Annotated in this window: 104 protein-coding genes, 1 tRNA gene and 2 riboswitches (2 of these 107 only partly in view); of the genes, 51 read left to right on the top strand and 54 right to left on the bottom strand. The window is 45.1% G+C overall.

The window, feature by feature from the left end; genetic code table 11:
* Positions 1-1,527, bottom strand: partial view of a methyl-accepting chemotaxis protein gene (locus tag GA520_RS11295; RefSeq protein ID WP_163340076.1) — the 5' portion only. It extends 639 nt beyond the left edge of the window; the window shows 1,527 of its 2,166 coding nt (coding positions 1-1,527); the start codon lies at positions 1,525-1,527; the stop codon falls past the left edge of the window.
* 476 nt (positions 1,528-2,003) lie between these two features.
* On the opposite strand from GA520_RS11295, the gene mutY reads away from it, so the two are divergent.
* A complete protein-coding gene (mutY, locus tag GA520_RS11290; protein ID WP_370362765.1) occupies positions 2,004-3,143 on the top strand; it encodes an A/G-specific adenine glycosylase in 1,140 nt (379 codons plus the stop codon).
* Positions 3,144-3,168: 25 nt separating this feature from the next.
* On the opposite strand, the gene GA520_RS11285 is transcribed toward mutY, so the two are convergent.
* The 6 genes from GA520_RS11285 to GA520_RS11260 form a co-directional block, all read right to left on the bottom strand.
* Positions 3,169-4,998 (bottom strand): response regulator, encoded by a 1,830-nt coding sequence (locus GA520_RS11285; protein ID WP_163340075.1) that lies wholly within the window; start codon positions 4,996-4,998, stop codon positions 3,169-3,171.
* A gap of 177 nt (positions 4,999-5,175) precedes the next feature.
* The gene (locus GA520_RS11280) at positions 5,176-6,630 is read right to left on the bottom strand and encodes an exodeoxyribonuclease III (protein WP_167528829.1); all 1,455 of its coding nucleotides are present in this window, start codon (positions 6,628-6,630) and stop codon (positions 5,176-5,178) included.
* Between the two features lie 23 nt (positions 6,631-6,653).
* Positions 6,654-7,217 (bottom strand): YcbK family protein, encoded by a 564-nt coding sequence (locus tag GA520_RS11275; RefSeq protein ID WP_163340074.1) that lies wholly within the window; start codon positions 7,215-7,217, stop codon positions 6,654-6,656.
* Between the two features lie 37 nt (positions 7,218-7,254).
* On the bottom strand, positions 7,255-8,949 hold the full coding sequence (locus tag GA520_RS11270; protein WP_163340073.1) for a murein L,D-transpeptidase: 1,695 nt from the start codon (positions 8,947-8,949) through the stop codon (positions 7,255-7,257).
* Positions 8,950-9,127: 178 nt separating this feature from the next.
* Positions 9,128-10,384 (bottom strand): diaminopimelate decarboxylase, encoded by a 1,257-nt coding sequence (gene lysA, locus GA520_RS11265; RefSeq protein WP_163340072.1) that lies wholly within the window; start codon positions 10,382-10,384, stop codon positions 9,128-9,130.
* A 3-nt stretch (positions 10,385-10,387) separates the two neighbouring features.
* Complete coding sequence (locus GA520_RS11260) at positions 10,388-10,858, bottom strand: Lrp/AsnC family transcriptional regulator (protein WP_205749384.1); 471 nt, start codon at positions 10,856-10,858, stop codon at positions 10,388-10,390.
* Positions 10,859-11,093: 235 nt separating this feature from the next.
* On the opposite strand from GA520_RS11260, the gene GA520_RS11255 reads away from it, so the two are divergent.
* Positions 11,094-11,960, top strand: coding sequence for a PfkB family carbohydrate kinase (locus GA520_RS11255; RefSeq protein ID WP_163340071.1), 867 nt, complete (start codon positions 11,094-11,096; stop codon positions 11,958-11,960).
* Positions 11,961-12,132: 172 nt separating this feature from the next.
* On the opposite strand, the gene GA520_RS11250 is transcribed toward GA520_RS11255, so the two are convergent.
* Entirely contained in the window at positions 12,133-12,705 is a 573-nt protein-coding gene (locus tag GA520_RS11250; RefSeq protein WP_163340070.1) for a YSC84-related protein, read from the bottom strand.
* A 249-nt stretch (positions 12,706-12,954) separates the two neighbouring features.
* Here GA520_RS11250 and GA520_RS11245 point away from each other — a divergent pair, with 249 nt between their 5' ends.
* Positions 12,955-15,129: a glycosyltransferase gene (locus GA520_RS11245; RefSeq protein ID WP_163340069.1), complete on the top strand. Its 2,175-nt coding sequence runs from the start codon at positions 12,955-12,957 to the stop codon at positions 15,127-15,129.
* Here GA520_RS11245 and GA520_RS11240 read toward each other — a convergent pair whose 3' ends face one another.
* Positions 15,130-16,503, bottom strand: a complete 1,374-nt coding sequence (locus tag GA520_RS11240; RefSeq protein ID WP_163340068.1) for a lyase family protein — start codon at positions 16,501-16,503, stop codon at positions 15,130-15,132. It abuts the gene before it with no gap.
* Between the two features lie 97 nt (positions 16,504-16,600).
* On the bottom strand, positions 16,601-16,978 hold the full coding sequence (locus GA520_RS11235) for a desulfoferrodoxin (protein ID WP_163340067.1): 378 nt from the start codon (positions 16,976-16,978) through the stop codon (positions 16,601-16,603).
* Positions 16,979-17,513: 535 nt separating this feature from the next.
* On the opposite strand from GA520_RS11235, the gene GA520_RS11230 reads away from it, so the two are divergent.
* The 4 genes from GA520_RS11230 (at position 17,514) to GA520_RS11215 (ending at position 20,025) form a co-directional block, all read left to right on the top strand.
* Complete coding sequence (locus GA520_RS11230) at positions 17,514-18,617, top strand: NAD(P)/FAD-dependent oxidoreductase (protein WP_163340066.1); 1,104 nt, start codon at positions 17,514-17,516, stop codon at positions 18,615-18,617.
* A 188-nt stretch (positions 18,618-18,805) separates the two neighbouring features.
* Positions 18,806-18,994, top strand: a complete 189-nt coding sequence (locus tag GA520_RS11225) for a hypothetical protein (protein ID WP_240910245.1) — start codon at positions 18,806-18,808, stop codon at positions 18,992-18,994.
* A gap of 48 nt (positions 18,995-19,042) precedes the next feature.
* The gene (locus GA520_RS11220; protein ID WP_163340064.1) at positions 19,043-19,552 is read left to right on the top strand and encodes a ferritin; all 510 of its coding nucleotides are present in this window, start codon (positions 19,043-19,045) and stop codon (positions 19,550-19,552) included.
* A gap of 206 nt (positions 19,553-19,758) precedes the next feature.
* Positions 19,759-20,025: a hypothetical protein gene (locus GA520_RS11215; RefSeq protein ID WP_163340063.1), complete on the top strand. Its 267-nt coding sequence runs from the start codon at positions 19,759-19,761 to the stop codon at positions 20,023-20,025.
* A gap of 78 nt (positions 20,026-20,103) precedes the next feature.
* Here GA520_RS11215 and GA520_RS11210 read toward each other — a convergent pair whose 3' ends face one another.
* The 7 genes from GA520_RS11210 to mnmA all read right to left on the bottom strand — a co-directional run bounded on the left by GA520_RS11210 (position 20,104) and on the right by mnmA (position 27,940).
* The gene (locus GA520_RS11210; protein ID WP_163340062.1) at positions 20,104-20,697 is read right to left on the bottom strand and encodes a peroxiredoxin; all 594 of its coding nucleotides are present in this window, start codon (positions 20,695-20,697) and stop codon (positions 20,104-20,106) included.
* Positions 20,698-20,803: 106 nt separating this feature from the next.
* Positions 20,804-20,962, bottom strand: a complete 159-nt coding sequence (locus tag GA520_RS11205; RefSeq protein WP_163340061.1) for a rubredoxin — start codon at positions 20,960-20,962, stop codon at positions 20,804-20,806.
* A 134-nt stretch (positions 20,963-21,096) separates the two neighbouring features.
* The gene (locus tag GA520_RS11200) at positions 21,097-22,494 is read right to left on the bottom strand and encodes an NAD(P)/FAD-dependent oxidoreductase (protein ID WP_205749383.1); all 1,398 of its coding nucleotides are present in this window, start codon (positions 22,492-22,494) and stop codon (positions 21,097-21,099) included.
* Between the two features lie 530 nt (positions 22,495-23,024).
* Complete coding sequence (recA, locus tag GA520_RS11195; RefSeq protein ID WP_163340060.1) at positions 23,025-24,083, bottom strand: recombinase RecA; 1,059 nt, start codon at positions 24,081-24,083, stop codon at positions 23,025-23,027.
* Positions 24,084-24,341: 258 nt separating this feature from the next.
* Positions 24,342-25,580 carry a CinA family nicotinamide mononucleotide deamidase-related protein gene (locus GA520_RS11190; RefSeq protein WP_163340059.1) on the bottom strand — a complete coding sequence of 413 codons (1,239 nt, stop codon included), beginning with the start codon at positions 25,578-25,580 and terminating at the stop codon, positions 24,342-24,344.
* Positions 25,581-25,586: 6 nt separating this feature from the next.
* A complete protein-coding gene (mtaB, locus tag GA520_RS11185) occupies positions 25,587-26,897 on the bottom strand; it encodes a tRNA (N(6)-L-threonylcarbamoyladenosine(37)-C(2))-methylthiotransferase MtaB (protein WP_163340058.1) in 1,311 nt (436 codons plus the stop codon).
* An 8-nt stretch (positions 26,898-26,905) separates the two neighbouring features.
* Positions 26,906-27,940, bottom strand: a complete 1,035-nt coding sequence (gene mnmA, locus GA520_RS11180; protein WP_163340057.1) for a tRNA 2-thiouridine(34) synthase MnmA — start codon at positions 27,938-27,940, stop codon at positions 26,906-26,908.
* Positions 27,941-28,057: 117 nt separating this feature from the next.
* On the opposite strand from mnmA, the gene GA520_RS11175 reads away from it, so the two are divergent.
* The 6 genes from GA520_RS11175 to GA520_RS11150 all read left to right on the top strand — a co-directional run bounded on the left by GA520_RS11175 (position 28,058) and on the right by GA520_RS11150 (position 37,176).
* A complete protein-coding gene (locus GA520_RS11175) occupies positions 28,058-29,341 on the top strand; it encodes a U32 family peptidase (protein ID WP_205749382.1) in 1,284 nt (427 codons plus the stop codon).
* 162 nt (positions 29,342-29,503) lie between these two features.
* On the top strand, positions 29,504-31,120 hold the full coding sequence (locus tag GA520_RS11170) for a fumarate hydratase (protein ID WP_163340056.1): 1,617 nt from the start codon (positions 29,504-29,506) through the stop codon (positions 31,118-31,120).
* Positions 31,121-31,719: 599 nt separating this feature from the next.
* A complete protein-coding gene (locus GA520_RS11165; RefSeq protein WP_163340055.1) occupies positions 31,720-33,375 on the top strand; it encodes a hypothetical protein in 1,656 nt (551 codons plus the stop codon).
* 228 nt (positions 33,376-33,603) lie between these two features.
* The gene (locus GA520_RS11160; RefSeq protein ID WP_370362722.1) at positions 33,604-35,085 is read left to right on the top strand and encodes an IS5 family transposase; all 1,482 of its coding nucleotides are present in this window, start codon (positions 33,604-33,606) and stop codon (positions 35,083-35,085) included.
* 145 nt (positions 35,086-35,230) lie between these two features.
* Entirely contained in the window at positions 35,231-36,391 is a 1,161-nt protein-coding gene (metC, locus tag GA520_RS11155) for a cystathionine beta-lyase (RefSeq protein ID WP_163341077.1), read from the top strand.
* Positions 36,388-37,176, top strand: a complete 789-nt coding sequence (locus tag GA520_RS11150; protein ID WP_163341080.1) for a carbon-nitrogen family hydrolase — start codon at positions 36,388-36,390, stop codon at positions 37,174-37,176. The genes metC and GA520_RS11150 overlap by 4 nt, the downstream gene beginning before the upstream one ends.
* Positions 37,177-37,265: 89 nt before the next feature.
* Here the strand turns inward: GA520_RS11150 and GA520_RS11145 are convergent, their stop codons facing one another.
* From GA520_RS11145 to GA520_RS11130, 4 genes are all read right to left on the bottom strand, one after another.
* A complete protein-coding gene (locus GA520_RS11145) occupies positions 37,266-37,694 on the bottom strand; it encodes a bacteriohemerythrin (RefSeq protein WP_163341083.1) in 429 nt (142 codons plus the stop codon).
* Positions 37,695-37,960: 266 nt separating this feature from the next.
* Entirely contained in the window at positions 37,961-39,298 is a 1,338-nt protein-coding gene (locus GA520_RS11140) for an SLC13 family permease (protein WP_163341086.1), read from the bottom strand.
* A 25-nt stretch (positions 39,299-39,323) separates the two neighbouring features.
* Complete coding sequence (locus GA520_RS11135; RefSeq protein ID WP_163341088.1) at positions 39,324-39,821, bottom strand: HPP family protein; 498 nt, start codon at positions 39,819-39,821, stop codon at positions 39,324-39,326.
* 102 nt (positions 39,822-39,923) lie between these two features.
* The gene (locus GA520_RS11130; RefSeq protein WP_163341090.1) at positions 39,924-41,693 is read right to left on the bottom strand and encodes a SpoIIE family protein phosphatase; all 1,770 of its coding nucleotides are present in this window, start codon (positions 41,691-41,693) and stop codon (positions 39,924-39,926) included.
* A gap of 85 nt (positions 41,694-41,778) precedes the next feature.
* A riboswitch (cyclic di-GMP riboswitch) is annotated at positions 41,779-41,852 on the bottom strand.
* Positions 41,853-42,134: 282 nt separating this feature from the next.
* On the opposite strand from GA520_RS11130, the gene GA520_RS11125 reads away from it, so the two are divergent.
* The 3 genes from GA520_RS11125 (at position 42,135) to GA520_RS27150 (ending at position 43,750) form a co-directional block, all read left to right on the top strand.
* Positions 42,135-42,368: a hypothetical protein gene (locus tag GA520_RS11125; RefSeq protein WP_163341092.1), complete on the top strand. Its 234-nt coding sequence runs from the start codon at positions 42,135-42,137 to the stop codon at positions 42,366-42,368.
* Between the two features lie 524 nt (positions 42,369-42,892).
* A complete protein-coding gene (locus GA520_RS11120) occupies positions 42,893-43,159 on the top strand; it encodes a transposase (protein WP_163341094.1) in 267 nt (88 codons plus the stop codon).
* Positions 43,160-43,246: 87 nt separating this feature from the next.
* Complete coding sequence (locus GA520_RS27150; RefSeq protein ID WP_163341096.1) at positions 43,247-43,750, top strand: DDE-type integrase/transposase/recombinase; 504 nt, start codon at positions 43,247-43,249, stop codon at positions 43,748-43,750.
* Between the two features lie 71 nt (positions 43,751-43,821).
* Here the strand turns inward: GA520_RS27150 and istB are convergent, their stop codons facing one another.
* Genes istB through GA520_RS11100 form a run of 4 tightly spaced genes read right to left on the bottom strand, consistent with a single transcriptional unit; the run spans position 43,822 to position 46,891 of the window.
* Entirely contained in the window at positions 43,822-44,568 is a 747-nt protein-coding gene (istB, locus tag GA520_RS11115) for an IS21-like element helper ATPase IstB (RefSeq protein WP_163341158.1), read from the bottom strand.
* Positions 44,561-46,024, bottom strand: a complete 1,464-nt coding sequence (gene istA, locus GA520_RS11110; protein ID WP_163341155.1) for an IS21 family transposase — start codon at positions 46,022-46,024, stop codon at positions 44,561-44,563. Before istA ends, istB begins: the two co-directional genes overlap by 8 nt.
* Positions 46,021-46,407 (bottom strand): hypothetical protein, encoded by a 387-nt coding sequence (locus GA520_RS11105; RefSeq protein WP_163341153.1) that lies wholly within the window; start codon positions 46,405-46,407, stop codon positions 46,021-46,023. The genes istA and GA520_RS11105 overlap by 4 nt, the downstream gene beginning before the upstream one ends.
* A complete protein-coding gene (locus GA520_RS11100; RefSeq protein ID WP_205749431.1) occupies positions 46,319-46,891 on the bottom strand; it encodes a hypothetical protein in 573 nt (190 codons plus the stop codon). Before GA520_RS11100 ends, GA520_RS11105 begins: the two co-directional genes overlap by 89 nt.
* A 202-nt stretch (positions 46,892-47,093) precedes the next feature.
* Between GA520_RS11100 and GA520_RS27145 the strand changes: the two genes are divergently transcribed.
* The 3 genes from GA520_RS27145 (at position 47,094) to GA520_RS11090 (ending at position 50,848) form a co-directional block, all read left to right on the top strand.
* Positions 47,094-47,381: a transposase gene (locus tag GA520_RS27145; protein WP_370362796.1), complete on the top strand. Its 288-nt coding sequence runs from the start codon at positions 47,094-47,096 to the stop codon at positions 47,379-47,381.
* Between the two features lie 720 nt (positions 47,382-48,101).
* Positions 48,102-48,827, top strand: coding sequence for a PEP-CTERM sorting domain-containing protein (locus GA520_RS11095; RefSeq protein WP_240910283.1), 726 nt, complete (start codon positions 48,102-48,104; stop codon positions 48,825-48,827).
* Between the two features lie 959 nt (positions 48,828-49,786).
* Complete coding sequence (locus GA520_RS11090; protein WP_163341130.1) at positions 49,787-50,848, top strand: hypothetical protein; 1,062 nt, start codon at positions 49,787-49,789, stop codon at positions 50,846-50,848.
* Between the two features lie 385 nt (positions 50,849-51,233).
* On the opposite strand, the gene GA520_RS11085 is transcribed toward GA520_RS11090, so the two are convergent.
* The 4 genes from GA520_RS11085 to GA520_RS27140 form a co-directional block, all read right to left on the bottom strand.
* Positions 51,234-51,506 carry an SHOCT domain-containing protein gene (locus GA520_RS11085; protein ID WP_163341133.1) on the bottom strand — a complete coding sequence of 91 codons (273 nt, stop codon included), beginning with the start codon at positions 51,504-51,506 and terminating at the stop codon, positions 51,234-51,236.
* A 532-nt stretch (positions 51,507-52,038) separates the two neighbouring features.
* Positions 52,039-53,040, bottom strand: a complete 1,002-nt coding sequence (locus GA520_RS11080) for a DUF3089 domain-containing protein (protein WP_163341136.1) — start codon at positions 53,038-53,040, stop codon at positions 52,039-52,041.
* Between the two features lie 99 nt (positions 53,041-53,139).
* Positions 53,140-53,343: a hotdog fold domain-containing protein gene (locus tag GA520_RS11075; protein ID WP_304511322.1), complete on the bottom strand. Its 204-nt coding sequence runs from the start codon at positions 53,341-53,343 to the stop codon at positions 53,140-53,142.
* Positions 53,261-53,503, bottom strand: a complete 243-nt coding sequence (locus GA520_RS27140) for a MaoC/PaaZ C-terminal domain-containing protein (RefSeq protein ID WP_370362795.1) — start codon at positions 53,501-53,503, stop codon at positions 53,261-53,263. The genes GA520_RS11075 and GA520_RS27140 overlap by 83 nt, the downstream gene beginning before the upstream one ends.
* A gap of 120 nt (positions 53,504-53,623) precedes the next feature.
* On the opposite strand from GA520_RS27140, the gene GA520_RS11070 reads away from it, so the two are divergent.
* Both GA520_RS11070 and GA520_RS11065 read left to right on the top strand, forming a co-directional pair.
* Positions 53,624-53,932, top strand: a complete 309-nt coding sequence (locus GA520_RS11070) for a transposase (RefSeq protein ID WP_163341234.1) — start codon at positions 53,624-53,626, stop codon at positions 53,930-53,932.
* Positions 53,933-53,943: 11 nt separating this feature from the next.
* On the top strand, positions 53,944-54,999 hold the full coding sequence (locus tag GA520_RS11065) for an IS3 family transposase (protein WP_240910286.1): 1,056 nt from the start codon (positions 53,944-53,946) through the stop codon (positions 54,997-54,999).
* Positions 55,000-55,177: 178 nt separating this feature from the next.
* Here GA520_RS11065 and GA520_RS11060 read toward each other — a convergent pair whose 3' ends face one another.
* From GA520_RS11060 to malQ, 4 genes are all read right to left on the bottom strand, one after another.
* Entirely contained in the window at positions 55,178-56,185 is a 1,008-nt protein-coding gene (locus GA520_RS11060; protein ID WP_163341197.1) for a sensor histidine kinase, read from the bottom strand.
* A gap of 623 nt (positions 56,186-56,808) precedes the next feature.
* Complete coding sequence (locus GA520_RS11055; protein WP_304511286.1) at positions 56,809-57,864, bottom strand: IS630 family transposase; 1,056 nt, start codon at positions 57,862-57,864, stop codon at positions 56,809-56,811.
* Positions 57,865-58,452: 588 nt separating this feature from the next.
* Positions 58,453-58,528: transfer RNA gene (locus GA520_RS11050), tRNA-Glu, on the bottom strand.
* Positions 58,529-58,626: 98 nt separating this feature from the next.
* A complete protein-coding gene (gene malQ, locus GA520_RS11045) occupies positions 58,627-60,153 on the bottom strand; it encodes a 4-alpha-glucanotransferase (protein ID WP_163336548.1) in 1,527 nt (508 codons plus the stop codon).
* A gap of 517 nt (positions 60,154-60,670) precedes the next feature.
* Between malQ and GA520_RS11040 the strand changes: the two genes are divergently transcribed.
* The 9 genes from GA520_RS11040 (at position 60,671) to GA520_RS11000 (ending at position 70,455) form a co-directional block, all read left to right on the top strand.
* A complete protein-coding gene (locus GA520_RS11040) occupies positions 60,671-62,005 on the top strand; it encodes a sigma-70 family RNA polymerase sigma factor (protein WP_163336550.1) in 1,335 nt (444 codons plus the stop codon).
* A gap of 52 nt (positions 62,006-62,057) precedes the next feature.
* Positions 62,058-63,167 carry an aminofutalosine synthase MqnE gene (mqnE, locus tag GA520_RS11035; RefSeq protein WP_163336552.1) on the top strand — a complete coding sequence of 370 codons (1,110 nt, stop codon included), beginning with the start codon at positions 62,058-62,060 and terminating at the stop codon, positions 63,165-63,167.
* Positions 63,168-63,177: 10 nt separating this feature from the next.
* Positions 63,178-64,239 carry a cyclic dehypoxanthinyl futalosine synthase gene (mqnC, locus tag GA520_RS11030; protein WP_163336554.1) on the top strand — a complete coding sequence of 354 codons (1,062 nt, stop codon included), beginning with the start codon at positions 63,178-63,180 and terminating at the stop codon, positions 64,237-64,239.
* A gap of 39 nt (positions 64,240-64,278) precedes the next feature.
* On the top strand, positions 64,279-65,175 hold the full coding sequence (locus GA520_RS11025) for a menaquinone biosynthesis protein (RefSeq protein ID WP_240910057.1): 897 nt from the start codon (positions 64,279-64,281) through the stop codon (positions 65,173-65,175).
* A gap of 34 nt (positions 65,176-65,209) precedes the next feature.
* Positions 65,210-65,779: a UbiX family flavin prenyltransferase gene (locus GA520_RS11020; protein ID WP_163336559.1), complete on the top strand. Its 570-nt coding sequence runs from the start codon at positions 65,210-65,212 to the stop codon at positions 65,777-65,779.
* On the top strand, positions 65,776-66,639 hold the full coding sequence (locus GA520_RS11015) for a UbiA-like polyprenyltransferase (protein ID WP_163336560.1): 864 nt from the start codon (positions 65,776-65,778) through the stop codon (positions 66,637-66,639). Before GA520_RS11020 ends, GA520_RS11015 begins: the two co-directional genes overlap by 4 nt.
* A gap of 1 nt (position 66,640) precedes the next feature.
* Positions 66,641-67,519 (top strand): DUF3108 domain-containing protein, encoded by an 879-nt coding sequence (locus GA520_RS11010; protein WP_163336561.1) that lies wholly within the window; start codon positions 66,641-66,643, stop codon positions 67,517-67,519.
* A 46-nt stretch (positions 67,520-67,565) separates the two neighbouring features.
* A complete protein-coding gene (locus GA520_RS11005) occupies positions 67,566-68,459 on the top strand; it encodes a phosphoribosylaminoimidazolesuccinocarboxamide synthase (RefSeq protein ID WP_163336562.1) in 894 nt (297 codons plus the stop codon).
* 220 nt (positions 68,460-68,679) lie between these two features.
* Positions 68,680-70,455 carry a Na/Pi cotransporter family protein gene (locus tag GA520_RS11000; protein WP_163336563.1) on the top strand — a complete coding sequence of 592 codons (1,776 nt, stop codon included), beginning with the start codon at positions 68,680-68,682 and terminating at the stop codon, positions 70,453-70,455.
* A 14-nt stretch (positions 70,456-70,469) separates the two neighbouring features.
* On the opposite strand, the gene GA520_RS10995 is transcribed toward GA520_RS11000, so the two are convergent.
* From GA520_RS10995 to GA520_RS10980, 4 genes are all read right to left on the bottom strand, one after another.
* The gene (locus GA520_RS10995) at positions 70,470-71,366 is read right to left on the bottom strand and encodes a TIGR01777 family oxidoreductase (RefSeq protein WP_163336564.1); all 897 of its coding nucleotides are present in this window, start codon (positions 71,364-71,366) and stop codon (positions 70,470-70,472) included.
* 25 nt (positions 71,367-71,391) lie between these two features.
* Positions 71,392-71,727 (bottom strand): nitrous oxide-stimulated promoter family protein, encoded by a 336-nt coding sequence (locus GA520_RS10990; RefSeq protein WP_163336565.1) that lies wholly within the window; start codon positions 71,725-71,727, stop codon positions 71,392-71,394.
* Positions 71,727-72,257 (bottom strand): shikimate kinase, encoded by a 531-nt coding sequence (locus tag GA520_RS10985; protein ID WP_163336566.1) that lies wholly within the window; start codon positions 72,255-72,257, stop codon positions 71,727-71,729. Before GA520_RS10985 ends, GA520_RS10990 begins: the two co-directional genes overlap by 1 nt.
* Before the next feature lie 119 nt (positions 72,258-72,376).
* Complete coding sequence (locus tag GA520_RS10980; protein ID WP_163336909.1) at positions 72,377-73,522, bottom strand: MFS transporter; 1,146 nt, start codon at positions 73,520-73,522, stop codon at positions 72,377-72,379.
* 311 nt (positions 73,523-73,833) lie between these two features.
* Between GA520_RS10980 and GA520_RS10975 the strand changes: the two genes are divergently transcribed.
* The 3 genes from GA520_RS10975 (at position 73,834) to GA520_RS10965 (ending at position 76,229) form a co-directional block, all read left to right on the top strand.
* On the top strand, positions 73,834-74,157 hold the full coding sequence (locus tag GA520_RS10975; protein WP_163336567.1) for a hypothetical protein: 324 nt from the start codon (positions 73,834-73,836) through the stop codon (positions 74,155-74,157).
* Positions 74,158-74,168: 11 nt separating this feature from the next.
* Positions 74,169-75,242, top strand: a complete 1,074-nt coding sequence (locus tag GA520_RS10970; RefSeq protein ID WP_163336568.1) for a DUF4388 domain-containing protein — start codon at positions 74,169-74,171, stop codon at positions 75,240-75,242.
* Between the two features lie 276 nt (positions 75,243-75,518).
* Positions 75,519-76,229, top strand: coding sequence for a DVU0298 family protein (locus GA520_RS10965; protein ID WP_163336569.1), 711 nt, complete (start codon positions 75,519-75,521; stop codon positions 76,227-76,229).
* 8 nt (positions 76,230-76,237) lie between these two features.
* Here the strand turns inward: GA520_RS10965 and GA520_RS10960 are convergent, their stop codons facing one another.
* Positions 76,238-77,083, bottom strand: coding sequence for an SDR family NAD(P)-dependent oxidoreductase (locus GA520_RS10960; RefSeq protein WP_163336570.1), 846 nt, complete (start codon positions 77,081-77,083; stop codon positions 76,238-76,240).
* Positions 77,084-77,182: 99 nt separating this feature from the next.
* Between GA520_RS10960 and GA520_RS10955 the strand changes: the two genes are divergently transcribed.
* Positions 77,183-80,044 (top strand): pitrilysin family protein, encoded by a 2,862-nt coding sequence (locus GA520_RS10955; RefSeq protein ID WP_163336571.1) that lies wholly within the window; start codon positions 77,183-77,185, stop codon positions 80,042-80,044.
* 212 nt (positions 80,045-80,256) lie between these two features.
* On the opposite strand, the gene GA520_RS10950 is transcribed toward GA520_RS10955, so the two are convergent.
* The 5 genes from GA520_RS10950 to GA520_RS10930 are packed head-to-tail and all read right to left on the bottom strand — an operon-like array spanning position 80,257 to position 84,763.
* Positions 80,257-81,180: a universal stress protein gene (locus GA520_RS10950; protein ID WP_163336572.1), complete on the bottom strand. Its 924-nt coding sequence runs from the start codon at positions 81,178-81,180 to the stop codon at positions 80,257-80,259.
* Positions 81,181-81,945, bottom strand: coding sequence for a precorrin-2 C(20)-methyltransferase (cobI, locus tag GA520_RS10945; protein WP_163336573.1), 765 nt, complete (start codon positions 81,943-81,945; stop codon positions 81,181-81,183). It lies immediately after the preceding gene.
* A 35-nt stretch (positions 81,946-81,980) separates the two neighbouring features.
* The gene (locus GA520_RS10940; protein ID WP_205749201.1) at positions 81,981-82,931 is read right to left on the bottom strand and encodes an ABC transporter substrate-binding protein; all 951 of its coding nucleotides are present in this window, start codon (positions 82,929-82,931) and stop codon (positions 81,981-81,983) included.
* A complete protein-coding gene (locus GA520_RS10935) occupies positions 82,897-83,697 on the bottom strand; it encodes an ABC transporter ATP-binding protein (protein ID WP_163336574.1) in 801 nt (266 codons plus the stop codon). Before GA520_RS10935 ends, GA520_RS10940 begins: the two co-directional genes overlap by 35 nt.
* Entirely contained in the window at positions 83,687-84,763 is a 1,077-nt protein-coding gene (locus GA520_RS10930; protein WP_240910059.1) for an iron ABC transporter permease, read from the bottom strand. The genes GA520_RS10935 and GA520_RS10930 overlap by 11 nt, the downstream gene beginning before the upstream one ends.
* Before the next feature lie 82 nt (positions 84,764-84,845).
* Positions 84,846-85,052, bottom strand: a riboswitch (cobalamin riboswitch).
* Between the two features lie 215 nt (positions 85,053-85,267).
* Between GA520_RS10930 and GA520_RS10925 the strand changes: the two genes are divergently transcribed.
* Positions 85,268-85,654 (top strand): hypothetical protein, encoded by a 387-nt coding sequence (locus GA520_RS10925; protein WP_163336575.1) that lies wholly within the window; start codon positions 85,268-85,270, stop codon positions 85,652-85,654.
* Between the two features lie 84 nt (positions 85,655-85,738).
* Here GA520_RS10925 and sppA read toward each other — a convergent pair whose 3' ends face one another.
* A complete protein-coding gene (sppA, locus tag GA520_RS10920) occupies positions 85,739-87,595 on the bottom strand; it encodes a signal peptide peptidase SppA (protein WP_163336576.1) in 1,857 nt (618 codons plus the stop codon).
* Positions 87,596-87,719: 124 nt separating this feature from the next.
* Entirely contained in the window at positions 87,720-88,802 is a 1,083-nt protein-coding gene (gene dinB / locus GA520_RS10915) for a DNA polymerase IV (RefSeq protein WP_163336577.1), read from the bottom strand.
* Between the two features lie 124 nt (positions 88,803-88,926).
* Here dinB and GA520_RS10910 point away from each other — a divergent pair, with 124 nt between their 5' ends.
* On the top strand, positions 88,927-89,589 hold the full coding sequence (locus tag GA520_RS10910) for a Crp/Fnr family transcriptional regulator (protein WP_163336578.1): 663 nt from the start codon (positions 88,927-88,929) through the stop codon (positions 89,587-89,589).
* 7 nt (positions 89,590-89,596) lie between these two features.
* Here GA520_RS10910 and GA520_RS10905 read toward each other — a convergent pair whose 3' ends face one another.
* The 4 genes from GA520_RS10905 to GA520_RS10890 form a co-directional block, all read right to left on the bottom strand.
* Positions 89,597-90,394 (bottom strand): murein L,D-transpeptidase family protein, encoded by a 798-nt coding sequence (locus tag GA520_RS10905; RefSeq protein ID WP_163336579.1) that lies wholly within the window; start codon positions 90,392-90,394, stop codon positions 89,597-89,599.
* Positions 90,395-90,668: 274 nt separating this feature from the next.
* Complete coding sequence (locus tag GA520_RS10900) at positions 90,669-90,977, bottom strand: hypothetical protein (protein WP_163336580.1); 309 nt, start codon at positions 90,975-90,977, stop codon at positions 90,669-90,671.
* Between the two features lie 14 nt (positions 90,978-90,991).
* On the bottom strand, positions 90,992-91,636 hold the full coding sequence (locus GA520_RS10895) for a FlgO family outer membrane protein (protein WP_163336581.1): 645 nt from the start codon (positions 91,634-91,636) through the stop codon (positions 90,992-90,994).
* Positions 91,633-92,433 (bottom strand): hypothetical protein, encoded by an 801-nt coding sequence (locus GA520_RS10890; protein ID WP_163336582.1) that lies wholly within the window; start codon positions 92,431-92,433, stop codon positions 91,633-91,635. Before GA520_RS10890 ends, GA520_RS10895 begins: the two co-directional genes overlap by 4 nt.
* 186 nt (positions 92,434-92,619) lie before the next feature.
* On the opposite strand from GA520_RS10890, the gene GA520_RS10885 reads away from it, so the two are divergent.
* Positions 92,620-93,462, top strand: a complete 843-nt coding sequence (locus tag GA520_RS10885) for a PHP domain-containing protein (RefSeq protein ID WP_163336583.1) — start codon at positions 92,620-92,622, stop codon at positions 93,460-93,462.
* A 46-nt stretch (positions 93,463-93,508) separates the two neighbouring features.
* Entirely contained in the window at positions 93,509-94,900 is a 1,392-nt protein-coding gene (locus GA520_RS10880; protein WP_163336584.1) for a sigma-54 dependent transcriptional regulator, read from the top strand.
* 18 nt (positions 94,901-94,918) lie between these two features.
* On the opposite strand, the gene GA520_RS10875 is transcribed toward GA520_RS10880, so the two are convergent.
* Entirely contained in the window at positions 94,919-95,782 is an 864-nt protein-coding gene (locus tag GA520_RS10875) for an NAD(+)/NADH kinase (protein WP_163336585.1), read from the bottom strand.
* Positions 95,783-96,029: 247 nt separating this feature from the next.
* Between GA520_RS10875 and GA520_RS10870 the strand changes: the two genes are divergently transcribed.
* The 8 genes from GA520_RS10870 to GA520_RS10835 all read left to right on the top strand — a co-directional run bounded on the left by GA520_RS10870 (position 96,030) and on the right by GA520_RS10835 (position 107,174).
* Entirely contained in the window at positions 96,030-96,215 is a 186-nt protein-coding gene (locus GA520_RS10870) for a Trm112 family protein (protein ID WP_163336586.1), read from the top strand.
* Between the two features lie 28 nt (positions 96,216-96,243).
* On the top strand, positions 96,244-97,977 hold the full coding sequence (locus GA520_RS10865; RefSeq protein ID WP_163336587.1) for a phosphoglucomutase: 1,734 nt from the start codon (positions 96,244-96,246) through the stop codon (positions 97,975-97,977).
* Between the two features lie 174 nt (positions 97,978-98,151).
* A complete protein-coding gene (gene nifU / locus GA520_RS10860) occupies positions 98,152-98,991 on the top strand; it encodes a Fe-S cluster assembly protein NifU (protein WP_163336588.1) in 840 nt (279 codons plus the stop codon).
* Positions 98,988-100,172 (top strand): cysteine desulfurase NifS, encoded by a 1,185-nt coding sequence (gene nifS, locus GA520_RS10855; RefSeq protein ID WP_163336589.1) that lies wholly within the window; start codon positions 98,988-98,990, stop codon positions 100,170-100,172. Before nifU ends, nifS begins: the two co-directional genes overlap by 4 nt.
* Before the next feature lie 2 nt (positions 100,173-100,174).
* Positions 100,175-101,101, top strand: a complete 927-nt coding sequence (locus GA520_RS10850) for an FAD-dependent thymidylate synthase (RefSeq protein ID WP_163336590.1) — start codon at positions 100,175-100,177, stop codon at positions 101,099-101,101.
* A gap of 412 nt (positions 101,102-101,513) precedes the next feature.
* A complete protein-coding gene (pilB, locus tag GA520_RS10845; protein ID WP_163336591.1) occupies positions 101,514-103,754 on the top strand; it encodes a type IV-A pilus assembly ATPase PilB in 2,241 nt (746 codons plus the stop codon).
* A gap of 193 nt (positions 103,755-103,947) precedes the next feature.
* Positions 103,948-104,886, top strand: coding sequence for an ELM1/GtrOC1 family putative glycosyltransferase (locus tag GA520_RS10840; protein WP_163336592.1), 939 nt, complete (start codon positions 103,948-103,950; stop codon positions 104,884-104,886).
* The gene (locus GA520_RS10835) at positions 104,868-107,174 is read left to right on the top strand and encodes a glycosyltransferase family 4 protein (protein ID WP_240910060.1); all 2,307 of its coding nucleotides are present in this window, start codon (positions 104,868-104,870) and stop codon (positions 107,172-107,174) included. Before GA520_RS10840 ends, GA520_RS10835 begins: the two co-directional genes overlap by 19 nt.
* A gap of 14 nt (positions 107,175-107,188) precedes the next feature.
* Here the strand turns inward: GA520_RS10835 and GA520_RS10830 are convergent, their stop codons facing one another.
* From GA520_RS10830 to glgB, 3 genes are read right to left on the bottom strand one after another with little or no spacing between them, the layout of a single operon-like run.
* Positions 107,189-107,863 (bottom strand): DUF4126 domain-containing protein, encoded by a 675-nt coding sequence (locus GA520_RS10830; RefSeq protein WP_163336593.1) that lies wholly within the window; start codon positions 107,861-107,863, stop codon positions 107,189-107,191.
* Between the two features lie 11 nt (positions 107,864-107,874).
* Positions 107,875-108,060, bottom strand: a complete 186-nt coding sequence (locus tag GA520_RS10825) for a hypothetical protein (protein WP_163336594.1) — start codon at positions 108,058-108,060, stop codon at positions 107,875-107,877.
* A gap of 17 nt (positions 108,061-108,077) precedes the next feature.
* Complete coding sequence (gene glgB, locus GA520_RS10820) at positions 108,078-110,276, bottom strand: 1,4-alpha-glucan branching protein GlgB (RefSeq protein ID WP_205749202.1); 2,199 nt, start codon at positions 110,274-110,276, stop codon at positions 108,078-108,080.
* A 251-nt stretch (positions 110,277-110,527) separates the two neighbouring features.
* Between glgB and GA520_RS10815 the strand changes: the two genes are divergently transcribed.
* From GA520_RS10815 to GA520_RS10805, 3 genes are all read left to right on the top strand, one after another.
* Complete coding sequence (locus tag GA520_RS10815) at positions 110,528-111,103, top strand: YqgE/AlgH family protein (protein ID WP_163336596.1); 576 nt, start codon at positions 110,528-110,530, stop codon at positions 111,101-111,103.
* A 278-nt stretch (positions 111,104-111,381) separates the two neighbouring features.
* Positions 111,382-111,783, top strand: coding sequence for a YkgJ family cysteine cluster protein (locus tag GA520_RS10810; protein WP_163336597.1), 402 nt, complete (start codon positions 111,382-111,384; stop codon positions 111,781-111,783).
* A 42-nt stretch (positions 111,784-111,825) separates the two neighbouring features.
* Positions 111,826-112,281 carry a 23S rRNA (pseudouridine(1915)-N(3))-methyltransferase RlmH gene (locus tag GA520_RS10805; RefSeq protein WP_163336598.1) on the top strand — a complete coding sequence of 152 codons (456 nt, stop codon included), beginning with the start codon at positions 111,826-111,828 and terminating at the stop codon, positions 112,279-112,281.
* Here GA520_RS10805 and GA520_RS10800 read toward each other — a convergent pair.
* The gene (locus GA520_RS10800) at positions 112,272-113,066 is read right to left on the bottom strand and encodes a class I SAM-dependent methyltransferase (protein WP_163336599.1); all 795 of its coding nucleotides are present in this window, start codon (positions 113,064-113,066) and stop codon (positions 112,272-112,274) included. The genes GA520_RS10805 and GA520_RS10800 overlap by 10 nt on opposite strands.
* 144 nt (positions 113,067-113,210) lie before the next feature.
* On the opposite strand from GA520_RS10800, the gene kdsB reads away from it, so the two are divergent.
* Both kdsB and GA520_RS10790 read left to right on the top strand, forming a co-directional pair.
* Positions 113,211-113,975, top strand: coding sequence for a 3-deoxy-manno-octulosonate cytidylyltransferase (gene kdsB, locus GA520_RS10795; protein WP_163336600.1), 765 nt, complete (start codon positions 113,211-113,213; stop codon positions 113,973-113,975).
* 58 nt (positions 113,976-114,033) lie between these two features.
* On the top strand, positions 114,034-115,343 hold the 5' portion of the coding sequence (locus tag GA520_RS10790) for a 2-phospho-L-lactate transferase CofD family protein (protein WP_163336601.1). The gene runs 991 nt beyond the window's last position; the window shows 1,310 of its 2,301 coding nt (coding positions 1-1,310); the start codon lies at positions 114,034-114,036; the stop codon falls past the right edge of the window.

Raw genomic sequence — 115,343 nt, 5'->3', positions numbered from 1 at the left:
CGCACCTTCACGGGCGTTAAGACGGGACTTCTCGGAAACCTCAGCAGACTTCTGGGCGTTCTCAGAAACCTCTTTAATGGAGTTAACCATATGATCAATCGCGCCAATAGCGTCTTCAACCTTGTGAGCCTGTTCGATGTTCTTGTTGGCCAGTGACATCGTCTGTTTGGTAACGTCCGCTGATGTTAAATCAACGGAGCCGGTCGCTTTCTTAACCTTTAAAATAATGTCAGAGAACTGTTCGGTCATGGCGTTGAACGAGTCGGCAATGGCACCTGTCATATCTTCGGTCACCTCTGCACGCCCTCGCAGATCACCCTCGGTCAGGGCTGAAATCTCCTCGAGGAGTTTCATGATCGATTCCTGAATAGCATCACGTTCTGTCTGACTCTGGATAAGAATGGTGATGTTATCAAGCATGGCGTTCAGTGCATCGGCCATGGTTCCAAGTTCATCCTGGGTTACAACGGGGGTACGGGCGTCGAAGTTACCCATGCCAATTTCACCGAGAAGATCGACAATGTGGTTAACCTGTTCGGTCAAACTTTTGGAAAGAACGATGGCGATCAAAATACCGAGAAGGATAGCAGCGATGGAAACACCAATCACAATTTGCCTTGTAAGTGTTGATGTGTCCTTCATCTTATTGGTTGCAGCCTGCTGATTATTGGATGCGTTTAACAGGAATGCATCGATAACAGGCTCAGCTTTTTGTGCAGCCTGTTCGTAAGCTTCGATTCTGGCATTCAGCTCGGCATCGGTATCCTTCACCTGATTAAACCAGTTAGACAACTCGTCGAGTTGTTCCGCGATCTTCTGCCTGGTCGGTGCCGGCATGAGGGAGACATCAATGAGATCTTTCAGGTTGGCAATCTGGGAGGTAACATTAGCTGCTCCCTCCCTGGTTGGGGTGAAACGGTATTCCTGGATGACTTCAAATAGTTCACCCGCGTTATCTTCAATGACGATGTCATCGTGTGCTTCAATCTCATTATCAAAAGCTTCTATGGCAGCGTCTAACTTTACTAATTCGCCGAATTCCTTATCAACACGAAGTTCCAGAATGTTTACCGTACCTATGAAGGCACTGAGGTACTCGTTGATTGAGTCCATAGCGGATTGGGCGGCATCAATGTCGCCCTGAGAAGTCAATAACTGCTGGATCTCGTATAGGGTCGCATATGTTTGGCCACCCATCTCCGTAAAGGGAACAAGATATTGGGCTTTTGCTTCCTGGATACCAATAGTGGCTTGCTTGAGCAGAAATTCCTTTTCAAGACTCTGCATTACGCGCAGCGAGTTTTCCGTTTCAAGACTAAGCCTGCCCACTTTGACCTGAACATCGATCAGCTCATCTCTTGTTTTTTGGGAAATCTGGTCAAATACCAGAGTCACACCACTGACGGCCAGAGTGAGTGCAATCATGATCATGAAAGCAAGGACCAACTTGCTTCTGATACTGAGCTTTCCTGTTAATCGTGTAAAAAGGGATCTTTTTACAGCAATGTCCTTATTCTCGCTTTCCATTACTCCTCCACAAAATGCAGATTCTGCTTGTTATTTGATGGTTCAAACCGATGCAGTCAGTTACAGGTGCAGCCTGGGTGTCTCGGTGGGGGGGAGACGATACGGGTTTGCGGCGGCAATGCACGGTTTTTTTCCATCATTTGATGAATTATCAACTGAAATTGAATGATTCCTGTCCAGCTGATGAATCTATAAAGATGCACGTAAGTAGAGCAGCTTGCGTGCAATTTCCTCACTGTTTCTGGCTTTTTACGGTTTTGCGGTCCTGTTACGGGACCAATTTTCTAAAGGTGCCATATCTAGCTTGTTTAACATAATAAATCTGCCGCTACAATAAATGATCAAAACTGGTTTGTCTAGTGATGTTTCAAGGAATCTGTTAATCTTTACCAAAAAATAGCCTCGCCCCAGATTATATAGGAATATGATTCTGGGAAAGACTTTCATTAATATGCAGAAGAAAGAAACATTTCCAAATGACAATCAATAGTAAAGCTGTGATGAACAAGAATACCAAGCTTCAGGAACAATTGCTTTGTTGGTTCAGAAGTAACAAGAGGGTGCTTCCTTGGAGAAAAACCTATAATCCATATCATGTCTGGGTGTCGGAGATCATGCTTCAGCAAACCCAGATGGAACGAGGAATACAATACTTTACTAAATGGATACAGAGGTTTCCAACGCTTGATTCGGTGGCTGAAGCAACCGAACAGGAAATACTCAAATATTGGGAAGGGCTTGGTTACTATTCCAGAGCCAGAAACCTGCATAGGGCTGCTGGTATACTAAAAAACCAATACGGATCAGAAATTCCGTGCGATATTGTATCGTTGCTGGACTTACCAGGAGTCGGTCCTTACACCGCTGCGGCTATATCCTCGATAGCGTGCAATAAGGATGTCTCTTTAGTTGATGCCAATGTGGCGCGTATTTACAGCAGGATTTTCGATATCGATAAGCAGGTAAAAAGCGGACCGGGAAGAAAGGCCATAGATAAAATATCACAAGAGTTGATAGTACCTGGACAAATGAGGTTTTATAATCAGGCCTTGATGGATCTGGGAGGCCTGATCTGCATTCCCGGAAATCCACGGTGTTCAAAGTGTCCAATATCATTTCACTGTCTGGCGTTTGAGCGGGGAACTATCAGTCAGCGTCCTGTTTCTACAAAGAAGAAAAAGAATGTTTCTATCAGGATGGCAACAGGGCTACTTGTGCATCGGGGACGGATATTTATTCAGCAACGGCAGGTTGGTGACATCTGGGCAGGTTTGTGGGAGTTTCCAGGTGGGCAGATGGAAAATGGTGAACATCCTGAACAGACAGTGGTTCGTGAATATCTTGAGGAAACCAGGCTGCGTGTTCGAGTGACAGGTGAGATTACGATAGTCACCCATTCGTACATGCATTACCGGGTAACGCTTTATTGCTATTATTGTGAACTGGAGCGAGAGAGCGAGCCTGTTTTGACAGCAGCTGATCGATATCGATGGATTGGAATGGCAGAATTACGTGAATTCGCATATCCTGCCGGACACCGAAAATTACTCGAATATATCGAAACAAATGAACAGGACAGGTTGGTAGATATCTGTAGTACATCGCTTCAGGGGTAAGGTGTTGGACGGGAGGTGCAGCGGGTCAGGATAATAGTTTTTGTACTTCCCTGGTGAAGCTGGCTGTGTCTAAAGGTTTTGTGAAAACGTTGACAATTCCGTATTGAGCCATCTCTTTTTGTTTGAGTTTGTCGCTGTATCCTGTGCAGAGAAAGATTGGTATTGAAGAGTCGCTCTCATGGATTTGTTTTGCTAAGTCCATACCATTCATTTCTGGCATCGTGAGGTCGGTTATAACAAGGTCGAAAGTGCCCGGATCACATTTTTTAAACAGTTCAAGAGCGGATAGAGGGGTCTCCTGAGCAAAAACCGAATACCCGCAACGCTCAAGTACACTCTTGTTAACTGCCAGCAAAGATGGTTCATCATCAATAACCAGGATGTTTTTTACCTGGTTACTGGATAAGGCGGGCGCTGGTTGATCATTGAGCTCAGCTTCTTTTTGAATGCAGGGGAGATACACCACGAATTCACTGCCTTCCCCTGGTTTGCTGGTTACGGTAACGAAGCCGTCATGACTTTGCACTATTCCATGAACCGTTGTAAGACCGAGTCCTGAACCTTCGCCGGGTCCGCGGGTTGTGAAATAGGGATCAAAAATCTTGTTGAGCTGATGAGCGGCTATGCCTTGCCCGGAATCCCTGACTGTAAGTTTTATATATGTACCCGGCTTCGTTTCCTGCTGTTCCCCCTCAACCGATGAGATATCCTGGTCCGTTACAGTTACAGTCAGGGTGCCTTTAGCGGAACCGATGGCCTGAACGCCGTTTGTGCAAAGATTGTGAAGCAACTGATAGATGAGAGGAGGGTCGGCAGCAATGACGCAATTGTCAGTATTGTTTTCGTAGTGAAGGGTAATATTGGCAGGAAGTGTGGAGCGCAGCAATTTCACGGTGTCGCCAATGAGAGGTGATATCTGTATGGCCCGCAATTCCTTACTTGATTTCCGACTAAACGAGATAAGTTGTTGGATTATTTCCTTGGCACGGAGCCCTGCAGTTTTTATCTCGTGTACATTCTGGTTGGCCGGATTCCAGTCAGGAGTATCGATAAGGGCTAACTCAGCATTTCCTATAATAATCCCCAGTATGTTGTTGAAATCGTGAGCGATACCCCCTGTGAGGTTGCCAAGCGCCTCCATTTTCTGGGAATGGCGCAACTGATGTTCAAGTTCTGTCCGGCGACTGTACTCCCTGCGTAAAATAATTATCTGTGAGATGAGGCTGGCATAAATCTCAAGAGGACGGACAATCTCAGCAGTTGGTTTAAGACCCGATTTTGAGGTGTCGACTGAAATTATGCCGAGGAATTTACCGTTCTCATCATTCATTCGCACAAAGAGGTTGTCTTTGGGATGCCAGAGGTGTTCGTCAGCGGGTTTGGCTTCTTCACCATAAATCGTTGCCTGCTGGTTCAGAATATGGCTTAGAGTATAAGGTATATAATAACTGAAGTTCCCGATTTTAATGCCGAGGCTGAAAACATTGTCGTACCAGTTTTTGGCAAGATCGGTTTTGCGTACTTTGTCCAATATCTCGTCTGATACTCCGGCATAGCCAATAAGCTCCCTGTATGGCGGTTCGTTCCGGAACAGGGATATGAGAACACGTTTGAAATCTGAGTGCTCCACAATGGCGTTGCTTATTTCGGAAAAGAGCTGTTTTTCATCCTGGATGGTTAACATCGCAGCAGCAGAAAGACTGAACTGCTCAGTTTGCCGGAAATAGTTCTGAAGTTTCAGCTCACTTTTCAGGAGAGCGTCCTCTGCCTGTTTGCGAGCGAGGATTTCCCTTTGCAGTCGTCTGTTGAGCAAAAACAGAATAGTAGCAATAATGACCAGGGAACCAAAAATCACAAGTAGTACTGCCAAGAGACCCGGGGAAAGCTGAAATCCCCTTGTCAATTCGATGCTGGTACTATTTAATTCGGGAGATGTGGCTGCAAAAAGGGAAGGGGGGGAGAAAAGAAAAATGGAAAAACAGATGCTGGGAAGAATGCGGCAATGTGTCGGGGAAAAACTGGCCGCCATGAGTTATGCCTCGAATTCGAGAAGGACGGGGCAGTGATCAGAACCCATTACTTCATTTAAGATTCGGGCATCCTGTATCCTGTCTTTCCCTGCAGAGTCAACGCAGAAGTAATCTATCCGCCAGCCTATATTTCTTGCCCTGGCGTTAAACCTGTAGCTCCACCAGCTGTACTGTTCCGGCTCGTTGTTAAACATACGGAACGTGTCAAGATATCCGGCCTCAAGGAATCGATCCATCCACTGTCGTTCTTCTGGGGTGAATCCTGCATTTTTTGTGTTTTTATCTGGATTTTTGAGGTCGATAGGCTTATGTGCAACATTGAAATCGCCACAAAGGACAACACATTTCCTGCTGCGTAACTTTTCAGCAAATCGGAGCAATTCTTTATTAAATGCCAGCTTGTAATCAAGCCGTTTCAAACCTTCACCGCTATTGGGGAAGTATATGTTGATCAGGAAGTAATCAGCAAACTCCAGGGTGAGTACCCGGCCTTCTCTGTCGTATTCCTCATTGCCTAATCCGTAGAAGACGTTTACCGGTTCCTTGCGGCTATACACTGCAACGCCGGAATAACCTTTTTTCTCCGCACTGTGAAAAAAAGAATAATATCCGTCAATGTTTTTCAGGTTGTCAGAGAGTTGGTCTGGCTGCGCCTTGGTTTCCTGAAGCGCCAGGATGTCGAAGTCAAGCTCCCTGACAATGTCGATGAACCCTTTTTTTTCTACTGCTCTTAGGCCGTTGATATTCCAGGATGCCAGGAAAGTTGTGGGCCTGTTCGGGATTGATTTCTTTTTCGTTTTTATAATTCTGGGGGTAACCCCTATTTGGGGACATTGCGGGGAAAGCGGACAGATGTCACATTGTGGACCTATTGGTTTACAAAGAGATTGACCGAAGGCGACCAGGATAGAATTTACGGTAAGCCAGTATTTTTCAGGCAGTATATCGCGAAGTGCCATCTCGGTTGCCAGAGGTGTCCCGGTTTGAACATACCCCCAGATGTTCATGATGCGGTGGACATGGGTATCCACGCAAATTGCAGGTTTTCCAAAGGCTACGCTTCTGACCAGGTTAGCGGTTTTTCTCCCGACACCGGGCAGTGTCACAAGTTCGTGTATGGTATCCGGGACTTTACCCTCAAACGTTTCAAGTGCTGTGGGAAGTTTATTGAGATACACAGCTTTATTGCGGAAAAAACCCACAGGGTGGATGAGCTTTTCAATTTCGTCTGTGGTGAGTTGTGAGAGTTGTTCAAGTGATGAGGCCTTTTTAAACAACCTGTTAACGGCGGCAGCGGTGGTTTCGTCCTTGGTCCTGGCAGAGAGAATAGTCGCTACCAGCACTTTGAACGGGTCCCTAGTTTGAACAGCGATCAAGTCAACCACGGGGACATCCTTGTCCTTTACAAATTCACCAACTGTTAAGAGAAAGGAATGAATGTCGATCTTTTTATGCAATTGAATATCCCGTTTGATTTGAATTACCAGAAGCGAACGGGCCCGGTATCTATATGGACAAAATCAGAGCGTCTGTAGTAGCCAACGCCTCCTGTCTGCAGTTTCCTGGCAATATCCCTGAGATGTGATGTTTTAACATCGGACAGGCGAATATCTATTGCCTGACCTTTCATATGGTAACTGGTCTTTGCCACCCCATTGCTTCTGGAACGCAGCATGTTGTTCGTTTGTGGCGACCGGTAGCCGGAGATTACTTCGTACACACCGTTGCTTCCGGTGAGGTCCTGAATTTTCATCAAGGTACTGAACAACCTGATGTCCATGGGGTGCGTGTCACCGGTCCGGAAGTCGCGCAAGAATGTGAAAAGTTTTTTACGGTCCCGGGTGGTGTAGTGGCCGTTTGTAGTTGAAACGTCGAAAGTTTCCCCTGTATGGGTGTGATAGAAGGACAACGTTCGAGTCCTTGGCAGGCTGCCTAAGGCGCTCATTGGGGCACAAAATGCAAGGCCGCCGAGAGCGGTGCCGGCGGCATGGATGAGAAATTTCCTGCGAGTCAAGCTCTTGTCGTTTCCCTTAAATTCAGTCATGTGCTGGCTGGATGCGGTTAACTATAAGTCTTTATTGTTAATTTACAGCGTGCAATAATTTCTGATCACGAGCATAAACGTCCTTATTAAAATGGATCAGGCCCTCTTTGTCAACCCAACCGGTCTGGTACGTGATATGGACCGGTACGGGGGTATCCAGCGGGATAACCTTTCGTTCGTTCTGGAGGTAAAGATCCTGGATCATCTCAGGTGTGAATTTCTTTTGTTGAAAGTCTAAAATAAACGATGCCAGTGCGGGAGGATCGGATACGCGTATACAACCATGACTTAAAAACCTCTGGTCACGACTGAAAAGATCCTGGGAGGGAGTGTCGTGTAAATAAATTGAGTGTTTGTTTGGGAAAACAAATTTTAATTTTCCCAGGCTATTCCAGGGACCAGGGTCCTGTCGAAGCCTGAAAACTGACATTTGCGATGGAGTTATCGTATACCAGTCGATTTCGGTAGAATCCATTTCGATAGCATCGTCATACCAGCTTGAAAACAGTCTGATATGTCTCTCAACAAGATGAAATGGATTCTTGCGCAGAGCAGGCAGTTGCTCGTTTTTTGCAATACTTGGCGTGATGGTCCAGTAGGGGTTGAAGACAAGATATTTCACATGATCACTGAATATTGGTGTCTGGTTCTGCAAATTTCCGACAACAACTGGAATATCTAGTACCGTCTCGTTATCAACAATACCCCTGAGAGTGAAGTCGGCAATATTGACAAGGATATATCTCTCGCCGAGTTGGTGGGCCTGGCGGTGCCAGCGAGTAAGGTTGAGTCGTACAGTTTCAAGCCGGTCTCTAACAGGAATATTCATTGCATCCAGGGTTCTTAAACCGATAACACCGTCCGTCGTGAGGTTGTGCCGTGCCTGAAACTGCAATACCGCTCTTCTCAAGGTGTCGTCGTAATTTGAGTTTATGTTTTGGAGGGGCGTGTCATGGGGTAAGTCTGTTCTAAGGAGTCTGAGTTTAACTGCCTTAATTCGTGAATCTTTATCACCTGGTTTTAGCGGAGGACCTTCGGGGATCGGGAGCCACCCCCCGGCAGCCGCAATAGACTGATACAGTCTTAGGGATTCTTGTAATCCCTTGTAATGGTAGTGACTGGGGGCCTGGTTTTTGAGGAATGTAAAAAAATCTACGGCTTCAAGGCACTTTTTTATCAGTGTGACCGGATCAAAAGAGTTTTTGGAATTGTTCGTTTCACCTATCATTCTCCCTGCCTCAGAAGATATGGGGAGATCCTTTTCTCCATGCAGATCATAGAGGTATTTAACAAGGCCAAAGGTGAGAAGTGTCTCAAGTTGGGCGAGATCTTCAGGAGTTTGGGACGGTAAAACATCCTTTATCTGTTCTATTTCGTATTTCCGGGGATTAAGACCGTGGTCAGAGCTGTTTTGCAGGTGATGCACAATAGCCCATCCGGCTTCTGTCGGTCCTTCCTCGTCTACCCAGAGTGGGTAGTTGTTAACGGATAGATAGATGGTGGAGAGGCAGAGTGCCCTGTTGTTGACGATGGATTTTGTTGGTGTTATATCGACGGTCTTCAGTGGCGAGCAGACAAGGTATTTCGTCATCGCCTTTCTGATCTGAAGAGTGTTGCCGTTGGCCGGGAGCTGCAACAATGCCAGGAGCGCTAAAGGTAACAAAAAATAGAAGGGAAATTTCCGGGAGAGAATAAAGCTTTGCTTCCCGGTTGGGTCCGGTCGGTATGGCATGAATTATTGCTAAATCATTTGTTTGGCGTTACTGATTGAGTAAGTTCACATATACCTGATAGCTTTTATCATGTATTTTTGTTCTTGGCAATTATACCGGTGGATCTGACAAGATAAATGTTCTAAAGGAGGAGCGCGCAGGTACCGTAGAGATACCTGCGCGCACGTGTGAATATGCCTACAGTTTGATGGTATCGGCAGAGAAATTCAAAGTTGCGAAATAGTCTTCTTTTGTTTCTTCCCTACGGATCAATTCCACAGTCGAATCGCTGCAAAGGAGAAGCTCTTTAGGGCGTAACTTTCCATTATAGTTGAAGCCCATTGCACTACCATGAGCACCGGTGTCATGAATGATCAGGATATCGTTTTCTTCAATGACAGGTAGATTTCTTTGAATTGCGAATTTATCATTGTTTTCGCACAGCGAGCCAACTACATCGACAACCTGCTTGTTGTTATCTGTTTTGCCATACACCTCAATATGGTGGTAGGCGCCGTAGAGCGCGGGCCGCATCAACGCACTCATGCAGGCATCAACCCCGATATAGGTTCGGTAAATATCCTTACGATTAATTGCTTTGACGACTAAAGCACCGTGAGGACCCGTCATAAAACGACCGCTTTCCATGTAGAGTCCGGGCATGTACCCGTGACGACTTTTGAAATTGACAAAAAGTGTTGTAATTTCGGCTCCCATCGCTTCAAGGTTAAGCGGTTCCTGATCAGGTCGATACGGGATACCAAGACCACCACCAATGTTGATAAATTCAAATGTGATATCGAGCTCTGTAGAGATTTCTTCTACAAGTTCCAGCAGCATTTCTGCTGTCTGGACCATGTAACTGTACTGGAGTTCGTTTGAAGCGAGCATGGTATGAAGGCCAAAACGTGTAGCCCCTCGCGCTTTTGCCTGTCTGTAGGCTTCCACTATTTGCTCATGGCTTACACCATACTTAGATTCTGTCGGAGTGCCAATGATGTCGTTGCCGCTACGCCTTGCGCCTGGGTTATAGCGAAAACAGATAAGGTCCGGTACTGCCGTAACCTTTGGAAGAAGAGATATATCATCGAGATTGAGAATGCAGCCGCCATCTGCAAAGGCTGTTTCAAATTCATCGGAACCAGTATTATTAGAGGTGAACATGATCTCTTCACCCCGACCGCCTGCCTGTCTGGAAAGAATCAATTCGGTGTTGGAACTGCAGTCAAAACCAAATCCCATGTCTTTCATTATTTTTAGAATAGCAGGGTTTGGTAAGGCCTTTACGGCATAGAATTCACGAAAATTATCGATGCCGGAAAAGGCGTTGCGTAGTTGCCTGCAGGTTTCCCGGATACCTTCTTCATCATAGATATGAAAAGGTGTTCCATAATGATCGCATATTTGTGGAAGGGCAGGATATAACCTGTCTGCAAAAGATGATGACAGCGGCATTTCTTATTCTCCTTTTCCGTTCTTGAGTGGAATTTTTGACGTTTCTTTATGTGTCTCGAGTACTGTTGTGGTGCTGGTTGTTCTGACTCCGTCGAGCACCAGTATCTTCCGTTTGATAAGTTGCCCGAGCTGGTGAGTACCCGCTGTTCGGACCTTGATCAGATATCCGTCTTTACCTGCAATATGGTGGACTTCCTGGACCTCAGGAATGTCTGATAAGAGTTCAGCAAGGCAATTTTCGGCGTAACTATGCGGTTCTGCTTCAATATGGATGAAAGAAATTTGGCCGCCACCGAACATTTCCGGATTAAGCCGCACTTCATAGCCGTCAATGATCCCTTGCTTTTCCATCTTCCTGATACGCTCAAGAACTGCGGATGGAGCCAGTCCTATCTGTCGGGAAACCTCAACATTTGGAATGCGTGCTTTCTCTTGTAGTATTTTCAGTATTTCCATACTGATTTCATCAATCATTCTATTATTCCTCCTGTGTTGAGAATAATATTCAGCATTGAAGATGAAGTCAAGTGAGTAATTCTCTTAAAGGTAAATATATGTGAAAAAATGCATCAATATAGCCTCCTACGCGTGAATATGTTCTGTTCATTTCCGTATTGGCGAATATTGTTCTGATCTGATATCCTTATTTAAGGAACAACGCTCCGTCGGAATTACTAAATGTTCAGAATACGTAAAAAGACGAGGAATAATGACTGGGAAAGTACTGTTTTTTGGACTGACGACCGTTGATATCTTTAATTATGTATCATCGTTTCCTGCCAGCAACGAGAAGGTGAGGGCGATAGATCAATTGGTTTCGGCTGGAGGTCCTGCTGCCAATGGTGCCGTTAGCTGCAGTGTTGCCGGAAATAAGTGCACCCTTGTTTCATGTTTAGGGCGGCATCCTCTTGCCCAGTTGGCACTGGAGGATCTGCAAAAGTATGGAGTAGACGTTATTGATTGCCTAAAGGACCCTGACAAACTACCTGTGCTCTCAACCATAACTATTGATCTTGGTAGTGGTGATAGAAGCGTGATCTATACCAATACTGATTTATGTTCGATTGAAATAAACAGTACATGGAATGATTTGTTGAAAGGGGTTTCTCTCATCATGCTGGATGGATATTTTATGCCTCAGGCAATTGAAATCGCAATGGAGGCAAAAAGAGCGAAAATAAAGGTGGTGCTGGATGGAGGGAGTTGGAAGGTGGGAGCTGAAAAACTTTTACCCTATGTTCAGTACGCTGTCTGTTCCGCTGATTTCTATCCGCCCGGTTGCACCGATCATGATGAGGTGATTCAGTACCTGCATGATACAGGGGTGGAATATGTGGCAATAAGCAGGGGAAGTCGTCCCATTATCTACTCAATTAATGGGCAAACAGGTACTGTGGCTGTTGCCCGGCAGGAAGCTGTAGATACGCTTGGGGCCGGAGACATTCTGCATGGAGTGTTCTGTGCCTGCCTGGTGGAGAATGATTTTGTTAGTAGTTTACGGCGTGCCTCGTTAATCGCGACCCGGTCGTGCAGGTCTCGGGGAACACGTCGCTGGATCGAGGATGGTTTTAAATAATCGCAAAGTGCTCCCTTCTGGAGTTACCTGGGGTTTATCCAAATGCTCAGCACTCTGTTCAATATCGAGGCGTGGCTAATTTATTAGCCACACGCATATGTACGATATCCGGAGGATAAATATTTTAGCCGGAACGCTGAGATTGGGCAGAAGGGTAGTTTTAGTATGGGAACTATTTAGGGAGCTTGGTAAACTTTGCCCCTTCGAGAGTCAGGTTGTACATCAATCCCTCGTTATCGAATACAAAACCGACAACCGGAGAACTGATATCGATGGAGTTGATGTCCTCGCCGACTCCCCATTCAAGTAGAGCCACGGAACCATCAACACCGACTTTCCAGCCACTACTGTTTTGGAAATGAAAAAGCGATTCATCGGTCATAAATACAAGTACCAGTGACTTCCTTTGGGCACCAAGCTGAAAACCAAATGAGGCTCCTGCTGTAGAGTAATAGTCAACAATATCGTCCCCGACCAGCAGTGCACCCTCACCGTATTCGCCACCAAAAGCGATACCTGCTTTTACCACAGAAGGGAACACGAGCACCCCTTCACTTTTCGTTAAGAAAGCATCACCACCGTTTATCGAAGAGCTGAATCTTTTCAGGGTATTGTCGATACGTATAGACAGAACGCCGTCTGCATCCGGGTGGCGAATAGCACAGCCAGAAAAAAGTGAAAGAGAAAAAAGAACGATGAGAATACAGTTAAAGGGTGTGCGCGATCTTGGCCATTGTCCAGACATGATATCAATCTCCTCCATCAACTAAGAAAAAGGCACCCCGTGCAGACATAAAGTGCTTCTTAATTATCTAATATTATATCAATAATATCTTAATTACAATTTATTGTCGATTATATAATTTTCAAGTTTTCCTTAACCCTGTCAACCGGTTTCATGATAGAATTACTCTGTCATTTTTATTTAACAGAAAATGCAGATAGAATACTTGTGATTTCTTTTTAGAGATTTTCCATTTGAGGTGTCCTGCATATGAGTTCTGTTTCCCTGATTGTGCCGACATTAAATGAATCAGATAATATAGATTTACTCTTACATCGTGTTTTTGCGATAAAAGAGCTGCGAGAGCTCGATCTCGAAATTGTTTTTTCTGATGGATCCTCAGCAGACGACACCTGCTCACAGATCAGAAAGTGGCAGGAGGATTATCCCGTTCGGTTAATTGAGAGTGATGTGAACAAAGGCTTGTCGGCTGCAGTTATCGCTGGTGCAGCAAAAGCCCAGGGCGAATATGTTCTGGTGATGGATGCTGATTTAAGTCATCCGCCAGAGAGTATTCCCGAACTACTTCATCCCCTGCTGTCAGGTGACTGTGATATGGTTATCGGCAGCAGGTATGTTCGTGGAGGCAGTACACCCGACTGGCCACTGTCCAGGAAGATATCATCTGTCCTGGCTACACTGCCGGCACGTATTTTTACGGATGTCAAAGATCCGTTGGCAGGTTTCTTTTGTTTACGCCGTGAACGCCTTGTAAATCTTGGTCGTGAGGTGAGCGGGTTTAAGATAGGTCTGGAGGTATTGGCCACAGAAGAGCAGCCTTTTGTAGTGCAGGAGGTGCCTATTATTTTCAGGGACCGGTGTTACGGTGATTCAAAAATGGGTTTCACCGTGATCCGTGATTATGTGAGACAGTTACTTCAGCTTGTGGGGATCGATTTCACCCATTTTCTATCGCCACTGGCGATTGTATCATTGATTCTGGGTGCGGCTGTTGCCGATTACTTATTTTCAATGGCTTTCATGTCAGCAGGAGTTAGGCCAATTACCTCACAGTGGGTTAGTTTTTTACTTACATGCGGCATAATTGGAGGAGGTATTTGGAATCTTTCAGGGAATACGAGGCAACGACATTCCCAACATGAACTGTCAACTATTGTCATAACTGGGGTATATGGTTCCATGCTGCTTTTGTTCCTGCGATCTGCAGTAGCCCTACAGCTGGGCACCATCAGTGGATCTTCATCAGGCCTCTTCCTGCTTTCCTCAGGCACTGTAATAACAGGCTATATCGCTTCTGTCTGTTTTGTTTTCTCTATTGGCAAGAAGAGAATAAGCGGTGAACTGGTCATCCGCTTTTATCTGATTGCTGCTGTGTTCTACCTCTTCATCCTGCGGCTGTTCTATATAAATCTTGTGCCATTAAGCCCTGAAGAAAATTTCACAATTGAAAAGTACGGTGCAGGCCTTGGTGGAAGTCCAGTTTTTCCTGATGTATTGAGAAGTTTTGTCTATAAGTTCGTGATGCTACTTACAGATAATGCACGGTTTAGTTTTAGGTTTGCTGCGCTTGGTGTCTGGTGGATAGCACTTGTCTGCATGTTTAACTTGAGCCGGGATATGCTCGATAGATCAATTGCTTTTAAGACTACCCTGCTGTTTAGCACTTTGCCGTTCATTTTTTTTGGAACATTTGGTTATACAGATGATACCATTCTGGTGCTTGTTTGGAGTGGATCACTCTATGTTCTTAACCGGTTTCTTGTTGTGGGGGACAGAAGGGCATGGGTATATGCGGCAATTATACCTGTCCTTGCAGTCTGCTATGAGCCGTTTAGTTTGGTTTTATTGCTCGGGAGCGGGTTATATTTAGTTCTGCATATCAGGAACAGGTCGTATCGCGAAAAGCATCACCCTATGGCCTGGATGATACTGGTATGCGTCACCTCTGCGCTTCTCTGGAAAGTTTCCGGTTTTTGCCGGTATTCTGATTTTCAAAACGGTGTATCGTGGATAAATCAACTGGCAGGTCCTGAGTTTTCATCTTCGCCAGCTCTTCTGCTTATTCTGATTACTCCCGTTCCTCTTCTCGCGACGGTCTTTTGTGCAGTAAAGTGTGGAAAGGCGAATGGTCACAGCATGTATCCTTATAAAGATTTATTCAAACCTGAGAAAAAACAGTTCTTTCTCCTCCTGTTTGTACTGCCATTTGTTGCCGGTCTTTTAATGTCTGTGATAAAAGAGGATTATTCCTGGTGTGGCGGTGTTGTATGGTTGGCAGCACTGCCTTGCATTTCAGTAACATACACCAGGCCGGGGCCGGGCAATCATCGTAAAATTGATACCTTTTTGTATCGTGGGTGGTGGATAACCGTACTGTTTTTGATCCCAATATACGGTTATACTCTTTTGGGTCAGGTGCTGTGACTACTGATTTCCATCAGCCAGCTTCATCGGATCCAGCAAGCAGATCAATTTCTCTTTTGTAATATCGGTTTTCTCAAGGGCAACATCAAGAATCGGACGATTTTCTAGTACTGCCGTCTTGCCTATTATCGCTGCCTGTTCGTAGCCGATCTCCGGTACCAGGGCAGTGACCAGAATAGGGTTTTTTGATAACGACTCGCTGCAGCGTGCGATGTTGACATGTAAATCGTTAAATACCTTATCGGCCAGGGCATAACAGCTTCCTGTTAAAAGTGAGAGCGCGTGAAGCAGGTTGTCAGCAATCAAAGGCAGCATTGTGTTCAGCTGGAAGGTTGAAGATTGGGCAGCAACAGTATTTGCGCAATCAAATCCAGTAACCTGGGCGGCTGCCATGCAGACAGCTTCAGGTATTACGGGATTAACCTTGGCGGGCATTATGCTTGAACCAGGCTGTAGTGGAGGTAGTGTAATTTCACCGAGTCCTGCAAGTGGGCCCGAATTCATCCAGCGTAAATCGTTACTGATTTTTAGCAGTACGGTGGCCAGGGTCTTCAGGTGTCCACTGGCTTCCAGAGGTGTGTCAAGACTGCTGAGACCTTTATACGCCAAGGGAGAGGCTTCAAATGATATATCTGTGATGTGCGACAGAAAACGTATCGCTTTGGTTGCGAAATCCGGATGGCAATTCACACCGCTGCCAACAGCGGTACCTCCAAGCGGAAGACGTGACAGTCGTGGCAGAAGTGATGAAAATCGTTCCCGGCATTCATCCAACTGGAGGTTCCAGGTTAAGAACTCGGCAGAAATCTTAACGGGCAGGGCATCCATAAGATGTGTTCTTCCCGTTTTTACAATATGTCTGAATCTTTCAGCATTTCCGGCGATGGAGACCATCAGGTGGTCAATGGCTGGAAGTAAATCTTTAATAATGCCGGTTACAGTGCTGATAAGAAGTGCCGAGGGTATTACGTCATTACTGGACTGGCCGAGATTGACATGATCATTAGGGTGGATGTCGATGTTTTTCTGGCGGCAAAGGGTAGCAACTACCTCGTTAACATTCATATTGGTCGAGGTTCCGGAACCGGTTTGATAAACGGGCACTGGAAACTGATCCATATGGAAATCAGTCAGCAACTGATTACAACATTTTACTATGATGGATCCCTGTTCAGGGTTGAGTAAGCCGAGTTGTTGGTTGGTATCGGCAGCTACAAGTTTAATCAGCAGTAAGGAGCGGATAAACTCTGCTCGCATTTTCTGGTCACTGATTGAAAAATTGTCTACTGCCCTTTGAGTTTGAGCACCATAAAGCGTATGTGCTGGAACTTCAACCGGCCCCATACTGTCATATTCCGTACGCGTTTCCTTCATGGCTTTCTCCGGAGGCAAATGATGTGTTGTGGGAACCGAGGGAGAGAAGAGATGCGGCTGCACAAGTGGTGTGCAACCGCAGGAATAATGGAATTATCTACTCGGCTTTCCACAACCCGTGCAGGTTGCAATAGGCTCGTGCGGTAACCTTGTCAGCGGTAACAGGGAAGAAAGCAGCGGGTTTGTCACCGGCTTTCAAAAATTCGCGATAAACAGTGCCACCAACGATGAGTTCAATCCATTCGATGAAATGCTCATCGGTCATCGGATGGTCGACAGAGCCAACATTGACCTGCCAGCCATCAGCCTTCTTTTCAAGGGCAGGAACATGCTTTTCAACCGCAGCGTCTGTTGTGTTCTCGGTCATTTTGGTCATGTTCTGACCACAGCAGACTAGATCTCCACCGCCTGCAGCGAGAACTTCAACAATATTTCCACACAGATCACATTTGTATACTTCCAGTTTTTCAGGCATTGGCAAATCCTCCGTCTATTAAATAAGTAGGTTACAGGGAACCAAGTAAAATTCTTCTATCGCCAGATTTTCACAATGATCAAAAAAGTCACCCCAGGAAAAGATTTCATCTCCCTGTGGCTATTCTTTCCACACGCCAAAACCTTGAACGAAATGAGTAATTTTCTTGGTATCCACTAGGTTCACCCGGCAGAAACTCTATCGATGCCGCAGAAGGAGACCGGCGGGGGACAACTTGTCACCAAAAACGTGATACAATGGATTGAATCACAGGCATGATTTATTTGTCAAATCCTGTGGCAGCAATAAATAGTACTTGCGTCCACGGCGAGCAGCCGTGGAATCCATATATATGCAGTTTTGATCAGTGGAACCAGTCCTTGCGTTCACCACAAAGAATATATTGCTGTTGTGTTAAAAGTAAACAGTAGCAAATCGGATTTTAATAAAAGATAATAAAAAATTCCAGGCAACTGGCTATACTCAGAGAAATAGAACCAGAAGATATTTTTAATTCATCGCAAAGGAAAGGAAAATGGGACAACATCTTGTTCTTGCTGGTGCTGGTCATGCACATATGGTCACCTTGCAGAATATTTCCGTTTTAATCGGCAAAGGACATCGGGTAACTGCAATTGGCCCCTCGGAACATCATTTTTATTCGGGAATGGGCCCTGGAATGTTGGGTGGCACGTATGCCAGCGATGAGATAAGCTTTAACAGTAAAAAGGGTGTTGAAGGGCAGGGTGGAACGTTTGTTAAAGATCTGGTGGTCCGGATAGATTGTGAAAAAAAAACGGTGACACTACAATCCGGTACTGAAATTGGCTATGACGTTCTGTCGTGTAATTGTGGTAGCCAGGTGGTCTCCAGCTTTGGATATGGAGAGATACCTGTGTATCCTGTCAAGCCAATCGAGAATCTAAAAAACCTGCGACAGGCAATAAAACAGAAAAAGACGGGAGAACCGGTTTGTGTTGCAGTAATTGGTGGAGGGCCGTCATCGGCTGAGGTTGCAGGAAACTTGATTCAACTATTTGTACAAGATGGCAGACCCGGTAGTAAGGTTCATCTGCTTTGCAGGTCTCATTTCATGTCTGGATTTAATGAAAAGGTACGGAAGTATTGTCGGGGATATCTTGCCAAACAAGACGTCATTATAGCTGAAAACACCGGAAATGCCAGCCTGGTTGGCAGAGAAGTTGTGCTTACTGATGGAAATCGTATAGAAGTGGATTTTGTAGTTCAGGCTACAGGGGTGCGCCCAGTCTCACTGTTTAGCGACTCTTCAATGACTACTGGACCAGACGGGGGATTAGCTGTGAATGAATACCTGCAGTATGTGAATGATCCTAGCATTTTTGGTGGTGGTGATTGTATCAGTTTTATGCCACAGCCATTATCCAAGGTTGGTGTGTATGCTGTGCGGCAAAACCAGGTGCTTTATAGCAATCTTGTTGCTGCCCTAGATGGAAAGGGCTTGCAAACGTTTGATCCAGGCGGAGAGTTTCTGTTGGTTTTTAACCTCGGCTGCGGTTACGGCGTCTTGCAGAAAATGGGATTTGTGTTCAGGGGGAAGCTTCCTTTTTGGATAAAAGATCTAATCGATCGACGCTTCATGAAGAGGTTTCAAGGATAGTAGTCCAGTCTATTCTATGTAAGAAAAAAGTTTTGCAATTGTGCCAATAGTAATTATTACTATAAAATCTGAAATTTAATATCCTACCGTTATTACAAACCAAAAGAACTTGTAAACACTAAAGCACATATCTGTTTGCAAAAGTAAGGAATGATGAGGAGTTCTCAAACATGGGGAAAAAATGCTGTTTGAAATTTAAAAAGAAAGGAAAACAGTGCAAAAGCTGCCCTGTTATTCTCCCTGAATCGTGGGAAGAACTCTACCTTAAAAAGAAAAAGAAAGTAGAAAAAAACAAGAAGAAAAAAGTTAAGAAAAAGAAGAAGGCAGCGAAGAAAAAAGAACTTAAGAACAGTAAAGCCGCCAAGAAAACAAAGTAGTTTGTAAAATTAAACAAATAACAACAAAATAAGGAGATACGAGTAGCCATGATAACAAAAAAGATGAATGATGCATTTAATAACCAGATTAACGCTGAACAATTCTCTTCCTATTTGTATTTGTCTATGTCTGCCTGGTTTTCGACCAATGGACTACCTGGCTTTGCTACCTGGATGAGAGCTCAGGCCAAGGAAGAAGCTTTTCATGGTGACAAGATGTTTGATTATCTTTTAGAGCGAGGTGGCAAGGTTGAATTGCAGAAAATTGATAAGCCTAAAGGGAAGTGGAAATCTCCCCTTGATGTCATCAAGGATGTTGCTGCCCATGAAGCAAAAGTGACAGGACTTATCAACGATCTGGTTGATTGTGCCCTCGAGGAAAAGGATCATGCTTCGAATATATTCCTGCAATGGTTTGTTGCTGAGCAGGTAGAGGAAGAGGCATCGGTAGGTGAGGTACTTGACAGGTTGAAGATGGTTGGTGACAACCCATCAGGTATGTTCACCATGGATCTGGAGATGGGAAAACGCGTATTTCAGGAACCAGTTGCTGAGTAGTTATTTATGTCCCTATAATGTTGACTTTATTGCCGCTATAACCGAGCTTTTCTTCACTGAAGGGGCCTTGCTCCTGGTGATGGTTGAGAGATAGGGAAATCAGGTATATTTAAAAGAGGAGTGTCTATATGACAATCGATTGGGCGTATATGAGAAAAGGCTGAGTTTCCTGCAAGAAGGCCTGGACGGTCTTTTCAGAGCGGGAGTTGAATGTTAAAGAAGAGATTAATGCTTCTAAAGAGACCGTGAGTGGCGATGATGTCTGGTCGCTATTGGCAGAGGCACCTGTTGTTTATGTGGCAAGTGGACAGAAAATTCTGGAATTTAAACCTCTGGAGGCCGATCGCGAGGAATTATTGAAAAAAGTTACCGGCAGGACCGGCAACCTTCGCGCCCCGGCTCTTCGTATTGGTAAGGAGTTCTATGTCGGTTTTAATAATGACTTGTACGAGCGTATTGCTTCTCAGAAATAACAAGTATATGGGTCAGGACGAAAAAGTTACAGCCATAGACCGGTAGTACCTGTTTATGGCTGTAATCCGGATAATAGCTTATTCGTGGTTATTGGAAAGATACTCAGCAACCCCTTCTGCGGTCGGTTTCATTGCCTCTTCACCTTCCTGCCAGTTTGCCGGGCAGACCTCTCCATGTTTTTCTGTGAATTGTAACGCGTGCAATACCCGTAGTGCCTCATTCACGCTTCTGCCGAGTGGTAGGTCGTTGACAACCTGGTGACGAATGATTCCCTCTTTGTCTATCAGGAACAGGCCTCTCAGAGCTATACCCGCATCAATGAGTACCTGATAATCTTTTGAAATCGACTTGTCCAGGTCAGATACTAAAGGAAAGCTGATATTGCCGATACCACCTTCTTTGACAGGTGTGTTTTTCCAGGCCAGGTGGGAAAAGTGGGAATCAATTGAAACTCCAACAACCTGGCAGTTGTTTTCTTCAAATGTCTGTACTGCCTTATTAAAAGCCAGAATCTCTGTTGGGCACACGAAGGTGAAATCGAGTGGATAGAAAAAGAGCAGCACATATTTTCCGCGGTAATCCGACAGGTTGAAATCCTCTTTGAAGCTGTTATCAGCCATAACAGCTGTGGCCGTGAACTCTGGGGCGGGTTGGGTTACGAGTAATGTCATATTCTCTCCTTTAATGTCAGGTGCGCATTATACAATTAGGACGGTCTAACTTGATGGGTAAAATAAAACCGCACTGGTTTAGAAAATCAGTGCGGTAAGTATGGATTTAGTCGGCTTTCCAGAAAGAATCTTTCTCTGCACCGCAAAATGGACATACCCAGGTATCAGGTACATCTTCCCAAGCGGTTCCGGGATCAACACCATTTTCGTGATCACCTTCTTCTGGATCATAAATATAACCACACGGGCATTCCCACTTCTGCATAGAGCATCCTCCAGTAAATGTTAATGGTAATTATTCCTATTTGTGCCAGTATATCTCTAAACAAATGGATGTCAATATAAATAGTATGGGATCTGGAAAAAAAATTAAAGACGCCAATGGCTTATTTTCCACATTTAAGTTGATCTGCGGATAATCTCCTTTGATGGGATGAGTGCTGTGGCAGTGGCAGATACTATGTTACCGGCAACACCAGGTCCATCTCCGGCAACGAATAAACCCTCAATACAGGTTTCTAGGTTATTGTCGGTATCTATCTGGGTGGCAAAGAATTTGATCTCTGGTGCGTATAAAAGCGTTTCATCGTTGGCAACACCTGGAATTACAGAATTTAGCTGATCTAAGCCATCGATCAGGTTTGTAAGAATTCTTTCCGGCAGTGCCATTGCAATATCTCCGCAAGTGACATTTTTAAGGGTCGGCTCAATATAGCTGTTTCGTACCCTGTTCCAGGTTGAACGCCTGCCGCGTTTTAAATCACCATAGCGTTGAAGTATTGGTTTGCCGCCACCGATAAGGGTTGAAAGTTTACCGATGGACTCACCATAGGCTTGATTATCTTCTACAGGGTCTGTCAGCACAACCTTGGACAAGAATGCAAAGTTTGTATTTTCTGATTTTTTGTCCATATAAGCGTGACCGTTGACACAGACGAAATCCTGGTAGTTTTCCAGTGCCACAAAGCCACCGAGGTTGGTGCAGAAAGTTCGTGTCTGGTCGTCATATTTAGAGGTACGTACAAAAAAGGTCGGATCGTAGATGATTGAACAGAGATCCTGCATAATCTCGTTGTGAACTTCGACCCTTACACCAACCTCAATCCCTCTCTGGGAGACATCTATATGATGTTCGCGAGCGATATTGCCAACCCACTCGGCACCAACACGACCTGGAGCGAGGATAACATTTGGTGCCTCGTAAGACCTGCGGTTCGACCTGACACCGGTGATTTTGTTGTCATCAACCAGAATGTCTTTTACCTCTTCTGAGTGATGAAAGGTGACGCCGAGGTCTCTTACATAATCAGCCATGGCTGCGATATGGTTTGGCAGGTTGTCTGAGCCCAGGTGTTTTTGTTTTATGACCAGTAGATCAATTCCTTGTTTCCTGGCCTGCTTACGGATATCTTTTGCCTTTTCCATATCGGTAGGGAAAACCTGTCCATCCATGTTGAAACGATTGTAGATTTCCTCGGTCTCATCTATGAGCTTCTTGGCTTCCGAGACAGGCATAAACTGGGTGAGGTCAGTTTTCCCAAGTTTGTGAATGAAGTTAAGTTTTCCGTCGGAAAACAGCCCGGCCCCTCCGATGCCACACAATATGTTGCAGGGGCGGCACTTGATACATCCTCCGTCTTTGATCGGGCAGGTACGTTTTAAGGGAGCCTTGCCTTTTTCAATGAGAAGAATCTCTAGGTTTGTGTGTTCTGCAAGATAATAGGCTGCAAAAAGCCCGGCGGGGCCACCACCTACAATAATGACATCAAATTGATTTTTAGTTTTTTGTGGGGACATCCTGATACCTGTTTAAATGGTTAATTGGAGTAAATCGCGCCACCGCGCAGATTTACTCCAGATGACAAGTGGGAGTCAAGGGTTTTTACTGATTCAGGGATTTCGATAAAATAACCAGGATATTTCAGCATTCGAGATGGCCTGCCAGTCAAGACGGTAATAGATGAAAATGTATTCAGAAGTTGCGCCGTTAGTCGTTTACTTATTACCTGTCATGCCCAAAAAACAAGACAAGCCGAGGGTAATTTATGATATATCCACGCTAATTCATTCCCATCCTAAAACTGCCCTTTGGGGCAATATTTTCGTTATGCTCAAAATTTTCTCCTCCGGTAAGTGAAGAACGAGACTCCGAGATACCAATTATATGCCTGTGGTAAAAGTTTTCACATGCCTCGAGCTGGACCAGATAAACCTAGACTTCGAAACACCAGGTTTTAGTATGGAAACTAATTCGGTTAAGCAAAAAAAAGGCCCCGTTTAAAACGGAGCCTGTCGTCAACTTGGAGTCTGAGTTGATCTGCAGAAAACTATTTATCTGTTGTCGATTCCGGCTCCTTTTCTTCTGTGACTGTTGGGGCAGTCACTTCCTGCATGCCGAAGCCAAGGCGGAGTTTATTTTCAATCTCAAGGCACATTTCACTATGGTCGGTAAGAAAACGTTTAGCGTTTTCACGACCCTGGCCGATTCTCTCATCTTGGTACGAGTACCAGGAACCACTTTTATCAACGATATTATTCTCAACGGCCAGATCAAGAAGATCCCCTGTCTTTGAGATACCTTCGCCGTATATGATGTCGAATTCTGCAATCTTGAATGGTGGGGCAACCTTGTTTTTTACGACCTTAACCTTGGTCCGGTTACCAATTACTTCCTGGCCATCTTTTATCTGAGCGAGTCTGCGTATATCAATTCGCAGAGATGAATAAAACTTCAAGGCATTCCCGCCCGTTGTCGTTTCCGGGTTGCCAAACATAACCCCGATTTTCATTCGGATCTGGTTGATAAAGATGAGTACAGTGTTTGAACGGTTCAGTACCCCTGTAAATTTCCTCATTGCCTGGGACATAAGGCGGGCCTGGAGTCCAACATGGGAATCACCGACATTGCCATCTATCTCGGCTCGCGGAACGAGGGCGGCAACGGAGTCGATGACAATGACATCTATCCCGCCTGAGCGTATGAGGATTTCGGCTATCTCAAGGGCCTGTTCTCCAAAATCCGGTTGGGATACCAGCAGGTCGTCGACATTAACTCCGAGTCGTTCTGCATAGCTTGTGTCCAGGGCATGTTCTGCATCAATAAAGGCAGCGGAGCCACCACGTTTTTGTGCCTCGGCGATTACATGGAGAGCCAGGGTGGTTTTACCAGAAGACTCTGGACCGTAGATCTCAGTTATCCGACCTTTTGGGAAGCCGCCGACACCTAGTGCTATATCAAGGCTGAGGGCACCTGTCGGAATAGACGGGATCGATTCAGCCTCCCGGGTACCGAGGCGCATAATCGAGCCTTTTCCGAACTGGCGTTGAATTTGGTTTATTGCATTGTCTACACTGTTGGATCTATCTTTGGAAGCGCCTGCGGCCATAACTTTCTCCCGAATAATCGTTGGTATGTTGAGGTTGAAAACAGTGGCTGTATATGTACCACAGTTATTATAATTTGCGTATGTTTCTGGAAACGTAACCGGCAAAACTTAAAAAAACCTTAAATATCATGGTATTATTTAAATTATGTTATTTTGAGCCTGGGTATGTGGTTGTGATCGCCGAATCAGCAAACCGTATGCTGGAATCAGTATGCCATAGCAGGGGTGTCATAGAGTGACTACCCCCCAGAAAAAATATTAAGGCTGCAATAAATATTTGCGGACGAGATCCAGACCCGTCTGTGCGGTCATCTCGCGAATCTGGTGACGGTCGCCTTCAAATAGAAATTTGGAAACCCAATTGCCGTCCTTTGTTGCAATGCCGATATAGACAGTACCGACCGGCTTGTCGTCAGTTCCGCCGCCGGGTCCGGCTATGCCGGTAACAGCAAGGCCAATATCGGCAGAACTCTTTTCACGGATGCCAACGGACATCTCTTCGGCAACAATGCGGCTGACGGCGCCATGTTGTTGGAGCGTATCTTCTGAAACACCTAAGAATGAGGTTTTAAGTGAATTGGCATAGGAGACTACCCCCCCGAGGAAATAGTCTGAGCTTCCTGGTACATTGGTCAGCCGCTGGCTTATTAAGCCACCTGTACATGATTCTGCGACGGCCAGGCATCTTTTCTGTTTCGCGAGAAGAGCTCCGACAACCTTTTCCATGTTTTCACGATTGTGCCCGTAAATAGAATCACCCAAAGCTGTGTCGATTGCCTTGCAGCAGGACTGAAACAGTTTCTTGGCGTTTGCCGCAGTTTTATCACGAATGGTTAGGCTTAAATGAACTTCAGGGAAAACAGGGTAATAGCCTATATGAACTGCATCATCGAGGTCGAGACTGTTGATACGCCGGTTCACTTCTGCTTCCGGCAGGTTGAAAATCCGGAATATCCGCTGATACGTCGATAACGTATGTGATGAATTCCAGGTAGCAAGACCTGGAAGGACGTGTTCAACCAGGAGATGCTTCATCTGTTCCGGTATTCCCGGCAGAAAATAGACGGGCGTTTCGTTATGGACAAGTCTGTAACCAGCCATGCGTGAATCAGGACTGAGTACTTCTGCGCCTTCTGGCAACCACGCAAGCTTTTCGAGATCTCCAACCGGTGCGGTTGTGATCTTGTCCAGGTAATGGCGGACATTTACCAGTACATCAAGATTTGGCATGGTAGGTCGGTTGAGAGCCTTGGAAACAGCTTCGTTCGTCATGTCGTCGTCCGTCATGCCCAGACCACCTGTGACGAGTACTGCATCTACTCTCTCCAGGGCTACATTCACCGCTTCGCCAATAAGTTCTGGTGTATCACCAATAGTGTGCATGGCATATATTTCATGCCCGGCATCGAAAAGATGACGGGCGGCAAAACCACTTGTGGTATTCAGGATACGGCCGGATGTCAGTTCATCTCCGATGGCTATTATTTCAATTTTCATATCTTTTTATATGACCTCACCTGCAACCCATGACCCGTCGCTATGAACAAGGCGAACATTGACCACCTTGTTTTTTAATGAATCATCACCTTCAAAGCGTACAGCGATATAATTGTCTGAAAAGCCTTTGAGGCGATTTGCAGCGTCTCTCTTACCCTCGACGAGGACCGGTACAACTCTGCCAATTTGTCGCTTATAAAAGGATTCCCTTTTCGCGGTCCCAATCTTCCGCAATCTATTTACTCGCTCAGCTTTAATATGTTTCTTGATTTTGTTCGGTAATGTGGATGCGACGGTGCCTGGTCTGTCGGAGTAGGGAAAGACGTGTAAATAGGTGCAGGGAAGCGAGGATACGAAATCCAGTGTTGATAGGAAATGGGCCTCACTTTCACCCGGGAATCCAGCGAGGATGTCGATACCGATAGCTATCTCAGGAACCTTTGCGACACAACGGTGAACCGTTTCACTAAATTCTTTAGTAGTATAGTGTCTGTTCATTTGAGACAGAATTTCATCGTTACCGCTCTGCAGTGGAATATGCAGATGGGGCATGAGGTTGTCGCGATCCTCTATGAGTTCCAGCAGGGCATCTGTTATTTCCGTTGGTTCAAGTGAGCTTATTCTAAAACGAGTTGATTGGTACTCTTTGGTTAACGTGTCGACCAGGTCAATGATGTCGTGTCTCTCATGCAGATCCTTGCCATAATAGCCGAGGTGTATGCCGGTCAGCACGATTTCCTTAAATCCCCCTTGGATGAAACAGTCAGTCTGTTCACGTATTTTTGCGAGTGGCAGGCTCCGGTTTGGTCCACGCGTATACGGCACAATGCAATAGGTGCAATAACTCTCGCATCCATCCTGAACCCTCAGGTAGGCCCTGGTCCTGTCTTGGAAGGAGTTGACCGGGAGATCACAGATAGTATCGGCCTCCATTATTGAGCCCAAGATATTTTGTGTGGGTTCTGATTCCAAAGAGGTAGCTGTTTCAACCAGCTTGTCTTTTTTTGAGTTTCCTATTATTGAGTAGTCCCTGTTTGCGAGATCCTCAAACGCAGCTATCTCATCACTGGCGATTTCGGCGTAACAGCCGGTAATGATGATTCGGCATTGCGGGTTGTTTCTTGTCGCCTGGCGGATAAGCTGACGCGACTGGGCACCAGCACGAGCGGTGACAGCACAACTATTGATGACGGCAATATCAGCCTCTTCGATTTGTGGCACAAGTTGGAATTCATCTGCCAAAAAGCCTGTGGCAAAGGCGGCAGATTCAAATTGGTTGACCTTGCAGCCGAGGGTCGTGATAAATACTTTTTTCATTTTTTCTATTATAGGATGATACCTGAACCGAGCAGTTCGGTATCGGTATAAAAGACAGCAAACTGCCCGGGTGTAACGGCACGCTGAGGTTGGTCAAACAGAAGGGTGGCCGTGTGGTTTTCAAGGTTCTCAATTTTGGCTGACGACCCCCGGTGGCTATACCTGATGCGTACTGTATATTTTTTGTTCTGCTGTGGTGGTGTCATCGGCAGCCAGTGCAGGCCTTTTATCTGAATACGTTTATTGTAGAGCTCTTCGTCTTTACAGACAATGAGGCTGTTTGTGTTTGTGTCCATGCCCGCCACATACCAGGGAGTACTGTCAGGTATGCCCAGGCCGCGACGCTGGCCGACGGTATAACGGAAGAGACCCTGGTGCTGGCCGAGTGTCTTCCCGTTTTCAGTAACAATAGGGCCTGGTTGTACCTGCGCAGGGTAGTGGGCTGCAAGATAATCACCCACTGTCACATCCCCGAAAAAACAGACATCCTGGCTTTCGGTCCCGCCAAAGCCATGGAAACCATGTTCGCCAACCAGGGTATAGATATCTTTTTTGTGAAATTGGCCGAGTGGGAAAATTACTTTCTCCAGCTGTTCCCTCTGCAGTCGTGCCAGAAAGTAGGATTGATCCTTGAGTGGATCGACCCCCTGATGAAGATGGTTCCCTGTCGAATCCTTGATAAGTTGGACGTAATGGCCTGTGGCCATAGCGTCCATTCCGGCTCCCAGAATTGCCTCCTGGAACAATCCGAATTTGATCTCCCGGTTGCAGACCATACACGGATTGGGAGTAAGACCCGAAAAATAACTCTCCCTGAAGTAATCGAGCACCTTTTGCTGAAAGGAGGCACGAAGATCTACTATTTCAAGATCGATTCCAAGTTGGTCGGCAACGGCGGTTACCTTTTCAAGCTGTTCATCGTAATCAGGCTGGGAGAGCCGCATGAAAAAACCTTTGACCACAGCCATCTCTTTCAAAATGAGGGCGGCAGCGGTTGAATCAACCCCACCGCTCATAGCTATTCCTATCTTTTGGGGGTTCACTGAATTTCTTGCAATCGTATCGGGGTTCATCTATTAAGAGTGTGGGTTGTACCCTTTCTGAAACCGGCGCAGGTACGTTCGGTTTTCCATGAAAATGACATTACAGATTAATCGACAATGACAGAAAAAGAAAGCAACAAAGAAGAGACCATACGAATCCCGGAGCTCCTTGCTCCAGCAGGTAATTTTGAAAAGCTGGTCACCGCTGTGCATTATGGTGCCGACGCAGTATATCTCGGGGGAAAAAAATTCAGCCTCCGGGCCAAGGCCGGAAATTTCAGTATGGACAAGATGGCTGAGGCAATACAATACAGTCATGAGCATGGTGTGAAGGTATATGTGACGGTAAATATACTGGCCCATAATGAAGACCTTGTTGGACTTGCCCAATATCTGAAAGACATTCAAGGGATGGGGGCAGACGGCATTATCGTATCAGATCCCGGTATCCTGGCTGAGGCCAGGAAACATGTTCCTGATCTCCCGGTACATCTTTCGACTCAGGCTAACGTGACAAATTATGCTTCCGCCTCGTTCTGGACGACACAGGGGGTGTCCCGACTGAACCTGGCCAGGGAGTTGTCGCTTCAGGAAGTGCAGGAGATACGGAAAAGTATAAGTGCTGAAATAGAGGTGTTTGTGCATGGTGCACTTTGTATTTCCTATTCCGGCAGGTGCATGCTCTCAAATTATATGACTGGGCGTGACGCAAATCGAGGCAATTGCGCGCATCCATGCCGCTACAGTTATAAGTTGGTCGAAGAAAAAAGGCCTGGTCAGTTATTCCCGGTTGAGGAGGATGAACGGGGTACGTATATTTTTAACGCCAAGGATCTTTGTTTGCTGGAGACCTTACCGCTACTTGTAAATAGTGGGCTCGACTCACTCAAGATAGAAGGGCGAATGAAGTCGATCTTTTATGTAGGTGGGGTGGTACGTATCTACAGAGCGGCTCTTGATTACCTGAAAGAGCTTCCGGCTGAACAGTGGTTGCGACCTGATGAAATTTCGCTACCCACAGAGTTCATGGAAGAATTACTCAAGACAGGAACGCGAGGAGTCAGTGATAATTTCATTCATGAGAAGCCGGGAGAGGGGGAGATGAATTATATCACCTCACGCGTTGAACAGACCTATGAGCCTGTTGCAGTCATACGTAGGCCTGGTGAAAGCCATTTTGTGGAAATACGCAACACCCTCTTTCCCGGAGAAGAGGTGGAGTTTATGGGGAAAGGGTTTGGTGTAAAATCCACAAGGATTGTTGGTATGTATGATGAAGAAGGGAATAAGGTGGAAAAAGCCAATCCCGGTAACAGGGTTCTGCTGCAGACAGATCCGGTAGCACCGGAGTATCCGATTCATACAATTTTGCGCAGGAAAATTGTGAAAACCGCAGGGTGAGCTCGGTCATGGGTAAAAAAGGTCTGGCGTTTAGACCATGGGCGGGGTAAAACAGTAATCGATTATTAAACGAAATTACGCGTTGTTGAAGAGTCTACAAAAGCATTTTGGATAACAGTGTTATCTACAAGTGCAATCCCCACAGCAAAGAAGGAGAGAGGCATGGCAGATTTTATATATCAGGAACCGTTTCCCCTGGGAAAAGCCGATACAAAATACGCGAAAGTCGAGGGATCCGAAAAATATGTATCGGTCGAAACCTTTAACGGTCAGGAGATCATAAAAATTGACCCTGCTGGCTTGACAGCACTCTCCAATCTCGCCATGAAGAATGTCTCTTTCCTGTTACGCTCCGCCCATAATGAGCAGGTTGCCAGAATCCTTGAGGATGATGAAGCATCAATGAATGAAAAGGGAGTTGCCGTGGCTTTTCTGAGGAACGCTGAAGTTGCCTCACAATTTGAGTTGCCGATATGTCAGGATACAGGTACCGCCATTGTTATGGGCAAGAAGGGGCAACAGGTCTGGACCGGTTCCAACGATGCTGAAGCTCTCTCTCAAGGGGTGTACAAAACGTATACAGAAGAAAACCTGCGTTACTCGCAGACTGTAGCTCTTGATATGTATACGGAGAAAAATACCGGGACGAATCTGCCTGCCCAAATTGATCTGTATGCGGTCGAAGGCTCGGAATATTCGTTTCTGTTTATTGCAAAGGGTGGGGGAAGTGCAAATAAAACGTATCTGTTCCAGGAGACGAAGGCTCTGTTAAATCCGTCAACACTTGAGAACTTTCTGGTTGAAAAGATGAAAACCCTCGGGACTGCAGCCTGTCCCCCTTATCACCTTGCTTTTGTTGTTGGTGGTACGAGTGCAGAAGCCAATCTTAAAACGGTTAAACTTGCCTCTGCCAAATATTATGACACATTGCCAACAACAGGGAACGAGCATGGCCGTGCCTTCCGTGATGTAGAGCTCGAGGAAAAACTCCAACAGGCCGCCAGGGATACCAATATCGGAGCACAGTTCGGTGGGAAGTACTTTACTCACGATATACGTGTTGTCCGGCTCCCAAGGCATGGTGCATCCTGTCCTGTCGGTATGGGTGTTTCCTGTTCTGCTGACCGGAATATAAGGGCGAAGATTAATAAAGAGGGCCTCTGGCTCGAACAGCTGGATACCAACCCTGGAAGACTCATACCTGATAAATACAGGGGAAAGCATGATCATGGGGTGAAAATAGATCTGAATATGCCTATGAAAGATGTCCTTGCAGAGCTTACCAAGCACCCGGTGGGGACGTCGCTAATGCTTACAGGAACCATTGTTGTGGGGCGGGATATCGCTCACGCCAAGTTTAAGGAGATTCTTGATGCCGGAAATGATCTTCCCGATTATCTATGCAACCATCCGATCTATTACGCTGGTCCGGCTAAGACTCCAGCGGGTAAGCCATCCGGTTCTTTTGGACCAACAACAGCAGGCCGTATGGATAGTTACGTTGGGCTGCTTCAGGCCAAAGGCGGCAGCATGGTGATGATTGCCAAGGGGAATCGGTCACAGCAGGTAACGGATGCCTGTAAGAAAAATGGTGGTTTCTATCTTGGTTCCATTGGCGGTCCTGCGGCTATACTTGCTGAAGAAAATATCAAAAAAGTGGAGTGTATCGATTATCCTGAACTGGGCATGGAGGCTGTATGGAAAATTGAAGTCGAGGATTTCCCGGCTTATATATTGGTGGATGATAAGGGCAACGATTTTTTCACAGGCCTGATGTAGCTCGTGCCATCCCCCATATGATAAGTATGGAGCAATAATCAAGGGGACCTATCAACTCAATTTCAAAGGGGCAGCCTAGATGGTGCCCCTTTGTTATATTGTGAGTGTCATTTCTATATATAAAAAACTATTGTTGTTGGGAGAGTAAGGCTGTAAATTTCATACCACTCTTAACATGGAAAGGGAGTGTAATGGCATAATCCCGAAGACGCAACGCAGGGCGGGAGACTGTCACTACCCGGAACCGGGGGGCGGTTCGTCTATTCCAAAGTGTTTCTTATCTGTTAGCTTTCCTGTACTGATGATGAAGTGTGCCAGGCCTCGGGAGTAATCTCCTGTCAGTGCAGTTGGCTTTGACTTTGTAATCATTATGAAAAATAGTGGATACTGAGATGACGGAAGGTTCTAAAAGAATTGTGTTTCTGCTGTTTGTGTGTACAGCTGTAACACTTCTTTATTATTTTTTGTTTTTTGCCAGGGCCCAGGTTGACCTGACGATTCAATCTGAGAAGAATTGCTGGTTTAAGATTTATTGGGCTGAGGCGGGAGAACCTTTTGCGGAAAAAAACATGGCAAAAGTTTGGATATCAGGGAAAAAAATGAAGTACAAATTTTCCCTGACTGATATGGAGCAGGTTGAACGGTTGCGCATCGATACCCATGAATATGAGGGAAAGGTCGCTGTACATTCAATCGTTATACGCCAGAAAGGGTATAGTCCGATTCGGTTGTCAACAGCGGCGGATTTCAAAGGGTTACAACTGGGTGATCAGATACGTAAAAAATGGATAAAAAATGATATCTTTCATATTGTTTCCTCTGGAGATGATCCTGCCCTGATCTTTTTCCCGCAATTGGAAAAGGCTGATTATAATTATGGGCGTGAAGCAGCGATCTTACTTGCCTTGCTGTCATTTTCCCTCCTCTGTTACTACACCCTTGGCTTTCTGGCTACTGATTTCCTTTTTGTTCCGGTCTTTCTATCTGTAGTACTGGTGCTCGTGGCCACTATGGCATTTGTCAGCAGGGGAAATGTTCATCCTGATGAATATGTCCATGCAGGTGCGGCTCAGTACTACAAATCAAACTGGCTTCCTCCTCATATCCTGTCTGAAGAAATCAGTTGTACCTATAGTCCTTACGGCGTATCGCGTTTGAATGCAGATGAAATTTATTACCTTGTCGCGGGGAAAGTAGCTTTTCTCACGGAGCCATTTTTTCATGATAAATATAAAAATGAGAGAATGTTCGGTGTTATAACCCTGTTCTTCCTTGTTCTGTATACGCTGAAAAGTGTCCCGGCAAGGGTAGTGGCCCTGCCACTTTTACTGTCGCCCCAGATCTGGTATTTGTTTAGTTATTGTAACTCCGGTTTTTTCGCCCTGACCCTGGCTTTTGTTGCAGGATGCCAGGTTGTAAGAAAAGAAAGTATGCTCAACAGATACCTTTTTACAAGGGACGAACAGACCCCTCTCTGGTACGGTTTGGTGTGTGGCCTTGGGTTCGGTTTACTGTTGCTGCTTAAGCACAACTATCTTGCATTTACTCTTTTCACTCTGTTGTGTTACCTTATTTTCTTTTTTAGCAGGGTTGGTTGCGAAAACCGAAAAAGATACGTCATGAGAGTGTTGCTTATATGTTGCATGGGGTTAGTGGTTTATGGATCAAAGAAAGTGGCTGACTATACCGTGAATGGCTTTGAGCGGGAAGCTCTTTTGGAAAAAGCCCAGGCCACTTGCTCTGACAATAAACATGATTACGACGGAGTACCCATTGAACAACAAGTATTTACTCTCCACATGAAGGAGAGAGGGGTGTCACTCAAGGATATGGTGAATGTATACCACTGGGGAACAAAGACCTTTAAGTCCTCCTTTGGCCTTTACGGATATTTCAAGATTGATGCCCATACAAGCTATTATAAAGCCTTTAAATGGTCGATTATTGCCTTTCTCTGTTATGTTGTTGGTGTGATTGTTGTTTTTGGCAGCATGGATGTTCGATTAATATGTTCAGGTGCAATTGTCTTGGCTGTCTTGCTTACTGCATCGTCGTTGTATCATTCCTGGGTCGGTGATTTTCAACCCCAGGGCAGATATCTCTTTCCTGTGATCGGCATGGCAGGGGCCGTTTTTGGCCTTATTCGGCACCACCTTTCCGAACGCTGGGTTGGGGTGTTCTCGCTTTGGTTATTTCTTCTTTCTACTTATTCTTTTATCTTTATAGCTTTACAGCACATCCCTCGCAGTGTTTGATTATTAGTGCGGTATATATTGGATGACAATGGTTTTTCCCGTTATCAAGAAAAGCTTGAGCGCAATATCTACGGCAGCCTGATAGGCACAATGCGATTACAGTTAATTCTTCAGGACTAATTAGATTCTCCTTAGAAATAGATAACCGACTGTAATTGCAAGCATACCTTCCTTGTATCTGGTATAATATGTAGAAGTTCAACGACATATACCTCAAAAGGCTTGCACATGATTCGATATACGAGCAGTAAGCAACTCAGTTTGGATGGATTCAGCCTCCCCTTTGGTGGTTCGCTGAATCCGCAAAACCGGTGGGTGAAATGGAGCGAAGTTATCCCATGGGATGACCTGGCTACATGCTATTACAAGACTATGAATCCGGGAAAGGGGCGACCTGGTAAAGATGCGCGACTGGTGATAGGGGCAATGATCATCAAACATAAGCTGACTCTGAGTGACGAGGAGACGGTTATGCAGATCCAGGAAAACCCGTACCTCCAGTACTTTGTAGGCTTCAGCAGTTATGTGGATAAGCCACCGTTTGCGGCCAGCTTGTTTGTAGATATCCGAAAACGGATGGGGTCTGAAGTGTTTGCCGGATTTGAACAAGTTATCCTCGAAAAGATAGGTAAGCCCCGTCGTACAGGAAAAGCGAAAGAGGAAAATCGAGGGAAACTGCTTCTCGATGCCACAGTTGCGGAGCAGGCGATTCGTTACCCGACCGATCTGAGCTTACTCAATGAGGCTCGCGAGATTTCCGAGAAGCTGATCGATGAACTGTATGCTCTGAGTGACTACACTAAGAAGCCGAGGACCTATCGCCGTAAAGCGAGAAAACAGTATCTGAAGATTGCCAAAAACAAAAAGCCAAGCGTGAAGGTTCGCCGTCGCGCGCTGCGTGAGCAATTGCAGTACCTGAGGCGAAACTTAAAGCACATATCGTCCCTGCTTGACTCTTTGGGAAGCGCTCCTTTTCCCTTACCGCATGGCCTGCAACGGCAATACTGGATCATTCAGCATTTGTATTCGCAGCAGGACGGAATGTACAGAAACCGGCAAAACAGGTGTGATGACAGAATCGTATCCATATCTCAACCCCATGTTCGTCCGATAGTGCGCGGCAAGGCAAGCAAGAAAACTGAATTCGGCGCCAAGATCAGTGTCAGTATGAAAGACGGCCTGGCGTTTGTTGACCATATCGGTTGGGATGCGTTCAATGAGAGTAAGGATTTGAAAAAGCAGGTGGAGGATTATCGACAGCGGTTTGGTCATTACCCAGAGGTTGTTCTGGCTGATCAGTTATATGGCTCGCGAGATAACCGAAAGTACCTCAAGGAAAAAGGAATTCGCTTTGGCGGTAAAGCACTTGGCCGTCCCCCAAAGCAATCGGCAGAGAATACAGAAAAGATTCGAAAAATGAAGCAACAGCGAATCCAGGACAGTCGGGAACGAATCCCGATTGAAGGTAAGTTCGGGCAAGGTAAAAACGGCTACCGACTCAACTATATCCGAGCCAAGCTGCAAAAGACCTCAGAAGCATGGATCAACTGTATCTTCTTGGTGATGAACCTCATGGTTCTGCTCAAGAAGTTGAGTAAAAATCTTGCGCTATCGTTGTTGGCTCTACTTTTCAGACTCTGTACCAAGGTTTTAGCTGTTGCTTTCGGCAATTTCTCCATGCGGATCACTGCCGGGCTCGTTGCCGCGTAATATGGACGGTGTTTTTCTGAGGAGGCTCTAATTAATGGTGGACTTCTTTCATCTGACAATGCCTGCCGTAATAACAACACCTGTATTTCGCTCATGGGTGTACACATCACCTCCAACAACCGATAAATAGAGGAAAGAAAATAGGATGAAAAATATCCGGATGATTAATCCACCTGTTTATAGTGGCTCGACAGTTCTCTTTGATTCGTATCAGGACCTGCTGGCCATATCTGATGGATCCTATGATGGAATCACTTATGGAACTGATAGGTTGCCGACTCAGCGGGAGTTTGAACAAAAGTTATGCGCACTTGAAGGTGGTTTTTTGACTCGGGCCTTCCCTTCAGGGATAAGTGCAATTGTGAATACTTTGATGGCCTTAACCTCGAGTGGAGATCATATCCTGGTCGTAGAAAATGTGTATGGTCCGACTGCTCAGTTCTGCTCCAGGATCTTAGCAAAGTATAACGTCGAGTTTGAGGTGATTCCCGGTAACGTTGGTGAAGATATTGAAAACTATATCAAGGCAAATACCCGACTTATCTTCCTGGAAGCTCCCGGTTCAAATACCTTTGAGATTCAGGATATAGAGCAGGTTGCTGCAATCGCCGGTTCAAAGGGGATCTGTACAATTCTTGATAACACCTGGGCGACGCCCCTGTTTCTGGATCCTTTTAACTATGGAGTCGATATTGTAATCCAGTCTGTAACCAAATATATCTCAGGGCATTCCGATGTCTTGCTGGGTACCGTGACGACAAATGAAGAATATTCGAAGCAGGTAGAGGCGTTCTATACTACGATGGAGTTGTTCGCTCCGTCTCAGGATTGTTATCTTGCACTGAGGGGACTGCATACCCTTGGGGTTCGCTTGAGGCAACATGAAAGATCAGCCTTGAGGCTCGGAGAGTGGCTGGCATCTCATCCCCTTGTTGATAGGGTTCTACATCCTGCCCTGGAGGAGCATCCACAACATGCCCTTTGGAAGAAGTATTTTAGTGGTTCATCCGGTCTGTTCGGGTTCACCCTGAAAGATGATTATTCAGAAGAGAAGGTGTCTCTTTTTTTGGACAAACTTAAGTTATTTGGAATAGGCTTTAGCTGGGGTGGTTTCAAGAGCCTTGTTACCATAGGGGAATATGACCGCCCTTTTTCTAAAATGATAGCTGGGAAAAAAGTCATTCGTCTTCATGTAGGACTTGAAGACGTGGATGCACTACAAAACGACCTTGAAGATGGTTTGAAGGTTTTTAAAAACAGTTTTGTAAAATCGGAGAGTAAAGCCAGAGAGTTGAGAACGGTATGAATATAACACTTGTCCAGCAGGATGTTGTTAAGGCTGATAAGGCTGCAAACTTTCGTACTACCCGAAGGCTCGTTGAACGTGTCGTTAAGCAGGAGGCCAGGCCAGGCTTGATTGTTCTTCCTGAACTTTGGTCTACAGGTTATGCACTTCAGGATTTAGCCACGCTTGCAAGCGAGAATGGTGATGACGAGGCAGAGTTTCTTGGTGAAATTGCACGTGCCTACGGAGTGTGGTTTGCCGGTGGGTCTGTGGCCGCAAAAACAGTTGATGGAATTGTTAACCGAGCCCAGGTCATCAATACAAAAGGTGAGTTAGTAACCCAATATGACAAGATACACCTGGTGCCGATGTTTCACGAAGACCGTTATCTTATTGGTGGTACCAAAATTTGCAAATATGAGATCGAAAGCAGACATATCGGTCTTGCCATTTGTTATGATTTGCGCTTTTGCGAATTACTTCATAACCTTCGCCTCTCTGGAGCTGAAATTTTGATCATTAGTGGTCAATGGCCCATGAAAAGAATTACTCACTGGCAAATTCTTCTTCGGGCGAGGGCCATTGAAAATCAATGTTTTGTTATTGGTGTAAACGCTGCCGGTACGAGGGACGGACATGGCGGTAATTCTATGGCAGTGGCACCTGATGGAAGAATCCTTACAGAATTAGGAGTGGAAGAGAGCTATGCCACAGTTTCCCTCGATCTTGACGAGGTTGCAGAAGTTCGAAAGGCAATTCCGGTAGTAGATGGCAGGAAGCCTGATCTCTACAGAAATATGGGGTGAATGGGGCGAACGTGAAGAAGAAGGTATCTTCGATGAGGTGTAAGAAATAGTGATCCTGTTTTAAACAGCCCTCGAACGTTTTTTGAAGTTTAGTGTGGTACGTCAGGTGCTGATAATTTTGATTTAGAACAGTATTGGAATGCTTTTCTATCCTCATTTTGGGTGTGGCTTAAAAACCAGTTTCTCAGTATCGAGATCAACTCAGAGTCCAAAACGTAATTTCCATCCAGGACCTCCCTGTACAGGTCATACACTTTCTGGTGAAAATCCTTGTGCATACGATAATGCTCAACGATGTTAGGATAATTGCAGCGTTTCATGATCTCTTCCTCGTTCTTGAAATGGGTCGAGGTGAAATCAAGAATGTCTTTTAATATCAGTAATCTATTTTCTTTTTCATTTTTTGAAGTACCGTTGAGTAATTGATGTTCCAATTTATTTAATAGGTCTATCCATTGTTGATGCTGTTGATCGATATCAGGATAGCCGATATCCAATGATTTGTTCCATTCAAACATATACATCACCTCCAGCGGGTTATTAATATTTATTATTATTTATATTGTTACTTTGTGGCACAAGTCAAGATTGTATCTATGGTGACAGAGCAATTGCTGGGGTGATTCGATCGGTTTGTCAGGTGAAAACGGGGCGTTACTTGTGGATTAGTTACTATCCTGCAATTCTTGAATCCAAACAATGTTGAAGAGAAGAAAGAAAATGACGTCGTAGCATACAGGGCTATTTGCCTTGAATAGTATTTTTATCAATATTGTTTTACCAACTACCAGCTAAGTAAATAGTAACGAATATAGACATAACCCATGGATAAAAAAATGGTCAGAATCATCACTGGTAGACCGTATTTTAAAAATCGAATAAAACTAATCCTGTGACCCGCTTTTTCACTCATGCCAACAATAATCACATTGGCCGACGCACCAATGGGTGAGCCATTGCCACCGAGACAGGCTCCAAGCGCCAATGCCCACCAGACTGGCATCATCGCCGTATGCTGAATACTTTCTGCCGTAGCTTCACCAGCTGGTATATTGTAGACCTGGTGAATCATATCAATAAGCAACGGATTCATGGTAGCCACAAAAGGAATATTGTCGACGATGGCAGAACAGACTGCAGAAAACCAAAGCATTACCATAGCTAACAGAGTCATATCGTCCGGCTGCGGATTGGTAACGGCGATCATCGCGGTTGACATCCTGGCCACTAACCCCACTTTGACGATACCGCCGATGATTATAAACAGGCCGATAAAAAAGAAAATTGTCGGCCACTCAACTTCTTCAAGGATACTTTGAGGTTCCTCGCCCGATATGAGTAAAAGAGTGGCCGCCCCCATAAGGGCGACAGTCGCAGGCTCATAATGAAGGAAACCATGCAGTATAAAGCCGAGAATAGTGAACCCTAGAACGAGCAATGACTTTTTCAGCAGCAGCGGGTTTTTAATTTGTTCTTTTTCATTCAAAGATCTGATTCGCAACTTCAACTCTTCCTTCACATACAAACGGCTACCGAAGACAATTTTCCAAACAAACATCCAAATGAGAAAGATAATGATAACAGCCGGGGTCAAGTGAACGATAAAATCCATGAAATTCAAACCCGCCTTGGAGGCAATCATTATGTTAGGCGGGTCGCCGATGAGGGTTGCAGTTCCACCGATATTTGAAGCAAGGGCTTCGGTAATAAGATAAGGGATAGGATCAATCTCCAGCTGATCGGTTATTAGCAAGGTGACAGGCCCGAGCAGCAGGACGGTGGTCACGTTATCAAGAAACGCAGAACCGATAGCTGTTATTACGGCAAAAAGGGTCATGATCTGAAATGGCTCACCCTTTGCGATTTTGGCACATTTAATGGCTACATACTGAAAGACCCCGGTCTTTGTCATGATATTAATTATGATCATCATGGAAATGAGCAGGAAGATAACATTCCAATCCACACCGAGATCTGCATCGTTAAAGGCCTCATGCTGCAGAAGTACTTTCGAGATAAGAACAAAGGCCGCCCCCAGAAGAGCCACCTTGGTTTTATGGAATTTATCTGAGATGATGGCGGCGTAGGTTACCAGGAATATGCTGGTCGCGATCCAAAACATGAAATACCTTTATTGGGACCTTTTATCAGAGTTTAACAGTTGATAGATCAAAGAGTTCCGGTACAATAAGATCTGGTTTAAGACAATAATCAGCAAAGCGGATCAGAACATCCAGGCGAGTCAGTTCGCCAAGCAGTCTGCCATGTTCATCCACTACGGGAAAGGCATGGCACCCTTCCTGAGCAACAAGGGCGTCGGCTTCAAGCAACTGGCTATGAAGGTGTAAGGAAATATAGTCAGTTACCATAAGGTCTCTGGCACATATGTCCCGAACCTTCTCCACCTGCTTCTGTATAAAATCTGCACTGTCGGTCAGGGAGCGGGCAAGATCGGCAGTCATGTATGAGGGGACGATCTCCTTGATCAGGTCAAAAGAAGTTATGATTCCGAGTAAATGATACTCTTTATCAACGACATAAATTTGCCTCTGTTCCTGTCTTGCTATCATACACAGCAATTCCTTGTAGCGACGAGCGGGATCGGTCAAGAGGAGTTTGGTTCTCATGCAACTGGAAACATTCATAATAACTCCTAGCTAAAAGAAAGGGATACAAATTATCGTAGCACTTTATACCAGCAACCGAAAGGGGTAAAGGGGGAGAAGTGCATTTCAGGATGACCACCCTCACTGCATAGAGAGAGACCGCACTATCACCATTGTCAGGTCGTCAAATTGTTCAGTACCACACTGATGTTTTCTGACCGCTTCGATTATCCCTTTACCCACTTTTGAGGCAGACGTTTTCGGCATTCTGTTAATTGTGCGATAAATACCGGCAACTCCAAATATGTTGTTTTGCCGATCGATTGCGTCCGTGATTCCATCGGTATAAAGAATCAGCATATGGTCACTAGGAAAATCGATAACCTGAACCTCCAACTCGACAGTATCGAAAACGCCCAGCGCCTGCCCCCTGTCATTCCCGAGTTGCTTTATCAGCCCCTTGTCATCTATCAAGAGAGGTCTCTCATGTCCGGCACGTGAATAGGTAAATTGTTGAGATGTAGAATTTAAAAGCCCTAAAAGGACCGTTACAAAGACGCCTTTATCATTCATGTCTACAATATGGCGATTGACCCTTTGAAGTACTTTTTGGGGTGACACTCCTGGCTTTGTCTCAGCTCTCACAAAACTGCGCACCATCGACATAAACAATGCAGCCGGAACCCCTTTATCGGCGACATCACCAATTGCTATTGCTATAGAATCGTTTGTCAAAGGGATAAAATCATACGTATCTCCACCAACCGCCTTTGCAGGGATCATGTTGGCATAAAACTCGAACCCCTTAAGATGAGGTAAAGAGCGTGGTAGCATGCTTAGTTGGATTTCACGTGCCAGATTCAGCTCATGTTCGATTTTTGAAAACTGCTCAAGCTGGGTGACCTGCTCAGAGACCCGCGATTCCAGAATTTCGTTCCATTGTATGAGTTCTTTTGATTGAAGATTGAGTTTTCGGCTCTTCTGTTTGATTTCCTTAAACAGCCGGACGTTTTCAATGGCGATTGCAGCCTGGGCAGCAAAAGTGTCAACGAGTTCCATCTGTTTCTGTGTGAATGGCTTGACAATAAAGCGCCGAATTAAAATGGCGCCTATTGGTACACCTTTGCGGATCATGGGAGCAACAAATATAGTTCGATGACCGCATTTCTTTGCAATGGCATAACCTTCCGGGAATTCATCCTTCTCTGCCTGCAGGTCGAGTACGTGAATTGGCTTGCGGTCGATAATCACTCTACCTGTCACCCAGTCCCGATTAATAGTCCTCGCACCTCTTATAGGCCATAACTGTGTCTCGCCATATTTTGCAACCAATCTTAGTTCATTGCCTTCGACCTGAAGGATTGAGGCATCGTTTGCATCACATAATCGTGCAGCATTTTCAGCAACTGTTTCCAGCAGGGATCGAAGATTTGAAGGGGAGTTGGAGATAACATTGAGAATCGCACTGAATGCCCTTTTCTGCAGAACTAATTCAGACAATTCATTTTTTTTCCTTGCAACATCTGAAAGCAGATTATCAAATACCTGCTTTGCGAAGGTGTTAACCTCTGGCAATAAGGCATTCAGGTCAGAAATTCGTAACAAAAGAAATGAGCTTGGTTCAAGCGTCTTAACCGAAGTGACCTGAGAAATACTGTCAGATTCAAACCCACCGAAATAGTCACCTGTACCATACCTGGCAACACTCATAAAATCACCTGCGGCGCCAATAGAACAAGCCTCGACCCGACCTTCAAGGATGAGATACAGGAATTCACTTTGACAACAATTTTTCAGGACTATCACATCTTCAGGAAAGTTTTTTGTTACTCCCATCTGCATGATGTTAAGGGATTCGTTAATTGTGAATCCTAAATCGGTCAGTATTTTTTCCCCTTTTGTCGTCATCATCAGAATACTCCTGTGATGAGGGTCAGATCTCTACAGCATTAAAGAATGAGTTTCAAAAAATTACAAAGCCGGGCCTAGTATTCGTAAGAGCAGCCCGGCTGTCTTGGCAAGACCCGTTGCTTTCTGTCCTTATCGCGCGATAGGTTTACTTTTACCTTTACATAAATTATACGATAATGGCCTGGGGGAGTCAAAATGTTGAAGGGTATAATCAAACTGTACTCACCCTGGAAAAAGAAAAAGTAGAGCTCCTGGACAAGGTCATATGAAATAAATAACTTCATAACACCCATCTTGTTCATAAGCTTTTAGGTAATGAGAGAGACAGCAATTTTGAACAAAGAAATGGTATCTGGAAAATGTCGCTCCAGATCTTGAAAACTGGATTAGGTTACAACACCTGGGCGTATCAAATATGAGAAAAAGTAAAAGGAAACTACAATGGTCAAGAAAAAAGGTGATATCGAAATAGCTCGAGACATCGTGATTGAGAGACAACTTAAAATGGAATACGAAGAGTGGTTGAAGGATGTTAGCAAAGAAAGATCTCCTGAAAACGCTTATATGTTCGCTATGGAGAAAATCAAGATCAGCGGCGGCTATGACTATATGGGGAAAAAAGACCGGGATATAATCTTAATACTCGAAGATAAATTACCCAATCAATTCAATTAATATGTGACTCATGGGCAGCTTATGCCAACGGCGCAACATCTGGTGATTAAAAAACTACCACCACCGTAAACCATTTTGGGAAAGTAACAAAATGGCCAGAACAGCATGTGTTTTTAGTGGGGATGGGGTGAGGGCAATAAAAAAAGGGTTCCAACCAAATCGGTTGAAACCCTTGAATTTGCTCATGGTGACCCCAAGGGGACTCGAACCCCTGTTCCCTGCGCGAGAGGACGAGTGTGTGTTGTATTGTTTAGTAATATTAGGTGTATAGGCGTTTGGAGAAAACGTTGTTTATACATGATGTGAACGCAAAAAGCCACCACGGCAACCACACAAATATAACCTGGCACCTGTGGGAAGATTTGAGAGTACTAGTGGTCATGAACTAGACCGTGAGACTCGGACCAACTCTATACGACAATCTTCTTTGCTGCCTAACAACCTCGAAGCCTCGCTGACCAGCCCCTTGGATTATATATCAGTTGATATGTTAGACTTACGAACAAATCAACTGGAGGCAACGAATGAAGAGAAAACGTTTTTCTGAGGAACAAATCATACGCATTCTGAAGGAAGGAGAGGCAGCCAATAATATCAGGGAACTGTGTCGCCTACACAATGTTACCGAACAGACATTTTATCGCTGGAGAAACAAATATGGTGGTATGGAAGTTTCCGATGCAAAACGTCTGAAGGCCATTGAAAAGGAAAATACAGAACTGAAAAAGATCGTTGCTGAGTTGACACTTGATAACCGTATGCTGAAGGATGTTGTATCAAAAAAGTTGTGAGCCTTGCCAGTCTTCGCTGCGTTTCTGATTATCTTCAATCTGCCTATCGAGTAAGCGAAAGGCGTTCATGCCGTATCATTAACGTTAATCGAGCTACGAAAAGGAACAAAACCAAACCGGGACAAAGAGCTGATAAAGGAAATTCACTTTCTGTCTGAAAAATATCCACGGTTTGGTTATCGCAAAATATACGACAAGCTCAAAGAAAAAGGTTGGAGTGTAGGCAGAGAACGAATTTGTTTGATTCGGAAACATGAAGGGTTGCAGGTTATTAAAAAGGTGAAGAAAAAGCGGTTATTTGGAAAAAGTACAGCTCAGCTGAGCAAGGCTGAATACCCTAATCACGTATGGAGTTATGATGATATTGTCTCCGACCAAACTGCTTGCGGTAAACGAATACGATGTTTGACGGTAATTGACGAGTTTACCCGATATGGTCTTAGTATCGACACCGGACGTTCCATAACATCTGGTCATATTCAACGTGTTCTCCAGGATCTATTTGCGAAATGGGGGGCTCCAACATGTATTAAAAGTGATAACGGCCCAGTGTTAGCGGCGGCGTCGAAGTACCAAGAAACGGCGGTTTGAAAGTGCAGCCGTTAAACACGACTTAACCGCCGCCGTAAGTCGACCACCGGCGACGGTTGGTTCTTTCCTTTTTACATTTCTACCTGCGCCTTCATTCTGTAACTTTTCCCCTCAATAACAACCGTATCCGCATGATGCAGGAGTCTGTCCAGCATTGCCGATGTCAGTGTCGCATCATCATTGAAGATAGCCGGCCAGTCCTTGTAAGCCCGATTTGATGTAATGAGTATCGCTCCATTCTCATACCGTTTACTGATCACCTGGAAGAGCAGATCGGCTCCTCGTTTATCTATTGGCAGGTACCCAAGTTCGTCGAGTATCAGCAAGGAAGGTTTGAGATATTTTTTTAGACATGTTTTCAGTTGTCCGCCTGTTTGAGCAGCGGACAAAGTGTTGATCACATCAACCGCCGTAGTAAACAGTACGGAGTAACCACGCAGGCAAGCTTCATAGCCGATAGCGGTTGCAAGATGGGTTTTACCCAGGCCGACGCCGCCAAGGAGGATGGCATTGGCTTTATCGGCAATAAAGTTGTGCCGGAAGAGGTGCTTCACTTGCATTTCGTTGATTTGCTCCGGCCAGTTCCACTCGAACTGATCGAGGGTTTTAATGACGGGGAAGCGAGCCATTCTGATCCGGCGCTGAATGGCATTGTCCCAGCGCAGATCTGTCTCCCCGCGGATAAGTTGCTCAAAGTATTCCTGGTGGCTCCAACCGTTTCCGGCCGCCGTCGCTGCAAGTTCTTCGTGATTGTTTTCCATAAATCTCAGCTTGAGATAGTCGAGTTGCTCTGTGAGGTGTTGCGGTTTGCTATTCATCCTTTTTCCCCTTTGCGTACACGTCCATATTTGGCTCTTTGAGTTCAAGATCCAGGAGGTCGGAAGATCTGGTCAGGTGCAGGGCACCCTGTGGTTCTGTGAAGTATTTTCTCTGCTCAAGGAGATTGGCGATATAGTCACAGGAGAAAGCCCGGAACTCCAAGGCATCCGCCATGGCTCGTGCCACCCGCTCTTTCGAGTAGATTTCCGATAACCCGACGATTTTCCTGATATGATGCATTGTGTTGAGGTTTTTCTCGACAAGCCCCTGGTGGTACTGTTCCGAGAGTGAAGACAGGGCCAGAAAGCGCATAAGGACCTTCTGATCCTTAGCCTTACGGCGCTGTTGCAGCAGTGCTTTCGGGTGATCAGGATCCTCTATGTCCTGATGCCTGTCGTAACTTCTGGTGTGCCTGGCGATAAGTTTGTTGTCATGATAGATGCAGAGTCGGTCCGGGTAGGTCTTCATCGTCAGCCGGATTCCGGCATATTCCGCCGGGACGGAATAACGGTTGGTGTCGAGGGTTATGCGGAACTGGCTGGTTGCTCGTATCTGGGAGACCGTACCGATATCGTAGGGTTCGGACGGCAACCCGGACAGCTGCTCCTCTGCGAACATATCCTTCGGTCTTTTCCGTGTTTCCCCATGGTTTCTGACGTTGGCAATGTTGGCGAGCCAGTGGGCAGCGGCCGGATTTACGGTCTTGAAGTCACCGGGATCGAGTCCCGCCAGGAAGTTCTTCTTGATGTAACCGACAGCATTCTCTACGATGCCTTTCTCGTTACCTTTACCGACACCACAGGGAACAATGGTGAAGCCGTAGTAGTTTGCAAAATCCAGATACTTTGGGTTGAATACCGGGGCTTGTCCGGTGACCCTTCTCAGCACCGCCGACTTGAGGTTATCGACCATGATTTTGTCGGGTACGCCGCCGAAGTACTGCAGGGCACGCTGATGGCAACCGAGAAAGTGCTCCATGGTCTGGGAGACGGTAAACTCCGCATACATCATGCGGCTGTGACAGAGCACCATGACAAAAAAGCTTAACCGCCTCCGGGTGCTTCCAACGCGAATGGAGCCATAAGAGCCCCAGTCCACCTGTGCACACTCACCTGGGCCAAAGCTCAGCTTCAGATAAGGCTTATGCCGTTTCGGCCGGACTTTCCGGACATACTCTTTGACGATGGTATAGCCTCCGTCAAAACCTTGATCCTTGATCTTTTGGAAAACCTGGGCGGCGGTAAAAGGGTGTCGCTCCAGCATGGACAGGATGTCGCATTTATAGGGGTCGAGTTTACTTGTCCGATGGCCCGGTAACCTTGGCTGGTAGCCATTTCGTTCCATCCACTTGGAGACGGTACGGGGGTTAAGCGCAAGCTTTTCTGCGATCTGACCCGCTTTCAACCCTTCTTCCCTGTAGGATTTTATCCGGCAGTACTGCTCGTACGTTATCATCGTACCCCTCCCGCCAGTTGCTGCAGGATCTGTCCGAGTGAAGTTGCCTCGGAATCCGTCTGCGCCAGTTCTCTGGGCTGTTCCAGGGCCAGCACTTGGTATAACGGCTTCCGGTACGCGACCAGGCGGTGCTGCACCAGAATACTCCTGGCTTCCGCCAGGCTGAGAGTGTCCATGTTGAGCCGCTTGCTCAGGGTTTTCTCACTGTAATAACTCAGTCCCTGATTGTCTGAGACCGTAACCAGGAACAAGTACAGCGCCGATGCCTGGTGGCTGAGCTGATCGATGTACTTCTCACGGACCAGGCGGTGATCCAGCCAGCTGAACTGTTCCGGCACCCTGCGGATCATGTGCGGAAGTATGGGTTGTTTTTCTACTGTCATGACGACCTCCTTTATCTATTGATGGTTCGGTAAGAATATCCCGCCCCAATTGTTGCAGACGAAGGCCGGTATGGACAATGTCATCTTGTAACAGTGAACCGCTAAAATGTGCCAATAGGCCCACAAGTACGATGGGATAGCTCGTCAAGAGATCTTGTAACGGCTCTTTCGTTAACTTTGGCTTATCCTCTTGTTTTCTTTTGTTATTTCCAGACGAGTGATCTTGTAACGCATTTCGTCTTAATCGCTGCTTTTGCCGGTACCCTGGATTGTGCTCTCTCCATGCCTGTACACGACGGACATTATCCGGTCCCCGAAAGTAGTTTTTGTTTTCCTCTTTTTGCAGCCACTTCTCCTGGGCGGCAGCTTTGCTTGCCACCCTGCATTCCGGTTTGGAGCAGTAGCGCTGCTTATTTCTGTTACGATGATCCGGGATGAATAACTCCCGGCAATGCTTACATTTCCGTCGTCGTGACCGTGCCATATCCCTGTGTCCTCCTGAGGGATATGTTTACTGATTTTGAACTGTAACAGGTAAGAAAAAAGGAAGAAAAAGAAGCAGGAAGAAGAGAGTGTTACACACTTGGTGAGAAGTAAAACGAAGAAGACGGATTACGTATTTTCAAGCCGCCCGGTTAGGGGTAGTTCCAGAACGCCGCTGACACCCAGAGTTTGTATCAAAGCAGATCCAGCACTGGCTCAAGCAGATTGGTGTAAAAACGCGCTACATTGACCCTGGAAGCCCTTGGCAGAATGGACACAATGAGAGTTTCAATGGAGTTTTCCGTGATGGTTGCCTTGATAGATGGCTTTTCTATTCAGTCCAGGAAGCGAGGCGTGTAATTGGTTCTTGGCTTGAGGAATATAACACTGAACGACCGCATGGAGCGCTGAATGGTATTTCGCCTGCGAGATATGTGAAGAAAATCAGAGAAAAAACAAGAAAAGCTGCTTTAAAAAGAGAAAAACACTAACTTTCAAACTGGTATAGAAAGCTTGGGTTGCTCATCGCCATTAAAGTTGGCGCATGAGGAAAAATAGGCAACATATCAAGTCGAAGTAGTATCTAGATATTAAGAGGTGGTGATTGCCAATCTCAATAATTCATCAATGACAGATACGAAAATAGTGTTGACCATTCTACAACCTTGAGGTCGTGAATGGTTCGAGAGTAGTATCGGTCACGCTCGTCCTTCCATGAAAAGCATAGAGGGCGGTTCGAGCCCTGGTGGGTTCTACCGTGGAAATCTTCATGTTGCCTAAGAACATATCAGCCAAAATGCAGAGTGTCCGGACCGAGATGCTGGAATTAATCTTCCTACTTAACCATCGAAGGTTAATTAAAGCTGCTAAGAATAATATTCAGGTATGAATTGCACAATCATTGTGCAGAACCTTGAATTTTATTAATATTATTAGTGACAAATGGTCTTACAATCACAGCGATATTATTATGTTATAGAAATATTAATTAACATTGTACTTATGGAAATAAAGAAAATATATTTCATCACTTCAAGGTAATTGCCTAGCGTGAGTGATAATAATTCCTGCATATATGGGTAGTTATACCTATTGACCGCATACTCCTATTTTGCTAGGCTGGCATATGGGCTTTAACTATTTGATTTAACTAGGAGGGGGCTACTCCTTGGATTTTGCTATTTAACTCTATACTAAGGGAAAGATTAGTCATGTTTAAATTACTGAAGCAACTATACTTTGTAGCTATTTGTGTTTTCTTATTGACTCCTCTAGCAAAAGCAACTCCACTACAAAATATTATTATCACTGGAAAGGTCGTTCCTGATAATACCTCAGGAACATTGGCAGGTTATGTTGGAGCAGACTTTGTGTATGAAGCAAGCTACCAATTAGATACCACTATAGCAACTGACATTGGGACAAATGATGGTGGATGGACGGTTTATGAACTGAATGATGGTGGTGTTAAATATCAAAATAGTGCATCGCTTTCTAATGGGGATAGCTATGTTTCCAATTATGTCCTCTTTGAATTTAATGATAATTTAGTGGAAGACTGGGCTTCACCAGAGCTTGGCTGGCTTAATATAGGTGTGGATAGTGGCACTCCGCTAGACGCTGTAGTTCTCGGTTTTCATGATCCCTTCATAACAGATGAAATACAGTTCTACGTGACTTTGCTATTTGAGCATGACCTTTTTGACGGTTATGACCCAAACGGATTACCTCAATCGATTAACCTAGCCAAATACGTTGGTGGAGGTGGAGAATTTTCACAATATGATGGGGACACAAGCAATTGGCAAGGGTGGGCACAATTCAGAGTGGATAGTGTGAGTGTAAGTAGCACACCAGTTCCCGAACCAACAACCATGCTCCTTTTCGGCACAGGCCTTGCAAGTCTCGCTGGTTACAGGCGTAAGCAAAATAAATAAGCTACATGAAGAAGGGTACCACTCAGGCAGGGTCAGTAATGGCTCTGCCTTTTTTATTGCGAGACTGATGCTCAATACTCGTATAGAATCATGCACAGGAGAACAATCTGCCGTTGGTCAATTCCACTGTTGTATCGTGCAGTGTGGATCGAAGAGATCTCTTGCCAGGATCAATAGCTTGGCAGGATCGTCATGTTAACCTAGTTCCCTTGCAGGTCGTCCCCGCACTCAATTGTACTCTCAGCAAAAACACCTGAACAAGTTGCTCCATTTCTGGAACTATAGGCGAACTCACATTCGTCCTTATAGCATAAGAGTAAGTGCTGAGGCTCTCTGCCAGGCAGAACTGACGTATCGACAAGTTAAAAAGAAAAAAAAGTGGGGGCTGTCCCTGCTAACACCTGAAAATAAGCATGAACATAGAAGTGCTGAAGCAGTATAATTTTCTTCAGAAGTTGCTGGTAATGTTTAACTATCCGTCAAAATGCTTATCTACGGCGGTTTTCAGTGACTCTCGAGAGATCAAGTTGCCAATTCCTAGTGTAATTCGCTAGACGAGCCAAGAAATATATCAAGTTGAAGTTGTATCCAGATTTTAAGAGGTATTACCTGCCAATCCCAGCAATTCATCAATGACAAGATCTTAGAGTAGTATGGACCATGCCAGAGTCAACAGAAACATCCTGGACTCCTGATGGGGCCTACCATACTATCGGTCACCCCATAGTGATCTAATATGCGGATATAGAAAATTAGAAATATGCATAATTTAATGCCACCCAACAGCTCGAAATGAAATAGAAAAATTGCTCTCGGCAAGATTGTTTGTTACTGTTTGGTCGGAGTTAGTTGCAACTGATGGCGGTTTGCTGTGTTTTATTCTCATCATTTCAGCTGAAAGAGCGATAATGCTTGAGGAAGATGCGTAACGAACAATATGTAGTGAGCCGAGGAATTTTATGAGGAATTTCTTTTTATTGTTATTAGTAGTTGGGGTGATGGTAGGAGGTTGGCAACCGTGCCATGGTGCCAGATCGACCCCGTTGATTATCGACCATAACAATACGAACCTCTGGCAGGTTCCTGAGTCTGCAATCATCCTAGCAAAAGAAAAGTTGCACATTGCTTATGGTCACACATCACATGGTAGCCAGCTCATTGCAGGCATGGGGGGGGCGAGTAACCAGTTGGACGTTTTTATGTCCTCCAATGGAGCAACCTCCGGTGTATATATCTGGAATGACGGCCCTCTACAAGGTGCCTTGGATCTTGATGATTATGCCATGGGTGGTGATGTCGGCTATTACCCTCAGTGGCTCAATAACACAAGGGCATACCTTGGTGACCCTGACCCAGCGACAGGTAGGGGAACAAGCCATTCTGACGTCAATGTTATCATCTGGTCCTGGTGTGGCCAGGCATCCGGTCGTACTGAAGAGACCATGATAAGTACTTATCTCCAACCGATGTCCGAGCTTGAGGAAGACTACCCTGGCATTGTGTTCATTTATATGGCCGGTCACCTAGACGGAGGTGGTGCAACAGGAAACCTGCACCTGAGAAACGAGCAGATCCGCACCTATTGCCGCGAGAATAACAAAGTGCTGTACGATTTTGCCGACATAGAAAGCTACGATCCCGATGGTCTGGTAAATTATATGGAATTAATGGGTAACGATAATTGCGACTATGACAACGACGGTAACGGCTCGCGGGAGAGCAACTGGGCGTTGGATTGGCAGGATAATCACACTGAAGGTGTCGACTGGTGGATTTCTGGGGCTGCGCACAGTCAGCATTTGAACGGGAACAGAAAAGGTTATGCAGCCTGGTGGCTTTGGGCAAGCCTGGCAGGATGGAATGATCCTGATGGCGCAGTGGAACATGCGATAGCCATCTTGCAATCCCAGACAGGAGCCACTCCCGATCTGTCAAATGTTGGCCCTGACATAAACGGTGACTCACATATAGGGGTGGTGGAAGCCATTAATATGTTGAGGGTCTCGGCAGGACTAGAATAATCTTTGATGCGAAATGTAAGTTGTTTGACCAGGAAGGACAAGCGAAATATATTTTCGGATTAACCATCTGAGAGTAACTGATTTACGACTTCTTTCTATAAACCTCGCTCTTAAAGATACTCATTCAGTATTGAGCAGCTTTCGGCAAAAGGAGGCTGTAGAAACCAGTGATCCCTGTAACCCTTGCTTTCACCAGAAGATAGGAGAGTACTCTCGGGCATGAACGAGGCCGTGAGACTCTGACCAACTCTATAGGGGTAGTGGGCATAGTGGAAAGCCAATTTCCGGAACAGGATCACCGATCAATATGTGAATAATATTCGCCAGTTTTGTGTGAATAGGTGATGAGCAGGTCCCCCTGCTCTCCTAAGCTTTTAGGTAGACATTACCGCTTGCCGAGAACTGCTTTTTGAGCGGTATATTCTTTTTCAGTTATTTCACCTGAAGCAAAGCGATTTCTTAATATGTCAAAAGCGGTATCGACTTGTTGGGATTTGTTGCTGGAAAACAATGATTTTGCGATTGCGTATATTGCAAATAAAATAGCCCCCCAGAAAAACAACGGTAAAAGCCATCCAAAAAACCAAGGACCATGCCCAAAAGAAGGTCCGTAACCACAAAAGTTTGAACCCCATTCACCAAATTGTTGTCCCCACATCTTGAATCTCCTTTTAACAATGGGTTGTATTAATGTAGACACCTTTTATCTAGCAACCATTGTGCCACAATGTTGCAGGAAGCGTATTGTCCTAATTGTCTAATATTAATACTAATATTGAAATTGATTGTATAGATAAAAGGAGGCTTGAAAAGAATGTGAGTAAAAACTACCCAGTTGACAAAATGTGGTATCTAAAAAATACCCAACTAATCTCTACGTAAGTATGAGATCAGTATTGCGACTCATTTTTGATCAAACGGCGCATGTTAGGCGAAATGGAAGGAGCATGACATTACCAATCAAGCAATTTCTTATTTTTTGATCTCGAACAGAAAGCACTCACCATATATGGATGGAAAATAGAAGGAATGGGAAGGTATGAACTTCCCATTGCTCAGTAAATACGAGGTAAGTAACCTATGTCGGGACACATCCGGGACACCATGAACACATTGCTCACCAGTGAGGGCCGCTTTCCGGCCCGAATCTGGTTGAGTAAAATGTTATAATAATTTTTTACATCAGATACTCACTTATGGGTATAGGCGTCGATACGTTCCGCAATATTGGCTTTAAGATTTTTGAAAAACAGTGAATAGTCAAAGGCGTGATAGACCCCTTCCGGAAAATGGCCGCCTTGGACAGTAACCAAATCGATATTCTCGGGTTGGACAATGAGGCCGCCATCTACAATCTGAGCCGAAGTGAAATGGGGGTAGGTAGTAGCCGTTCCTGTTGTATCAAAAAAAACAGAGCCAATGTTCTTTTTAGCAGGGACAAATACGCTGTCCGTGGTCCATGATAGGGGATTTACAGCCAAGGCACCCTTCTTGAGAGTCGGTGCTGCTGATTGTCGCCCTGCAGCCATTGTATTGTAGAAAATGACACATCCTGTTTGGTCTGAACTTTCACACATGTGTACATAGGGGTTAGCAGCAAGTTCTGTCGGGGTCAAAGACCACCCTGGTAGCAAGGCTGCAATGAGTCTCTTTTCGTTGCCGGTAGACCCCCAATGCTCAAGGAGAAGATCCGTCAATATCATGGAACCCTGGCTATGGCCTGCCAAGAAGAATGGGCGGCCGTTATTTTCATATTTTAGGTAATAGGACAGAGCGCGCCAAATATCATCATGAACGATCTTTTGCAATGGTGCGGCATCGGCATCACTCAAACCCAGGCCAGCTAAATTCATCTGGCGATACATTGGGGCGTAAATATTCGCTTTTCCTTCAAAGACAGAAGCCTGAGTGTTTACCATCTCCATGGCTGCTGCCCGCATGTCAGGTATAGTCGTATCCATCATCCAATCCTTATCATTAAACAGGACCGTTGGATAAACGAAAAAGACATCAACCGAGGCAGTGGGAGAGGCAGGCTTGACTAGCCAGCTTCCCGGTACCGCATAATCTGGAGCTTTTGGCAGAGCCTCTACATCTAGTGGTGGCATAGCCTGGCTGGGAAAAACTGTCACCAGGCAAAAAACAGTTATCAAAATTATTGAATGCAAAACTGGCAACATATTGTTTTTCATGTAAAATCCTAATCTATTTTTGTGGTTAACGGAAAGCTGAAGGGCACGACGTTAAGAGCGTCCCTCTCAAGCGCCTTGTTCGGAAAATATATTTATAATTCACAGTTTATCGCAAGCCAAGACTTTGCCTTTTGCTCCAAGAGAGGTCTTACCATCTTCACCTTTTATGCGTCCACGTAATTCTACGATATCGCCTTTAAGTTTCTCATTTGGAGTTACTTTAATAACCATCCACTCCAGGATTATCTTTTCGTCTGCAAAAATTGGACGACGGAACCGAACCCAAAACTCTAGGCCCAACATGGCTCTTTTTTGAAAAATGGGATGCTGTTAATGAAAGCAATAATGCTGTTGTATGTGGTCCACTTGCTGTCAATCTACCAAAGCGAGTATTTTTCGCGAATTCATGATCATGATGTGAAGGATTGATATCGCCAACACCATTTGCGAAGTCAGATACAATAGTTTTTGAAAAAGAAATTTCAGTTGAAAAACGCTCTTTCGGATATGCCTTTGTATTGGTTCAGCGGGAATTGGAGTTTTCTATTGTTTGAGTTAACATACTCAACCAAAGGAGAACTCAATGAAGAGGAAAAGAAAAAATCGTTCAGGGGAAGAAAAAGTAACCATCTTGAAACGGCACCTTGTTGATCATGTCCCTGTTTCAGATCTGTGTGACGAATACAATCTTCACCCGACCGTCTTTTATAGGTGGCAGAAAGAGTTTTTTGAACACGGTGCCGCCGCTTTTGATCGGAATAAGACAACCGAGAAAAAGCAGGATGAGGCCAAAATTCAAGCTCTGGAGCAAAAACTTCAGCGTAAGAACGAAGTGCTCTCTGAATTGATGGAGGAGCACGTCAAGCTAAAAAAAGATCTTGGGGAGATCTGAAAGGAGCCTGGGTGCCTCACGATACTCGGGACAGTATAATAGATTTCGTGAGGTACTGGTCAGAGGTAACAGGTCTCCCCGCAGTGAAATATATCGGTTGGCTGCAAATTCAATCAAGCAAATATTACAACTGGAAGGACAGGTACGGCAAGGCCAACGAGCACAATGGCCTTATACCACGAGACTTCTGGCTCGAAGCCTGGGAAAGGCAGGCAATAATCGATTATCATCACAAGTTCCCGGCTGAAGGTTATAGACGGCTCACCTTCATGATGCTGGATAACAATATTGTCGCCGTCAGCCCGAGTTCTACCTACCGGGTATTGAGCGGTGCAGGTCTACTGCAGAGGTGGAGTAAGGGCAAGTCGAAGAAGGGTAATGGTTTCACTCAACCCCTTGGGATACATGAGCACTGGCATATTGACATGTCCTACATCAATATCTGTGGGACTTTTTACTACCTGTGCACCATTCTAGATGGGTGCAGCCGATATATCGTCCACTGGGAGTTACGGGAATCGATGACCGAGCAGGACATTGAGATTGTGTTACAAAGAGCCAGGGAACAATTCCCTAAAGAGAAACCAAGGATCATATCGGATAACGGTCCACAGTTTGTCTCAAAAGACTTTAAGGAGTATATCAGGTTTGTTGGGATGACCCATGTTAGAACATCTCCCTATTATCCGCAGAGTAATGGCAAAATAGAGAGATGGCACGGCACCTTGAAAAGGGAATGCATCAGGCCGGGAGTACTGCTGAGCCTTGAAGATGCGAGAAGAGTGGTCGGTGATTATATACATCATTACAACAATGTTCGCCTCAACAGTGCCATTGGATATATTGCTCCGATCGATAAACTAAATGGACGATCCCAGGAAATCTTCCGGGAACGAGATGAGAAGCTTGAATTGGCTCGGCAAGCGAGAAAGAAAAAACGTTCAGGGGGCATCCGGGGAAATAATCCACCCCACCAAGTCCCAATATCCTCTGCCGGGCATTCAGTTGGGGCCCTTTATCGGAATCGGGCCTTGACGGGGTTCCCTGCGGCGGTAGAGGGCAGTTGAAAAGCGTTGAAAGAGAAGAAACAACCAACTAACTCAACGAGGGGGATTCTCCAATTCCAAGAGAAGCATTACACCTTCATAAAGGATCTCTCTATGATTTTACCTAAATGAACGTAGTGATAACCAGCGGCCCACCGTGTTTTTCCCCGCAGTGCCGCCTGTGTTCTAGCCGTCTGCGTTAAGCGCTTGGTTGGGCCTTTGCCCCGATGTTTTCTATAGGAAAAGTTAAGCAAAAACAGGCTCCACCCAAGTCAGATTTTTTAAGTTGGGTTGCTCCATTATGTTGTTCAGCACATATTTTCATAGACAAAAGACCTAGACCATTGCCCCCTCTTTTGGATGTATAGAATGGTTCGAATATTTGTTCATGCAAATTATCAGGAACACCTGGCCCATTATCATGAACCTCTAATGTTGCCAAATTATCAACTTTATAGAATTTAATGAGTAACTTTCCCGAAAAGCCTGTTTCTTCAGCAGCATTAAGCATTATGTTTATTAACATTCTTTCGATAAGTATAGAATTAATATCAATATTTAATGATTCTTCAATTTCATGAGTTATGTCACAATTTTTTAATTTGTTATGTTTTTTGGCAAATTGAATAGTATTTTCAATAACATCAGACATATTTGTGATTTTATGTTGTCCAGGTATATAATTTTTACCATTATCCATCATTCTTTTAACAAGAGAAATAAGCTTGGTAGAAGCATCATGAATATCTGCAATTGACTGTAAATCTTCATCATCCCTCCTTTTGCATTCTTCCAGAAATTCTATGTTACCGAGGATGATAGTCATTAAGTTGTTAATATCATGGCAAACTGATGCTGAAAAAATACCTGTAATAACAATGGGTTCTGATGAAAGAATGCTTTTGTTTTGACGGATTATTAGATCATCCTGTTGCTTAATTCTATTTAGAGTTAAAAAGCTTAGAAAAAATAAAATACCCCCTGACACCAGCGCATACACAATACCTTTGTATTGTTCAAAGTAGGCTAAATTTTGTACAGTTATTGAAAGTCTTGAGGTTACCTCCCCAGAAATAACTATGTAAAGTGAAAGTAATACCACATATAGAATTGTTATATAACAGGCGAATTTAAGTGGATTTATCTGTGATTGCTCATCCAATCCATCTCGAAACATGGAAGTTTTTAGTGAGGAATCGATTGTCATATATTTACCCTCATTTTTAGTAGCCCAACGTTTAATTCACCGGCGAGCTTCAGCGCCGAATGGAGCGTAGCGGAGTGGTGTGAAACAGCTGGTTAGACATTTTATTATAATTTTCTTTTACTGAACTGGAATTATAAGTTTTCTTTCACTTTATTAGAAAAGATAGTTTTTGTAGTTTTTTTGCCTAACCCGAAATGTGCGATCAACGGATATAAGCCAATTGATAGGACAATGAAACCAATGAAAGTATAGATCAATTTATCTGTTAATGAGTAAATTGAATACATAAGCAAACCAGCCACAAGCAATCCAACACTAGTATCTATGAGTATTTCAATAAAAGTTTGGATCATTTTACTTATGTATTTGGTTATCCTGTGTGTGGCTTTTCCAATGTTTTCAACTTTTCTTATGTCTAACAAGTTATTTTCTGGTTTCCGTATAGCTCCAAAACATAGAAAATTCTGATCATGTAAAAACAGCCAGCTATCCTGTTTTCTGCTTTATATCCTGATAATTTCACTGGATATCAAGTTAACAGTATAACACACATGAAACTTCCTTTTATAATTATATGCAAAATGTTTAGTCGTTAGGTAGGATGCACGATATTAATCCGAACGTTAATCAGTAGACACAATCGTATACTTTGTCCACGGATGCTGAAAGAATGATTTTACTGTCTCTGGTCTGCGTTGGAGCGAGCGCATGACCTTCATGACTCTTTTATACAGATCCCATGCATTGGTGGTGGTTTGACGACCAATTTTATGGTTCTTAAGATAATTCCAAACGTGCTCATCAGGATTCAACTCTGGTGCGTAGGGTGGCAGAAAGAAGATTTTCAACTTCCCATTGGTGCTCTCTACAAATTTACGAACCTCATTCGAACGATGAACAGAGCTGTTGTCGAGAATCAGAAAAACCGGCCTTTTCACCCCGATAATAAGGCGCTTCAGGAATTCAATAAAAACGGAAGAATTTACACTGTCTTCCGTGGCCATAAACTTCATTGCACCACGAGGGTTGATTGCAGAGATCAAATTAACTTTATGCCTAGATCCTGTGGTTTTAACCACAGGCGTTTTCCCCTTTGGGGCCCAAGTCGTACCGGAATGGTAATCAGAACGGACTGTCGACTCATCACCAAAGAATATTTCAGCCTTCTCCTTCTTTGCAAGCTTCTTGATTTCCTTAAAGTCTTCCGCCATCCATTTCAGAACAAGGTATTCATCCTGCTGATACGACTTTCTTTGTGGCCGTTGGGGGCTCAGCCCAAGTTTTCTCAACAAACGACCTACAGAAACCTCACTCATGCTGACTCGAAATCTTCGTTTTATGAGTTCCTGCACCATGCCACGTGTCCAAAGCGCAAATTCAAATTTGAGTTGGCGAGGATCTACCCCAACAATAATTCGATACAGTTTTTGAAGCTGCTTTCCGTTAAGTTTTGGCTGTTTTCCAGGGGCTTTCTTACTGCGAAGAGCATCAAGACCACCTTCTCGATATTTCGCAAGCCATTCATAGATAACGGTTCTAGTAAATCCAAGGGCCTTTATAACTACTTCAGGGCTCTCTCCTGCCTCTACACGCTTTACAGCCCTTATTCTTATAGCTTCAAGGGCTTCTCGGTTAATTTTCCTTCCATCTTCAATATTCATGGATGGAGTATAACACATGTCTACTGATTAATGAACGGATTAATAGCACGGGACAACCTTGCACTGATAGGTCTTCACAATATGCCCTCCTTGTAAGTTTAAAATATGAAAAGACAGATAGAGAGGAGGATTCTTTTTCTGAATTTAGGCATTGGAATGTCCACATTGTAGGATATGTCTTGGTTTGTAAACTCGCTCTGCCAGATTTTGCTATCCTGCTTTCTTCCACCAGGTATTTTATTAGTGAGTACTTTTGTGACTTTACTTGGGACTTGTTCGGGCATTTTGCCCTAATCCTGTCTGAGAATTTTAAATGTGTATTTTCAGCAGTCTCCCTAAGGTGTCAGATCTTGTAAGTATTTGTAATTATATGTTGAGGGTGCATGTTAGGCAGTGAAAAGAAATAGATTTAAGCTATATGCGACCCTGGAGATTTTGAACCATTCTCTTTCAGGTTCATTAACGACAAGTTCAGACAGCCTGATAACGGACTTCGTTAGTTCTCAACTGTGTAGCGGTCAATTTTTTTTGATGGTGGGGGATAGGGTGGGGGGGAATGAAAAAAGCACTTACAGGATGATACCTGTAAGTGCTTGAATTGTTTCATGGTGACCCCAAGGGGACTCGAACCCCTGTTCCCGGCGTGAGAGGCCGGTGTCCTAGGCCACTAGACGATGGGGCCATGAATGAGCGTGTTTATACCTGAGTCGATATCATCTTGTCAAGAAATTGTTGGAGTTTTTTTGAGATGTATGATGGTTAATAAATGAGACGCCCCTTTCATATCCTGTTAAATCGTTTTGTCACCTGTCTCAGGTGTGTCGCAGTCTCGCCAGTCAGAAATTCAGGGGCGCACCGCCATCCCCAATTCCCTTTTGGTACGCCAGGGGTGTTCATTCTGCAATCGTTCCCAAATCCCAGGACATCCTGAAGCGGGATTATCGATAGGGCAGCGATAGAAGAGAGTGCCAAGTAGATCATGTCGTGATGTATGGGGGAGTGGTCGTGCATCTCACGGTTAGCCAAGTGTTTTACTGTACTGCGAATCTCATCATCCAACTGGTTGCTGAGGAACCATCCGACAGTCGTGTCATTGTCATGAGTGCCTGTATACACAACGCAATTAGGGGTGGTGAAGTTGTGTGGGAGAAAACTGTTGTCCAGGTTTCCATCAAAGGCAAACTGGAGGACTTTCATGCCGGGAAAGTGAAAATCCTCTCTTAACTTATGGACTTCCTCTGTAATTATGCCAAGATCTTCTGCGATTATATTTAATGGGCCAAGTTTTTGAAATATAGATGAAAAGAACTCTGGACCAGGCCCCTTGAGCCATTTTCCGTTTACGGCATCCTTGTTTTCTGCCGGAATCGCCCAATATGACTCAAAAGCCCTGAAGTGGTCAATCCTGGCAATATCGACAAATTCATAGGTCGAAACGAGCCGTTGTACCCACCAATCAATGAGATTGTTCCTTATCGTTGTAGACAAGGTGTTCCATTGATATAAAGGGTTTCCCCATCGCTGGCCTGTTTTGCTAAAATAGTCTGGAGGTACGCCGGAGACGAGGGTCGGAAGGCTTGTCGATTTATCAAGACAGAAAATCCCCTGATTTGCCCAGACATCGACACTGTCGAGTCCCACATAAATAGGGATGTCACCGAAAAGGAGGATGTCACGTTCCCTTGCTTTGGCTTGCAGCTCCAGCCATTGTTGGTGAAAAATAAATTGTTCAAACTGATAATAAAGTATGGAGTCTCTCAGTTTTTCAACCTGTTCGGCAATGCATTGGTTTTGCCGGGTCGCCTCCTTTTTCGGCCAGTCAAACCACCCTTTTTGACCATGTTGTTTTTTCAAGCTCATAAAGAGGCCGTAATCGGTTAACCAGGGGTGTTCGGTGCAGTAATCAGTAAACTCAGGAGGAGGGGATTTCCTGAATTCCTGAAACGCCTCCTGCAACAGCTTGGTTTTATAGAGTTGGACCTTGTCATATTCAGTGCAATACGGGGAAAATGCAGGATGATCCAACATACTGTATTTGGTGATAAGGCCTTCTTGGTAAAGGAGCTCTGGTGAAATCAGGAGTGGAGAGCCTGCAAATGCGGCTGTCGACATGTAGGGAGAATTATCAAAAAGATCATCTGTTGGGTTGAGTGGTAGGAATTGCCAGCAACGTTGTCCGCAGTCTTGCAGATAATTAAGGAAATTCCAGCTGGCCGGACCTATGTCACCTATTCCAAAAGGTGAGGGAAGGGAGCTTATATGGGCCAGAATGCCACTTCGTCTGTTATTGGTTAAAAAGTTTTTCATAATTTGTCATATTACATTGAAAATACGTCGTTCTGAATGAGGAGGATCATGTTTTCTGACGTGTGAACATGAGTTGTTATCCTTTGGGGAGTGAAAATTCTATCTAATTGCCAAGAGGATGAAGTCGTCGCCTTGCCTAAAGACCAATGAGTGCTATAATGTGACTCAGGCGATACTGGCAGATCCGTTGATTGTGTCGCTATGCAGAAGCGACTGGCATCTACGGATATAATAGCCTTGATTTGTTTTCATACAAGGGTGAAAACAATTGGTTAATTGGTAGAAATATGCGTATAAACAGAGATAGGTGACATAACGTTTGCATAAATAGTATCAATGCGGTAATGTGGGAATTTTGGCGAAATTTACTGTTTGATTCGCTGTGGCGTTTGTAATCACCTGATATCTTAACAAGTGTTGGCAATTTTTTGATTGCCGGACTCGAGTATACAAGAGTCTAACGGCTAAGAATCGCAGTGATCTTACCAATAAATATTAGCAATGGAGTTGTGGCCCTGTGCTGTCTGAATTAAAAGAAAATCTTCTGAAAGCAGGTAAATCTGAGGGATGTATCAGTTTTGACGATCTAAACGAACTGCTCCCTGATGAAATCAAGGATCCCAATGCCATTGAGAAAATATTTAATTTTCTCGGTGCTCATGACATCGAAATAGTAACGGTTGAAAAATCAGGTGAAAAGAGAACTCTTTCCGGTGAAGTCTGGGAGAGGAAGGCTGATGGTTCAGAAAATGGTTCCGATGAATTGGATCTCGCTTCAGGAGTAACAGAGGAAGAGTCACATGAAGCGGAGGAGACAACAACTACCTACCTTCGCGAGATGGGGCGATTCGACCTGCTGACGCCTGAAGAGGAAGCAAAGTACAGCAAGACTATCCGACAGGGTTTCGAATCTATCATTGTAGCCGTCCGTGAAGATAGTTCAGGCATCAAAGAGATGCATCTCTTACGCGAGAGAATCGATTTATGGGAAAAACGGGATCCGACCCTAAAGCCTAAAAAGCAGCAGCTCAATTTCATGCGGTACAGTGTCAACAGTGCTGCACGCCGATATCCCGACATTCGGGACTTATTTGAACTTCAGGCGAAAATAGAGGCTTATTCGCGTTCTATTGAAGTGGCAAAAGATACAATGATCAGAGCTAATTTGCGTCTTGTTGTATCAATTGCCAAAAGATATATGCACCAGGGGTTGACTCTTGCTGATCTCATTCAGGAAGGAAACCTTGGCCTTATGAGGGCCGTCTTTCGATTCGATTACACCAAGGGTAATAAGTTTTCGACCTATGCAAGCTGGTGGATCAGACAGGCGATTACCAGGGCTATCCTCGATAAAACCAGAACAATCAGACTTCCTGTTCATTTTTTGGAGCTGAGGAGCCAGTTTTTCAAAGCCTTTTATGCACTGTATAAAGAGCTTGGAAGGGAGCCGACACCGCTTGAGATTTCCAAGGCGACTAATTTGCCCATGGATAAGATCCTTTCTATCCTTGAAGCATCAAGAGAGCCAATTTCCCTCGAAACGCCAGTAGGGGACGATGATTCAACCTTAGGTGATTTTCTTGAAAACCAGGAATCTCAATCGCCATACGACGCGGTTCAAAACAGGGAACTCGCAGGAAGGGTTACGGAGATACTTTCAACCCTCAGTGAACGTGAAGAAAAGATCATCCGTCTTCGTTTCGGGATTGGAGAAAAGGCGGAATACACCCTTGAAGAGATTGGAAAACGATTCAACGTTTCGCGAGAACGTATCAGGCAGATTGAAAAGAAAGCCCTTAACAGGCTTCGACATTCAAGCCGTCGTGACAAATTGAAGTTCTTTATAGATTGATTGTAACCTCTACCAGTTTGAGCCGGGATTCTATCCCGGCTTTTTTGTTTCTATGCAAAACTCGATAAAACGTGCCGGACTCGGCGATATATATGACAAGGTTGTTGAAGGTGAAAGGTTATCCTTTGACGATGGACTGCGATTGTACCGCAACAGCAATATACTAGCTGTTGGCGCAATGGCCAATATCGTGCGCGAGAAGATGAATGGCGACAATACGTATTTCATCTACAACCAGCATATAAATTACTCTAACATCTGTACCAACCTCTGTAAGTTCTGTGCTTTCGGTAAGGAGAAAGATGCCGAACTTGCCTATGAGATGACGGTAGACGATGTGAAACGAAAAGTACAGGAACGGCTGGATGAGCCGATCACAGAGATTCACATGGTGGGTGGTATTCATCCGGATTTACCGTTTAGCTATTACCTGGATGTATTGCGTGGCATCAAGGAGGTTCGTCCCGATGTGCATATCCAGGCATTCACCTGTGTTGAGATTGGGCACCTGGCCGGTTTAGCAGGAAAGTCGGTTGCGGATACACTCGAAATATTAAAAGAGGCCGGACTGGACTCTATTCCCGGTGGTGGTGCAGAGGTGTTTGCACCGAGAATCAGGGAAATAACCTGTAAGGATAAACTACCGGGGAATGAGTGGATCGAAATCGCCAAAACAGCTCACAGGAGTGGTCTGAAAACAAATGCGACCATGTTGTATGGCCATATTGAGACACTGGAAGAGCGTATGGAACATTTACATGCGCTTCGTGATGCTCAGGATGAGACGGGTGGATTTCTGGCGTTTATACCACTTGCCTTTCATCCCAAGAACACCGAAATGTCAACGCTTTCCCGCTCAACGGGTATTGATGACTTAAAGAATATAGCAGTAGCAAGGTTGTTTCTCGATAATTTTCCTCACATCAAAGCGTATTGGGTCATGATTGGGCCCAAATTAGCCCAGGTGTCGCTTAGTTTTGGTGCTGACGATATGGATGGAACTGTTAAAGAAGAGATTATTACCCGTATGGCCGGTTCGGAATCCGGACATACCATTGGTTCATCCACTCTGGTTCGGCTTATCCGTGAGGCAGGACGAACACCTATTGAAAGGGGTACTCTGTACAATATCATCGAAACCCATCCAAGAACAGACAACTGAGGTGGGTGACATGGATATCCAATCAATTGCAGAAAAAGTAGACCAATCCCAGAGGATCAGCGATGAAGAGTTCCTGTTGCTCGAAAGAACAGCAAGTCTCCATGACCTTGGTTTCATGGCAGAGAGTGTTCGTTGGCAGAAACATCCTGAAAACAGGGTGACCTATGTCATTGATCGTAACATTAACTATACCGACACCTGTATTTCCGCCTGTAAATTCTGTGCCTTTTTCAAGGCGCCTGAAAAAGGCAATGGCTATGTACTGGGTAAAAACGAGCTTGGTGATAAAATCAAGGAAACACAGGACCTGGGGGGTACCCAGATCCTTCTTCAGGGCGGGCTGCATCCTGATCTTCCGTTTGACTACTACCTTGATATGTTACGATTTATTAAGGGTACAGGTATTCACGTTCATGGTTTCTCACCTCCGGAAATTCACCATTTTTCCCAAATAGCCTCCAGACCTACCACTGAGATTATCAGCCAGTTGATTGATGCAGGTCTCGACTCTATTCCGGGTGGAGGAGCGGAGATTCTTTCCGACCGGGTCAGGGCATCCATTGCTCCCAGGAAGTGTAACGCTGATGAGTGGATACGAATCATGGGAGAAGCTCATGACCAGGGGTTACGGACTACGGCCACAATGATGTTTGGCCATATAGAAACGGTAGAAGAACGTCTGGAGCATCTACGTCGACTTCGGGATCTGCAGTATAGAACAAACGGTTTTACTGCCTTTATTCCCTGGCCGTTCCAGCCTGACAACACCTTACTGGCTGAAGTTGAAGGAACCTCGGCAGTAGGGTATCTTCGAATGTTGGCCTTGTCCCGGATATATCTCGATAACTTTGATAATATTCAGGCGTCCTGGGTTACGCAAGGACCGAAGGTCGCTCAGCTTTCCCTCTTTTTCGGGGCAAATGACTTCGGTAGCACCATGATAGAAGAGAATGTTGTTGCCGCTGCCGGAGTCAGTTTTAGGTTGTCGGAGCAGGAAATCAGGAAACTGGTAACCGATAGTGGATTTGAGCCATGCCAGCGCAGAATGGACTACACTTTAGTAATGCCTTGAGGATGTATCCCTTTAAATAAAGTCGTAAAGGTATAAAGCATGAACAGAATGCGTCCTGTTGACGCTGACAATTTAGATAAGATTACCATCGATCACCTGCTGCCAGAGGTATGCGAGGTTCGTATCGGTATGGTGAATTACATCAATACCGCACCGATTTATGAAACCTGGAAGAAGTACCCTCTTCAACCCGGGTGGCATGTACTCGAAGCACCTCCATCGACACTGAACAAATTGTTGGCTCAAGGTGAACTTGATCTCGGTTTTGTGTCGTGCTACGAATATGCAAGGAATCCTGAGAAGTACGAAATACTCCCCGATCTTTCAATAAGTGCTAGCGGTCCTGTCGGCTCTGTTTTTCTCTTTTCGAGGAAAAAGGTGGGGACGGCCAGGTTCCTGAAGGTGCTACTCTCCAGCCAGTCTGAAACATCTGTCGCCCTCGTTAAAATTATTCTTGAGGAGTTTTATAACCAAAGACCTGACTATTTCGTTGGGGTCATTGATGACGCAAGACAAGATGGGTGTGATGGTGTATTAGCGATTGGAGATGATGCTTTACGACTGAAAAAAGCTGGTATTTATGATTATTGTCTTGACCTCGGTGAGGTCTGGACCCAGCAGACAGGCCTGCCTTTTGTTTTTGCTGTTTGTGCGGTTCGCCGCGAATTTGTAGAAAAAGAAGCGGAGCTTCTAGAAAAAGTATATCACAAACTGCTGAGATGCAGGGAAGAGGGTTGCGCTGAGTTAATGGGAATATGCAAAATTGCCGCGCCTCGTATTCCCATGAACATTCATGATTGTTATCATTATCTGAAAGGGATTGAGTACGATCTTGGACAGAAAAAGGTTGATGCATTAATTGAATTTTTTACTCACCTTATCCAGAGGCAGGAGGTTGAAGCCAACGCCTTGCCATTGAAATTTGTAAAAATATGAGTTCGTTACAGTCGATAATGAGGTGGAGAACAACATGACGCACGAAAAGCTGCTTGTTGCGGTAACAGGAGCAAGCGGTATGGTCTATGTTCCTGCCTTACTAAACGAGTTGAGCCAGGGGGATGTAATCGTGCATGGGATTTGTTCCTCATCCGGCAGGGAAGTGCTGGCAATGGAACAGGGGCTCCAGCCTGACAACTTACCCCATGTGGAAAAGTGGTTTGACGAGAAGGATTTTTCTGCCCCCCCGGCCTCAGGTTCCAGCGATTATCAGGCGATGGTTATCATTCCCTGTACTATGGGTACACTTGCCTCTGTTGCCAATGGGCTGTCTATCAACCTGATACATAGGGCTGCCGATGTGATGTTAAAGGAGAGGCGGCGGCTGATCTTGGTAGTCCGGGAAACACCGCTTAACAGAAATCATCTTCAGAATATGCTCAAGGTTCATGATGCAGGAGGAATAATCTGTCCTGCCATGCCAGGATATTACCTTAACCCCAAAACGATTGAAGAGGCAGCGCGGACATTTGCCTGGAAGGTTACTGATCTCCTCAATATAGTTGTTCCCGGCCGTAGGAGGTGGGAGGGGAAAATAACATGATAAAAAAAATATCCATCCTGCTGGAGATGATTCAGTTTAAGCTGACTGTTTTTGCCATGCCTTTTGCTTTTACCGGCGCTTTCCTGGCCGGTCGAGGTTTTCCTGATTTCACCACTGTCCTTTTGATTATCATGGCAATGGTTGGGGCACGGACCTCAGCAATGGGTTTTAACAGGATAGTGGATTATCGTTTTGATAAGGCCAATCCCAGGACTGAATCGAGGGCTATCCCTTCTGGTGAAGTGAAGATGGTTGAGGCATGGGCACTTGTAATGGGTTTTGCCCTGATTTTTTTCCTGGCCTGTTATTTGCTGAACAGCCTGACCTTAATGCTTGCGCCGGTTGCCCTGTTTTTGACATTTTTTTACTCTTTCACTAAACGCTTTACTTCCTTTTGTCATATTGTTCTTGGTCTGGCTCTTGCCTTTTCCCCTCTTGGGGGCTGGGTGGCAGTAGCAGGAAGCCTGGAAGGATATCCCTTTGTATTATCGTTAGGGGTACTGTTCTGGGTAGCCGGCTTTGATACAATTTATGGCTGTCTCGATGCCGATTTTGATAAAAAGGCAGGGCTTTACTCTCTACCATCAAGGCTCGGGAGGGTCAATGCCTTCCGTTTAGCCGGGCTTTTTCATATCATTGCCTTCCTTTTTTTTACCCTTACGGGGTTTATGGCAGGTTTGAACTGGTTATATTTTGTGGGTCTTATCCTCTCAGGCGGAGCATTGCTCTATCAACACATACTGGTCAGGCCTGAAGATCTTTCACGTATTCACGTTTCTTTCTTTTCCATGAACGGGTTTATCAGCATTGCGCTATTTCTTGCTACCTGGTTGTCACTTTTGACGGAAGGTGGTGGTTGAGATGCGTTTTAAACCGATTCATTTACGGGCAGTTGCTACGCTTACGGTGTTGTCAGCCTGTACACTGGCAAGCGAGTGTTTGAGTGAGGAGTCTCAAAATCTCAAGGATATCCCCTACGGTGTAATGTCTGCTGAAATGGTTCGTATAGCCTACAGTGGTACCGAGAAATTGAAGTATGCCATTTCCTGGACTGGTGGGGTCAAGATCGGGGAATTGCATATGGAAATTCACCGTGACAAAGACGAAGGGTATGAACTTGATGCGTACGTCACGACTGAGGGAACATTTATGAATAGTATCTATCCTGTTCACGACACGCACACAACCAGGGTACGCGGGGACGAACGGTTACCGTATTTTTATGAGGTTTATCAGGAAGAAGGGTATAGCTATACTGCATATCGTATGACGACGTACGATCAGGAAAAAGGAGTTGTCAAATATCGTAAAAATGACCAGCCTGTACGTGAGTTCAAAATTGATGGGACTTCACATAACGAGTTTTCCGCCTTCTTTGCATCAAGGCTTATGGAATTTAAAGATGGTGGAGCCATTATTGTTCCGGCCTTCGCTGATAAAAAAAGGGCAGAAGTCGTTGTTAAGACACTGAGCCGACAAATGACTTCCCAAACAGTGCTAGGTGATGTCCAGACAGTACTGGTCAGCCCGATACTTAAATTTAAAGGGTTGTACGACAAGAGAGGGGATACGGTTATCTGGTATACGGATGATGAGTGCCGGGTGCCGGTACAGATCAATTCGAAGGTTGTTGTTGGCTCTATCACCGCCAAACTCGTTTCATATGAAAACCCTTTATGCCCAAGGTATACCACTACAAAGAGCGTATCGAGCAAGAAAGAAGATGAGGCTGGTGGGTAGCAACACTTACTGGACCCTTAAAATATTACAATAGGAGTTACGAAAAATGACAGAGCCAATTGTACAAACAGATTTTTCTGACCTGAACATTGTTCACCGAGGAAAAGTTCGGGATATGTATACTATCCCCGGACATGACGACAAACTGTTGATGGTCGCAACGGACCGTATTTCCGCATATGATGTGGTCATGGATGATGCCATTCCCGGTAAGGGAGCAGTCCTGACCAAACTGTCGCTGTTCTGGTTCGAGTTGTTGGGTGATATAGTAGAAAATCATCTTATCACAGCAAATGTAGACGAATACCCTGAAGCATGCAAACCATATGCTGATCAGCTTCGTGATCGATCCATGCTTGTAAAAAAGACAAAACCATTGCCAATAGAATGCATAGTACGTGGTTATATATCCGGCTCCTTCTGGAAGGCCTACAAAGTGAATCGGGTCGTGTGCGGTTTTGAGTTGCCTGAGGGAATGAAGGAGTCTGATCAGTTCCCGAATCCTCTTTTCACCCCTTCAACCAAGGCTGAACTCGGTGATCATGACGAAAATATCTCTATCGAGCAAATGGTTAAAATCCTTGGCAAAGAACAGGCGGAGAAGGTTGCAGATATCAGTGTTCAGCTTTATCAGAAGGCTGCAGAGTTTGCCAGGGAGAAGGGAATAATAATTGCCGATACAAAATTTGAACTAGGTGTCATTGATGATCGTATCATATTAATTGATGAGGTGTTGACTCCCGATTCATCAAGGTTCTGGCCAATGGATAAGTATGCACCAGGCCAGGGCCAGCCCAGCTTTGACAAACAGTTCCTGAGGGATTATTTATCATCGTTGGAATGGGATAAAACGCCGCCGCCCCCAACACTTCCTGCGGAGATTGTGGAAAAGACAAAGCAGCGTTATGAGGAGGCAGTTTCCCTGATTACAGGTAAATAAAATTCACTTCATATAGCTGTTCCTGCACACCCAAAGGCCCGCAAACGGATTGACATTTCAAGCTGTATGCGGGTTTTTTTTATATCTGTACATTCGGTGGAATGTTATCTGTTGCAGCGATATAGGAAAAACTTTTCATAATTGTGACGTAATAATGATACAGTACAGGAAGCCACCACTTCATTACCTTTGAAAGTTCTATAGTTTACGGGGGCACGGCATGGTAAAGAGATTTCTCATCTTTCCTCTACTGGTTCTGCTTGGTTACGGTCTTATCTCTAATAGCGATTTTGCCACCATAGCTGCGGGTGTTGCAATTTTTATTGTTGGGATGCTGTTTATGGAGGATGGGTTTCGGCTCTTTACCGGTGGAACCCTCGCACAGATTCTCAAAAAAACGACAGGCACCCTTCCACGCTCAATCTTCAGTGGGTTTCTGTCTACCGCCATCGTCCAGAGCTCCTCTCTTACCTCTGTAATTGCCATTTCGTTTGTAACGGCAGAACTTATAAATCTTTCACAGGCTATAGGTATCGTTTTCGGTGCCAATATAGGTACGACTGCCACTGCCTGGATCGTCGCAGCTTTCGGCATGAAGATAAAGATCTCAGCCTATGCAATGCCTATACTTGTCTTCGGTGTTCTATTTACCTTCACCAAAAAACAGACCTATCGTGGAATTGGCAATATTCTGTTGGGGCTGGGTTTCATTTTTCTTGGTATTTCCTTTATGAAGGATGGGTTTGAAACCCTTAAAAATGGAATCGATTTGTCACAATTTGCTGTTTCCGGATTACTTGGTATTGGTGTCTACGTATTTCTTGGTGCAATTGCCACAGTCATAATTCAATCGAGTAGTGCGACTATGGCTCTTATTATTACAGCGGTCGCCACCGGTCAAATCGAGTATGTCAACTCTCTTTCGCTTGCCATAGGAGCTAATATAGGGACAACTGTTACAGCCGTACTTGGGTCTCTCACATCGAATGCCAACGGCAAGAGGTTGGCCGTCGCACATCTTATTTTCAATATTGTGACCGCACTTTTCGCGATCCTGTTTTTGCCTCTCCTTCAACAACTTGTTATAAAGATTAGTTCCGTTGTAGGGATTGGTGATGATGACATTGCCATGCAATTGTCACTCTTTCATACTATTTTTAATGTGAGCGGTGTGCTGATCGTCACTCCTTTTATGGGGAAGTTGGTAGGCTACCTGGAGACTCTTTTTATATTTAAGGGAGATCGCAGGGGGAAGCCGATATATCTTGATCACGAGGTAATTAAGACACCAGGACCGGCTCTCACAGCTTTGGCAAAAGAGACAATGCATCTTTATGACATTGTCACCAATACCATCTTGAAAGCAGTAGGAATAAGCAGGGAGGAAATCCTGTCAGAGGTTGAGTGGCGGAGAATTGTTGAAAAGGCTCCTCGTGGTGACGTCGATGTCGACGAAATATACGAGGGGAGAATTAAAAAACTCTATTCAACTATCCTGCAGCATGCTGTTCTGGCCGAATCGAATATGAATAAGAAACAGCGCAAACAGGTCTACAAAATAAAACTTGCAAGCAGGGAGATTGTAGAGGCCGTAAAAGATATCCGAGAACTTCAGAAAAATATCGGAAAGTACCTGCAGAGCGACAATACTGCTATTAAGGGAGAGTACAATTTCTTACGTGCAAATCTCGGTGAGGTTCTCCGAAGAGTCGAAGATATCAGAAGGTCACCTTATGACTACGATTTACTTGGTTTGGTGGAAGTTGCCAGGGAAAAAAACAAGAATCTGGACAGGGTTGCATCTAATCGGCTCAGCAGGCTGTTAAGGGATGGTGAAATTACAGAAAATATGGCGTCTTCGTTAATGAACGACAGTTCCTATACCCGCATGATCGCAAAAAACCTGCTTAAAAGTGCCGCTATTCTCTGGGCGGGTGAGATGGAGACGGAGATCACTCCTGACACGCCTGCGGCGCCTGCAGTTGGGGAAATTTAAGTCCTGACAGATAGTTACCTGTTTTCTGTGCAGTACTTAAGCACGTCCTCAAGGTTTGTATCTTTAAACTCATATCCACTGGCAAGAAGTTTTTCTGGTTTTGCACGGGTGCTGGAAAGTAACATTTCATCCGCCATCTCACCAAAAAGAAGGCGAAGCATGAAGGGGGGCGCAGGAAGGCGGGCCGGACGATGAAGCACCTTGGCCAGGTTTTCGGTGAATTCCCTATTGGTGACAGGCGTTGGTGAAACAACGTTCACAGGTCCGTTAACGGAAGGGGTGTTAATAAGGAATTCTACAATCTTTGTTATATCGCGAATTGAAATCCAGCTCATATATCCAGTACCTTTACCGATGGGGCCACCAAGCCCTGCCTTGAATGGGGGCAGCATCTTGTGCAGGGCTCCTCCCTTGGGGCTGAGCACCATGCCAAATCGCAGGTGGACGACACGGGTACCAAACTCTTTCGCCTTTTTTGCCTCTTTTTCCCATTGCTTGCAGACATCTGCCAAAAAACCGCCGCCGAGTCCACTGTGTTCATTAAGGAGCTCATCTCCGCGGCTCCCGTAAAACCCTACGGCGGAGGCGCAAAGCAGGGTTTCCGGCGGAGTTTTCAGGGTCGCGAGGTACTGGACCAGTTGCCGGGTCCCCTCAACCCGGCTCTCCAGAATGGCCTTCTTCCGTGTTGTTGACCATCTGCCATTTGCAACATTTTCCCCTGCAAGGTGTATGACGTGATTGAATGGTTGCGAGTCGTCATCTTCGGAAAAAAGGTCCCTGGTATCCCAGAAGGTAGAAAGGGATGCATCTTTGTTACGTTTCAGGCAGCGGATGTCGTGACCGGCGGAATGCAGACTTTCGATAAGGGCACTTCCTACAAGTCCTGTACATCCTGAGATTAAAGTTCTCATGTCTCTATCCTGTTTGTGGTGGGAGTTATTTATTTAATGCGAGTGGTTTTATACGGCTAGCCAGTAAATGTCGTATAGCCATTACGGGATGACGCAATATCATTCTTGGTCCGGCATAGCGCATGATTTCACGAGCAAGGTTGCGCATGTCTTTTTTGTAACAGTGGACTGTACAGTTGGCGCATGTCGGTTTTTCGGCCTGAAACGGGCAGTTGGCAAGACGTTGCTCAGCGTATTTGAGAAACGAGGTGCAAGTGCCACACAGAATACCCTTCGTGGTCTGGTGGTGTGAAGCGCAGTACATTTCTGTCATTGCCTTAATTGTACCACGTTCATTGTCCATCCTGTCAGATCCAGGCATTAGTCGCTTCCTGTGTGTCTTTTGAGTTTTTCGACAATTTCAGTACACACCTGTTCCTGGCTGAGAAAACTGCAGTTAACTGTAATATCCGCATATTGGGTGTACAAGGCATATCTCTCATCAAAAAGTTCCCTGAATGTCTGGTCTGGGCGTTTGGCCAGGCCACGGGTCTCATAATTTTCTATACGCGATCTCAGACAATCGAGATCAGCATCAAGAAAAATAAAATATCCATCCTGTTTCAGGTGCATCATAGCTTTATGGGAGTACGGTACAGAACCGCCGGTCGCTATAACGTGATTTTTTATATCCACACCGCATACAATGCGTTCTTCAATTTCCCGCAGTGCCATATGTCCATTACTATCGATTATCTCTTGGAGGGTGCGTTGTTCGTCAAGCTGGATGAGTACATCGGTATCGACAAAGTCCCTGGCAATTTGTTTGGCCAATATGATTCCCACCGTCGATTTACCTGAACCAGGCATACCTATGAGTACCACATTAGATTTCCTCTTATTTTCATTCATCTATTAATATTCTCATTTTCATTTAGCAAAGACTATAATTCTGTACATCTGAACTGCAAGGCTATCTATACTTTGGTTCGCTCTACTTTGTATTTGCCGGGTTCTAAATCGCACTTCTTTCATCCGTGAAGTTTTATCTGTCCAGGTATCAGTTGAACCAGAATAAGCGAGACGCCACTGAGTATTGCCCCCGCGATAAAGGGTATACGATAATCTATCAACCAGAGCAGACCACCTACTACCGGAAGGATAACGGCGGCAATATGGTTGATGGTAAAACCAACAGCCATACTCGGTGCAATATCTGATGGATCGGCGATTTTCTGAAAAAATGTCCTGATGCCAATAGCAAAATTGAAAAATATGTGATCGGCAATGTAGAGGAAGGCAACAGTTAATTTACTGTCAACAACACTGTAGGCAACAAAAACAAAGATCAGGGCCCCATATTCAAGTGAGAGTACCTTACGTTCACCAAATCGGTTGATGGATCTGCCGATGAGTGGAGCGAGAAAAAAGTTGATCAAATTGTTGAGCAGAAAGAGCAAAGCGATTTCGTGCAGTGAATAATCAAATTTTTTGACCAACAGGAAAACGGCAAAAGCGATAAAGATTTGCCTCCGGGCACCTGCAAGAAAGGTAAGGGCATAATAGAGCCAATACTGTTTCCTGAATATCATGTGCTTATGCTGAGGTACCAGATCCGGTTCCGTGGGATCGGTTGTCATTACCCAGCAACAGACTCCGATGATAGCAATACCGAACAGCAGGTACAGGTTTCTGTAATCAAGAAAGGAGGCAAGAGCAAAAATAAGGATAGAGACGATAATGTTTGAAGCAGAACTTATGCTTCGCAATTTCCCGAATACTAATGGTGCTTGTTGTTTATCAAAATATTGGAGAGTGAGTGATTGGTTGGTTGTTTCGAAATAGTGGAAACCAAAACTCATAAGTAGCGTTGTGAAAAGGATACCTCCAAAACTTGGAAGCAGACCTGTGAGGCTTACTCCTAAACCAAGGATGAGGACAGCTAAGGCGGAGAGTTTATGCTCCCGGATAAAGAGGAGCACATAAACGACTAGAAGGGAAAGGAATCCAGGTATTTCCCTTACAGACTGAATCATCCCCACGTGGTGACCATCAAGACCCAAAATATGAACGGAAAAATTGTCGAACAGGGTTCGCCAGAGATGTAGGCCGCCTGTGGCACAGATAGTGAGTACCAGCAGGTAAATATACATCGGTTTTTTGGTGATTGAAGTCATCATTTTAATGTTTATTAATTAACTGAAAATAGATTTTTCCAGTAGTAATTCTGCGGTCGGAAGTGGTGATAGTACTGTAGACCGTCACTGCTTACAAGCGTACATTTTTGTGAGCTTTAAGAATATAATCGTGAATGGATGTCCTGAATTCACGGAGAGTCTGAACTTAATAATCATGAAAAAGAATGATCCAGATTGGACTCCTTTCAATGTTTTTGTTATGTTATAGGTCGATGGAGTAAGAATATTGTTTGGTAATAGAGCAATATCCCTTTTTTATTTAACTAATAATTACGACAATTAAGTGAGTTATGTTTGATAAATTGATAGAATGGTTCGATTCTACACACATTCATGAACAGATTCTTGATGTAGAGTTCGTCGCACTTTTCACAAATCCCTGGTTTGCTGTGCCCTTTGGTAGTTTGATCGCCTGGATGCTTTATAAACAGAGCTGGAAAGAAATTATTATCATTGGCGTGATTATTGCGGCGTGGTGGTTTTCAGGAACAGACTACATGGCTTCACTGATAGTAAATGGAGAAGTTCAAATTGAAAAGGTCCTTCCTGTTGTATTTGGAGGAGCCGCCGGGCTGGGTCTTGTAATATACCTACTTTTTGGCAGATCGGACTAGCTGGAGAACGAATGCGTTTTAGAAACGGCATATTCATCATCACGGAAGATAATCACTGTCCCCTTTATAATATTGGGGAGGAGATGAAGATCAGTGAAGGTATACTCAACCTGCCGGTGGCTAAACCCACTTGTCTAACCTTGGCGAACGAGTTGTTGTATATAGCCTCCGATGATGAGAGCTATGAACGGCTGCAATACGGTGAGAAGAAGAAAACCAAGTTCGATTGCGGTGGGTGCACCGGATTAATTCGTTTTGAATTCAAGAAGGAAAAAGGTTTTGAAACACTGCAGATGAAGCTTCTTGCAGCCTCCGAGAGAAAGGAAAAAATCAAGAATGTGGCACAGTATGCCGGACTGCTCAGGACCGTCGAAACGTTCGAGCCACTCCTTGATGATGACCTTCTCGATCTTGCCACCATGATGGAGTTCAAGGATTATCCGTGGGGATTTCCAATTGTTCAGAAAGGGGATCCGGGGGTAAATCTTTTTATTATTGTGAGTGGAAGAGTAGAGGTTATTGACTCTGAGGGCATCACCCTGGCCGAGATGGGGCGAGGTGATGTGTTTGGTGAAATGAGTCTGCTCTCAGGAGATCCGGTTACACTTACTATTATTGCCTCGGAACCGTGCCAGATTGCAGTTCTGAATCACAAGAATTTCAGGCATATCCTCACTAAATTTCCTGCTCTCCAGGTATTCTTTTATAAACTGCTTGTTAATCGTATCACTGTTATCAACCAACAGCGAGCTGAGGAACTTGCATCGGGTATGGTTGGCCAGATTGCCGATATTCCGGTTGTGGAACTCTGCCAGATGATCAACTCCAATCAGAAAACCGGTGTCCTGAAACTTGAGATGGAGAATACCAGGGCAACCCTGATGTTTAATGAAGGTGAATTGATCTATGCGGATATTAACAATCAGGAAGGAGAGGAAGCATTTTTTTCCATATTAGGGCTTAATTCAGGACGATTCAAATTTATTCAGGGCTTAGCTGCAGCTGATAAAAACAGGGATGTTATCGGTGGTTTTATGGGACTCATCATGGAAGGTATGAAAAGACTTGATGACGAAAGAGAATAACCGACTTACCTTTTTATGCACTCTCGATTGATTTAGCTTCTTCACTTCCCGTTTACCATATTTCTACTTGGCTGTAACATGTTGATGCTTAACATAAGGTGTAACTCGTTTTCATCCTAAAACCAGTAAGTTTGTTCAAGATAAAGGCGCGTCTGGAAATTTCACAACAACATATGCATGATATTCCCAGGATACGATTTTCAGTCGCAACGTTGAGATTGGACAAAAAGGGCAGTTGTAGGACGGGAACAAACTTTACACATCTTACGGTGAGGCATGAACAGGCGGAAGACAAAACAGACAGTTTTTCATATCCTGCAATCAACTCAAAGAACAGAAATTCATAAGCAACTGGAATGTCTTAACCCTTTGGATACCATTAGTCCGCTTTTTTCTGCTCTCTGTGCCACAAATGATTCTGTTCGATGGAATGGTATATATTGTTTTGGTATTGTCGTGCCTGCAATCAGGTTGTCCAATGAAGAGTCAGCCAGAATAATCATGCGTCGTCTGCTCTGGAGCCTCAATGATGAATCTGGCGGTATAGGCTGGGGGGCACCTGAAGCCATGGCCGAGATCATGGCTCAGGATGATAAACTGATCCATGAATACCTGCATATGTTCCTCTCATACATGAGAGAGGATGGTCCGGAATTATATGCTGACGGGAACTTCCTTGAACTCCCCATGCTCCAACGCGGGTTATTATGGGGGGTTCTGAGGCTATGTGAAACAAGGCTCAAGTTATTACTCGAAAATAAGGTGGATAAGGACGTGGTCCCATATCTGTCTTCAGAAGACGGTCACGTTCGGGGCCTTGCTGTCTGGTGTTTACTGGAGATGGGGGACAGCACTAACAAGGAAACAGTCGGTCGGCTGGTCACGGACGGCTCCACACTGGAAATATACAGGGAAGGTTATGCGCAGGAATTCACGGTTGGTAGTATCGCCGAGAAATATCTCCGATCGAATGACCCTCATATGTGAAATACGTTTCACTCCTCAAGAATACCGGATGGCATAGGAGGCACCTCATCACCTCCCAGCAGGTAGCCACCATCCATCTGAACAACCTGGCCTGTCACATAGGTGGCGTCAACGGCCAGGAAATAGGTAAGATCAGCTACCTCTTGCTCACTTGCCGTTCTTTTCAGGAGGATTCTTGCATAGAGATCTTCCTTTTGTTGACCTGTCAGGATCGACCAGCCTCTGGTGTTTTCGCCGTGGCGACTCCTGACCAGTCCAAGCATGATTTCATTAACCCTGATTGCCGGTGCTGATTCCCGGGCCCAGGTTTCGGTGAGTGTTCTAATTCCTTTGTTTGCGGCACTATACCCATCGTTAAAAAAACAGGCAGCAGGACCACTTCGTCCGGTATGGGCTGCAATGGATGAGATATTAATAACACATCCCGCTCCTGCCTTCTGTAAAAGTGGTGAAAAAGAATGGTAGAGATTCCATTTCGCTTTCAGGGTTGTGGCAAACTCCAGATCCCATTGTTCCCGATTGTGCTCATGGTCATATGTTCCATGAACAACGGGCATCCCACCACGTTCGATATTGTTTATCAGATAGTGAACGATACCAAAACGCTTGCGGATCTGGTTTGAGAAATCTCTAACTTCATCAAGGTTACGTAAATCACATCTACACTCGTAAAAGGGTATTTCTTTTTGGGCAAATTCAGCCACCATTTCCTCAACAGATTCAGGCCAGTCTAACCAGGGGAGGAGGAGGGTGGCCCCCTGATCTGCAAATTTCCGTGCAATGTGTCTGCCGATAGACCTGGATGCCCCTGGTATGAGGACTATTTTTCCTTGAAGAGGAAGTGTCGAGACCATTTTTCTTTGGTGGTGAACGGGCTTGTATTTTAGTAATGAGGAACTATTCTTTAGCTGGAAGTATAACGTTCTTATAAATACAAATATACAGGCAAATTAATGAATTGCATATTTAAATATCTATGGCCTTCAGTAGTGGGTGTTGTTCTTTGTGTGGCTGCCCTTGTGGGAGGTGTCCAGAAGAGTTGGGCAGATGATACCAGCTGTATTTCAACCGGTTGGCCGTCCGACCTCAGCGACCTTAAACCAGATCCACTTTTGAAACGCGGTATACTTGCCAATGGCTTTCGTTATATCCTTCTTCCCAATAACGAACCGGAAGATCGTGTGGCGATATATCTCAACATTCAGGCAGGGTCGCTTCACGAACAGGAAAACCAGAGAGGTGTGGCCCATTTTCTTGAACATATGTTGTTTAACGGGACCACACATTACCCTCCAGGGGAATTAATCGATTTTTTCCAATCTATAGGGATGAACTTTGGGGGGGATACCAATGCTCACACCTCTTTTGATGAGACAGTATATAAAATTAATTTACCGCAAGGAACTGAAAAATATTTGCGTGATGGTATGCAGGTCATGGCTGATTTTGGTGGTGGAGCACTTTTGAATGAGGAGGAAATTGACAGGGAGAGAGGCATAATATTAGAGGAAAAACGGTCACGGGATTCCGCTTCGTATAGAACGCATGTTGAAAGTAACAAGTTCAGGATGCGGGGCACACTGATGCCGGAACGTCTTGTGATCGGCGAAGAAGTGGTGTTGCGGAATGCGAACCGGGACCTTCTCAAACAATATTATGACTCTTGGTACAGACCGGAAAACATGGTGCTGGTGGTTGTCGGAGATTTTGATACATCCTTGACCGAGCAACTAGTTGGAGAATATTTCAACAACCTGAGGAGTAGTGAAACCACCTCAGAATGTCCTGATTTTGGGAATGTCCAGCATCAAGGTCTGGAACCGTTCTATCACTATGAGCCTGATCTGGGGAGAACGGAGATTTCAATCCAGACCATATGGAATCAGCTCCCCATAGCTGATTCTCTCGCTTATCAGGCACAGGAACTTCATAAATATGCTGCTATTCTTATGATGAATAATCGATTGGAGAGAACTGTTGAGAGTGAGGACACGGGTGCAACGGACAGCGGATACTACTCTGGTGATATACTCGGCAAAGTTGGCTATTCTGTAATCACCTCGAGAACGGATGGTAAAAGTTGGAAAAAGGCGTTGGCTTCGTTATCGAACTCACTGCAACAAGCCTTGGTGCATGGCTTTCTTCAACAGGAACTCGATATTGTGAAGAAGGACCTGCTGGCCTCACTTGAATCTGCTGTATCTACGGCTGAGAGCCGAACATCGCAAGAGTTGGCAGCATCTATCATTAGAAGCTTCAACGGCAATAGGGTGTTCCAGTCTCCAGAACAGGAACTGGAGCAATACAAGGATATTGTTTTGACAATGGATCTTGGGGAGGTAAACGATTTATTCAGGAAGGGCTGGCAACATTCAAGCAGGATTGTCAGTGTCACTGGTGATGCTTTGTTGGACGTTGAATCTCCGAATAAGATGATTGCAGACTACTATCTCGAATTGGAAAAGATAGTACCGTCACCACTGGTTGCTGCCCCCAAAGAGGTTTTCCCCTATTTGAAAGTGCAACCAGGGAATTATTTAATTATGGAGGAAAATGAACTTCCCGAAGTTGGAGCGAAACGAATTGTTTTAAGCAATAATGTTGTTCTTACTTTCAAAAAAACGGACTATGAACCGAACAAGGTGAGGGTTGTTGTCGATATCGGCACTGGTCAATTTGCTGAACCGAGACCCGGCATGAGCCTGGTGGCACAGGAAGTACTTAACGATTCTGGCACGGGGACATTGAGTCGAACCGAATTCAGTGATGTTCTTGCAGGCACAACCATCAATGTCGATTTCAGAAGTGGTGAGGGCAGCTTTCGTTATAGTGGACAAGCAATCACAAAAGATTCTGAACTCCTGTTGCAAGTGTTGCACGCATTGATACGAGATCCAGCTTTTTCCAAGGATACGTATGACCGCTCGATACAACGGTTGTACCATATGTATGATCGTCTTGAGAAGGATATTAACGGTCCATTACGAGGAGATGTGCAGCGCTTTCTTGCTGGTGGAGACACCAAAGCCGGCCTGCCTCCACGGGATAGTCTCAAAGGTTTTTCCAGGGATGATGTGAGGGAGTGGTTGTTTCAGGAGTTGGCGTCATCGTCGATGGAAGTTGTTCTGATAGGTGATTTTGATTATGAGCAGATGAAAGCAGCTGTTTTACCATTATTCAGTGATCTCGGGATGAGATTACCTATAGAAGCGGTGACCGACAAACGAACATTTCCCAAAGGCGAAAACAGGACTTTTGAGATTGATAGTCCCATTGATAAAAGTGTTGTGATTGTCGCCTGGCCGACAACGGATATGATGGATATCGAACGAACCCGAAGGCTAAATCTTCTGGCCCAAATTTTTAAAGAAAGGGTGCGGACGGTCATTCGAGAAAAGCTCGGTGCGTCCTATTCCCCAAGCGTATACAGCAGGCCCAGTAAAATATACAGGGGCTATGGCCTGTTTGTCGCACAGGTTGTCACTTCACCTCAACATTTGGAATCTGTTCGCAACGAGCTGCTAACCATTGCTTCTGACCTGAGAGAACATGGCACAACAGCTGAAGAATTGCTGAAGGTGCAGAAGCCACTACTCACTTCACTTAAAGACACTATAAAAACGAACAATTATTGGCTCTATTCGGTTTTGGGAGAATCGGTTCGATATCCGCAGCAACTGCAGTGGTCAACAACCATGCAGGATGATTATGGTTCGGTAACGGTTCAGGAGATTAACCAACTTGCAAAGACGTTTTTACTGGCGGGTGTTGAGGCTGCAGTTGAGATTCGTCCGCAGCAAATTACGCCTAGGTGAAGAAATAGAATAAAAACATATGTTTAATATCGATAATAACCGTTGTTCAGGAAGGAACAAGTTCTTTTCTTTGACGTTAAAATCGGCAGGTAACTTTCTCCCCAACTCTTCGTTATTTTATAAGAATATAACTCTTAATATCAAATACATGACAGATAGTATTCTCTAAAATTCTTCGATCTGAGAAAAAATATCTATTGTCGGACAGGCTCCTAGCCAATAATCCAGAGGGCCATGTTTTCGGTCTGTTTTATTGTCCGACGGGTAACTCCCCCCAGAAATCCCTTGGACCCTGATTCCGGGCGCCTTCCTATAACGATGGTTCCACATTTATGTTTTCTGGCACAACTTATAATTGCCGTACTTTCTTCCATGGTGGTGGGGACGGGGAGAGATCTGATGCATCTCTCCGGAATGCCTGCGTCGGTTAACAGGCTGGCTGGGCCTGTGTAGAGGCACCCGTTACCGGAAAGATTTGCATCACACCATTCTTTTCCCCATTTATCATAAAAATTTTCAGGTTTACAAACAGGGGCAGAAGAGAGGAAGCTGCGAGTGTGAAACAGGAAAAACTCTATGTCACTCCTGTCTTTAAAGATATGGGCCAGATGATCTATCGCCATCATGGAGTGAGGGGTGCCATCTACCGGTACAAGCATCCTGGTCGATGTAACAGCACCGTCAAGTATCCACAAGGGTATCGTCCTGCTCTTGTCAAAGAGTGAGGAAGAAACGGAACCCAGTAATAGTTCCCCCATAAGGCCAACTCCCCTTCGTGAGACAAGTAAGGCATCGAAGAGATGTTTCTCGGAATAGGTGAGGAGGGCAGTAGCAACATTAGCCCCCTGGATTGTATCTGTTGATATCCTCGCCTTCTCCAGGCCGCAGCTCGCGAGCTTTTCAACACCTTTATTCAGACACTTGCCCGCGGCTATCTGGCTCTTACTCATCGGTTTCTGGGGCAACAGGCTGTTACGCTCGTCCTCTGGCGGTGGGATAGGGCTGCTTCTTCCGGTTACACAGTGGCAAAGCTTAATATAAACATCATCCCGATTACCAAAAAGGGATGCTGCATATTCGAGGGAGAGACTGCTTGTTGGGGAGTCGTCTATGGCAATGAGTATTTGCTTGTTCAATTAATTCCTAGTCTCCTTAAAGGCTGAAGCGGGCCTCACTTCTCTTTTCCGTATAATTATTGTTGAAAAATAGTGTGGATTCGCTGGGGCAACGGTGAGATCCCGAATAATTCGTTCATCTACCATGCCTGCCTTCTCTACATAGACGGCCCTATGGGTCAACCCGGTTTCCTGTAAAATTTTACAGATACGATCCATCACCCTGTGAACTTTCATAAGTATTATAGCATCAAAATCGATTAAAGTTTGACGGATTTTTGATTCTGAGAAAGTGGCAGGTATGACAGCAAGCTTGTCATCACCAAGGCAGACGGGGGTGGAGATAGCTGCGGAACAGCTGGACATCGCGGGGATTCCAGCTATGAATTTAACATTCACCTCAGGTCGGATGCTGCATATTGTATCGTACAGATAGTAACCTGTGGAATAGATCCCAGGATCACCAAGAGTCGGAAATACCACATCTCCCTTGGTATCCATCAATTCCAGAACCTTCCTGGCCGTATCTTCCCAGGCGATCAGGACATCGCTCTTGATATCACGGTCGAGATGAATTTTTTTCATTGGGAAATGAACCTCTATAACCTCCTTGCGGGATAGATCAATCGCCTGGTTCACAATAGATAGCGCCGTAGACAACCCATTTCTTGAGGCTTTAGGCGCTACCAGGATTGAGCAGTCCTGTAGCTTCTTGTAGGCTTTGAGCGTGAGGAGATCTGGATCTCCGGGCCCGGTACCGATGATGTAGAGCGTTGATTTGTTCATGATCCCGTTTTGTGCTGAGTTTATGATGCGTGATATCAACCGGTGGTTTGTGGGTACAAAATGGATTGTATTTTACTGATCCCTTCCAGCAGTCTCATTGTTGGTCTTGAAACCAACTCTTCTTCAATCAGGTAGACAGATTTTGTCTGTACGGCCTTTATCAGGGTAAAGCCAGGTTCTTTGTAAATATCATCAAGCTGTATACGGTTCATCCTTCCAACCTGGCTTAAGTAAATATCTATATCCTGGCCGAGGCTCAGTAACCTTTCTTTACCATAAGGGGCAATATTGCTATTGTTTCGAGCTACAGCGTCAGTTGCGATGTTGACACCGCCTCCGGCAGCCAAGGCGAAGATGGTAATGGCGTCCGGTGAAAATGTTTTCATTTTACGATGTATTGATTCAAAATAAACTTTAGGACGCGAATGCATATCCTGGGGAATGCTTCCTTGCACCTGTTCAATGGATTCCTTGAACTGTTGTTCCATTTTGTCGGCGTTTTTCCTTTGCCCGCAAAGCATGCCGAGTTTATGCCAGTATTCGAACATCGCCGTGACGGAGGTTGGCTGGAGTGAAACAATGACAATGCCGGATTGACGCAATTTGGCCATGAGCTCAGGCTGCGACCTGGAAATCATAGGGCGGATCAGGATAAGGTCTGGTTCAGCGGCCAGGAATTTTTCAGTGTTATCCCGGTAGCTGAATTTTTGCTTCGATTCGATGCTGGTTGGGAAGGTATCTGAGGTAGATACGCCGATAATAGCGTCTAATGCCCCAAGTGTGGCCAGGTTTTCAGTGTGAGCAGGATAAAGAGAGATGATTCGTTTAAAAGGCTGCGAGAAGGTGATGGTGTTGCCTTCATCATCCGTGATGGTGGCATCTTCGCCACTACAGGCTTCAGGCGCCGTTAACGATAAAAAAACATATAGAAATATAACGTAAGATAGGTGATTAAGGTGTTGCATGAGTATATTTATACTGAACATGAACTTGCTGCCACGGGGTCGGCGTGATATGTCCCTCTACACCAAATGCACCTGACAACAGTTCATTGTTTAATGTTTTTTCAACCGGTCCGTTACTGATAAGATGACCATCTTTCAGGACGAGGAGTTCATCACAAAATGCGGCTGCGAGATCCAGGTCGTGGATGGCTGCTATCACTGTCACATTTCTATTTAAAACTTTGGTTTTCAGGGCTTGCATAATGTCAATGGTGTGCTTGATGTCAAGGCTTGCAGTTGCCTCGTCCAGTAACATTATTGAGGTATCCTGGGCCAGCGCACGCGCAACCAGCACTCTTTGTCTTTCACCACCGGACAGCCTCGTCACGTACCTCTGGCTCAGGTGGCGGATATCGAGGGTCGCAAGTGCTTCGTGAACAAGTTGGATGTCATCGGGTCCAGGGTTTCCAAAGCGTGAAATATACGGATGTCGGCCCATCATCACAACGTCGAAAACCGAGTACTCAAACTCCATTGCAAAGTTTTGGGGCACAAGAGATAGAATTGAGGCAAGGAGTTTCCTGGAGTACGCAGAAATACTTTTACCCTGTAGAACAATCTCTCCATCTGTCGGCCTGGTAATATTGGCAAGAAGATTAATGAGTGTGGTTTTGCCACTGCCGTTTGGCCCGATGAGGCCGTAAAAACATCCCGCATGTAATTTCAGGTTGATGTCTATCAGGCTGGTCCTGCTGGGATAATCATAGCGGCAATTATGAACCTCGTATTGACAGGTATTAGCGTTCATAGGCCGCTCCAAGTTGCTTTTTTCTAAAAATGTAACAGAAAAAGGGACCACCTATAAGTGCGGTCAGAATGCCTATTGGTATTTCATGAGGAAGTACAGCCCGCGTTATAGTATCTGCGAGAAGCAGTAGAGTCGCACCGGCCAGAAAAGATGCGGGGAGTAACACTCTGTTGTCAGGACCCGAAAGATGACGAATGATGTGAGGAACAATGAGACCGATAAAGCCTATGACCCCGGCAGATGAAACACAGACCGCCGTAAGTATGGATGCGCAGACTAAAAGGTATCTACGAATATGGGCGCTGTTTACGCCAAGTGTGTCGGCGGTGGACTGGCCAAGAGCCATGATGTTCAGGTCGCGGGCATAAAACTGGATAAATAAGACGCCGGGCAGCAGTACACATAAAAGAATTCCGACATCCTGCCAGGATTTACCGATAAAGCTGCCCATGAGCCAGAAAATGATAGTGTTAACCTCTTCATCTGCAAGATATTTGATAAATCCAATAGCGGCAGATAGAATTGCGGCAACAATAACACCGGAGAGTATCAGGGTGTTAGAAGAAAGACGGTCATCTCCTGCAGCGAGGTAAAAAACCGCAAAAAGAGTTGCCATGGCTCCGAGAAAAGCAAAAACGGGTACGGAAATCATGAATGGTACAGTTATTCCAAGAATAGGCAGGATAAATGCGGTTGAGGCTCCAAAAGCTGCACCAGAGGATATTCCCAGGGTATAAGGGTCAGCCAGAGGATTGAGTAAGATAGCCTGGAATACACCGCCAGCAAGTGCCAGGCCGCCTCCGACAAGAGCGGCTGCAAGGATACGTGGAAGCCGCACATCCATTATGATAATGGCGTTTGGCTGTGAACTGTCTGGAAGTGGTAGTGAGCCAAATGGGATAATGGAGGAAAGAACAGTGTGGATTACGTCGACGGCAGGAATGCGTATGTACCCCATGCCGCTTGAAAAAATCACGGCAACACCAAGCATACAGAACAGCAGGGTATGCAGGATCTGAGGAGGAATTCTTGTTGGCAAGGAGCGATGCCTTTTCAAATTTTCCAAAAAAAAATCCCGGATCAATTACAAATTGATCCGGGATTACCCAAACTATCCAAAACCATTCATCCGAAAAACCGTCCACGATTTCTACAGGATATATTCAGGCAGGTCTTCTGACTTCCGGATCTTCCTCGTCCCGAGCCTTCCCAATACCTAATGGTATCAGTGGCAGTCATTCGGAACTTGTCCCCGGTTACAGCGGCGGGCCCGTTTTCGACTTTAACGAAATTCCCTTTTATGTCCTGCCATTCTTTAAAGAATGACTACGAACACCTGAATACTATTTTTATATTTACTGTCTAAGAATAACATATCAGGCGATTAAGAGACAATAAAAAAGGACAATGATAAGGTGCCGAAAAAAAAAATAGCAAATTGATGTATCAACATGTTACAGTTTAACAAGAAATAGCAGTTGAACTGTATGGAGTCGCACAGAGGCGCACCTGTTTCTATTTTGGTGGGGAACTTTTTCGGAAGAACAATAATTTCGAACCGGAGAGTGGAATGAAAAAGAGTGAGTTACAATTGGATGCGGCGTCAAGGGTACGATCGGATGGTATATACAGGCGATATCAACGTCGTAAACTGAGCAATTACTCTGGTGATATTGCAGATGAAAATCTTGTTGTCGGCGGTGTTGTAGAAAATGTCTCGGCGAACGGGTTTAAGCTTTCTGGTGTGTCCAGTGCCTTTCGGGCGCAGAAGTATAGCTATAAAGTGATGGTTTCTGGTGGTGGAAAATATTTTAAACTTATGGCCCGTCCATGTTGGCAAAAAACTGGCACAGGAACCAAAGATATTGGTTTTAAGGTGATGGATGCCTCGTGGGAGTGGTATGAGTTTGTTCTGGAATCTTTTGACAAAGATCTGGGTGAAGCACACACGACCTGATAGGGTTCACATAAAATAAAAAATGGCCCGTGCAGATTCAATTTGCACGGGCCATTTTTTATGCACCATGAGCGATGTGAAAAATCAAGGTGTAAATCGAATACCTGATAGTGCATAAATGCCTTGAGGATCATCGCTTAAAAGGGATGCTTCATGTTCCTGGAAAAGAAATTTCAGCAATTTCCGGAGTGTTTCAGGGAGAGCAATACGATGTGGTGAGGCATCAGCCAAAACTTCGGTAAACCGTTGAAAGAACATATCGGAAAAGGTTCCTTGCTTTTCAATATATCTAACTGAATAATCTGTAACACCAGCAATTTCAGCCGCGACTTTTATGGCGTCATTCAGATACCCTGTTTGGTCAATAAGCCCAACCTTCAGCGCCTCCTTGCCAGAAAAAACACGTCCCTCAGCTATAGGGCTGAGGGAGGTCTTGTTTATATTCCGACCTCCTGCCACAATTGTTAGAAAGCGATCATAACCAAAATCGACAGAGAGTTGAATCGACTCCTTCATTTGGTCCGATAATGGTTGTGCAAGATTAAGACCGGCAGAAAGAGAAGTACTGCCTACCCCATCACTGTGTATCCCAAGATATTCAAGGGAACGTTCAAACGTCGGAATAGCACCAAAAATCCCGATTGAACCAGTCAGGCTGGTGGGGGCAGCAATAATTCTATCCGCTTCAGCCGCAATCCAGTATCCACCTGAGGCAGCTACTTCACCCATGGATATGACCACTGGTTTACCACTTTTTTTAAACTCCAATAGTTCCTGACGGATAACTTCTGATGAGAAGGCCGAACCACCGCCTGAGTTGATTCTCAGGACTAATCCCCTGATATCTGCATCCAGCCGTGCTTCACGTATTTTTTCCGTAAGAGTTTCACTACCTATAATTCCGGGAGGTTGTTTGCCGCCGACAATATTTCCTTCAGCCACAATAACCGCAATCGTATCATTGTCTTCACTTTCAGTGACTGCATAAGTGTTCTCAGGTGCCTGGTAGCTTAAACTTGACAGCATGACAGGTTCTTCATCAGGTTCCTGATTGTTTTCTGTGGCCAGGTATACAACAAGTTCATTTCTGGTGAGTAACTTATCAACAAGGCCACTGTTGATTGCCAATAGGGCCGTGTCGCCCCCTGTAACAAGAAGATTACTTGATATGTTTTCTACGTAGTCGGTAATATCATACTTTTTTATGCCGCGATGATTGGCGATCGTATCGGAGTAGATGTCCCAAAGATCGTCAAGCCATTTCTGGTTCTGGTAGCGAGCCTCTGGAGACATATCATTTCTGGTAAGTGGTTCGATTGCTGATTTATATGTTCCCACCCGAAAAATATGATAATTAACCCGCATTTTGTCGAGAAATGATTTGAAATAGAGGGGGTAGGATCCGAAACCATGAATATCTACACCGCCCATCGGGTTCAGAATGATGGTATCAGCGAACGAAGCGAGCAGGTACTGCTTTTGGGTGTAAAAATCCTCGGCAGCAATAACTTTTTTACCGCTTTTTTTGAAATCATTAAGCGCCTGGCCAATGACCTGCATCTGATCAAGGCTGATCCTGCCAATTTCTTTTAGGTCCAGCAGAATCATGGTGACGGATTCGTCAGTGGCAGCACTCTCAATGGTGGTGAGAATACGACGTAACAGGAGCTTGTGCGGTTTCTGGTCGATTCCGAGGTATTCTTCGAGGTACCTGTCAAAACCAGGATCATGTCGGTTTTCTTCGACAATATCGCCGGAAAGTGTGAGTCTTAGGATTGCATTTTGTGGAGGTTCGGTATTGTCGTGCTCTTGCAATAGTCCTATTATCACCAACATCAAGATTGAAAAAAAGAGGATATTGAAAAAGGTGTTTCGCAAAAAGGTGAATGTGCTGCCGATAAATGAAAAGATGGCAAGGATGATCTTTATCAGGTTTTTCATGATGTCTCTGTAAAATGAAGTGATAGGTTACTGGCAGGTATGATAAACACTATATGGATGTGGTACAAGTTGCTCAAAATGTATGATGGCAATAAAGACGGGAAAAGATAATGTCGCTTGCTCATTAGTGTAAATGAAACGGAAGGCGGAGCTGAAACGGTTGTGAGTTCATGGGAACGAGTGAGGATATACTGATACCTAGCAGACGTATTTTTTTTGACCCGATCTCGTTATTTACTGTTAACTGTGGCAGGGCAAAAAGTATATCTTCCAGTGTAAACAGGGGGGTCTTGTAGGTTGATGACCTGGTAATTGTTTTGAAATCGTGATAACGGATTTTAAGGGTCAGGGTGAATCCATAACACTTTTTATTGGCAAGGGTTGAACTGACAGATTCAGCGAGTTTTACCAGGATCTCCTTGATGATTTCGGGGTCAAGTGTGTCTTCGGAAAGTGTTCGTTCACTACCGATGGATTTTCTGGTGCGACTGGTTTTAACTTCCCTGTTGTCTATGCCACGGCATATATTATAGAAATATGACCCTGTCTTGCCAAAATGAAATTGCAGTTCTTCTTTTGAAAAACGACGGAGATCACCTCCTGTTGAAACGCCGATTCTTTCCATCTTCTTCGCGGTTGCTTTACCAACACCGTAGAATTTTGTTATAGGAAGTGCTGCCAGAAAATCAGGAACCATCCCCGGTGGGATTATAGTGATTCCATTTGGCTTGTTAATGTCGGATGCGACCTTGGCTACGAACTTGTTGCAGGAAACACCTGCTGATGCCGTAAGCCCGGTCTCCTGGAAGATTTTCTCACGAATTTTCTCGGCAAGCAATGAGGCGGACGGTTCTTCTAAATGATTTACTGTGAGATCAAGAAACGCCTCATCAACAGATAGCGGCTCAACAATATCGGTAAATTCATGAAATATGTTCATTATTATGGCTGAAATTTCCTGATAGCGCGACATTCTGGGGCGGATAAAGATTGCTTCCGGACAGATTTTTGCCGCCCGGTAGCATGGCATGGCGGAATGCACACCAAAAGATCGTGCTTCATAGGAACAGGCTGCCACAACTCCTCGTCCCTGAGGACGTCCGCCGACAATAACAGGTTTGCCCTTAAGGGTCTGATTGTCCAATTGTTCTACGGACGCGAAAAATGCATCCATGTCAATATGAACAATCTTCCTGTTACTATTCATCTCTTCCTGTGGTAGTCTTTGTTTTAGCCTGTTGCACGTGTTCCTGTACGTCGTTTCTGTCCCCGGGTGTAAATCTGGGAGGGGCGATTAACACAAAGTATAAATAGAAATCAATTATTTTAAAATGGATAAACGAACCGGAATAGAATCGAATATGCTCTTTCAGGGGCTGCCGGCAGAACAGATGGATGCTATTGAGGCAATAGGTATTGTGCGGTCGTACGGCCGAGGAGAAGCAATATTTTTTGATGGGGATATTTGTAACGGTTTTTATATCGTTCTTGAAGGGAAGGTTAAAGTCTACAAAATGTCTTTTCAGGGTAAGGAGCAGATTTTACATATTTTCGGAGAGGGACAACCGTTTGGTGAAGTTCCGGTTTTCCATGGTTCACCTTTTCCAGCCTCTGCCCAGGCTCTCATGAAAACAAAGGTGCTTTTCTTCCCGCGTCAGGCATTTATTGATCTCGTTACCGGTACACCTGCTATTGCTTTGTCAATGCTGGCCGTCTTATCAATGCGCTTAAGGAAATTTACCAGCCAGATCGAGAGCCTGTCTCTCAAAGAGGTCCCGGCAAGGCTGGCATCTTATCTACTGTTTCTCTCAGAGGAGCAAGGCGGAAGGGATACTGTGGAGTTGGAAATATCTAAAGGCCAGCTTGCCAGTCTATTGGGAACGATACCAGAGACTCTGTCACGGATATTTTCAAGGATGAGTGATGAGGGGCTTCTCCAGGTGGAGGGGAAAAAAATAACCCTGCTTGACAGGTCAGCATTGGAAGAGAAATAAGGGCAGGTCATTGAATTTCTGATTTTACCTGGTATGAGATTGCAGATTGGTTACTCCCTTCAGAAAAATGGTATTTGTTCTCATAAACAGTAACTGCGGGAGGTATTTTTTCTGATTCAAACAGGTCATATCCTTCTTTGAGGTTGAGCCAGAAGGGGTACCAGTTGTTTGTCGCGTGGGCCTGCATATTGGACTTGTTAAGGCGAAAGGGGAATATATGTACCTCGAATGCATCCTGCCCGTGGCGAAGTGCGGCATCTGCCAGAGTATATATCTCATCCATTCTAAAGTCGGTCATGGCAAAGCAGCCAACAGAAGAGCATCGTCCATGCACCATGATGTTTGAACCCGTACGGGCATTTGCCATGTCGTATTCGTTAGGGAAACCAAGGTTGAATGCCAGATGGTAATTGGACCATGGGTTCATCATTTCAGCCGTTACCCGGTAAAATCCTTCCGGGCTCTGTTTGTCGCCTTCTTTGAGCTTGGGCCCGATGTCACCTGAATAATCACAGATCGTGTAGATCTTATACAACCTGTATCGCAGTCCCTTTTTGACCCACAATTCAAGTTCCGCCTCCTGTTTGAAAACTCGAATAAATATTGGTGAACCGATCCTGCAATTGATTTCTTGCAACTGCTTTTCAAGAACAGGGCCAGCTCGATAGGAGGCCGTGATTGATTCTAGGCTTATGGGCGGAAGGGCATGAGATTCACTAAGGTCAACTCCTGCACTGCAGGCTGCTCCCCCCCCAAAGTCCGCGACTAGCAGTAAAAGAATGAATGATAGTAAAAAAAATTTCACAAAGTACCTTTGCTACTTTCTGTTCTTTTTAGTGCCTGTATAGGTGAAGGTATTTGCGATCATGCGGTAATGGCTACCCTTGTCTATGGCAATTACTTTGCCGCAGGGGCAGTACAATTTATGGTCAACAACTTCAACATGATACTGTTTACCAATTCTGTCTTTATGGCACCGCACGACATGACCATGTCCGAATTTTTCATATTTCCACAGCTTTTTCCTGCAGGCGGCACAGTGTATTGTGAGCATTATAAAGTTAAATGTGGTGTTATGGCTATATCTTTTGATGTATACGTTCAAGCTCGGCTACATCATTGAACCTGTGAAAGCGGATTTTTCTGGAACGAGGAAATTCTCGGGAAATAGCTGTTTTGAGAGTTTTTTTAAGGGAGGTTAATTCAAGATCACTATTCCGTTCAACATATCCCTTCTCTTTCATGATCACTCTATTGTTGGAGGTACGTATCAGGGCTACGCTCCTGTTGCGTTTATAGGACATGAGTTCTATGCCGCTGCCGATGGGGCGTGTTGTAATAATACGAAGAGCTTCTTGAAGGGCTGAGTCGAGGTTTATTAATGCCATCTTAAAAAATGGATCTAATAGAGTAACGAGTTCAGACGAGGTTGTTTAGGCTCCTCAATCATGTCCCCTTGTCGGGCTCTTTGGAGGCCGAACATGGCCAGCATGGCATCATCCATGCAGAGTTGGTAGTCCTGGGACGATATAATAGTCTGGCTGACCGGATTTATAAATCTCGTCGATACATACATCGTTCTGTTGGTGTAGGAATAGGTGCCGACCAGTATCGCCTGAACATTGGCCGCACCCTTTAATTTTTTGAGATCCCGAGAAAGTATCGATTCACCAGCACCTTCTTCAATAAGGAGGTTGCCGGTCAATTTAAGTTCTTTAACACTGTAGCCGATCTGGACGAGACGTGAGTTGATATGCTCCTGTACAATCCTGCCGAACTTCGAGGTTTTTTCCAGATCATTATTATCAACAAAGGTTGTTACCAGAATTGGCATATTTGACTGCTGGGGGATGAGAGGTGGGAATGCATCGGCTGTTAGATCTTCAGCTATGCCATAGGCAAACGTAATAAGATCTGTCTCATTGCCAAGGTATTGTTCGAAACGGGTACAGTTGAAACTTGAGCAGGCGGAGAGAGACAGAAAAATTACCAGGAGTTGCCCATATTGAAAAAAACGTGACTTCAGAAACTGTTGTAACCTGTTCATTGGGCCTTGACCTCCTCTATAACTGTTCCTGAGGTTACCTCTCCAGTAATAGGAGCTGGTTGTACGATATTCGGCGTTGTTTGTACTTTTGCATGTACCGGTTCTGCTTCAACCGGTTCAGGCGGTGCGATGAGTGGGATAGTGGCTGTTTCCGGCATAGTTGAACGATAATGAAAAGAGTCCTTATCATTTATATAATATATGTCGGAACCGCGATAGAAGTAGGTGTCACCCAGTACCATGGATGTTGTTATGATCACTTCGTAATGACTCTGGTTTACGAAATTTTGGTTGGCGACGTCAAGTCCAGCAGCGGTAGCGATGGTTGAGAGTTCATTGGGAACGTTGCGCAGGACCATGATTCCCGTAGTCAATGCTGTCATAAGCCCGGGTCGTACCGTACGCACTCTGTTGGTTCTATGATAGACGAGTTGCACCTTGTAGTGGACGGTGACTGATTCGTCATCAAGTTTTTGTTTAACCGGCACGCCAAGGTTGACTAAGTCTGTTATCAGGAGATCTCGAAAAGCCTCTTCAAAAGTGCTTGTTTCATAGGGTGTGCAAGGGAGGTCTTCGTCACCGCAGGTAGAACGGATAAAGACTGGTTTTTCAAGATGATCACTTATAATAAGCTCATTATTAACCCGATTAGCAACATCCTTTGCCAGCACGTTCCAGTGATGTGCAGCCTGCATTTTCTGCTGCTCGGAAAACTCATAATCAACGGGTTCCGGAATGCGGCCGAGACAACCTGAGAGCAACAACAGAATAGGCAGGAATGCCATTCTTCTATACATAATAATCTCCTGATATGAATAAAGGTGCTCAGACTGTATCGGACAAACTGAGGAAAAGTAAAGCAAAAACCTTATCTGTACGGTTATATAGAGTAATGAGATCTGAACCTTTTGCAAAAACAGGTCGAACCGCTCTATGTAGCGACATAAACTGATCGTTACATGCATTCTGAAAAGAGAAAATACATGACAGTCGATTTACATATTCATTCAACGTACTCCGATGGTACAGAAACCCCTGGTCAATTGGTTCAGCGTGCTGTGCAAAAAGGGTTGAAGGCAATCTCAATAACCGACCATGATACTGTTGAGGGGACTGTAGTTGCCATGAATGCCGGAATTATGAAGGCCTTAGAGGTGATACCAGGTATTGAGTTTAGTTGTGTGCATAAATCCCATCATATGCATGTTCTTGGGTATTATATCGACCCCGCAAACCAGGATCTCCTTTCAACCCTGAACAACATCCAGCAGGCACGCATTGACAGAAATTGTCAAATTATTAAACGACTGAATGGTCTTGGGATTGAGATCAGCATGGAAGAGGTTTGCGAAAAATCACCCATCGGGCAGACCGGCAGGCCACATATCGCCCAAGTTCTTATGGAAAAGAAGGTGATTCCCAATATAGATAGCGCCTTTACTCGATTTTTGAAAGTAGGGAAGCCCGCTTATGTTGCCCGAAAAGTTCTGCAGGTTACGGAAACTATAAATGTTATTCGTAGAGCAGGTGGTGTTGCCGTGCTCGCCCATCCCGGATCGATAGACAATTCGCTTCGGAAAATTCCGGCAATTTTGAAAGAACTGAAAAAGGCAGGTTTGCAGGGGATTGAGGTTTATTATCCAATTCACACCAAGAGGGTGGTTAAAAAGTTAAAATCCATGGCTGATTGTTACGACCTTGTAGTGACCGGTGGGAGCGACTATCATGGAAGTATACGGCCGGGAACCGATTTGGCCGGGGCGAATGGCTTCTATGTCCCTGATGACATTCCTGAACAATTAAGAATCGCGAAAGACTCCGCTTGAAAGGCGTGTGGTGCTCTAATTTTTTACCTAATAAGGATCCGAAAAAATGTATTCAATTCTGATAGTTGACGACGAACCCAATTACCTCATCGTATTGTCTGAATTATTGCGTGAAGAGGGATACGAAGTATTTACCGCCGGGGGCGGAGCCGAGGGGCTGGGGGTTGTGAAGGAAGCTGATCTGGACCTCGTTGTCACCGATATGCAGATGCCGGAAGTTGATGGTCTGCGATTATTGGAGCAGATAAAGGAGTTTAACCCGGATCTGCCTGTTATCATGATAACAGCCTATGCTGAAGTGGAAAAGGCAGTTGCCGCTATGCAGGCAGGTGCGTTCAGCTACCTTGCAAAGCCTTTTTCCAATGAAGAGTTGCTGGTAAATGTTCAGAAGGCTGTGCAGTTATATAGCCTTGTTCGAGAGAACACTCGTCTTCGTCGTGAAATAAAGGGGAAGAAGAGCGGCTTTAGCGGTATGGTTGGGAAAAACCCACGTATGCAACAGGTATATGAGCTCATTGAAAAAGTTGCGCCAACACCTGCATCTGTTCTTATTTCCGGCGAGAGTGGTACGGGCAAAGAACTGGTTGCCAAGGCAATACACATGAACAGTTCGCGGGAAAAGGAGCCATTTATTACGGTGAACTGTGCGGCACTGTCCGACAACCTGCTGGAAAGTGAGTTGTTTGGACATGAAAAAGGTGCTTTTACAGGCGCGGTGGCCATGCGAAAGGGGCGCTTTGAGATTGCTGATAAAGGCACAATCTTTCTTGATGAAATTGGTGAGATACCAATTGTCCTGCAGTCTAAACTGCTCCGGGTTCTTCAGGAGAAAAAATTTGAGAGGGTTGGAGGAAGTAAGACTTTTGAGGTTGATGTCCGAATTATCAGTGCTTCAAACAGGGATCTGAAAGAAGAGGTAGGCCAGGGGCGATTTCGGGAGGATCTCTTTTACAGGCTGAATGTCATTCACGTATCTCTTCCTGCATTGCGCGAACGTATGGATGACATGCCCCTATTGGTCGATTATTTCATTAACAAGTTTGGTAAAGAACTTGGCAGGCAGGACCTGAGTATTTCTCAAGAGGCAATGAGGCTTCTGATGACATTGCCATGGGAAGGCAATATCCGTGAGCTGGAAAACACCATTGAAAGGGCTGCCATCCTCTGTAACAACAATATTATAGAGGCAGATGATGTCCAGCCGGATTCACTGCAGCCTTTACAGGAAAACTCATGGAGCCAGGGGCTGGATCTGAAACAGCTTGTTCCTGCTTCGGTAGGGCTCAATGAGGTACTCTACGCGGTGGAGGAAAAGATGTTGCATCAGGCGCTGGATGAATCGAACCATGTTCAGGCAAGGGCAGCAGAAAGTCTGGGTATAACTAAGAGCTTGCTACAGTATAAGATGAAAAAGTATGGGATTAAAAAGAAAAAGTAATCCTTTTCGCCATGCTGGTCAGTTATCCTGGCTTCCCCAGTGAAGTTTATTACGCAGAATAGTGAAATAATCCCTGGCTGGGGAGGCAATAAGTAGCAGAGGGTGTTCGGCTACTTCAATCTCAAGAGTGTCTCCTGCACGCATTTCCCAGTGCTGTTTGCCGTCGACAATCACCTGGGCGCAGTCCGCGTTGTCATTTCCTTCAAATACGGTGGTGATATCAGTTGTTGCCGGCAGGATGATAGGCCTGCTGCTCAACATGAAAGGGCATATGGGCGTGACAAGGATGGTGTCGAGGCCTGGGTGGACGAGTGGTCCGCCGGCTGAGAGATTGTACGCTGTTGATCCTGTTGGTGTTGAAAAGATAAGACCGTCGGCCTTGTAGGTCGTGATATAATTACCACTTGCATAGGCCGCCAGGTGAAGGAGCCGGTCAAGAGTATTTTTATTTATGACGACTTCGTTGAGTGCGTATGTGTAAGGTTGTTTTGTGTTATCACGGAGGAGACGGGTCTTCAACATCAATCTGTTTTCAATAGGAATCGGTCCGTTGAGTATACGGGCTAAGGCCTGTTCCGCTTCGTCTTCAGTGAATTCGGTCAAAAAGCCAAGGTTTCCTAGATTGATTCCGGCAACAGGAATGGAATACCTGGCAGCTTTCTCGGCAATGTGCAGCAGGGTGCCGTCCCCACCAAGAATTATCAAAAGGTCCAGATCATCGGTGATAATGTCACGTGAGGTGGCAATAGCTCGTGATTGCAGCCAGGTATCGAGCCTTTCAGCATAGCGGGATGCCCTGAGGTCGTCTTTCTTGATAATAATACCGACCTTGGAGACATTCAGGTGGTCTATGGTGGTATAAGACTTGTTTGTCCCGTTCATGATTCTTTTCCCGGCCTGCTCCAGGCATAACTTTCTTGCATTGGTGAGCGGATGACGAATACAATAAAAACAACTTACGGATGGTGTCTGTAGTAATGTACTTGATGATGAATTTCAATTGATAATTCATATAATAAGGGTATGGTTTGAGAAAATACTGTCGATTTGGCTTGATATGTGAAATTATTCTAACCTTGGAAAGAACTGGCAAATAGAAGCCCGGATGTGAGATAAGGAGAGTTTGATAATGATAGATGAAGATTTGTTAGCCATTCTGGCTTGCCCGAAGTGCAAAGGATCTTTGAAGTACCTTGAAGCAAAAGATGGACTGGCTTGTGGCAGTTGCATGTTGTTGTATGAAATACGCGATAATATCCCGGTCATGCTGATTGAAGAGGCTCAGGAGTTGAAACCGATAGATATGCAACAATAGATTCTTTTCATGGTGAAAGGAGGTTGAGATGGTTGGCGATAGTGGTGGGGGAGATATTGCCAGGCAATCACTAAAACAAGGTTCGCACAGTGAAAAAAACTCTTTTGAGCTTATCAAAAAACTTCTTGAGCAGAAAGTAGAATCAACCGGTTCGGCCGATATTCAAACGAGGATAAATGAAGCCTATGCGTTTGTTCGAAATGAGATCATTTCGAACAGCTCAAACCCGCGTGAGCCTGTCAAATTCGGGACATCCGGGTGGAGAGGGATCTTAGGGGAAGACGTGAATCTGCGGACTGTTGCTTGTGTCACTCAGGCAATAGTTGATATGTACCAGACGGCAGATGACGGAATATTTGGGTATCTTGGTGTCGGTTCTCTTGCCGAGGCGAGAGAGCGTGGATGTGTGGTTGGTCATGACAACCGGTTCGGCAGGGAAATGTTTGGTTGGGTTGTCGCTCGGGTTCTTACCCGGAACGGTTTCAAGGTGCTGTATGCGGGGGAAGCTACCACAGGGGCATTATCGGCCGCTGTGCTCATGAAAAAAGCCGCTTTTTCGGTAAACCTGACACCATCACATAATCCGCTTGAATATGGCGGGTATAAGTTTAACGCGGCTGATGGCGGACCGGCAGCAGCAGAATTGACTTACAGAATTACTGAGTTGACCAGTTGCCTTTTGCAAGACGGATTTCTTTTCGATGTAATGGAACAGGATATCTGTGATCCTGTCCAATTGGAAGGAGTTGTCAGAGTGGATGCTCTTGGATGCTGGAAGTCACTGGTCCGCACCAGCAGAGAGATCCATCAAGTCGATCTTGATGCAATAATGCAATCGTTTACCGGAAATGATGACATTGTTGTTGCTGTCGATTCCGTGCACGGTGCCTCACGTCTTGACATTACGTCACTCTTTGGCAGTTATGCAGGTGGTAGGTTAGTATTATTAAGGGAAAATGATGACCCTACCTTTGGCGGGATAGCACCTGAACCATCCTCTGCAAACATTCAATTGGTAACGAATGTACTGGCACAGCGAAAGGAAGTGCTGAAAATAGGGGCGATAATCGATCCTGACGGTGACCGAATTCGTTTTACAGACGGAAGCACTGAAATAAGTATGAACCAATTCGGTGCAATGGTGTACCATTTTCTTACCGTTTATAAAAAAATGTCGGGTATGGTAGCAAAGACTGTGGCGAGTTCAAATCTAGCCAATAGTATTGCCAGTGTGTTTCGTGAGGAGGTCTTTGAATCCCGTGTCGGCTTTAAGGAGTTTAAGCCGGTTGTGGGAAAGGCGCTGGTTTTTTTTGAGGAGTCAGATGGCATTTCTATCATTGGACACACCCCAGAAAAAGACGCGTATATCGGTTTGCTGCTAGCCATGGATATAGTTCTGACCACCGGTAGGAATCTGGGAGACTACTTAGCTGAGATAGAAAATGAATTTGGTGCTTACTACCCCGATCGCGATGGGGTGGAGGTTCAGGTGAAGGGGAAGGAGCTTCTTGACCGGCTCGAGCAGTTGGAAAAGTATGATGTCGGCAGTGTGGTATCTGTAGGGTCTGATGTTATGAAGATTGAGAAAGTAATCGATATTGATGGGCGGAAAATGATATTTGAAGATGGCTCCTGGCTCATGATTCGCCCATCTGGAACTGAACCGAAAGTCAGGTTTTATGTCGAATCACGTACTACTGAAGGAACAAGCCATTTGGTAACCACAGCGAAGACTATGCTGGAGGAGATCGGGCTGGTATAAAATGTTATTTCCAGGACCTGGCGTCGCTCGGAAATTTCAGTTAATCAGCAGAGAAGGGGAATTCAAGCTGAATTTAGATAAAGGCTGAACAGTTACATTGCTTTTTGGATGGCAGGTATTATTATCAGCTAGACTAGAAACATTTTACTACCATCCAGTTTTAAGGAGATATCAATGTGGGAATATACAGATAAAGTTCAGGAGCACTTTCTTAATCCGAGAAACGTCGGGGAAGTTGATAGGGTAGACGGCACCGGCGATGTTGGTTCACTAGCTTGTGGCGATGCCCTGAAACTAACCTTGCAGATTGACGACAACGATGTCATTACAGATGCAAAGTTTAAGACATTTGGTTGTGCCAGCGCGATCGCTTCATCGTCCGCTTTGACCGAAATGATCAAGGGGATGAAGGTTGATGAAGCCGAGAAAATCACCAATGAGGATATTGCTGATTTTCTCGGAGGTTTGCCCAAGGAAAAGATGCATTGCTCGGTAATGGGACGTGAGGCACTTGAAGCTGCTATTGCAGATTATCGAGGGCTTGCCTTGCCCATGGCCGAGGGTGAGATCGTCTGTGAGTGTTTTGGAGTCACGGATATTGAAGTAAAGAGGGCAATTCAGGAATCGTCGCTTCGGTCTGTTGAAGAGATCACAAACTTCACCAAGGCAGGTGGCGGGTGCGGTAAGTGTGAAGATAAACTTCGGGCTCTTTTGCAGGAAAGCACTACTGCAAATATTATTCAGACAATCGAGCCAGCCAAACCGAAGAGATTGACCACACTCCAGAAAATAAAGAAGATTGAAGAGGTTATTGAACGTGAAATACGGCCGGGCCTCAAAAAAGATGGTGGTGATCTTGAGCTGATTGATGTGGATGGAGATTTCGTCTCGGTATCGCTTCGCGGGGCTTGCAAAAGCTGCACCAAGTCCCAAACGACCATTAAGGAATATGTAGAGAAAAAACTAAGGGAGTTTGTCCTGGAAAGTTTGATAGTGGAGGAAGTAGACGCATGAGTTCTTTAAATAGCAAAGTCGTCTATATGGACAATAATGCTACTACAAAAGTGGCACCCGAAGTTTTTGAGGAAATGATACCGTACCTGACCGATCTTTATGGTAATCCTTCCTCTATGCATACTTTTGGAGGGCAGGTTGGTGAGGCCGTTGAGCAGGCGAGAGAGCGGGTTGCCTCACTGCTTGGAGCAGAGCCTCAGGAGATCACCTTCACTAGTTGTGGGACGGAAAGTGACTCTACGGCCATTCTCTCAGCCCTGCAAACCTTTCCCGAAAAACGCCATATTGTTACGACTCGTGTTGAACATCCGGCAATAAAAAACTTATGCGAAACCCTCGACACCCTGACAGGACACAAGCATCGTGTGACAAGACTGAAGGTTAATTCAGAGGGGCAACTTGACCTGAAGGAATACGAGGAAGCTTTGTCCGATGATACTGCAATTGTGAGTGTCATGTGGGCGAATAACGAGACCGGTGTCATCTTCCCTGTAGAGGAAATGGCAGCAATGGCCCATAAAAGAGGGATACTCTTTCATACAGATGCAGTTCAGGCTGTAGGGAAGATACCTATGAACCTCAAGGAACTTGATATAGACTTTTTGTCAATGTCAGGGCACAAACTCCATGCCCCAAAAGGTGTGGGGGTCTTGTACGTTAAGAGAGGAACTGCATTTGTTCCATATCTGTCAGGAGGCCACCAGGAACGTGGGCGGCGTGGGGGCACGGAAAATGTGGCTTCAATCGTTGGTCTGGGTAAGGCGTGTGAAATGGCTTCGCAAAATATGGAGGAGGAGAATTCCCGCGTCAGGTATCTTCGTGATAAACTTGAGGAGGGCTTGTTAAAAGCGGTTCCGAAATCCTTGCTGAACGGTGTTAAAAAAGATCGGCTGCCAAACACTACAAATATCAGTTTTGAATATGTTGAAGGAGAGGCGATTCTATTGCATATGAACCGTTACAATATTTGTGCCTCGTCCGGTTCTGCCTGTACCTCAGGGTCTCTTGAACCTTCACATGTCCTACGCGCAATGGGAGTGCCGTTTACAGCAGCTCATGGTTCCATCCGTTTCTCCCTGAGTGTGTATAACACAGAGGAGGAAATCGATTTCGTACTTGAAAAAATGCCAGCCATTATTGAATCATTACGACAGATGTCTCCATTTTGGAAAGGTGAATAAATATGAGAGTGATTGATCCGTCATTTGAAATACAGGAAGCGCTGGATACCGCACCGATGGCAGAGCGCCTGGAAGCATGCGGCAGAATCTGCTATAAGAGTGAAGATAAAATAACACCGGAGTCAGCTGTACCTTTTGTCCAAAAGATAGCCGCACATGGGCATAATTCGGTTTTGGAAATGGCTGTTGCCACATTTCGGGTTAACTGTCACCCTGACCATGTTCTGGAATTTTATGCCTGTCAACCCAAGTATTTTATAACGGATCGTATCGACACCGGTATTATGATAACCGGGTCTATCCGGGCTTTCCGTGAAATATACGTGAAATACAGTGATAACCAGGTTGTTAATGATTTGATGGTTGAACTTCACAAGAGGTATCCTTACCTCTTCGAAGGTGTATTTGATCCTGACATTGCGATGGAAACGGATACGTCTGTCGGGATCGAGAAACTCAGTCTTGAAGAAGTTGAGGATCTGCCTTCTGAATTGCTCGCACGACATAGATATGTCGGAGTCAAGTTTATCGTCAATCGTGCCGTAACACATGAACTGGTTCGTCACAGGCCTTGTTCATTCCTGCAGGAGAGCCAAAGATATTGCCGATACAGTCAGGAACAGTTCGGCAATGAAGTGACCTTTGTAAAGCCTGTTTTTTTTGAGGAAGATTCGAATGAATATCAGCTGTGGCAGCAAGCCATGGAGGATACCGAAAAGTTGTACATGAAATTACTTGAGACATCTACAGCCCAGGCGGCACGTACTGTGCTGCCAAATTCCTGTAAAACTGAAATTATCACCTACTGTAACCTCGAGGAATGGCGGCATATATTCATGCTTAGAACGTCACCAGCCGCTGAGCCCTCCATGAGGGAAATTATGATTCCGCTTGAACAGGAAATGAAAAAGAGATTTGCCGTATTATAGGGTTGTGTCCTGGTAACATGATCTGGTTTGAACGTTATGGCCCCTTGCCTGCAAAGGTAAGGGGCTTTTTTCTTTTAGTAACGAATATTCCTTAAATTTCAGGTTGCTGAAATAGGTTTGTCCTGGTTTTTTTGATTTGAATAGGGTTGTTGTCTGGTACATTCCACCTAAACAATGGTAAGATATACAAAAGTATGTAAAAATTATTATTATTTACATAACGATTGGGATAAGATATATGCGATAGTATAATCTTTTATTCACTCAGAAAATATTATTAACCGTTGCGTCTGGAAACCTTTAAAACACTAGCTGGAGAGGACTACTTCCAGGCTTCATCGGAAATTCATACAGGGCCCATAGCGAAGGTGTTGTGTTGATATCGTAGAACTTTTCGCAGGTTGCAAGATTTATGGCTGAAAAAGCAAATAGTTTGGCAAAAAATTCCACACGTCGTAAGACAGTGAAGGACCAGTCAGGTGCCGGGAAGATAAAGATTGGCGAATTACTGAGCAAAGCCGGATATATTACCCCGACACAGCTGGAGACTGCCAAAAAGGATCTGAAGAAAAACGGCGGGAGACTCAGTTCAATTCTCCGGCGGTTGGAGTATATTGATGAAGATACTGTCTTTAATTTTCTAAGTCGGCAACATAATTATCCACCTGTTATCATTAGAAATGAACCTCCTTCTAAGGATGTGCTCAAACTTGTATCCTACGATACTGCCAAGGAGTATATGGCATTCCCACTCCGGATGGCAGGTAACACCTTACAAATCACCATGGCTGAACCATCAGATTCCATGGCTGTTGAAGAACTTCAGGACGCTCTAGGGAAAGAGTTATCCGTTTGTGTTTCCACCGAGAAGGATATTATTGAGGCGTACAAGAAACACTACGGGATTTCTGATGAAGAGGTGAAAACATTTTTCCAGGATGTTGAAGAGGCTGAAGAGGAATTAGAAGTTACCCAGGTAGACGACTTTGGTTCAATCGTGGCGGAGGCGGCGGATGACTTCGAAATTGAGACGGATGAGGAGGAGAGTTTCGGGGATCAGTTTGCCGCCTCAGATGCACCGATTATCAAACTCGTAAACGGCGTTCTGATAAAAGCGGTGCAGGATGGGGTCTCCGACATCCACGTGGAACCATATGAGAAATCGATGCAGGTTCGGTATCGAAAGGATGGCTCACTGTTTAAATCCATGAACCTGCCACTCAATATCAAGAATGCCCTGGTGGCACGATTGAAGATCCTGGCCGGACTCGATATTACCGAAAGACGTGTGCCCCAGGATGGACGTATCAAAATGCGAATGGGGAGGAACAGGTCTGTCGACTTTCGTGTTTCATCCCTGCCAACCCTTTTCGGAGAGTCGGTGGTTCTTCGTATTCTTGATAAAAATTCGCTTAATGTTGATCTCACCATGCTTGGCTTTGAGCAATCCACTTTTGAGATGCTCAAGAGATGTTTGAACAGGCCACAGGGACTGCTGCTTGTTACCGGACCAACAGGTTCCGGTAAGACGGTTACTTTGTATTCTGCCCTGAACTCACTTAACTCAGAAGATATCAAGATTCTTACAGCAGAAGATCCAGTGGAATTCAACTTCAAGGGGATCAATCAGGTCAACGTTAATACGGAAGTCGGTATGACCTTTGCTGCCGCCCTGAAGGCTTTTCTACGTCAAGATCCTGATATTATCATGGTAGGTGAGATTCGTGATATGGAAACAGCTGAAATTGCTATCAAGGCTGCCATGACCGGTCACCTCGTTTTTTCCACCCTGCATACCAACGATAGTGCGGCCACGATTGGACGTCTTATCGATATTGGTATTCCCCCGTATATGCTTGCCTCCTCTGTGACCATGGTGTTGGCTCAACGTCTCGGCAGAAGGTTATGTCAAAAATGCAAAAAGAAGATGAGTTACTCACATGATGAGCTTCTCTCTTTTGGCTTTAAGGAGGACGAGTTCGATGAACTGACCATATACGGCCCTGCTGGATGCGGGGAGTGTAACGGTTTAGGGTATAAAGGACGGGTTGGTTTCTTTGAACTGATGGAAACCACCGATGAAGTAGCGAAAGCAATAAGTTCAGAAGTTCCGGAAGACCAGTTGCGTAAAATTTCTGTTCAGGAAGGGATGACTCCTCTCAGGGAAGCGGCCTTACAGAAAGTGCGGGACGGAATTACGAGTGTTGAAGAGGCACTGAGACGCACCGTTGCCCATAAGGATAGTTTACCAGCATATCTCTTAAACCCCGATGTAGAAGAGTATGAAGATAGCGACGTCATCATTCGTGAGGGCAACACGGATAGGGATTTTTTCAAACTGATCCGAGGTGGACTTACTGTTATTAAGGGTGGCAAGAAGATCGCTGAATTGACGGAGCCAGGGGAGTACTTCGGAGAGATGGCCGCCATTTCAGGAGAGCATAGAACGGCAACTATTGTGTCACAAGGAAGGTCAACGATAAAAAGGTTTCCTGGAGATAAACTCGATGAGGTCATTGAGAAATATCCAGATGTTGCCGAGCATCTTTTCAAGACAATGACGACTCGACTAAAAAATTCTAATCAGATTATCCTCAAACTTGCAGGTGGCGGTCAACGCAGGCCACCCGCCACTCCACCCAGAAGGAATTAGTGATTTACACCTTACTTGTTGTGACAATCAGAAAAGATAAAAAAAAGCTATTAGGAAGGTAGGCAAGGAAGATGTACAAGCTGTACTTTACCCAATCTACGGAAATAGTAGACCCTCCATATTTTCGATTCGGGAAACGGTTTTTTTGTATACTTATTGGTCACTGCCTTTCATTAGATGTGGTGGTTGCAGGATGAATATTGTCATATTTCAGGAAGGAAGTCCGGGCCATGAAAAGCAGAGTCTGGCCGTATTAAACGAACTGGAAAAACTGGTGGATATCCAGGCCCGGTTCATTAAACTAAAAAGGTTATCCAGCCTCGAAAAATTGCGCAGCCTGCTTCATTTGTATTTCTACGCTGACGGTGGATGCCGACATGTGCTCAATAGCCCTGACCTGCTATTAGGGACAGGTACCCAAACCCACCTCGATATCCTTGCCACAAAAAAAAAATACCGCATACCGGCAGTTACCTGTATGGCGCCTGATTTTTTTTTAAGAAACCGGTTTGATCTTTGTTTTGTGCCGCGTCATGATGGGCTGGCGGAAGCAGACAATATTTTTCTAACTGACGGACCACCAGTAACGACTGGCTTTAGCCAAAAAATCCCTGGCAGTAAGGGGCTGATACTTATCGGAGGGCCAAACGCCTACAGTAAAGGCTGGGAAACTGATCACATTTGCTCCTATGTGCAGGCTATAACAGAAAAGAGAGATTCTACTCACTGGACAGTATCCACGTCTCCAAGAACCCCCGGCGATACCTCTGCAGCATTACAAAAAATAGCAGAAGCTAGTCCGGAAGTTGAATTTTTTCATTTCAGGGACACGCCTGCAGGTTGGGTGGAGAAAAAATATGAGGAATCAGATATCACATGGGTGACAGTTGATTCCATGTCGATGATTTATGAGGCCTTGACTGCTGGTTGTAAAGTCGGATTACTCCCACTGGATTGGAAAAAGACGGATAATAAATTCAAAAGGAGTATGAATGAGCTTGTTGGTAAAGGGTTAGCTGTTGATTTTCGTGACTGGCAAACGGATAAGTCTTTGTGGCGTGAGGGCATACGTTTCAACGAGGCGCAAAGGTGTGCTGAAGAAATTGTGAGAAGATGGTCGATAAAAAGCTGAAAATAGTCCAGGTCCTTCCAGAACTTGATGAGGGTGGGGTGGAAGGAGAAACCTTTGATTTTGCAGTGTACCTTGCCCAGAAAGGTCACGAATCCATTGTTATTTCCGGCGGTGGCCGGATGGTTGAGGCCCTTGAAAAATGTGGTTGTCGACATATACATTGGCCTCATGTAGGCGAAAAAAGTTATCGATGTCTTAAATACATTAACCGGTTCAGGCGATTTTTCCAGGATGAGAATATCGATATTTTCCATCTGAGATCACGTTTGCCTGCATGGCTTGGGTATCTTGCCTGGAAGACACTGCCACCAACCCAACGACCGGCCCTTGTTACCACCTTTCACGGATTTTATTCCGTGAATAGTTATTCCACAATTATGACCCGTGGTGAACGGGTTGTTGCCGTCTCAAAAACTATTAAGGAGCATATTCTCGACAACTACGGAACCAGTGAAGACAGGATATCGCTTATTCATGGCGGGTTTGATGAGCAGCAGTTTAATGCTGACAATGTCACACCAGACCGCATTGACACATTGCGTGAACAGTGGGGAGTCGAGCAAGGGGATGATCCTGTAATTATTTTGCCGGGGCGTTTGACCCAGTGGAAAGGACAGGACTATTTTATTGACAGTCTTGCACAAGTTAAAAGCCCGTTTCTTGCGTTGCTTGTTGGTGATGTGACGGATAACCCGTCGTTTACTAAGAAGTTACAGGAACGCATTGAGAATTACGGCTTGCAGGATAAGGTTAAACTTGTCGGACACTGCAACGATATGCCAGCTGCTCTCCTGGCAGGTGATCTTGTTGTCTCTGCGTCTTCAACCCAGCCTGAAGCTTTTGGCAAAGTAGCGATAGAAGCTATGGCCATGGGGAAGCCAATTATTGCCACTGCGCATGGAGGAAGTCTTGAAACAGTTGTAGATGGAAAAACCGGGTGGCTGGTCGAACCCTTGAATGTCCGACAGATGTCAGAGAGGATATGTAAGAGCCTGGCAAACAGGGATGAGTTAAAGAAAGTTGGTAGTGCCGGTCGCCAGTGGGTTCTCGATCATTTCACTGCCGACGTGATGTGCAGGAAGACCGAAAATCTTTATTTCGAGCTGCTTGAGGAGAAAAGAAAACGATCAAGCAGGGAACAAATTACCGTAATGCAAATGTTGCCTGATCTTGATGGTGGAGGGGTTGAACGGGGAACCCTGGAAATGGGTGGTTTTCTTGCATCAGAGGGGCATCGATCATTCGTTGTTTCAAGCGGTGGCCGGATGGTTGAGCAACTTGAGAATGAAGGGACTGTTCATGTTCCGATGAAGGTCGGAAGCAAAAGCCCCATTGTACTAAAATATTTTTTTCCCCTTCGTCGACTGATAAAAAAGGAACAGGTTGATATCCTTCACCTTCGCTCCAGGATGCCTGCATGGCTTGGCTATCTTGTCTGGAGGAGCCTGCCTCAAAAAAATCGGCCAGTGCTTATTACCACTTTCCATGGATTTTACTCAGTGAACGCCTATAGTGCCATTATGACAAAAGGGGAGGGTATAATCGCTGTTTCTGAATCTATAAAGAACCACATAACCGAGCATTATGGGAAAAAAGAAAATGTCACGCTTATTTTCAGGGGAGTTGATTCCACACTTTTTGATCCTGATAGAATAGAACAGGGTAAGATTGAGGCTTTAAGGAATAAATGGCAAATGAGTGGTAATTCTCCGGTTGTGATGTTGCCAGGCCGGATTACACGTCTAAAGGGGCAGGATATTTTCTTAAAAAGCCTCCAGTTGCTGGGAAATACCGATTATATCGGTGTATTGGTTGGTGATATCGTTGAGAAATCAAACTATTATCAGGAACTGGTCGAGCTAATTTCTTCGTATGGGTTAGGGGATAAGGTGAAAATGGTCGGCCATTGCAGTGATATGCCAGCGGCATATATGGTGGCAGATATCGTCGTTTCAGCCTCATCAAGCGAGCCTGAAGCGTTTGGCAGGACCACTGTTGAGGCCATGGCCATGGGGAAACCTGTGGTAGCAACTGCCCATGGTGGCAGCCTGGAAACCGTTGTTCATGGAGAGACTGGCTGGCTGGTACCACCTTCGGATTCTGAGGCGATGGCAAATGCCCTGAATGAAGCATTGTCTGTGGGTGAAGAAGAGCGGTTGCGGATAGGCCATCGAGGCCGGGCGCGAGTTGCTGCCAGGTTCACTACGAAGTCAATGTGCAACCAGACGCTACAATTGTATAGCCAGGTACTCCGTCAACGTGATACAACCCGCAATGCCTTAAATTAACGTATTTAATAAATTTATTTTCCTTTTCCACCATCAATACGAGGTGGTTGAGGCGGCGTTAAGCTGGTGGCGTCTTGCGTCGCATCCTTATTGAAAATTGCCTTGATCTTCCCGAATAGCAATTTGATCCCTCGCCATATCCTGGGCAATATCCAGATTGTCAGGCAGATAAATAGAATGAAACCCGCCAGAAAAGCCAACGGATAATTCAGCGCTGCCCAGAGTCCTCCGACAACGGCCACATCCTCGGCAACCGAGGCCGTCCAGTTAGTGAAGGGTTCGGGTGAACTGTTTATCAAAACCCGAGAACCTGCCTTTACCATGTGGCTGGTTGCGGTAACCGTGCCACCTAGTATCCCAGCTGTCACAGAGAGTGCTGGTGTCACATCTCCAACGGCCGCTGCTGAGAGGATGACGCCAGCCGGAATTCGTATAAAGGAGTGAATAACATCCCAACCTGTGTCGACCCCAGGTGTTTTGTCTGCAAAAAATTCCACACAATACATAACTGCAGCTGCCATGATTACAAGCGGGTCCTGCACTACGACGAGTGTTTCCGGTAAAATGATGTTCCCGGTTGCCCCGAGAATGCCGAGCATGCCAATCGTTGCGTAAAGATTGATACCGCTTGCCCAGGCTGTTCCCATGGTCAATGCTATGGTTGCTATGACACTTTGATAAGGATCCATGGTAATCCTCCTTAAGATTTTTTCAATTGCCTATCCAAAAACTCACATTGCAATGGAGATAAATCGAATTTAACTGCCACGATTTCCAGAAGCTTTTTATGTGGTTTATCAGGACCTCTCTGTTGTAATAGAGAGTATTCCTGAATTGCTTTGCGCAGTGTATCCCCGGGCAGAGTAGTTGGTAAATTAGTGGCCATAAACGATCTCCATAAATTTATCGAGGTTTGTAAACTAATCCGCAAAGAGGCGGGACGGTGATTTCACAACTAAAAGGTACCTGACCATGAGGTTGAACCTCCGGTTTGACGATTGATTGGGTTTCAACATCACTGCCGCCAAAGGCGGTATCGTCAGAGCTGAAAACCAATTGGTATTCTCGTTCTGTAGGAAATCCCGTACGATATCCGTAATGTGTTTCAGGGGTGAAATTCAAAAGACAGACAAGATGCTCTTCTTTGTTACTGGCATGACGGACAAAGGAAATGATTGACCTGTCTCGATCCTCAAGATCTACCCATGTAAACCCCTGATGATCAAAATCAAGCTCAAACAGCGGGGGCATGCGAGCGTAAAATGAATTCAAGCTTTTTACGAAATCGTTGAGTCGTTGATGGAGGCCCGGTTTTTCCAAAAGATGCCAGTCAAGACTTTGCTTGCAGTTCCACTCGTTGTACTGACCGAACTCTCCTCCCATAAAGAGTAGTTTTTTCCCGGGATGAGTCCACATGTAAAAGAGTAACAATCTTAGATTCGCAAATTTCTGCCATTCATCACCGGGCATTTTGGAGAGCAGGGAATTCTTGCCGTGGACAATTTCGTCATGAGAAAGGGGAAGGACGAAATTCTCTGAAAAGGCATACATAATAGAAAACGTTAACACGTTATGGTGGAACTTCCTGAAAATGGGATCTTTAGAGAAATAACTGAGAATATCGTTCATCCACCCCATATTCCATTTGAAATTGAATCCAAGACCTCCCTGGTCTGTAGGTTTCGATACTCCGTAGAATGAGGTCGACTCTTCAGCAATCATCAGGGTGTTGGGGTACAGCTCAAAAATGATTGAATTAGCATGTTTGAGAAATTCAATTGCTTCAAGATTTTCTCTGCCTCCGTAGCAGTTCGGTATCCACTCCCCCTCTTGGCGTGAATAATCAAGATACAGCATGGAGGCCACGGCATCCACCCTGAGGCCGTCTATATGATATTTGTCGAGCCAGAACAGGGCGCTGGCAATAAGGTAATTGCTGACCTCTCTTCGTCCATAATTGTAGATATACGTGCCCCATTCTGGGTGATCACCTTTCCTGGGATCTTCATGCTCAAAGAGAGCAGTGCCGTCAAAACGGGCTAATGAATGCGCATCTTTGGGGAAATGAGCTGGTACCCAATCAAGTATAACCCCAATTGATTCCTGATGGCATCGATCAACAAAATGCATGAAATCCTGAGGTATTCCGTGACGGCTGGTTACACTGAAAGGGCCAGTTACCTGGTATCCCCACGATTCATCCAGTGGGTGTTCCATAATTGGCAATAGTTCAATATGGGTAAAACCCATTTCTTTAACATAGGGAATGAGCTGGTCTGCCAGTTCGATAAAGGTGAGAAACCTCTCGGGATCATCAGGATCTTTTTTCCAGGATCCCGGATGCAGTTCATATATAGAAAGCGGGGTATTGTACGGTGACGTGGTGTTTTTCTGATTCTGCCACTCTCTGTCATTCCAGCTGTAGTTGTCCAGATAGCTGACGATAGAGGCGGTGCTTGGGCGAAGCTCACTTCGGAACTGAAAAGGGTCAGATTTCTCAAGTATCTGTCCCGATGCTGCTCGTATTCTGAATTTATAGAGTTCTCCTTCCCCGACTGCCGGAATAAAGAGTTCCCAGATGCCGGATCCTCCAAGGGACCGCATAGGGTGAACACGCCCGTCCCAACTATTAAAATTCCCAAGCACGGAAACACTTTGTGCTGTTGGTGCCCAGACCCTGAAGATTGTACCGGATATTCCTGACAACATTACCGGATGGCTGCCCAGATGATCGTAGAGTCTATAATTCGTCCCCAGATTAAAAAGGTAACTGTCGGTTTCCTGCAGTTGCGGCAGAAACCTGTAAGGATCATTTATCCTGTCGGCATACCCATTGGAGTACTCAACCTCAAACTGATAGGTATATGGGTCTATATCCGGGTCGGCGAACCAGTTCCTGTCAAGGTCGACAGAATAGATGTAATTTTCATCTATGCACTCCATTTCTATCTGCTTATCGCCTGCCAGCAGATGGACTTTGCGTGCATGTGGCTGAAAAGTACGGACAGTGACCCGGGTTTCATCCTCATTGAAGTGGACACCAAGGAATTGGAATGGGTCATGATGGCAGCTGTGCAGGAGGCGGAATATGTGTTCTTTCATAATGTATATAATCATCCATAAAGAGGAAAAAAAGTGGTCACTCTTCGACCGGCATCTCTCATTGTAGGGAATTAATCGAAGTTTGTCATGGTATTATCATGTTATATCAGATGATTTCTCTAAATCTACACGTCCTGGAAAGTTGATGGCCGGCTTGACTCTACGGTGAATCCTTTGATACACTACCACTAGAGTAAATAATATGGTGAACTAAGAAGCCATTTAAGAAAAACATTGTTTAGATAGAACTGATGAGTGACACAAAAGCACCTATAATTGAAAGCCTTACAGGCTCATTTTTAGTTTCGACAACCCAGATGCCCGATCCTCGCTTTGAAGAGCAGGTCATTTATATCTGTGCTCATAACAAGGAAGGAGCTATGGGGTTGGCAATCAATAAACCAAATCACGCTTTTTCCATGGTTGAGGTGTTACGAGGAGCCGATCTCCCTGTGCCTCATGAAGAACTTCCTCCGATTTATGTGGGTGGGCCTGTTGAGCTGGAATCCGCTTTTATATTGTATCATTCGGATTACAGGACTGAGTATCAGCTAGAGGTAACAGAAACAGTTTCGATATCGAGAGAAACAAAGGTCCTCGAAGACATTGCACTGGGCCGGGGACCCGAGAAGTACCTTTTTCTTCTGGGCTATACCGGTTGGGGACCAGGTCAATTGGAACGGGAACTGGTAGATGACGGGTGGTTAACTGTACCAGCAAGTGACCATATTATTTTTGATATGGATTGTGAAGAAAAATGGAAAGCAGCAGCCATGCAGTATGGTATTGATATCGCTACATTTGGTGATGTGATCGGATACTCGTAACTGGTAGATATAATATAAAAAAGGGTGTACTTCATAAAGGAGTACACCCTTTTTTTTTGCCAATATTGTATATTGACAGGTTGGGACATTTTGGAAAGGACATGTTTGCCCCGATTTTATCAGTGTGACCATGCTCAACACAAATGTGTGCCGTGTATTTGTTGTTTATATTTGAGAGAGGTTGCCTGCCTCGTTTTAGGATGGAAACTAACTTGCGGATTTGAACGAACCCCCTCGTGTCTCAAAGCAAACTATAATTGTTCGATAAGGATGTAGGTATGCAGGAAACAGATATTATATTTCAGTGCACCCGTTGCGGTTATTGTTGCCATGGCGAGACAACCGTTTCCCTTGATGAACATGATCGGGAGAGGATGTGCAATGCGCTGGGTATGTCGAGTGAAAAAGTCGCGGAGAAATACTGGCGAATTACCGGAAATATCGTACAGATGAAGGTGGTCGACGGACATTGTATTTTCTATTCAGAAGGGTGCAAGGTGCACACCGGAAGACCATGGAGATGCGGGGAGTGGCCTCTTCACCCTTCCATCCTTGATGATGAAAACAATTTCCACACTATTGCTGAGTCGTGTCCTGGCATAAAAAAAGAACTTGGTTACGACAAGTTTTGTGAGATCCTCGCAACAATTCTAAAAAAAGGAAAACGTATAAAATGTTAAGAAACAACATTTTATGATTTATTCAGACATTATGGCTCAATTATGAAACATGAGTTACTACTCTTAGGTCGAGCCAAGGCCTCGTATATTGAGGAAGGAATATCAGAATATATAAAGAGACTGAGTCACTATACCCAGTTTTCAGTAAACCTTTTGAAAGGGAAAAAGAATAAAGCCAACGACCCCAAAGCTGAAGGAAGGTTGCTGCTGGCTCAAATTCCTTCAGGTTGGCAGGCCGTTGCTCTTGACCCACTTGGGAGACAGTTTACCAGTGAGGAATTTACTGCCAGGATCAATACCTGGGAAAGACAATCGGTGAAAGGTGTGTGTTATCTGATAGGTGGTCCATTAGGGCTTTCAGACGAGGTCAGAAATCGGGCAGATCTTCTTTTTTCGTTGTCAAAAATGACTTTCACCCATGACATGGCCCGTCTTCTTCTGGTGGAACAACTATATCGAGCGTATACGATTAAAAACGGAGAGAAGTATCATAAGTAAGGTGTCAGGTATACATCAAAACGGGAGTTTTTCATTGCAGTCGTATGGGTTGGTTTGAGATTGGCCACGTGTTCCGCTCCCTTTGGTCTTTTGACGACAACTCTTTTGCCTGCATGCTGAAGTGCCAGACGTAGTGTTTCATCGGAATCGTCGTCTTCACCGACAAGGTCACGGATTACCCGCATTTCAATCCTGTTTAAAGCTGTTTTCTTCGAGTGTGGGTACATCGGGTCAAAGTAGATCGTATGTGGTTTTTCCTGAAAGGTAGCTAAGATATTTTTTGCATCACCGGTGTACAGTTGCATTCTTTTTGCCGCTTGGCCGATTGATTCGGGATTCTGCAAAGCGCGCAGGAGGCCGTCATCCAACAGGGCTGCAATTATAGGTGATCGCTCGCAAAGCAGAACCTTACAACCAAGGCTTGCAAAGACAAAGCTGTCTCCTCCGAGACCTGCGGTTGCATCGAAAATTAACGGTCTTTTTCCGGATGATATGCCAACGGCCTTTGCAAGTGGCTGGCGAATCGTAAGGTTCTGATGATGTCGATAGCCTATATCTCCTTTTTCAAAATCAACCGACAATGGTTTGGGCCTGATAGTTTTTCGGGATGTACCATTTATTATGAGCTCCACAAGTTCATCGGTATAATGGAGAGAATAAGGGGTTTGTGTATCAGGTTTAGTGAAAAAGGTGAGACCGTTATTTTTTGCAAATAGTTTGGCTTTTTGTAGAATTGAAATCGAAACTGAGGTACATGAAACTGATACTATAGCTTTCTGTGGCATTGTACTCTTATTGTTAAAATAAGTTTAATAACTCAAGACCCAAGACGCTTGCGCCAACAAGGTCAAGTGGGGTAATCGGTGAATGGTAACTGCCCGTCACCATTCACCGATTAACTATAATACTATCGTAACCGGAAATGAAAAATGCAAAACGAAAATGTTGATGTGGTCGCCATAATACCAGCCCGTTATGATTCCAATCGTTTTCCCGGGAAACCGCTTGCAAAGATTTGCGGAAAACCCATGATACAACATGTTGTTGAGAGGGCCAGGAATGTAGACCTGTTAAGTCGGGTGGTTGTTGCAACAGACGATCAACGAATAGCCGATTGTGTTACCTCTTTCGGTGGTGAATATGTGATGACCCGGCCGGACCATGTCTCCGGGACAGACCGTCTGGCAGAGGCCGCTGAGCTTGTCGGTATCTCTGAGCATGACGTCGTTGTGAATATCCAGGGTGATCAACCGCTTTTTCCTGCAGAGGTCATAGAGCAGGTTGCACGTCCGATACTTGATGATCCGGCTCTGCCAATGTCAACATTGATATACAAGATCGTCAGGAATGAAGAAATCTATGATCCGAACCACGTTAAAACCGTATTCGATCGAGATAATCATGCACTATATTTTTCAAGAGCGCCAATTCCATTTCAGCGGCATCCTGAAGAGGACATATCTCCTACATACTACAGACATCTTGGATTATATGCATATAAAAAGGGGTTCCTGTTAACATTTGTATCCCTGCCGGAGGGAGAGTGGGAGCGGTTTGAGAAGCTTGAACAGCTTCGGGCTCTTGAGTATGGATATAAAATAAAGGTTATCCTGACTGACCACGATTCGATAGAGGTCGACACCCCTGAAGAGTTGAAAAGGGTAGAGGAATACCTTCTTCAAGGTAATTCTTAGTCCGAACCTTCTGATTACCCCATATCCATAATGATGGAATATAGAAGGGATAAACAGTATGCAAAGAAATAATGACATCGAAAAGTTGCTTGATGAGCTGCTTACAAAACGGGTGTCGCCAATTGAGCTTTTGCCACATGAAGACCTCCGGGAGAAACTGATTGATCTCGTTTTAAACGGAGAGCCGGCAAGCAACTCACGCTCAATTGTACGTGGTTTTACAAATCTCACGTCTGCAATAAGGTCCAAAGACGTGGATGGGGTTAAGGTCGTTGTGTTTGGCGGCGGTACCGGTCTGTCAAATATCATAGGTGGTGATTCACGATCGGAGGGGTGGGCCGCTAACCCCTTTTCCGGATTGAAAGAAGTTTTTCCCATGACCCGGTCCGTCGTTTGTGTAACGGATGACGGCGGCTCAACGGGCGAATTGTTAAAAGATCTGCCTCTTATCGCAATTGGCGACATTCGGCACGTCCTGCTGTCATCAGTAAAACTTGTCAATATACAGCGTGCTTACCAGATTACACCCAAGCAGGCCAGTGATGTCACCTCTCTTCTGGCCCAGATTTTCAATTACCGGTTTAACAGCAGGCCTGACAATGCCGCAGTACTTTTTCATGATTGTTGCAAGGAACCTGAAAGCCTGCCTCGTGGGGTAAGAGAGGTTGTCCTGTCATTGATTGAGCAGCTGTTTACCGACGGACGGTTAACAGCTGTACTCAGCAGGCCGCAATGCCTTGGTAACCTGCTTATAATTTCAGCAGTGTACCGATTTCTTGATCGGGGGTTGTCTAATGAGGCGCTGGCAACAAACAATGCATTGCTCCATAATGCTATTTATGACGGTTTGCAGTTCCTCTCTTTTATTATTGGCGTCGATTCAAATGCGGTATTGCCCTGTACGACAACACCTTCACAATTACGGATTGTGTATGCAAATGGTGTTCAGACCAAAGGCGAATCAAAATCATCTGTATCAAGGCGTGGATATCCTGTCGATTCGGTTCATGTCGATTACAGCAGTGAACCGCAACCATACAGCAGAGTTATAAAGGAAATCTCAGAGGCCGATATTCTCATAATGGCTCCTGGTAGTCTTTATAGCTCAATAATTCCGGTTTTTAAGGTGCCGGGTATTGCTCAGGCTGTGCGAGACAACACCAGGGCCTTGAAGTTGTTGATTGCAAACCTTTGGGTACAAGCCGGTGAGACGGATCTCAGCCTGTTGGACCCCGATAGAAAATTCAGGGTGTCGGATATGATCCGGGCTTATGAAAAAAACATTCCTGGTGGTACGAGAGGACTTTTTGAGCAGGTGCTTTGCATCTCATTAAAGGACGTGCCTGCATCTGTAATTCAGCGATATGC

The sequence above is a fragment of the Desulfopila sp. IMCC35008 genome (assembly GCF_010646885.2).
Lineage (GTDB): Bacteria > Desulfobacterota > Desulfobulbia > Desulfobulbales > Desulfocapsaceae > Desulfopila.
Note: the sequence above shows the minus strand (reverse complement) of the source record. Positions and strands in the feature narration are given on the sequence as shown.

Coding starts and splice junctions, on each gene's coding strand:
- sppA (WP_163336576.1), bottom strand. CDS start 87,595: ATGAAAAACCTGATAAAGATCATCCTTGCCATCTTTTCATTTATCGGC.
- GA520_RS11085 (WP_163341133.1), bottom strand. CDS start 51,506: ATGTGGGGACAACAATTTGGTGAATGGGGTTCAAACTTTTGTGGTTAC.
- istB (WP_163341158.1), bottom strand. CDS start 44,568: ATGAATAGCAAACCGCAACACCTCACAGAGCAACTCGACTATCTCAAG.
- recA (WP_163340060.1), bottom strand. CDS start 24,083: ATGGCCGCAGGCGCTTCCAAAGATAGATCCAACAGTGTAGACAATGCA.
- GA520_RS10970 (WP_163336568.1), top strand. CDS start 74,169: ATGCGTTTTAGAAACGGCATATTCATCATCACGGAAGATAATCACTGT.
- GA520_RS10835 (WP_240910060.1), top strand. CDS start 104,868: ATGGTCGATAAAAAGCTGAAAATAGTCCAGGTCCTTCCAGAACTTGAT.
- GA520_RS10810 (WP_163336597.1), top strand. CDS start 111,382: ATGCAGGAAACAGATATTATATTTCAGTGCACCCGTTGCGGTTATTGT.
- nifS (WP_163336589.1), top strand. CDS start 98,988: ATGAGTTCTTTAAATAGCAAAGTCGTCTATATGGACAATAATGCTACT.
- GA520_RS11200 (WP_205749383.1), bottom strand. CDS start 22,494: ATGTCCCCACAAAAAACTAAAAATCAATTTGATGTCATTATTGTAGGT.
- GA520_RS11080 (WP_163341136.1), bottom strand. CDS start 53,040: ATGAAAAACAATATGTTGCCAGTTTTGCATTCAATAATTTTGATAACT.
- GA520_RS10850 (WP_163336590.1), top strand. CDS start 100,175: ATGAGAGTGATTGATCCGTCATTTGAAATACAGGAAGCGCTGGATACC.
- mqnE (WP_163336552.1), top strand. CDS start 62,058: ATGCAAAACTCGATAAAACGTGCCGGACTCGGCGATATATATGACAAG.
- mqnC (WP_163336554.1), top strand. CDS start 63,178: ATGGATATCCAATCAATTGCAGAAAAAGTAGACCAATCCCAGAGGATC.
- GA520_RS11210 (WP_163340062.1), bottom strand. CDS start 20,697: ATGACATTACTCGTAACCCAACCCGCCCCAGAGTTCACGGCCACAGCT.
- dinB (WP_163336577.1), bottom strand. CDS start 88,802: ATGAATAGTAACAGGAAGATTGTTCATATTGACATGGATGCATTTTTC.
- istA (WP_163341155.1), bottom strand. CDS start 46,024: ATGATAACGTACGAGCAGTACTGCCGGATAAAATCCTACAGGGAAGAA.
- GA520_RS11125 (WP_163341092.1), top strand. CDS start 42,135: ATGGTCAAGAAAAAAGGTGATATCGAAATAGCTCGAGACATCGTGATT.
- GA520_RS11220 (WP_163340064.1), top strand. CDS start 19,043: ATGATAACAAAAAAGATGAATGATGCATTTAATAACCAGATTAACGCT.
- GA520_RS10965 (WP_163336569.1), top strand. CDS start 75,519: ATGAACAGGCGGAAGACAAAACAGACAGTTTTTCATATCCTGCAATCA.
- GA520_RS11000 (WP_163336563.1), top strand. CDS start 68,680: ATGGTAAAGAGATTTCTCATCTTTCCTCTACTGGTTCTGCTTGGTTAC.
- GA520_RS10825 (WP_163336594.1), bottom strand. CDS start 108,060: ATGGCCACTAATTTACCAACTACTCTGCCCGGGGATACACTGCGCAAA.
- GA520_RS10900 (WP_163336580.1), bottom strand. CDS start 90,977: ATGGCATTAATAAACCTCGACTCAGCCCTTCAAGAAGCTCTTCGTATT.
- cobI (WP_163336573.1), bottom strand. CDS start 81,945: ATGAACAAATCAACGCTCTACATCATCGGTACCGGGCCCGGAGATCCA.
- GA520_RS11165 (WP_163340055.1), top strand. CDS start 31,720: ATGAAGTACAAATTTTCCCTGACTGATATGGAGCAGGTTGAACGGTTG.
- GA520_RS11095 (WP_240910283.1), top strand. CDS start 48,102: ATGTTTAAATTACTGAAGCAACTATACTTTGTAGCTATTTGTGTTTTC.
- GA520_RS10955 (WP_163336571.1), top strand. CDS start 77,183: ATGAATTGCATATTTAAATATCTATGGCCTTCAGTAGTGGGTGTTGTT.
- mutY (WP_370362765.1), top strand. CDS start 2,004: ATGACAATCAATAGTAAAGCTGTGATGAACAAGAATACCAAGCTTCAG.
- GA520_RS11105 (WP_163341153.1), bottom strand. CDS start 46,407: ATGACAGTAGAAAAACAACCCATACTTCCGCACATGATCCGCAGGGTG.
- GA520_RS11245 (WP_163340069.1), top strand. CDS start 12,955: ATGAGTTCTGTTTCCCTGATTGTGCCGACATTAAATGAATCAGATAAT.
- GA520_RS11145 (WP_163341083.1), bottom strand. CDS start 37,694: ATGTTTGAATGGAACAAATCATTGGATATCGGCTATCCTGATATCGAT.
- GA520_RS11020 (WP_163336559.1), top strand. CDS start 65,210: ATGACGCACGAAAAGCTGCTTGTTGCGGTAACAGGAGCAAGCGGTATG.
- glgB (WP_205749202.1), bottom strand. CDS start 110,276: ATGAAAGAACACATATTCCGCCTCCTGCACAGCTGCCATCATGACCCA.
- GA520_RS11120 (WP_163341094.1), top strand. CDS start 42,893: ATGAAGAGAAAACGTTTTTCTGAGGAACAAATCATACGCATTCTGAAG.
- GA520_RS11010 (WP_163336561.1), top strand. CDS start 66,641: ATGCGTTTTAAACCGATTCATTTACGGGCAGTTGCTACGCTTACGGTG.
- GA520_RS11270 (WP_163340073.1), bottom strand. CDS start 8,949: ATGCCATACCGACCGGACCCAACCGGGAAGCAAAGCTTTATTCTCTCC.
- GA520_RS11075 (WP_304511322.1), bottom strand. CDS start 53,343: ATGTTGGGCCTAGAGTTTTGGGTTCGGTTCCGTCGTCCAATTTTTGCA.
- GA520_RS10885 (WP_163336583.1), top strand. CDS start 92,620: ATGACAGTCGATTTACATATTCATTCAACGTACTCCGATGGTACAGAA.
- GA520_RS11015 (WP_163336560.1), top strand. CDS start 65,776: ATGATAAAAAAAATATCCATCCTGCTGGAGATGATTCAGTTTAAGCTG.
- lysA (WP_163340072.1), bottom strand. CDS start 10,384: ATGCCGCTGTCATCATCTTTTGCAGACAGGTTATATCCTGCCCTTCCA.
- GA520_RS10940 (WP_205749201.1), bottom strand. CDS start 82,931: ATGTTCAGTATAAATATACTCATGCAACACCTTAATCACCTATCTTAC.
- GA520_RS11275 (WP_163340074.1), bottom strand. CDS start 7,217: ATGACTGAATTTAAGGGAAACGACAAGAGCTTGACTCGCAGGAAATTT.
- GA520_RS10895 (WP_163336581.1), bottom strand. CDS start 91,636: ATGAACAGGTTACAACAGTTTCTGAAGTCACGTTTTTTTCAATATGGG.
- GA520_RS10805 (WP_163336598.1), top strand. CDS start 111,826: ATGAAACATGAGTTACTACTCTTAGGTCGAGCCAAGGCCTCGTATATT.
- GA520_RS11130 (WP_163341090.1), bottom strand. CDS start 41,693: ATGATGACGACAAAAGGGGAAAAAATACTGACCGATTTAGGATTCACA.
- GA520_RS11090 (WP_163341130.1), top strand. CDS start 49,787: ATGAGGAATTTCTTTTTATTGTTATTAGTAGTTGGGGTGATGGTAGGA.
- GA520_RS10990 (WP_163336565.1), bottom strand. CDS start 71,727: ATGCCTGGATCTGACAGGATGGACAATGAACGTGGTACAATTAAGGCA.
- GA520_RS11025 (WP_240910057.1), top strand. CDS start 64,279: ATGAACAGAATGCGTCCTGTTGACGCTGACAATTTAGATAAGATTACC.
- GA520_RS10830 (WP_163336593.1), bottom strand. CDS start 107,863: ATGGATCCTTATCAAAGTGTCATAGCAACCATAGCATTGACCATGGGA.
- GA520_RS10890 (WP_163336582.1), bottom strand. CDS start 92,433: ATGTATAGAAGAATGGCATTCCTGCCTATTCTGTTGTTGCTCTCAGGT.
- metC (WP_163341077.1), top strand. CDS start 35,231: ATGAAAAATATCCGGATGATTAATCCACCTGTTTATAGTGGCTCGACA.
- GA520_RS10800 (WP_163336599.1), bottom strand. CDS start 113,066: ATGCCACAGAAAGCTATAGTATCAGTTTCATGTACCTCAGTTTCGATT.
- GA520_RS10865 (WP_163336587.1), top strand. CDS start 96,244: ATGGTTGGCGATAGTGGTGGGGGAGATATTGCCAGGCAATCACTAAAA.
- GA520_RS11070 (WP_163341234.1), top strand. CDS start 53,624: ATGAAGAGGAAAAGAAAAAATCGTTCAGGGGAAGAAAAAGTAACCATC.
- GA520_RS10870 (WP_163336586.1), top strand. CDS start 96,030: ATGATAGATGAAGATTTGTTAGCCATTCTGGCTTGCCCGAAGTGCAAA.
- GA520_RS11205 (WP_163340061.1), bottom strand. CDS start 20,962: ATGCAGAAGTGGGAATGCCCGTGTGGTTATATTTATGATCCAGAAGAA.
- GA520_RS11240 (WP_163340068.1), bottom strand. CDS start 16,503: ATGAAGGAAACGCGTACGGAATATGACAGTATGGGGCCGGTTGAAGTT.
- GA520_RS10985 (WP_163336566.1), bottom strand. CDS start 72,257: ATGAATGAAAATAAGAGGAAATCTAATGTGGTACTCATAGGTATGCCT.
- GA520_RS11060 (WP_163341197.1), bottom strand. CDS start 56,185: ATGACAATCGATTCCTCACTAAAAACTTCCATGTTTCGAGATGGATTG.
- GA520_RS10875 (WP_163336585.1), bottom strand. CDS start 95,782: ATGAACGGGACAAACAAGTCTTATACCACCATAGACCACCTGAATGTC.
- GA520_RS10980 (WP_163336909.1), bottom strand. CDS start 73,522: ATGACTTCAATCACCAAAAAACCGATGTATATTTACCTGCTGGTACTC.
- GA520_RS11175 (WP_205749382.1), top strand. CDS start 28,058: ATGACAGAAAAAGAAAGCAACAAAGAAGAGACCATACGAATCCCGGAG.
- GA520_RS11255 (WP_163340071.1), top strand. CDS start 11,094: ATGACTGGGAAAGTACTGTTTTTTGGACTGACGACCGTTGATATCTTT.
- GA520_RS10995 (WP_163336564.1), bottom strand. CDS start 71,366: ATGAGAACTTTAATCTCAGGATGTACAGGACTTGTAGGAAGTGCCCTT.
- nifU (WP_163336588.1), top strand. CDS start 98,152: ATGTGGGAATATACAGATAAAGTTCAGGAGCACTTTCTTAATCCGAGA.
- GA520_RS11055 (WP_304511286.1), bottom strand. CDS start 57,864: ATGTGTTATACTCCATCCATGAATATTGAAGATGGAAGGAAAATTAAC.
- mtaB (WP_163340058.1), bottom strand. CDS start 26,897: ATGAAAAAAGTATTTATCACGACCCTCGGCTGCAAGGTCAACCAATTT.
- GA520_RS11260 (WP_205749384.1), bottom strand. CDS start 10,858: ATGATTGATGAAATCAGTATGGAAATACTGAAAATACTACAAGAGAAA.
- GA520_RS11235 (WP_163340067.1), bottom strand. CDS start 16,978: ATGCCTGAAAAACTGGAAGTATACAAATGTGATCTGTGTGGAAATATT.
- malQ (WP_163336548.1), bottom strand. CDS start 60,153: ATGAAAAACTTTTTAACCAATAACAGACGAAGTGGCATTCTGGCCCAT.
- GA520_RS11150 (WP_163341080.1), top strand. CDS start 36,388: ATGAATATAACACTTGTCCAGCAGGATGTTGTTAAGGCTGATAAGGCT.
- GA520_RS11100 (WP_205749431.1), bottom strand. CDS start 46,891: ATGGCACGGTCACGACGACGGAAATGTAAGCATTGCCGGGAGTTATTC.
- GA520_RS10925 (WP_163336575.1), top strand. CDS start 85,268: ATGAAAAAGAGTGAGTTACAATTGGATGCGGCGTCAAGGGTACGATCG.
- GA520_RS10935 (WP_163336574.1), bottom strand. CDS start 83,697: ATGAACGCTAATACCTGTCAATACGAGGTTCATAATTGCCGCTATGAT.
- pilB (WP_163336591.1), top strand. CDS start 101,514: ATGGCTGAAAAAGCAAATAGTTTGGCAAAAAATTCCACACGTCGTAAG.
- GA520_RS10815 (WP_163336596.1), top strand. CDS start 110,528: ATGAGTGACACAAAAGCACCTATAATTGAAAGCCTTACAGGCTCATTT.
- GA520_RS11140 (WP_163341086.1), bottom strand. CDS start 39,298: ATGTTTTGGATCGCGACCAGCATATTCCTGGTAACCTACGCCGCCATC.
- GA520_RS11160 (WP_370362722.1), top strand. CDS start 33,604: ATGATTCGATATACGAGCAGTAAGCAACTCAGTTTGGATGGATTCAGC.
- GA520_RS10975 (WP_163336567.1), top strand. CDS start 73,834: ATGTTTGATAAATTGATAGAATGGTTCGATTCTACACACATTCATGAA.
- GA520_RS11250 (WP_163340070.1), bottom strand. CDS start 12,705: ATGTCTGGACAATGGCCAAGATCGCGCACACCCTTTAACTGTATTCTC.
- kdsB (WP_163336600.1), top strand. CDS start 113,211: ATGCAAAACGAAAATGTTGATGTGGTCGCCATAATACCAGCCCGTTAT.
- GA520_RS10960 (WP_163336570.1), bottom strand. CDS start 77,083: ATGGTCTCGACACTTCCTCTTCAAGGAAAAATAGTCCTCATACCAGGG.
- GA520_RS11135 (WP_163341088.1), bottom strand. CDS start 39,821: ATGAATGTTTCCAGTTGCATGAGAACCAAACTCCTCTTGACCGATCCC.
- GA520_RS10840 (WP_163336592.1), top strand. CDS start 103,948: ATGAATATTGTCATATTTCAGGAAGGAAGTCCGGGCCATGAAAAGCAG.
- GA520_RS10910 (WP_163336578.1), top strand. CDS start 88,927: ATGGATAAACGAACCGGAATAGAATCGAATATGCTCTTTCAGGGGCTG.
- GA520_RS10880 (WP_163336584.1), top strand. CDS start 93,509: ATGTATTCAATTCTGATAGTTGACGACGAACCCAATTACCTCATCGTA.
- GA520_RS11230 (WP_163340066.1), top strand. CDS start 17,514: ATGGGACAACATCTTGTTCTTGCTGGTGCTGGTCATGCACATATGGTC.
- GA520_RS11190 (WP_163340059.1), bottom strand. CDS start 25,580: ATGAAAATTGAAATAATAGCCATCGGAGATGAACTGACATCCGGCCGT.
- GA520_RS11170 (WP_163340056.1), top strand. CDS start 29,504: ATGGCAGATTTTATATATCAGGAACCGTTTCCCCTGGGAAAAGCCGAT.
- GA520_RS11005 (WP_163336562.1), top strand. CDS start 67,566: ATGACAGAGCCAATTGTACAAACAGATTTTTCTGACCTGAACATTGTT.